Consider the following 100543-nt stretch of genomic DNA (forward strand, 5'->3'; position numbering starts at 1 on the left):
GCCGGGAATGGACGGATGGGAGGTGCTTCGCGAGGTGCGAAGCCGTAACGCTTGTCCTGTCATTATGTTAACGGCCAGAGGTGACATAGGTGATCGCCTTGCCGGGTTGAACAGCGGAGCCGACGATTATATGACGAAGCCGTTTGAGCCGGAAGAAGTCGTAGCCAGAATCCACGCTGTGCTGCGCAGACCTTCACATGCCTTGATTGCAGAGGATCAGAAGCATTACGGCAGTCTGAGAATCCATTTCAAGTCGCGAACTGTCTATTTGAACGGAGTAAGCTTGTCACTGACGCCCAAGGACTTGGCGGTGCTGCTTTTTCTAGCGGAGCATCCGAACCAAATCTTTAGTCGTGAGCAGCTCATCGAACGAGTATGGGGGATGGACTACGAGGGGAGCGACCGCGCGGTGGATCACGCCATCAAACGTCTGCGACAGGCGCTGCTTCATATGTCTCCGGAAGAAGGTGAAATTCGGACACTGCGGGGAACGGGGTACCAGTTCTATGCCAACCAGACAACCTAAACGAAGCACGCTGCTCCGATACTGGACGCTGCGTTATGTTCTGACTTTATTTATCGGTTTGCTCATCATTGGAGTCGCATCGGTTTTGTGGCTTCAGCATGAAGCTCTGACCAGTCGATTGGACAATATCCAGAGCTTTTCACAACAGGCAGCGGATTATGTTACAAGCGATAACGGGCAAATTGTCATACCCGAGCAGTTCTATAAGTGGATTGATCTGAACCAAAGAAAATACAAGCTTCCCGGACAATTCGGTTTAACGGTATTCAACCAATCGGGCAGTGCATTGTTCTATAAATCTGCACCTCTCGATGCGGGACCACCCGCTCAAGAAGGCGGGAATCCGCCGCCCCCACCCCCCATGCCTAATACGGGGCAACCGGCTGCACCCTCAAACACCCCGAACAATATGCCAGGAGCTTCTGGAGCTGATCCGGCTTTTCCATCTCCACCGCCACTTGTAGACCGGGTCATTGTGAGCAATATCGGCAACCAATATACGATTGTTACCCCTATCTACAGATCGAATTCGGTTATTGGATCGATCGCCGTTTCTTATGCCAAGATAGAGCTAACCGATATTAGCCAGCAGTATGGATTGATCACCTCTCTGCTCCTCATATCAGGACTGCTCGGCTGGCTCATCCTTTATTTGCTGCTGCGTAAATTATCACAACCCATATATGCGGTTGTGAATGCATTTAAACAAATCCAATCGGGAAATTACACGTTGATGCTGCAGGACAACGTTAAGGAGCAGGAGATTCACGAGCTCCTGGTCTACTTTAATGCTATGGCTGCAAGGCTGGAGCAATTGGAGCATTTGCGCACAGAGCTGCTGGCCGGGGTAACTCATGAGCTGAGAACACCGGTTACCTCGATACGAGGTTTATTGCGTGCGATTCAAGATCAAGTCGTAACCGCAGACGAGGCGGATGAATTTCTCGATATTTCGCTAAAAGAAACGCAGCGCTTGGAACGGATGGTATCGGACTTGCTGGATTTCAATGCTTTTGCATCCGGTCATGTACGTAATCAATCGGAAGCCATCGATCTGGGCAAGCTGTTGGGAGAAATCGTATATCAATGGAGCCTGATCCACCAAGAAGACGATCTGGAAATACGGTTCGATATACCCAATCGTGAGCTGATTTCCCGTGGTGATGCCGGACGTATTCAACAAATTATTGTTAATCTGCTAAATAACAGCTGGCAAGCAGCCAAAGGGCATTGTATCATTTCGGTCTCCTTACAGGAATATTCGAGCGCGATGTATGAGGTTCAGGTAGCGGATAACGGTTCTGGCATACCGGCCGACGAGCAAGTCAACATTTATGAACGATACTACCGAGGATCTAACAAAAAGCTTGCAGTGCGCGGTTTGGGCCTAGGGCTTACGATAAGTCAGATGCTGGCGACTGCGATGGACGGTAAGCTGATCCTCAAGGACAGCTCATCGCAGGGAACGACGTTTCAGCTCTTGCTTCCTCGGGCTTCGGAATAAATAAGGGGCCGTCTCCAGATTGTTCTGAAGACGGCCCCTGCAATATAAGTAAGAGTTCAAAATGTCGCCTTTCAGCACCGAGAATGTTGCAAGAAGGTGAAGAAGGAGGAGCAGAGTTTAGGCAAACCTAAATGAGCACCGCACTTCGATCCTGAATGCAAGATTCGATGCCGAGTAGGCTTCCAGTGAGACCTCGTGATCAAAGGGGACTTTTTGAACTACCTCTATAAGTGTTATTTGAGATGATTCAGGATTCTAAATATGATGGCAGCCACCTCTGCCCTTGTTGCTTTGCCGTTAGGATTAATCATATTGTCGCTGCCTTCGATAATCCCTGCTTTTACAAGCGAAGCGATACTCTCGACCGCGTAATCGGCAATACTTGAAGCATCTGTAAAAGCTTGCAAATCGTTGATCGTTCCTTTTGCAATTACATGTTGAGTCGTGTTTAAAGCTCTTGCAATAAGTACCATCAAATCTTGTCTGCTAATAGCCTCACTCGGAAGATATTTATTGTCGCCAACCCCGTTTGTAATCCCGAGAGCTTTCGATATCCCCAGTGCTTCATAGAAATAATCGTCTTTTTTGACATCATCAAAGTTGGAGGTAAACGCTGCTTTTAAACCCAATGCTCTTACCAGCATCGTCAAGATATCGGCCCTCGAAATGTTTTTGCCTGGATCGAAGGTTTGATCCGAGGTTCCATTCACAATACCTTTGCTCGCTAGAGCTTGGATAGCTTCTTGCGCCCATGAATAGCCGGTCAAATCTTTGAAAATAGGCTGTTGGTTTGCTGTTGGATCAGGCTGCTTGGTTTCATCTGCTGGGGTATCCGTTGGCGTTGTTACAACAGTGGTTCCGCTCGGACTGCTGCTACTGCCACTACTGCCACTGCTGCTGTTGCTGCGATACCGCACGGTTACAACAGCTGTGCCCGCTGCCAGACTACCATCCTGTGCCGCGGCTGTAATAATGGCATTTCCTCTGTTAACGGCTGTCACAGTTCCGTCGTCGCTAACCGTAGCGACAGTGGCATCGCTGGTGCTCCAGATTAAGGCTTTAGAGCTTGTATCGTCAGGAGATACGGTAGCCTTCAAGACAGCTGTTTGGCCTGCAAGTAGGTTAAGCTCACTTGGGTCCAAGGAGACTTTTGCTGCCGCGATTTTAACTTCTACGGCAGTTGTTGCCTTGATGCTGCCATCCAGTGTCTGTACCGTAATAACGGCGGATCCTTTGCCTACAGCCGTTACGATTCCATCGCTAACCGTTGCGACATTGGCATCGCTTGTATTCCAGATCAAAGATGTAGAGCTTGAATCGCCAGGAGATACGGTAGCCTTCAATACAGCTGACTGTCCAGCAAATAAGCTGATTTCACTTGGGTCTAAGGAAATTTGTACTGCCGCGATTTTAACTTCTACGATAGCGGTTGCCTTTATAGCGCCATCAACTGTTTGTACCGTAATAATGGCATTTCCTTTGTTCACGGCTGTCACAGTTCCGTCGTTAACCGTAGCGACATTGGGATCACTGGTACTCCATACCAAGGTTTTGGAGCTTGTGTCGTCAGGAGATACGGTAGCCTTCAAGACAGCTGTCTGTCCAGCAAATAAGCTGAGTTCGCTCGGGTCCAAGTTGATGGTTGCTGCGGCAATCTTAACTTCTACGGTAGCTGTTGCCTTCAAGCCGCCATCCAGTGTTTGCGCTGTAATAACAGCCGTCCCTTTGCCTGAAGCCGTTACGATTCCATTACTGACTGTAGCGACATTAGCATCGCTGGTACTCCACAGTACGGTTTTGTTACTTGCGTTGTTTGGAGATACGGTAGCCTTAACTATGGCAGATTGGCCTTTCACCAAGCTAATCGTATTGTTATCCAATGACACGCCAGTTGCTGCGACGGCTGAGCTATCATTGTAGAAATACGCTTTTAGTGAAGGTTTAAAGACGGGCAGCATCTCACTTGTAATTCCTGCAGGTAAGCGGGTTTCATCTACCGTGCCATTTAAATTATTACTAATATACGTGTTTAACTTATAATTCGTTTTTACTGCATTCAGGTCCCAATTAACAGGCAGGTCTACATAAGGCAATGTGGCATTCGCTGCACCTTTCTCGTAAGTCAGGTAAGCTTTAATAGTGGAAGGCAGAATAGCCTTGATCGCACTATCCGAAGCGGTATTGATGTTGAATGAGGCAGGGACGGCAATGTCACGGTCGATGCTCTCATACTCGCGAACAAGCTTGTTAGCCGGATTTGTCCAATCGCCTTGCTTAATCCAGTCCTCGGTCAATCTGGAGAACACAATATTTTTGTAAGAAGCTAAGGATTCTCCTGAAGCGTTACGATCATCTCCCGTAAAAAAACGGCTAAACGTAACGAGGATATCTCCATTCTTACCTTGTGTCACCGCAGGATAATGATAGCTTCCTAAATTCGCTCTCGTATCGATAACCAGATGTCTTCTGTATTTCCAGGTTTTACCTTCATCATCGGATAGCGCTACAGCCAATGTGTTTCTGGTTGATTCCGTATCCACATGGACAAACACCCAATTGCCGTTTTTCAGCTGAAGCAAATCGTGGCCAACGCCTGGGTCCTGCAGCTCGGCGACATCTTTGGCAATGGTCCAAGTAAACCCGCCATCCTTGGATTCCGCATACAATACTCGATAAGGTCGCGGACCATTATCTCTCATATAGGCTACCAAGGTTCCGTCCTTTCTTTGGGCCATCGTAGCCTGAATGTTGGCGACGCCTACAATGGGCTCGCTAAATTCCCAGTGAATAGAATTGTCCTCCAGCGGTTGAGCGGGATTATATTCCGTGATCGCCATGATGCTGGTCTCCATGGTATCGGAGTATAACGGCAAGATCATACGCACCTTGCCTCCATCAAGTGGAATCACATAAGGCTTATCCTTGGTTTGCCAGCCAATACGGCGAGCGAGAGGATATCCTGAGCGGCCTTTCCAGATCGAATCGGCCACGGTCGGAGCATATAAATATTTGTTCGGGTCCCCACCAGACAATTGCATCACTTCTGTTACAAGCGCATCGAACTCGGCACCCTTCACCCTTTGACTTACACCAGCTCCGCCTTGTTCAATGGGCTTAAAAATGTATGCTTTTTGCTCTTCAAATTTTGCCTTTAGCGTGTTGACGAACCCTTTTTGCAATCGGGGACTGATATAATCGTCGGGGCTATTCGGATTAACCACATCCCCAATATTCATCCCTATTTTTACATTAATCACTTCGGAAAAAGTCCATACCGGCTTCTTGTTACCGATTTGATCATACTCATAACTTCCTTTTTCGGCATACGCATATCGGGTTTGTGAGGTCGACCATTTGCCTGCGAGCACAGGGTACCAAAAGAACCACAGTCGTTCTCCGGAATCCATATAAACAACAGGATTAATATCAGCTATCCCTTGTGCATCTTCCACGACAAACGGAGTTTTCCACGTTTTCCCACCATCTAATGATCGGGCTCCCATAATTCTTGTCGTTGTCGCATCCCGCTCACCGTTGCCTTGAAACCATACCGAAAGCAGCTCTCCATTGGGCAGTTCCACAATACTGGAGCCATGAACATGATCGCCGGTATCGCCACTATCTTTCACGGGATCGAAAATGTTGGTAACCACATCTTCAACCTTCAGAACGCCGGCATTAGCCGCATATACGGGAATACTTGTTACAGCTAGCATGAAACATACAACAAGTAGTGAAAGCAGCGTAATTCTTCTATTCATTATCATTACCCCTTTGAAATTAACTTCACAGAAATGGGTCATAAGGTCCCAACGGATACGAGACATTTATAGATAGTTCCATATTTTCTGCTTACAACGGTAATCAGTGCCGTGCCTGTTTTCTTGGCGATTACGTTACCTGCGCTGTCTATTGTTGCAACAGAGGTATCATCTGAGCTCCATGTCACTCCACCATCTGTTTTAACATCGCCATCCACAGTTAAAGTAAAGGTCAACTGCTTGGAATTACCGACTACGGGAAGGTTCAGCTTATTATTGATGACAGGCTGTTGCGCCCCATAGGTAGCATTGATGACGGAACCAAACAATTTCTCGATCTCAGGGGCTTCTGTTCTTGCGAAACCCATAACCTCAAACTTCGGAGAAGACGAGCTCAGTGAGTAGGTCATTAATGCATTGCCCAATTTATCGACTAATACTCCCGGATATTGGTAGGTTTCATTAGTCGTAGGGTCAGATTCCATCAGGATGGACTTCCAGCTCTGTCCTTCATCCTTGGACAGCAGCAAGCTGTAGGTGCTTCTATGACCGCTTTGCTGAGCATCCCGCTTCGTTTCTTGATTGGTAGCTGCCAGCCAGTCACCATTCGGAAGCTTGGCCACTTCGAAGCCTCCATCGTTTTTCAGATATGGATCTACAACAGGCACTCCCCAGGTAGCTCCACCGTCTTTAGATTCTGAATAAGTAGTATGCCAGGCAAGCCGCCCGTTTTTGCCATCCAGCTTACCGCTTCTAAAATAGGCGCGAATATGATCATTTTTTAACTGAATCAACGATCCTTGAATGGTACCTGACCCCACGATAGCATCGCTTATTTGCCAGGTTTCTCCGCGATTATCCGTGTACACAACAACGGAATTGGACAAAGAATCGGAATATAACGGGAGTATCAATCGGGTTTTATTATTGTATTGAATTTCAATAGGCTTGTTTTTGGTTTCCCAGCCAAGTCTGCTGTAGGTCGGATTCCAGGGGCTAATATCATTATCTGCACCGGAAGCGCGCTCAATCGATTTTTGGATAATAGGGGGCTCGTATTTGGAATAGGTTGCACCCGATACTGTATAAATCCCATTTTGCAGCGAGTTAATAATTTCTTGGGTTCTTCCTGTGTACACATCATCATAAGGCTTATTCGTCTGCAAATATTGAATATATTGCTCATATTTCCGTTTCATGGAGACGACAAAGCTGTCGGTCACATACCGTTTATCACTTGAGTTAAACCACGAGGTAACCTCGACATATTTGGATGGATCCAGGTATGTAGCTGCTGTAACTTGGCTCGGACTTAATGATTTGATTTCTGAGCCTTTGACCCTGTAAGTCCACTGCCCGTTTGAATAGGAGCCTTTTCCTGACATGGCATCCCCAACATTCATATAAATCGTCTGTGGATAATGCCACTTGGGATTTCCTCCCGAGCGGTTCGTATACTCATAGCTGCCAATATCGGCATACATATATTTAGGCTGTGCAGATACCCATTGACCATTGAGCACGACGTTATAAAATAGCCATAGTCTTGACTGCTGGTCCACATAGACGACAGGATTAATATCAGGAAAATCGTGAGTATCATACACATCAAAAGGAGGCGTCCAGGTCTTCCCACCATCTTTGGACCTCGCTCCCATGATCTTGGTGGTATCACCGTCTCTTTCACCGTCGCCACTAAAAAAAACCATAAACAAGGTACCATCATGCAGCTCTACAATGGAGGAACCATGGTTATGTTCGGTTGCAATGGGGCTGGAAGCTGGGAAAATTTGCGTTCTGGTGATCCCTTGCAGGGGATCGGTTGGAGCAGCAGATGCAATAGCGGACATCATCAGGCTGAAAGTCATCATAAAACATAGCATGAGAACAAAACGCTGTTTACATTTCATTGTGCTGAACTTCCTTTCATTCAAAGGTTTACTTAATTCAATATGAACTGGACCATGCCGTGGACAAGCTGTTCCCAACCCCCTTCAATTCCCATTTTAATTCCGAGAGGCTATTGCGACGGCGTATTCTTAATAAGCCCTGAAATCAACGGGATTCCGTTCCATTCAAAGCTTCTATTAAGTAAAAATCAGGTTCAGCAGATGTTGCTAATACGATTAGCTAATACGTTTTTTCAATAGATTTATTCTATTTTAAAAGCGCTTTCATGTCAATTCATTTTGCTCGATTTGATTCGACAAACTCTAACAATATAACTGATTTTTACTTGTTTATACACGTATTATGTTGAAGTTACTTACGACCTATATAGGGTTGTATCGTTGGTCCTGGATGGAACTTCCAGATATGACTATTTGAACTCGCAGGTCCTATATTCAGCTCGATTTGGATCAAGTAAATTAGAGGAGGAGATGTAAACTCGATAAAAATAAAATTGTGCGAAAACGTTTGAAGGTTAATCTCATTTTTTGTCGAAGATTATAACAAGGGTTAAAATTATGCAGGATATGAATTTGTGATCATTATAGGAGTGGAGCCCCATGCAAATAGCTGTTGTGACTGGAGGAGGACGCGGAATTGGTGCGGCCATTACCGAGAAGCTGGCGTCAGAAAACTTTTTTGTCATTTTAATTGTCAACAAAAGTTTGGACCCGGCCAGAACCATCGTGGACAACATCCGCTCTAATGGGGGACAGGCTGAGATTATACAATGTGATGTTTCTAACGGCCATGATATTAAACAGACTATGGCTGCGATTCAGGATCAATGGGGGACCCCCTCCATCCTTGTTAATAATGCGGGAGTAGGCGGACCCTACCATGCAATTGATCAAGTCAGTGAAGAAGAATGGGATTGGATTATGAACACCAATGTCAAAAGCATGTTTTTATTTTCCAAATATGTGCTGCCCCAGATGAAGGAGCAAGGATACGGAAGGATCATTAACTTATCATCGATCTTCGGTGTATGGGGTGGTGCCAATTCAGCCGTCTATTCTACCAGCAAACACGCCATTCTGGGCCTGACTAAATCGATAGCGGCTGAGTGGGGACCTTATGGAATTACTTGCAATGCCATTAGCCCGGGATATGTAAAAACGGAAATGGGCATTCAGGAGGAACAGGTGACAGATCATCTGGCTCGTGTACTGGAAAGGTCACCCGTGAAAGCAATAGTCGGTACGAAGGATATCGCCGATATGGTTAATTACTTAGCCGGACCGTCCGGATCGATGATCAATGGTGCATCCTTTGTTATTGATGGGGGACTATCAGCTCATGCAGGCATTTAATACTAAAGGAGATTTTCATGAAAACAAAAATTGCATTGGTAACGGGTGGATTACGAGGTATTGGCGAAGCCATTAGTACAGACTTAGCCCAAAATGGATTTATTACATATACAGCAAGCCGCGGAGGCGGTGTACCAACCAGTGACAATCGGTTTCATCTGGAGATGGATTTGCAAGAAGAGGAATCGATTAGCGAAGCCTTTAAGTTCATCGAAGAAAAACACGGCTCACTCGATGTGCTTGTCAACAATGCTGGAGTCATGATCAATAAACCTTTTACTGAATTTGAGAAAAATGATTGGGAGCAAGTTTATCAAACGAACGTCTTTGGACCGATTTCTTGCTTACAGAAATCATTTCCATTAATGAAGGAAGGCGGAGGGAGAATTATCAATATCTCGTCCATTATGACAAAAAGCCCTCTCCCGAATACGTCCCTCTATACCTCGTCTAAACATGCTCTTAATGGATTAGGGGAATCACTTGGAGAAGAATGGTTCAAGGATCGGGTGATGACGACAAATTTGATTTTGGGAGCTACCTATACCGATTTATGGAAAAACGTTGAAGGTTTTTCACAAGCAGATATGCTGAGTACCGAGGATGTCGCGCGTATGGTTGCTTTTATTGCGAATACACCTTTACATATCCGAATCGACAGAATAGAAATGACCCCGCCTAAAGGCGTACTATAATACCCCGAGTTTAAACGATTCTTTGATGAGGTGGGACACATACATGATTTATTTAAGTAGAAAGTTGCATTTCTCCGCTGCTCACTTCTATCGCGTCTCGACTTGGAGTGAAGAGGAAAATCAAAGAGTTTTTGGATTATGCAGCCATCAAAATGGTCATGGTCATAATTATGTTTTGGAAGTCATGATTAGAGGCAGCCTTGATACCAAGTCTGGTATAGTTGTCAATATAACCGATATTGATACCGTTACTAAAAAACTTATAGAAGAAGAGTTTGATGGTAAATTTCTAAATCATGAGCATCCCTATTTCCAAAAGCATGTGCCGACAACGGAAAAAATCGTTGAATATTTATGGTATGCACTCGTAGATAAATTTCCGGATTGTGAATTATATAAATTGGTTTTACATGAAAATCATTATTTATCAGCTGAGAAGGGGTTGGACTCCATGGTGTCTATGACTAGAAAATATCATTTTTGTGCTGCACATCGCCTTCATAGTGATTTGTTAAGTGATGAAGAAAATAAACGCATCTTTGGCAAATGCAATAATTTATATGGTCATGGTCACAATTATTATCTTGACGTAACCGTTAAGGGTGAACCTGATGCACATACAGGGATGGTTATGAACCTTTCAGATTTGGATAACGTTGTAAACGATGTCATTATTCAAAAGTTTGACCATAAGCATCTTAATTTGGATGTAGAAGAGCTTAAAGATATGAATCCAACTTCCGATGTATTAGTTATGGTGATTAATGAATTATTATCCGGGCAGCTTCCTAACTTGTACAAGGTAGGATTATGGGAGACAGAGAAAAATTACTTTGAATGCTTCACGCATGAGATTTAATTGTTAAATCGGATGATTTGGGGAGATGGATTTGACACTAAAAAAGAAGCTGGCAGGTATATTTATCATTGTCGTGAGCGTCATAATGATTTTGAACAATTTATTTCACTTCATCTCTACAAGAGAAAATTTGCAAAAGGACCAAGAGATGCAGATGGATCAGCTGGCCAAACAAATCGGCATATCCATCGAGCAAGCTCAATTTGGATCTCAGTATGTTGAAGATCTGATCGGTGATCAATTGCGTGTAGCTTCTTTAGCCGCGCAGAATGCGCTTAATCCGGACATTGATCAGGTAACGAATGAGGATCTAAAGGTACTTTCCGAAAAAATAGGTGTTTCTTACATTACCCTACTAAAGCAGGAAGGGGATGATATTAAGGGCGTACGCTCCTCTGATCCTAAAGAACGTAATTTAAGCACCAAGGAATGGGGGTATTGGTTTGATGCCTTCAAGGAACTGTTTGCTACCAAGAATGTAACGGTTTCCCAAGGACAGAAGCTTCCCAATTATTGGTCAGGTCCTGTTAATATATCTGCCTCCAATCCGGATCATGTAGATAAATGGGGGTATTATTACGATGGAACCACCAATTATATCATCAGTCCCTATATGAGGGTTACGGAGATATTAAATGTCTCACAAATTCTTGGGCCGGAATCGACCTTGGAAAAAATCATGAGCAACAATAAGGCCATTTTGGAAATTACGGGTTTTAATCCTAAAGCCTTTGGCCAACCTCCCGTATATACAGAAGTAAACGGGCAAAAGTATATTGATTTGGTCAATAGAGATATACAATTTGGCAAATATACGTTTAAGAATCAGACGGATGTCCAAACGGTCAAGACGGCTTTTGAAACAGGCAAAATGCAAAATGTCATCTCGGTCATTAACGGGAAAAAAGTGTTCAAGACCTTTGTACCGATCGCCACACCACTTGCAAGTCCTTACATCGTTGGGATTGTAACCGACTATCGGGTCATCGAGGACATTCTCGATAAAGAAATAATAGACAATATTATCATTTCTCTATTCGTGCTGTTTTCCGTATCCATTATCGGTTATCTTTTGGCGAGTTACATTGTCAAACCGATCAATCGCATTCTTCACAAGGTGAATGAAGTTGCGGAAGGGAATTTTGATGCAAGAATTGCCATAGATCGACATGATGAATTGGGTTTATTATCAGAGCGTGTTAATACGATGTCGATGAATCTTCAGACCAATACTCAAGAACTGGTTAATAAAAATAAAGAAATTGAATTCCATGCGAACTACGATTTCTTGACGGGTTTACCGAACCTTCGTTTATTTAGTGAGACGTTCCAGAAAAGGATTGAATCTGCTGCCAAACACGATTCATCGATCGCCGTATTATTTATCGATCTGGATCGATTTAAATGGATTAATGATACGTACGGCCATTCTGTAGGGGATTACTTTCTGAAGGAAACTTCCAAGCGAATTACCCATACGCTAAAGGCTAATGAACTGGGCTCCCGCATAGGGGGAGATGAATTTATTTTGCTTTTACTGGGCTACAGTCAGGAGACGATTGCAGAGAAGGCTGAACAGATTTCAACTTTGCTTTCCCAACCGCTGCTTTACGAAGGCCAGGAAATATCGGTTACGCCTAGTATTGGAATTAGCTTATTCCCTGAGAATGGGGATAGTGTGGAAACCTTAGTTAAGCATGCTGATATCGCTATGTACCGAGCCAAGGAACAAGGACGCAATAATTATCAGTTTTATGCATGTGAAATGGAAGACGCCATAGTCAGAAGAGCCGTGTTGGAGAACGGTATTAGAAAGGCTCTGGAACGTAATGAGTTTATACTGTATTATCAGCCGCAAATTGATTTGGAAACCAAGAAAATCGTTGGGCTAGAGGCGCTGGTCAGATGGATTCATCCCGAGCACGGTCTTATTTCTCCTGTCGAATTTATTCCTATTGCTGAAGAAACAGGATTAATTGTGCCCATTGGAGAATGGATTCTACAGACTGCCTGCGAACAAGCCAAACTTTGGCAAGTTCAGGGTTTTCCTAAATTAAGGATATCCGTTAATTTGTCAGCTCGACAAGTCCAGCAAAAAAATCTGGTGGAAAAGATCAGCAGCATCCTTCAAACGTCAGAACTGGAGCCCGAGCTGCTTGAACTGGAAATTACAGAAAGCATAGCCATGTACAACGAGGAGTATGTGATTAATAAGCTGCTTTCCTTGAAAAAGATAGGAATAAAAATAGCCATAGATGATTTTGGAACCGGCTATTCGTCCCTGAACTATTTAAATAAATTTCCGATTGATACCTTGAAGATAGACAGGTCGTTTGTCAATCAAATAAAAAACACAACGGATAATCAGGAGATTATTACAACCATCATTGTCATGGCGAGGAACCTGAAGTTGAAGGTAATTGCAGAGGGTGTAGAAACCGTCGAGCAATTACGTTTCCTCGAAGAGCAGCAGTGCAATGAGGTCCAAGGTTTCTACTTTAGCAAGCCACTAACCGTTGAAGGCATACAAGCTTTACTTAAACAACCTACATGGGAGGAAAATAATTAAACGATGTCTGGCATTTATCTGCCATGCGAAGCCTTCTTTCTGCGTATTTCTGTTGAAATGCGCAATAGAAGGTTCTTTATTTATCAAGCAAGCTTATGCTTACGAAGTCAATATGGCTTCGCAAACCGTATAGGAGGAAGGTTATTATGCATGTCGTCCCAAAAGAGCTATCTCCTGAGCGGGTCTTATTCCGGGGAGATAATCTGTACATCATGGAACAATTAGTAAAGGATGGCTACAAAGGCAAGTTTGATTTAATTTATTTCGATGGACCCTTTAACTCTGGAATGATCTTCTCCATGCCGAATGATAAGCTTGGGGTCAACTTAATTAATCCATGGGACGAATTAGCAGGTGTGCGTCATTATTTGGATTCACAATTATTTATGAAGGATTATTTAAAACGAATCCAATTAGCGAGGGAATTGCTCAGCGAAACCGGTTTGTTTGTACTGCAAATTTACCAAAAAGAAGGTCATTACGTAAAAGTGATGCTGGATCAAGAGTTTGGCCGGCACAATTTCCTTGCTGAGATTATCTGGAAAATGGAGAATAACCCAAGACCTTTCCATTCACAGTTTGGCTTGTCCCATGAATGCCTGTTTGTTTATAGTCAAACGAATAACTATTTGAAAAAAGATGGACTTCTTGTGCCATCGGTGTGGGACGATATCGGCATTTACGAAACATTGGGTGATGAAAATACGTTCTACCCTTCGCAAAAGCCGGAAAAGCTCATGGAAAGAATTATTGAGATGTCGACGGAAGAACGGGCATTAATTGGTGATTTTTATTGTGGGAGTGGATCTTTTTTAATTGCCGCTGAGAAGCTGAACCGAAGATGGATAGCCAGCGATAACAGTCAGCTCGCCATCAAGGTAACGAAGGAAAGATTAGCTGGAATCGGAATTGCTGTTGAGGAGCATCTTGTGGTGGATCATTTTGATAATAGCTTAGTCCATAGCGATACCTACAATAAACAGTCCAATATCCCATTTTCCTTATTTGAACTCAAGGAATTACATACGGCTATAGGCGATAAGGTTAAGAACATCAATGCCATCAAATTTTCCAGCGATATCGATTTGTTCACGGACGCATCAATAACTTTCAATTATACGATGCCGCTTATTGATGATAAAGGTATCAGTGAACAAGAGGTTGTACTTGTGCCGCGGCCAAAGCCAAGACTAGGAAATGACGGTATTTACCTTGACGTACAAGATCCGTATAGGTGGATTCTGTACCAAATTCAACATGTTGAATTCGATAAAAATACAAATCAATATTTGTTTGATTGGGACGCCTTGCAATTGAGAATTCAACAATTGATTGATTCCATCGGTAACCAATGGATTGATGAAATTCAGCACGGTGCTGAGTATACGATTATCAAGGATGTTTTTGGAAATTACTACAGCATATAAGCAGTATGAATGCGTGCATTAGCAACGATCCCCTTGACCATGATACGATTAGCTTAGTGTGATTTGTAGAATCAAAAGGAGGTCAAGCATGGTGTCAAATCCGGACGAAAAGAAATTACATACGTTTCAAGATTGGCTGACATGGGACGGAACGTGGGAGTTAATTAATGGCAAAGCCTATAATATGTCTCCGACCCCGACTCCGCTGCATCAATTTATTGTTGGAGAGCTTCATTTTGCTCTACGGACGTTCTTTCAGAATCGGAGTTGCTATGTGTTTGTAGCTCCATTTGATGTTTTTTTCAGTGAACACGAAGATTACCAATTACCCGATCAAGTGACTCAACCCGATCTTTCGGTTGTTTGCTCCAAGGAGCAAATATCCAAGAAAGGTTGTCAGGGTGCGCCGACCTTGATCATCGAAGTGCTATCACCATCCACCGCATTGAAGGACTTTAATGAGAAGTTTAACCTATATCAGAAATATGGTGTACAAGAATATTGGATTATCGATCCTGGAAATCAAACGGTTCATGTGTACACGTTGCAGGATGGAAGTTACGCGATACGTAATTTGTATGCAGAGCAGGATACCATCCATTCTTTAGTTTTTAAAGATTTGCAAGTACCCATGAACAGGCTATTCAGTTTGGAATAATTTGCTTATTAGGAGGGCTCACAGCTGTGGCTGAGCAATCTCATTATCTAAAGGATCTGAAGGATTAAATCCTCAGATCCTTTTTGTACAGGTCAGGTATTCCTTATACTTTTTCATTGGAAAGGTTAAGAGTTTCCAGCAGCTTGAAGAATAAGCTGAGTAAAATCGTTACTATGGTAGCCAGAGCCATACCTTTGAGCTCGAATTGTCCCCATTTCAGAGTCGCACCGCTAAGTCCGATAACGAGCACTACTGTTGTTAGTATGAGGTTAATCGGCTTGGAATAGTCGACCTTTGTTTCTACCAGCATCCGGATCCCCGAAGCAGCGATAACTCCAAATAGCAGCAGTGAAACGCCACCCATTACGGGTGTAGGAATGGTCTGGATTAATGCCGAGATTTTACCGACGAAGGACAGGACTATGGCCAGTACCGCAGCCCCTCCGATAACCCAAACAGAATATACACGACTGATCGCCATAACGCCGATATTTTCGCCATAAGTTGTATTAGGCGTAGAGCCTACCAGGGAGGATAACATCGTAGAAACACCGTTTCCAAGTAATGATTTACTGAGGCCGGGGTCCTTGGATAAATCTTTGCCAACCATGTTTCCGGTTACGATCAAGTGCCCAATATGCTCCGCGATAACGACCAGAGCTGCAGGAGCGATAATCAGGATGCTGGCTAAGTCGAACGTTGGGCTGTAGAAGGTAGGGAGCTTGAACCAATCAGCAGCCGCTACTATTTCCCTGATATGTACCAATCCAAGCACCGCAGCAAGCGCATATCCGGCGATAATGGCAATCAATATCGGAATGACCCTAAAGATGCCGCGGAATAAGACTGAACCCACAGTTCCTACTGCAAAAGTGAAAATCGATACCGTCACGGTGGTCCCGTCCGGTGTCCAGGCAGCAGGGGCATCGCTTGGCGCGATAAAACCAGCCATTCCGGCAGCTGTTGGAACCAGCTCCAGTCCGATAACGGCTACAATGGCACCCATGGCTGCAGGCGGAAACATTACGTCAATCCATCGAGTCCCGACAGCACGGATGAGTAAAGCAACGATAGTAAAAATTAAACCGACAACCAGAAACCCGCCTAATGCCGAGCTATAGCCTTTAGAGCCCAATACAACAAAGACTGGGGACAGGAAGGCGAAGCTTGAGCCCAGGAAGGCAGGAATTTTTCCTTTGGTCATATAAATGTAAAGCAAAGTCCCTATCCCGTTCATCAACAGGATGGTGGCTGGGTCGACCTTAAACAGAATAGGTACGAGCACAGTGGAGCCAAACATAGCAAATAAATGCTGCAAACTTAGCGGAATGCTTTCGCCGAGCGGCGGGCGTTCATCAACTTGAATGATGCGTGACACAGTTTGACCTCCTTTTATTTAACTTCCCGAACGATATTTTAACATATTTCGATTTGCAGGATACTCTTTTTTTCTACTATTTTCCCTATATATTCGGCAATAAAGCAATGGGAAATATTTCTTTGCGGATTGGAAAAGCCAAAAAACATTAGCTAAAATACGCTAATGTTTTTTGCTCTACGTAAGTTTCGTCAATTTAGACATACTTATTTGGCTGCAATATTTGATTTATCTTACAAAAATTTTCTGTTGTGCTTCTTCCCGTCATAGCTGAACAGTACAGGCTTTGCCTCGACAATCGACTCCAGATGTACGGTTTTCCCCCATAGCTGTTGAATGTAAGGCATCGTTCTTTCCACATACTTCAGATCCAGCTCCATGCCCTCGTAAGCATGCTTTAAGTATAGCTCCCCGTTGCGGTCATAATTTCCATCCTCGACTACGATGTAGGGGAAGCCGCCGTTAACACGGGAATAAATCAACTGATCGCGGATGCTTTCCCACGATTTATCGGTTATTTTCCACTCCGGCCCCTTTTTCTCGAAGACGTACAGATCGAGCTCATCGACCAGCTTCTTGGTCATGTAGTTGCGGACGAACGAAATATCCGAGTCATATTCGCGGACATCGAACATTTTTTGCCGACCTTCGCCACCCTTGCGGCCCAGACGATCACGTTCCTCCTGTGTGGGCTGATCCCATCGTTTCTCGATATCCTCGAACATTTTCAAGCCTAAATAATATGGATTCAAGCTGTGCTGTGAAGGAACCACGACGGATGAATTCAGCTTCGCGTATTCAATGGTTTCTTCTACGCCAAGATCCAGCTCCCGCAAAATCCGCTGATGCCAATACGAAGCCCAGCCTTCGTTCATGATCTTCGTTTCCAGCTGCGGCCAGAAGTACAACATTTCATCTCGAAGCATGGTCATGATGTCGCGCTGCCATGGAGCCATGTACGGGGCATGCTCTTCGATAAACAACACAAGGTCCTTTTCAGGAGCGAGTGGGAACTTGGGCAGCTCTGTGTTCCGCGCTTCTTTCTCCTTGAGAGGCTGATCCAAATTCCACAAATCCTCATAGCCCAGCTTGCGATCGCGATTGTCCGGATCGGAGGATTGCTCCATGTTCTTGCCGCCGCCGTATCGCCCTGCCTCATAGGGCTTGGAAATAATCGGGTCGACATGCTCCTGAATAGCGAGCACGGCATCGATAAAACGCTCAACCTCATCAGTTCCGTATTCGACCTCATACTGGCGGATACGCTCAGCGGTTGCAGACATGCTTTCGACCATGTTGCGGTTGGTTTTGGAGAAGCGCATATTGTTTTTGAAAAAATCGCAGTGGGCCAGTACGTGCGCCACAATCAGCTTGTTCTGAATTAAAGAATTGCCATCCAGCAGGAAGGCATAACAAGGATCGGAATTAATGACCAGCTCATAGATTTTACTGAGTCCAAAATCGTACTGCATCTTCATCTTGTTAAAGGTTTTTCCAAAGCTCCAATGGCTAAAGCGGGTCGGCATACCATAAGCGCCAAAGGTGTAGATGATGTCCGCGGGACAAATTTCATAGCGCATCGGGTAGAAATCCAATCCGAATCCAGTGGCAATCTCCGTAATTTCAGCAATAGCCGTCCGAAGATCCTGCATATCGGTACCATTCATTGCACAGCCCTCCCGGCGGAGGCATTAGGGAAAAAGGTGCGCAGCGCTTTATATACCTCATTTTTCTCTTTGATTACATAATGGACAAACTTCGGATTATGAATATTGCGATAGGCAGACATCAGCGTACTGCTGCGATTATATTGATTGACCTCCCCATAGCCGAACAGATTGCATCGTGCTACCAGCTCGCCGATCAATCTTACGCAGCGGTCGTTGTCCGAGGTCAGATTGTCGCCATCCGAGAAGTGGAACGGATATATATTGTAACGGGAAGGTGGGTATCTACGATCGATCATATCCATCGCCAGCTGATAAGCAGATGAGCAAATGGTTCCGCCGCTCTCACCTTTGGTGAAAAATTCCTCTTCAGTTACCTCCTTGGCTTCGGTATGATGAGCAATAAATACAATCTCTACATGCTCATATTTAGTGCGCAAAAAGCGCGTCATCCAAAAAAAGAAGCTGCGCGCCATATATTTTTCAAAGGAGCCCATAGAACCGGACGTATCCATCATCGCGATAATCAGCGCGTTCGATTGCGGTGTCACCTTTTCGTCCCACGTTTTAAAGCGAAGATCGTCGGGATTGATATGGTGAATGCCAGGGTCGCCCGCTGTCGCATTACGCCGCAAATTTTCCAGGATGGTCCGCTTCTTGTCGATATTGGACATGATCCCTTTTTTGCGGATATCGTTAAAAATCACTTCCTTGGAGGTGAGCACATCCTTTTCCTTCTGTTGTAGATTGGGAAGCTCCAGTTCATCAAAGAGCATTGATTGTAATTCTTCCATCTCAACTTCCGCATCATAATAGTCATCCCCAGGCTGATCGCCAGCACCTTCACCCTTGCCGGGTCCTTTCGCAGGAGTCGGGTCCACACCTAAGACGTCTCCGACCTGACTATCTCCATCTCCCTGACCGACATGCTTGCTCTTGTTGTAGTTATAACGAAGGCGATACTCGTCGAGACTGCGAATGGGTACTTTGATGATTTGCTTGCCATCGGACATAATGATGCTCTCATCGCTAACCAGGTCAGGCAGGTTCTGCTTGATGGCTTCACGTACTTTTTGTTGATGGCGGGTTTGATCCTGATAGCCTTTGCGATGCAGGGACCAATCCTCGCGGGATACAGTAAACAAGGGCTCTGTCATGACGGACACCTCCTTAGAGTATTGCGAAGCGCAATTTACTTCGTAAGTCTGACCAGTATGCGCAGAAAACTTTACTGCGTCAGACAAGCATCGGTTGAGTTTAAAAGGTAAGAGAAAACAGTGCCTGTTACTAAATATATTCAAGCAGGTGGGGGATATGTGATAGGGCAGAAGGATCATTTTAAGTTGTTGGAGATCCTACCTTTGTAATTTCATTGTCAAATCAAATGGCATCCCGGTATAATAGGGGGTAGCAGGACATATAGGTGGTGCTGATGCGATTGCGAAAATTTATTGGTGTAGAAATGCCGCAATTCAAGAAAACGCTTTCTTTGAAAATTATATTGACCTTTCTTATTGTCATTATTTTTTCGACTTCAATCACAAGCGTGATGTTCTACCTGCAGGCAACCAAGTATATCAATACGCAAAACGAAATGCATGACCGCAACGTGACCAAAAATATTAGCAACAGTATGGACCGCTATCTGGAGGACATGGATCGGGTGTCGAAGATTGTGATCGGCAATCCCGAGGTGCAGAGAATTTTGCTGGAGGGGCAGTCAGATAGCTACCCTTGGGAGCAAAAGCAGAGGGACATGGAATATATCACGAATCTGGTACTCAGTTTTGTCTCGATAAGAGATAGCCTGAGTATTAATTTGTATGGTAAAGATGTGGAAAAAATTTATACCGGACTTTATTATAATTATGATTTTGGGATCAATCTCAAATATACGGACTGGATGAAAAGTAACCAGCAAGCCATCAATACCGAGGGCAGCTACATCATCCCACCCAATGCTGTAGATCATAACCAACCTTCCCGATTATTCGGGGTTATTCGCAGCTTGAGAAAAATGGAAAGCAATGAAGTGATCGGCTATATAACGGTGACTTCGGATGTAAGAGTATTGAATAATATCATTTATACGACCAATTCTTTTTCCGGAAATGAACAAATCGAAATCGTCGATAAAGAGGCCTCCCTCCTGCATGCTGTAAGTATAGGCAAAGAAAATATCGATAAAGCAAAGATGAGACGGATTGCAGAAACCTCAGAGCTGTCGGGCTGGACAATCGTCATGTACTTGCCATCCTCCTACTCATCGAGTGATTTAATGAACGTTCAAACGGTCAGAAATTATTTGTTGTCGATCTCAAGTCTGGTCATCGTCGGTTCCTTTATTTTGGCGATTATTCTTTCCAGATATTTGTTAAAGCCAATCCGCCACTTCGTTAAATCGATGAGGCTTGTTCGCAGAAGCAATTTTGATATTGTACTGGATGAAAAAGGACTCGATTTTGAGCTAAAGCAGCTGTACAGCGGCTTCAATACGATGATCGCGGAAATTAAGAAGCTGATTAACAACATATCGGACGAAAAGCTGCTGGCCAGATCAGCCAAAATGGAGGCACTGCAATTTCAAATTACGCCGCATTTTCTGTATAACACCTTACAGACGATGGAAGCTATTGGCGAGGTCAAAGAAGTCCCGGAAATCCAGACGATTGCACAATCATTGGGCAAGCTGTTCCGGTATAACATTCATGGAGGCAACACCGTTCATTTATATGAAGAGCTGGAACAAATAGTTACCTACTTTACGATAGAACGAATTCGCTTTCGCGACAAGATCATCTGTGAAATACAGGTGAGCGAGCAGCTCAGGCATTACAAGGTACTCAAATTCATTCTGCAGCCGATCGTTGAAAACTGTGTCTTGCATGGTTTTAAAAACATTAATTACAAGGGAGTGATCTCGGTTGGCGGCTATGTTCAGGATCATCGTCTGATTTTATATGTGAAGGACAACGGTCGTGGAATCAGTCAGCAGAGACTGTCGTACATCGATTCCAAGCTGCATGAAATCAGCACTTCACAGCAGGATGTAAAATCTAATGAGTTTGTCGGCATACTGAATGTGCATAAACGGCTGGTCAATTATTATGGATCTGGTTATGGATTGCATTACAGCAGTACGATCAATGCGGGAACTACAGTAGAACTGATCTTACCTATCATCATGGACGAATAGGAATGGAGCGGATGGCTGTGTATACCATAGTGATTATCGATGACGAGGAATGGATAAGAGAAGGCATACTTAGCAAGGTCAAGAAAAGTGGATTTCCTTTTACGAAAATCGGTGAAGCGGCCAATGCGGAGCAGGGTCTAAAAATCATTACCGAGATGGTTCCTGATATTGTCGTATGTGATATTCGGATGGAGGACATGGATGGTCTGGAACTCATACGTATTGTGCACCAACGATTTCCTCATATCAAAACAATTGTGATTAGCGGCTATACCGAATTCCAATATGCAACCAAGGCGCTCAAGCTGAAAGTTACCGATTATCTGCTGAAGCCTATCGACAAATATGCCCTGTACCAAGCCTTTACCAAATGTATGGAGGCAATTGAGCAGGAAAAGCAGGTACGCGACAAAATTGAACAATTAGAGCTTGTCGGAAGCTCGACAGAGGTTAAAAACAAAATTGAGAAAATATTGCAAAATGAAGGCTCCAATCCGCAGGCGATTTTCAGTAATTATAATGAAAGGGCCTCTTTCCAGTCGATAGCGCTTTATATGGATCCACAAATCCATTTGGAAGAAAAATATATAGTTGACCATCTCCTGAACCAATCGTTGTTTCTGCAGCTTAATCACAATCTGGTTTGCTACAGCCGCAAGCCCAACGAATTTATGATCCTGATCTGTATGCCGACGCCGCAGCAAGTAAATGAGTACGAGCAGTATATTACCAATTTCATCGAGAGAATTCAGGAGGACCTGCTCCATAAAGGAATTTATCAATACACGTTTGGCATAAGCGGCTTTCATCAAAGCATTCACACCTGCATTTTTGCAGCCATTTTTTGTATGAAGCACAGAGTATTGCTGGATGACAATCAGGTTATTCGCTACGCCGACACGCTGGAATTCAGAAATGTTTTCAAGCTGCCGACCCAGATCAAAAGCTTTCTGAAGCATCACATTGAAACTCAGAACATGAAAAGCATTACCAGCATCTTAAACGATATCCATACGGAGATTGGGGCCTTGAAAATTTCCTTGCGTTGTATACAGAACCTGTATAATCATTTGCTGATGATCGCAACGGAGGATTTTGACCTTGAGCTGGAGGATGACATTAACCATTATGCCAGGGATGTATACGGCTTTTCTTCGTCACGGGAAATGCTGGATGTGATTATGGAGCTGTACATGAAAATTATTAATATTACTCGCGGGCGCAGCGGCTATTCGATGAATCAATCCATTTTAAAAGTAAAAGAGTATATAGATGATCATTATGCTGAGGATATCAAGCTTGAGGATTTGGCAGTCCTGCAGCATTACAATCCAAGTTATTTGAGTTTAATGTTTAAAGAGGTTTTGAATATTAATTTTCAGGACTATTTACTCCAGGTCAGAATGAACCATGCCAAGAAGCTGCTGTTGTCGCATCAATATAAAGTAAAGGACATCGCGCCGATGATCGGCTTTAAGAACCCGCATTACTTTAGCGCCGTATTTAAAAAGACGGAGGGCTTCACACCAAAGGATTTTGTGAGAGACAATGAGCATGACTAACCAAAGAAAATCCCGTCGGCAATCGCATGAAGCAGAGCGATCATTGACGGGATTTTTTGCGGGATCGTTGTCTAGCTCAGCTTGATAATAGTGGAATCACGACCACCAACGGTCGCAGTAATGACTTGTTCAACGCCACTATCTACGGAATTGCCATAAAAGGCTGTGGCTTGTTCATAATGGACACGATCGTTGTCAAAGGTTACCGTTACACTGCGCTGCTGCTCCTGCAGGTTGATCACCCATAGGTAATAGCCATCCTCGCCTTGGCAAAGTCTGGCAACCATATCAGGCTGATCTACACGAACAAGTGGCTTTTTATCGGCAAATGGAAGCAAGGAGGCAAACCATTGTCTGCTTTCTTCTGTAGGTCTTTGCTTGTATGCATAGCCCGGTACCGAGCCAACAAGCCTTGTGCGGCCTTGACCATAGCGGTGATCGATGACGGCAGCATCGCCATTATCGAACCAGGCTGTGGCTGTTCCGGCCTGTGCTGTATAAGATTGGCGATAAATTGCGCCACCTAAGGTACCTTCCTCAACTTTTAAGCTCAAATCGTTCCAGCGGTCAGGACCGAGCGATATGGATTGCTGCTCGCAGCCAAATACTTCGCTAAAGCCGCGATTAGGCTGACTCTCCTTGGCATGACCAAGGTTGGTGAAATAACCGAAGCAGGCTTCGCTAACGAGGCAGCCTCCTTGTTCGACCCATGTCTGCAGCTTGGCCATGACCGCATCGCTTATCGCAATCGGATAGGGCACATACAGCATGGAATAATCGTCGATCTGATCGATCTTGATAACATCGCATTGAATATTCGATTGCAGGAAAGCTTCATAGGCGCCCTGCAAGCTAAGCGCATACTGGTCGGTACTGCCATAAGTGGCATAGCAGAATGCCTGCGAATCCTCGATCAGCAGGATGGCGAGCTCGCCCTTCAACGGCTTGGCTTTCCAGAGCGGTGCAGTGTTCGGATCGAGCGCCCACTTGGCTAACGATGACGCCATCTCTGAACGAGCCGTGCGGCTGCCGTCCATACCATACCAGCCATACGCGCCGACAAGCGGCCCATCCAGCAGCGGTCGAAAGCGCGGATTGAGATAAGCACGGGCACCCGTTGCAAACGAAATCAGGCAATCGAGCCTAATATTTTCCGGTTCTGACATCTCATCCTTCTTATACTGCGGAGCGTCGTTGGCGGTACGACCTTTCCAGTCCGAGTCACCAACAGCCTCCGCCCGCCAAAACTGCTTGCCCTTCGATGCTGAACGAATGATGTCGCCGGCCAGAAACAGGTTGCAGTCATTGGCGTACCAATACGTGTAGCCGAACGTATCGACGACATCAGCAGCGCGCCAATCATCACCGCAGCAGGTAACAATGTCGGAGAAGCTTTTTCCATTGCCGTGGGCTACGATCAGGTGATTCGGATCTTCTTCCCTAAGAATTCTTGCTCTCCATTTCATCCAGTAGTTGGCGTTATCCCCCATAAAGTCTATCGCGTCATATACATCGGGATACGATTCGATTTTTCGCGGCAGCTCCACGTCCTCCCAGCTTGTTAGGCTGTAACGGAACCAGGACTTGGCCAGCGTCTCGATATTGCCGTACTTGTGCTGCAGCCATTCCCTGAAGCGCTGCTGAGTGCCAGGGTCATAGCTGAGATTATCAGCGTGGTGAAAGCTGCTTTCATTCCAAATGTTATAGCCGTACAAGCCCGGATGATTACGGTAGCGCCGAGCCAGCGTACGCAGAAATTTTTCCGCTTCTGCTTCAATTTCGGGGTGATTGAGAGACACGCCGTATTGACCGCCGACTGCGCAGCTGACGCTCATCATGCTCTGCCTCGGGAAGCCCTGACGTGTTTCCGAGAGGGTATGTGGATACTTGGTACGCAGCCATTCGGGAAATATTAACAAGTGCTCGGCAATAATGGTATCGATATTATATTTGGCGGCCAAATCCAGATGGGTATCGAATTCCTCCCAGTCGTACACACCAGGTGCAATCTCGATGGCAGCCCAAGGGAACCAATGGCGGAACATTGTATGTCCGTCTTCTGCGGCAACTGCATAATCGCGTTCCCAGTCTTTACGCGGGGGATTGGTCTTGCGAAAATAAACAGAGCCAAAATGAATTTCATGGCTGCGTTCGGTGCTCTTCTGCTGTTGATGCGGATTCGAAAGCGGTTGCAATGTCATGTACGTACCTCCCAGATTTTTTCTTATATTGGTATTTCCGCACTCATTATATAATGATTTTGGACGGACACACAGATAAGCGCTTTTAGGAAAAAAAGTACCGATTCTTTAGGTCATCCACGACTATGAGATCGTATTCAATGAAAAGGAGACTATTTTTGGTCGATTCGATACGTGGCTTCAGTCATTTAGAAAGCGCTTTATCCAATTCACCTAAATATTTTATATTTTTACTCCACGATGGGCAGCCTTCGTTGATAATCCAACAATTGAATAGCAATCATATAAAAGCGCTTACCTGTTTATCTTTTCTTAAACGTTATAAGCTAAAGGTGGAGTTACAAATACAAGGGAGGCTTAGGATATGAAAAAACTTATTTGTATGATCGTCGTCATCATTCTCGCCATCATGACAGGCTGCTCAGGAGGTGCTGGAACAGCGGGTCCCGGTGAGAGTAAGCCACAGGCGGCAGTACCGATCAAAACATTAAAGCTGGCTACGCTGCAGGCAGAAAATGTGGATACGATGAATGTGTATGTTAAAAATTTTGAGAAAAACAATCCTGGCTACACGGTAGAGATAACAGCGATCCCCGGTGTTGCCGCATTTAATGCCGCAATGGCTTCCAAATTGGCTGCGGGCGACCCGCCGGATATTATGACTTATCAATGGGGCACACAAATCCAGCTGTATGCCAAGGGCGGGCATTTGATGGATTTATCGAATAAAGGCTTTGAGGATAAGATTAAGCCGATCAAAAAGAAGCTCAATGTGTATGAAGGCAAGACATACGCGTTCCCTTCGCAGCAGGATTTCTTTGGTATTTTCATGAGTATGGATGTAGCCAAAAAATATGGTGTCACCGAGATTCCCAAAACGTTAAGCGAGTTCCTGGCAGCTTGTGAGACGATGCAGAAAAATGGACTGGCTGCGCCGATCGTCATTCCGGCGAAGGATGGCAGCGGGGCGACACAATTCAACTTCGGCTACCTGCATCAAGTTATCAGCGGCAAAAACCCGGATTTCTATAAAGAAACGCTGGATGGTACCAAAAAGTGGAATGGTCAGGAATTTCAGGATTTGTTCCGCGATTACGGCAAGCTTCTCAAGTATGCGAATAAGGATTTATTAGGTTTGGACCCGGATGGAGCGTTTAAGAGATTTGCTAAAGAGGAAGCGGCCTTCTATTTTGGCGGGTCCTATAATATTATTTCCATTCGCACGTTGAATCCTAATCAGAATTTCGTAATGGCACCAACGCCATGGGTAGAGGATGCGAAGGATAACGTTGCGATCTCCGATTATAACAATGCGATCTCCATTTCAAGCAAAACCAAGTACCCGGAGGCTGCACTGGCGTTTCTTAATGAAATGTTCACAGTTGAATCAGGCAATTTGTTGGCCAAAAATGTCAGCACGATCTCGTCTGTAAAAGGTACGATGACGAGTTTTGACAAGAGCCTGGATAATGTGATTCCCATTCTGGATAAAGGAAATTATGTTGGATTTTCCGAACGTGAGTGGATTCCAGGCATTAAAGAAATTATGAAGAAGGCAACACAGGATTGGATGTCTGGTGTAGATTTGAAGATGGTGCTGGATCGGATGGAAATGGAGCACCAAAGACTGCTGAATGCAACTCCGGAGTTTAAAAAGGAATTTATGGAGATGCGAGAAAAGTCAAAATAATGAGGTGAAATATGGATTCAGCAAACCGCAAATGGCTTCCTTCCAAGGAAGCCTTCCAATATTTTTATATGATCATACCTGCGCTCGTTCTATTTTCGATCTTTTTGTTTTATCCGGTATTGGGCGGTATTTATTACAGCCTCACAGATTGGAATGGCGTGGATCCGGGATATCATTTTATCGGATTCCAAAACTATGTGACTTTTTTTACTGATTTTTATGTGCTGACACCGCTTAAAAACTCGTTTATTTTTGCATTTGTGCTGACGATTGTACAAAATGTGGTTTCACTCGTGCTGGCGCTGGCGCTGAATAAAAAGCTGAAAACAAAAAACATGCTGCGCACGGTCATTTTTATTCCTGTGCTATTAAGCTCTCTGATGGTAGGTTATTTATGGAATTACTTGTTTACAGAGCCTATCGCCCTGTTAGGCCAGCTGCTCCATATCGAAGTGATGGGCAATAACTTATTGGGAAGCGCTAATACGGCCTTGTATGCAGCTGTGTTCGTCAGTGTCTGGAAAATGGCGGGCTGGAATATGGTTATTTATATTGCGGCTTTGCAAGGCATTCCCACGGAAATCTACGAAGCCTCCGAGCTGGATGGGGCAACGGGCTGGAAGAAGTTCCGCTACATCACCTTTCCTTTAATTGCACCGGCATTTACAGTCAATATGGTCTTAACACTGGAGAGAGGGTTCAAGGAATTTGACTTATTGTTCTCGCTCACGCAGGGTGGACCGGGTAATTCCAGTGAGATCATCTCATTAACGATTTATCGTGAGTCGTTCGAATATTTCCGTGCGGGTTATGGAACGACGATGGGAGTCATACTTTTTTTGATCATTATCATCATCACGTTGATTCAGCTCAAATTTCTGAGAAAGAGGGAAGAAGATGTCATTTATTAAACGGAATGAAATAAAGAAGACCATTTATGAAGCCGTACTGATCATTGCAGCCGCTATTTATTTGATTCCGTTTTATATCATGTTCACGCAATCTTTGAAATCACCTCAGGAAACGATGATGAATCCACTTGGTTTGCCTCATGTGTTTCAATTCGATAATTTCAAAAAAGTTTGGGAATTAATGCATTTTGAAGTAGCCTTTATGAATACATTTGTGCTTACCCTGGTCAGTGTGGTTGGTATAGCTTTAATATCCGGTATGTGTTCATTTACGATCGCCAAGCGCAAAGCCAAAGGCTATCAATATTTGTACTATGTGTTTGTGTGCGGATTATTAATTCCTTTTTATATGACGTTAAGCCCATTAATCAAACTGATGAAGGACTTGAACCTGGTTGACTCTTTGATGGGATTATCCCTCGCCTATATTGGTCGTGGTGTTCCCTTTGCCGTATTTTTGTATGTGGGCTTTATTAGAGCCATGCCTCACGAAATTATGGAATCAGCGGTGATCGATGGCTGCTCGCCCAGCACGCTTTATTGGCGGATTGTTTTTCCGATGGTGAAGAATGTAACCTCCACTCTTATTATTCTTAATACGCTGTGGGTATGGAATGACTTCCTTTTTCCGCTGCTTACTCTGCAAAGCGCCAGTACCAAAACGATTCCGCTCGCGCAATATATGTTTTATGGCATGTATAGCTCACAATGGAACTTGGCATTCGCTTCTTATTTGTTATCTATTGTACCGCTCGTGATCGTTTATTTTTTCATGCAAAGGAGCATTATCCAGGGAATTTCAACGGGTGGTGTCAAAAGCTGATTCGATGAATGATGGACCAGAGACAGGATTATCTCGGGAATATCGGGGATGAATCCTGTTTTTTTGTGATGGATGGACTGAAAATGAATGGAATATGATGATTATTGAAGTGCTTGCTAATGATTATCGCTAGCTCTAGTCCTTATGGAGCAAGGTTTTACAAGATGTAAGCCAAAGATTATATCATGTAATCGCTTCCTGTATTACAATAAAATGAGCAGAGAACCGCACTCAGCAGGAGGGCTGCGAGGAAGCCAAGCAGTGAAAATTGTCATGAGGAGTTGTGAAGAGGATGAAAAAATTCGAGCTTGCGGTAATTCCAGGTGATGGTATAGGTAAGGAGGTTGTGCCGGCTGCGCTGGAGGTGCTTCACACTTTGGCTGAAGCACATGGAGGCATTTCTTTTACTTATACAAGCTTCCCTTGGAGCTGCGATTATTATATGGAGCATGGAAAGATGATGCCGGATGATGGTTTGCAAACGTTACAGGGCTTCGAGGCGATCTTCCTTGGAGCGGTGGGTGATCCGACACGTGTGCCTGACCATATATCACTGTGGGGACTCTTGATCAAAATTCGCCGTGAATTTGAGCAGGTCATTAATATACGACCGGCCAAATACTTCCGCGGATTGGAGTCTCCGCTGCTTAAACCTAATGAGTTTGACCTTCTGGTTGTGAGAGAAAACAGTGAGGGTGAATATAGTGAAATCGGCGGGCGCATTCATAAAGGAGAAGATGAGCTGGCCATCCAAAGCGCTGTTTTCTCCAGAAAAGGAACCGAAAGAGCGATGCGCTATGCGTTTGAGCTGGCACAAAAGCGCAGAGGGCATGTAACCAGTGCCACGAAATCGAACGGTATTGTACATACGATGCCTTTTTGGGACGGTGTTTTTAAAGAGGTAAGTCGTGATTATCCGGATGTGCAAACAACATCGACTCACATTGATGCGCTTGCGGCATTTTTTGTAACCAAGCCTCATGTATTTGATGTCGTTGTAGCCAGCAATTTGTTCGGGGATATCCTGACCGACATTGGCGCCGCGATTATGGGAAGCATCGGGATTGCCCCTGCCGCGAATATTAACCTCAACGGCAAGTATCCGTCGATGTTCGAGCCTGTCCATGGTTCAGCACCGGATATTCAGGGTCAAAATTTGGCGAATCCGATTGGGCAGATTTGGACAGCGAAGCTGATGCTGGAGCACTTTGGGGAGCACGAGATGGCGGATAAGCTGTTGAAAGTGGTAGAGGATGTAACCGACTCCGGTATCAAAACCCGTGATATCGGCGGGACTTCAACAACGACAGAGGTCACATCCGAAATATGTAAACGGCTCAAGCAATAAGTGGCTATGTAGAACTGTCAATAGGGGAGGCTGCAGAAATGAGGAGCATTTTCGTTATTGGGGACAGCATTTCGATTCAATACGGTCCTTATTTAAAAGAGCAATTGGAGGGCGATTTGGGTTATGACCGCAAGCGAGGCGACGCTCAAGCGATGATCGATCTGGATCAGCCGCTTGGCGCTAACGGCGGAGATAGCAGTATGGTATTGGCGTATTTGGAATCGTTAGAAGCCTTGGGTACGAAGTATGACATTCTGCTCTTGAACTGCGGACTTCACGACATCAAAACTGATCTTGTAACCGGTAGCAAGCAGATTTCACTCGAGCAATATCGCCACAATATATCCGAAATTGTGGATAAGGCATGCAAGATGTCGAATTCCTTCGTCTGGATTCGGACAACCGATGTCATTGATCCTATCCACAATGCGAGATCCCGAAATTTCCATCGTTTTCATTCGGATGTTCTGGACTATAATGCTGCTGCGGATGCGATTATGCGGGAGCGCGGGCTCTCCATCCTTGATTTGTACGGTTTCAGCCGCAAGTTTGGCGAAACAGCATTCTGTGATCACGTGCATTATACAGATGAGGTTCGGAAGCTGCAGGCAGCTTTTATTACCGGTTATTTACATGCCAAATTTGCAGAACAAAAATTTTAGGAGGAACAGACATGGTAAACACTTATCACGATTTATCTTATTTGCATTTGGACAGCTCCCTTACCCAGGCACAAAGTAATGTCAGCACTGCGGAATTGGAGGAAGCGGCGAATTCTACCGTACTGAATGTGGAAGGTATCACCTCTCCATTAATCATAGAGTCCATGGAACTGTTGTTTAATAACGGCTTATACTTCCTGCGCACAAGGTCGAAGGATGGCTCAGAAGGCGTAGCTGTGGCAAGTGAACGTGCAGCTTACCTGTACCCTTTGCTCAAGCAGCTGATCATCCCTTACTTTATAGGCAAGGATGCCAGAGATTTGGAAAAGCTCCTGGACGGCGTATATGTTTATCAAAGCAACTATAAGCTGTCCGGACTTGCTTTGTGGTGCTGCATTTCATGGGTGGAAGCGAGTCTGCTGGATATGATGGGCCGAATAATCGGCAAGCCCATCGGGGATTTACTTGGAGGCGTTATTCGCAATGAGATACCTATTTATGTAGCAAGCGGTAACAGGGGCACTACGCCTGAAGAGGAAATTGAAGTGCTGCAGCAGAAGGTCGCGGAAACTGGAGCAAGAGCAGTTAAATTCAAGGTAGGCGGCCGGATGAGCAAGAATGCCGATTCCATTCAGGGACGCTCCGAATCGCTGATTTATTTAACGCGTAAAACGTTCGGAGACGATTTTACCATACATGCCGATGGTAATGGTTCCTATGATCCTCAAGTCGCAATCGAATACGGGAAAATACTGGAAGAAATTGGTGCTTTCTTTTATGAAGAGCCTTGCCCTTTCGAGCATCTTGAAGATACCAAGGAGGTCGCAGACGCGCTGCATATTCCTCTTGCTTTCGGTGAACAGGAAACAAGTATAAGACGGTTCCGCTGGATTATCGATAATGATGCCGCACAGGTGGTACAGCCGGATTTACAGTATAACGGGGGATTTATCAGAAATACACGTGTTGCCAGAATGGCAGCTTTAAAGGGCATACCGGTTACGCCTCACATTAGCGGTGGGTATGGGTACATCTATATGCTGCATTTTGCTTCGTACATTCCGAACATAGGGAAGTTTCAGGAAGATAAAGCGGGAGTCAAAGTGACTGATTATTTATTCACGCCGCACATGGAAGTGAAAGATGGTGTTTTTCGAGCACCTACAGCTCCTGGTCTTGGTATGGATGTTAAAGTCGTTGATAAAGTGCTTCGTAAAGCGCTTGTCGTTTAAAGGAAACCTTCAAGAGGCTCGTGCTTGACACGAACTTCGCTTGCACCTCTTATGATAGGCATTGGCCAACACCCGAGTGGGTAACCAATACTAGCATAGGAGGTTTTTTTATCTAATCCTTGCTGCACATCGTGATTTCTTATGATTATCGAGAGAATTGCTGATGATTGTTTCGGTATGCAAAAGCTTGCTGCAGTGCTGTTTGCAGGTATTAGAGCAAATGGCTTTGTATTGATTGTATCCAGTTATGGAGTTCCGATGCTATGCTCAGACCAACAAAGAAAAGGATGTGTATACTGGTCTGATTCGCAAGGAGGACATATGGACAATGATCGGTTTATGGAACCGTTCACCACCTGCCAAGAGTGAAATAAGCCTGTACCCACATACGAATATAATGGAGGATGAGACATGTCAGAGAACGTAACCCATACAGCGGTTGTAGAAGATTGCTTTAATATGATGTTTGCAGCGGAACACATTTGTAAAGCCTTCAAAGAAGCAGGTCGCGACCATATCCAGTTTTCACAATTCGGCAGTGTAACCCGTTCTGGAGATAAATTTACAGTCGCGCTGTTGGATAAATATCGGACGAATTGGGATGCAAGGAAGGAGGAGGACAATTTAGGCTATAAGCTGGCTTTTGTGCTGGGCTGGTTGTGCCATCGTGCAGCCGATCGTCAGATGAAGGTGGTATTTCGTGAAGCCGAGCCGGAATCCAGACAGTTCCCTACGGACTGCAGCATCTATCATGATGCATTTATTTTCCACAGATTATATGAAAACAATAACAATACGCCATTCCCTTATCAAAAGGCACATTTTGAGATCAACATGGAGAGTCTGAAGGGTTCGGGCGCCATTAATGTCCATGCAGCAGCAGATACGTTCCGCTTTATTTGGCAGCGCCAGCTTCTTGAACTGCAGACGTTTGTCCCGGATACTGAACATATCGATAATTGGTTCGATAAGCTGCATGCCAAGCACCAGGAGCAAACGATTCATCTGGATCGTTATGCAGAAGCCGTATTGACCCCGGACCCGGATAAAGTCAAACGATTTATCGAGGATACGAACTTTTATAATGAAGAGGACGCTATTATTCAACTATCTCAAGCGCTTCGTCAAGGCGCAAAGCCTTCTCAGGAAGAGCTGACAGCGGCTTTTGCGGCAGAGCCTACCAGCCAGTATGCTCATGCTGTGAAAATGGGGTATGGTTATTTACAAAGCGCAAGCGCTTACTTCACAGGAGAAATCGATCAGGACACCTTGAAGGATCAATTGGATGTAGGCAAGAAAGGGAGAGACGGTCAATCGGTTTAACCATATTAAGAGGGGGTTATCATATGTCTATTCAATGGAAATCGAAGTCTATGCTCGTACTTGCCGGAAGCCTGCTTGTTACAACCGCATTAGCCGGCTGCAGCAGTCCAAGTCCCGCAGCAACAGACAGCAAGAAAGGAACTACACCTGCAGGAGATGAAAAGCCGTTCACTATCTCGATGATGAATTTATCTGTTCTATCGGAGCCTCCCAAGGATAACGATCCAATCATTTCCGCTGTCAAAAAACTGACCAATACCGATTTGCAAATTCAATGGGTCCCTAACGGTACTTACGACGAGAAGGTCAATGCCACAATAGCTTCCGGTCAGCTGCCAATGGTTTTGCTTGTCAGTACACCGATGCCGTCAAATATAAAAAATGCGATGAGAACCGGACAATTTTGGGAAATTGGACCATTGCTTAAGGATTTTCCGAATTTGGAAAAAGCATTGAATCCGCAGGTTCTGAAAAGCTCGGCTGTCGGTGGGAAATACTATGGGATCAATCGCGCCCGTTCGCTCGTTGGTGATGGGATGATTTATCGTACGGATTGGCTCAATAAGCTCGGTATGAAGCCTCCGACTACATTGAATGAAATGTATGAAGTTATCAAGGCCTTCGCAACTAAGGACCCGGATGGCAATGGCAAAAATGATACAATCGGTCTCGCCGAAGAGAAAAGTATTCGTGGCTTCAAATTCATTCTCGCAGCAACTGGCGGCGGCAACGTATGGGAAATCAAGGACAACAAAGTCGTACCGGCCCATGAAAGCAAAGCTTTTGTAGATGCGATGAACTGGTACAAACGATTGTATCAGGAAAAACTGATCAATCAGGACTTTGCGATCACCGAACGGGTACAAAATATTGATAACGGCAATAAAGGTCTCTTCGGCTTCCGTATGGGAGACAATGATTTCATTTCCCGCCATTCGGAGCTGTTCAAGATCAATCCGGCAGCCGAAATGGATACCTCAAGCCTTCTAAAAGGTGTAAATGGCACCAAGCTGCTGATGGACACCGGGATGTCGGGCAGTTTCGTCATTCCGAAGCAATCCGTCAAAACCGAAGCCGAGGTAAGGAAAATCCTTCAATACTTTGACAAGCTATCTACCAAAGAAGGACAAAATATCTTCGAGTGGGGAATTGAAGGCGTTCATTACTCTGTAAAGGATGGCAAAGCGGATCGCACGCCTGAGCAAGCTGCCAAATATGCAGCGGAAGTGATCCAGATGCAGCAGGCCATGCAGATTTCCGATGGCTCCCTGGCTATGGAGGGTACACTGGATAAATATACGGCCAAATTTAAAGCAGCGAAAAAAGAGGCTGCAGCCGTTTCAAATATTTTTGTAGTGAACCCTGCTGCTGCCTATAGCTCTGCTACGTACGATCAGAAGCGTACCCAACTGGATAAAATTATAAATGATGCCCGTGTTAAATATATAATGGGTGAGCTTGATGAGAAGGGATGGCAGGCAGCGCTTGAAAGCTGGCAGAAGGCAGGCGGCGACAAGGTACTTGAAGAGCTGAATAAAGAATACCAGGCTGATCCTGACAAAGGTAAATAAGTCTGTTCAGATGTCGTTTCCTCTTAGAAAGGCGGTAGATGCATTGAAAGCACAAGCGGCAAACCTTCATAAATCAACGGCTGCTTCAATGGGAGCTGTACTGAAAAAACGATTGTTGAGAAATCGGTGGATGTATTACATGCTGGCACCGGGCATTCTGTATTTTCTCGTTTTTAAATATGCACCGATGTGGGGCGTACTGATTGCCTTTCAGGATTACTCGCCCTTTACCGGATTTTGGGATAGCCCATGGATAGGCTTTCAGCATTTCCAAACCTTCTTTAGTGAGCCTGAGTTTGGGCTGCTGTTCAGGAATACATTAATCCTTGCTATCTATAATATGGTGTTTTTCTTTCCACTACCCATTATTATTGCGTTATTGCTCAACGAGGTGCGTAAGGAAGTGTACAAACGTACAATCCAAAGCTTGATTTATATTCCGCATTTTATCTCATGGGTCGTCGTCGTAGGTCTTGCTTATATTTTGTTTACGACCGAAGGCGGTATTGTCAATGAGCTGGTTGCCCAATACGGCGGTGAAAAAATTAATTTCCTGCTCAATAAAGATTGGTTTCGGATCATGATCGTTGGTGAAATGATTTGGAAAGAAACGGGATGGGGCACGATCCTATTCCTGGCCGCCCTGGCAGGCGTAGACCCTCAGCTGTATGAAGCGGCCCGGATGGATGGAGCTGGGCGCTGGAAGCAAATGATTCATGTGACGTTGCCCGCCATCAAAAGTACTATTGTGGTACTGCTGATATTGCGGCTCGGCCATTTTATGGATCTCGGCTTTGAGCAGATTTTTCTGATGCTGAATCCGATGAACCGGGAGATCGGGGAAGTCTTCGATACGTATGTGTACGAACGAGGCATCCAGCAGGGTGACTTCAGCTACTCCACAGCCGTCAACTTGTTTAAATCGACGATTGGTATCGTTCTGGTCGTATTGGCGAATACATTTGCCAAAAAAATAGGGGAGGAAGGCATCTACTAATTAAAACCCTCAACCTGCAGACAAGGAGCAATCATATGATCAAGGAATCGCTGGGCAGCAGACTGTTCGACCTTTTTAACTACAGCTTTTTGGGGTTATTCGGTTTAGCGACGGTACTCCCGTTTATTTATGTGGTGGCGGGCTCCTTCACATCTCCCCAGGAGTTTATTACCCGGAAGCTGGTGCTGTTTCCCCATGAGTTTTCACTGGAAGGGTACAAATATATTTTCTCTACAGACGTGCTGCTAACAAGCCTTGGGGTCACGATTTTTATAACGGTCGCTGGAACGGCCATCAACCTGCTGTTTACATGTCTGATGGCTTATCCGTTAGCACGCAAGGATCTGGATGGACGCAAAATCATTATGCTGGGCGTGGTCTTCTCGATGCTGTTCAGCGGGGGGATGATCCCGACCTTTCTGGTCGTCAAATCGGTAGGCATGCTCAACACGTATTGGTCCCTGCTGCTGCCTGGAGCAATCAGTGCTTTTAATCTGATCGTCCTGAAAAATTTCTTCCAGCAGCTACCAGAGGGGCTTGAGGAATCAGCGAAAATTGATGGCTGCAACGACCTGCGGATATTATGGCAAATCGTGCTTCCACTGTCACTCCCGGCGATTGCCACCTTTTCACTCTTTTATGCGGTCAATCATTGGAATGCCTTTTTCCATGCGGTGTTGTACATCAATGACAGCTATAAGTGGCCGATTCAGGTGTGGCTGCGTCAAATCGTCATTCTTTCATCAGGTGGCTTGGGGGATTCTGCGACCTTCGATTCCAACTATGTGGTGCCGCCTGGACAAATCATTAAAATGTCTGTCATCGTCATCTCCACCTTGCCGATCTTGTGCGTATATCCCTTCCTGCAAAAGCATTTCGCCAAAGGAGCATTAATCGGCTCGGTAAAGGGATGACAGCCGGTTAATCGGTAAACCAATAAAACCCAATCATGGAGGCTGGAATATGTCAGAGAACGTAATGAACACTGCGTTGGTAGAGGATTGCTTTCATATTATGTTTGCTTCAGACAAGATTTGCGAGGTTTTTAAGGAAGTGGGCCGTGACCATCTCAATTTTGCGCAATTTGGCAGCATAACGAGCTCTGGAGATCAGTTTGCCGTTTCCTTGTTGAACAAGTACCGCGACAACTGGGAGTCTCATAAGAAGGTTCCGGTTGAAATCGGCTTCAGGTCTGCGCCAGCAGTGCCCAAGTCGCAAGCTGAATCCATCCTTGCCTTCGTTCTCGGCTGGCTGTGTCACCGGGCTGCTGAGCTTCAGCTGAAGACAGGCTCGGCTGAAGCAAGTCTTTATCAGGATGCCTTTATTTTTCACAGATTGTACGTAAACAATAACAATACCCCGGTTCCTTACAGAACCGCGTTATATGAGAAAAATATGGAAACCCTGCCAGCCTCAACTTCCATCAGCAGTAAAGATCTGGCAGAATGGTTTCACGCACTGCAGCAACGTTTTTTCATCGAAATGCATACCTTTGTTCCGGACGTTGATGATATTGAGGGCTGGTTCGACAAACTGGATGCCAAGCTTAGGGAACGAGCCGTTCATATGGATCTGTTTGCAGAGATCGTGCTGAATCCTGATCCGGCCAAAGTTAAGCAGTATGTGTCCGACACCGATTTCTATGAGGATGAAGATGCGATTATTCAATTAGCCCAATCGCTGCGCAAGGGGGCACAGCCTTCCCAGGCAGAGATTGAAGCAGCTTACGAAGCTGTACCTACAAGTGATTATGGCAGAGCTTTGAAGCAAGGCTTTGGCAATCTGTTATACGCCAGCGATTTTTTCACCGGGAGTATGGATCAGAACAGACTGAATACCCTTTTGGCTGTATAAAAACGGAAACACCTAACTTGCAGACCGGGACGGCGCTATTGCCGGTCCGGTCTTATTGCCTATCGATCCGGGTATACGGAATAACCATTGAGCCATCTCAAATGTTATCTAATGATAATCAACTGTCTCTCTAATGATTATTTCGGTAAGAATAAGCTCAAAATCAGACTTTTTGTAAGCGCATCCAAATTAGCTTTCTGCTGATTGTTTCTGGTTACTGTCCGTGATGATATGCTTGCATTAAAAGTTAGCTTTGTATTTCAATATCTTCTTTGCTGCAATCATCTGAACACGCTCTTATAGTATAATGAGGAAGCACACAGCCTGATATTGTGCTGGTTGGGTCTGATGGCAGATTTGAAGCTGTATAAATAGGTGGTGGTAGCTCATGTTCAGATTCAACACATACTTGACCAAAATGATTGTTTTTACAATTGGCGTCAGTACGCTTCCCATCATTATGCTCGGCTTGTTTTTTTACATGAAAACATCCGAGACGATTCAGGATAAGGTGAATGCAGGTAACGTGCTGATTTTGGAGCAAACGCGTCTGCGTGTAGAACAAATACTCACTGTACTCGATTTACAAATTGAACGGCTTTCTGACAGCAGCTACGTCACGGAAGCATTGGATACCGGCATTGTTCCGTCACAGTTTATATTGGTTCAAAATCTGCTTAGCTCCATGTCTCGTGTTCAAACCTTCGACGTGGGTGTGCAGGACATTCACCTGATTAATTTAAAGCAGGGGTGGATATTAAATAGCGGGGGACTGAACCCGGTGGCTGCTCTAGAATCCACATTATCACGTTATCTTCATATCAATAGGGACAAATTCTGGATTGCTGAGAACGGGAGCTTGCTCAGACCAGGCAATACTGAGAACAACACAACGATTAAACTGATCAAAAAGATTCCCGCATTTTCAGAAGACCCTGATGGATTGTTTATTGCTGAAATCCCCGGCAAGCAGCTTCGCAGCTACTTGTCTGCTCATAATACGCTGGGAGAGGTTATGATATTGGATGAATCCTATCGTATTCTGGCCTCCCAGAATGACAACAAGCTGCTGGACCCGCAAATGCTGGATACGTTGATAGCCAAGCTGCACCAATCTAATGAAGCTTCGGGGTTATACGAAACCAATTATGGCAAGAAGCAGGTTGGAGTCGCTTTTCAACGGTCCTCCTTCAATGGATGGATATATATTTCAGTCATCCCCATTGAATTGATCCGCCTTGAATCCAGGAAAACGGGTTGGATCATACTTGCCACCTGTGTCATCATGCTGCTGTTGGCGGTTGTTATTTCTCTTGCTGGTTCACAGCGTATGTATGCCCCCGTGCAGCGCCTATACCAATCCCTGTTTACTAACCAGGACAAGGAACGCAAACGGATTGACGAATTTCATATGATCAATGAAGGCTTCATAAGGATGCGCAACGTTCAGGTGCAGATGGCCGATCAAATCAAGAACCATATGAGGCAGCTCGAAGAATATTATGTGCTGAAGCTCGTAAGAGGGGACATCAAGCCTTCGGAAATGAACGAAAAGCTGGGGCAGCTGGATGCCAACTCCAAAAAATGGAAGCGTATGGGTGTCCTGACCATCAAAATTGATACGCTGAAGGGCACTCGGTACAGTGAAAGTGACAGCGAACTGCTGCTTTTTGCGATAAGTAATATGGTGGGCGAATTGATACCGGCCCATAATCGTCTGATGCCTATAGTTGTCCAGTCCTCTCAGGTTACGCTTATTTTTGACGATCCCAAATCTACAGAGGAATTCAGAACCTATATGTATGCCATGGCCAAAAAGGTTCAGGACGAGGTTGGAAATTATTTGTCACTGCGGATTAGTATTGGAATCAGCCGATCGTATGCTGGACTTCATGACGCTAATCGGGCTTATAAGGAAGCCATGGATGCATTGAAATACCGGGTTTTGTTTGGACAGCAGACGATTCTTCATATTGATGACGTCCAACCCGCCCAGAATGTAACTACCGAATATCCTAAAGAACTGGAAAGACAAATTTTTGATGCGATCAAGATGGCAGAGAGGGAAAAAATCCAATGTCTGCTGGATTCCTTTTTTGAGGAAATATCCGGGCAGTATCATAACTATAATGATTATCAAATTGCCGTCACGCGTTTTTTTGTCAATCTGATCAGGCTTTTACAGGAAAGTGGAGTATCGCATTTGGAGCTGCTTGGAGGCGACCCACCCCTCATGGAGCAGCTGCATGCGCTCTCATCGGTTGAAGATGCACGGAATTGGTTCAAATCTCAAATTATCGAGCCCGTAGTAAGTGTGTACGAGGATCAGCGCAGGACCAAATACCAAACCATCTCCCAGGAAGTGGTACACATGATTCATGACCGATATGATACCGACATCAGCCTGGAAGCCTGCTCCAATATGCTTAATTACCATCCAAGCTACATCAGCAAGGTACTCAGGCAAGAGCTTGGGATCAGCTTTAGCGACTATTTGATGCAGTATCGGTTGAATAAGGCGAAGGAAATGCTGGAAGATACAGAAATGAAAATTTCTGAAATTGCCGAAAAGCTGAGATACAACAATTCACAGAACTTTATTCGCTCGTTCCGTAAGCTTGCTGGCATGACGCCTGGCACTTATCGGGCAGAGTTTATTGAACGACAGTATCGGGCTAGAAAATTTTAAGACATTCAAATGTAAATAAACAACCCGCTTACCTGGCTTGCCTGGGGAATGCGGGTTGTTTAATGTCCGCACCTATATCTCCTTATATGCTGAATTTAACTTTATGTTTATAGCTTTGAAATACGATGAAATACAATGCCCTGATTATTGTTGTAACCGTTGGACTCCGATATGCTTGTATTTCCATATGGTATTCTTAAATATGAAGTATAAGGAGTAATGTGACTAATGAGGAAATCTAAACAGCTGTTGGCATTGATCATGGCATTCGTATTATTGGTATCCGTGGTACCCTTTACAGCTTCGGCAGCAACCGACCTCCCACCGATGATTAGCGTCAAGAGTGATTGGCAGGGAACGATTATGGGGGATGTGGGTGGACAGGACAAGATTGTTGCTAACAATTTCGGCATTACGGAAGACAATGGCATAGTGACAATGAAAAGCACAGGTGATAGAGGGAAAATTCAAGGCTCGGATAGTGGAGCAATTGAAGGGATTGCCTATTATTATAAGGGAATTCCTGCTAATACGAATTTTGAGCTAACGGCCAAGGTCAATGTAGACAAATGGACGGCTAACGGTCAGGTAGCCTTTGGTATTATGCTGCGGAGCAATATACTGACGAATACCCACCAAGCCGCCTACACCGGAGATTATATAGCACTTGGCGCCTGGGAACAGAAAATGGAGGCCTTTTATAAGCAGGGGGCCGTCAAAATTCCTACGAAAATACAGTTTGACAAATTAATCGCACCCGCTGCAGGCAATGTATATGATCTGAGCCTGAAAAGGTCTGGGAACGCTTACTTATTGAAGATTGGCAATCAGACGCAAGTTATTGATGATTTCACTGGAACTATCGCTTATGCCGGTTTATTTACAGCGAGGAATACGACAGTTACCTATAGTAACGTAAAGTTAACTACAGACACCAGAACACCAAGCTCCTTGAAGCTGAATACGACATCCTTCAAAAATGATTATTTTGTTGGCGATAACCTGGATCTAGCCGATTTACAGGTAACAGCTGTGTATGCGGACCAGCATGAAGAAACGCTGACGACCAACGACTATATGGTAACAGGCTTTAATAACAGCAAGACTGGAGCCCAAACCGTTACGATCCATTTTAATGGTAAAACAGCAACGGTCAACGTGAACGTCAAACCACTCGTTGTTACCGCTTTGGAGCTGCAATATTTGCCAGCCAAAATGGTTTATTATCTTGGAGACCTGTATGATCCTCAGGGATTATCGGTGATCGGAGAATACAATAATGGAGCAAGTAAAGAAGAGCTGTCCAGCACCCAATTCACCACCTCGATAGCTGGAGCAACCGTGAGTGGAGCTACGTATAAGCTGGATTCGGCAGGAAGCAAAACCGTTACGATCCGCTCCAGTGTGACTACAGCTACATATACGACATTTGATGTGGTCGTTAAACCTGCCTTGATTACCGGTTTGGAAATCAGACAAAATCCACAGAAAACAGTCTACTACATAGGTGAATCCTTCGTTGCTGATGGGATGACTGTATATGCAACCTATAGTGACAATTCGGTAATCAAGCTGATGCGCAATGAATATACTTTGTCTGCATTGGACAGCACAAGTGCAGGTTCCAAGCAGGTGTGGATTACCCATAAGACGGCTCAACCAGTACCCATCAACGTTACCGTCAAACAAAAGGAGCTTGTTGGCATTCAAGTCACCCAATATCCAAAAACAACGTATACGGTAGGTCAGTCTTTTGATAAAACAGGCTTGGTCGTATCCTCCGTTTTTGATAATACCTACAAAGAAACGTTAGCTGCGAGCCAATATACGGTAGATGCATCTGCTTTTAACTCTGCAGCGGCAGGAAGCTATGACATCCGAATCGTACCGGTGAATACGGGGCTAGCACCGATCATTCTTCCCACTACGGTCAGAGCGGTGACTGAATACCCATGGAAATCGACCGAATTCGGACAATCTTCATCCGCTGCAAACAACAAGGTAACGGTCAAGGAAGACGGAACCATTCAGCTCGTAGCGCTGGAAGGCGGCGGTAAAGTAACCGGAGATCATGATGGTATTACGTATTATTATACGGAGCTGGATGCCAACCAGGACAATTTCAGCTTATCTGCTGATGTGAAGGTTGTGGCGTATGCCAAAGAACCGTATGATGGTCAAGAATCGTTCGGCATTATGGCGAGAGATGTTATTGGAACGCCTGGTGATTCCAGCGTTTTTGCTTCCAATATTGCAGCCATAGGCGGTTACAGCGGAGGCACAACCAAAGCGAACGGAACCCAATTATTCGTAAGAACCGGGGTTACCTCACCGGATGGGGCTGGAAGCTTGGGCATTCAAAACACAATGCTCAAAGCAGAAAGACCATCAGTTAGCAATACGTATCCTGCGGCAGACTACAAGCTGACACTTGCCAAAACAAACAGCGGGTTTACAGGCAAATTAAACGCTGGGAATGAGGAAATATTTTTCGTACCGGACATTTTAAAAGCACAGGACCCTAATAAAATGTACGTAGGCTTTTACGCAGCTCGTCTGGCAACAATAGAAGTCAGCAATAAGCAATTAACGGTTACTGCGGCTCAAACAGATGCACCCAAGGTGGAGGCTCCCAAGGCTGCCGTAACCCCATCGTTGGATGTGGTATCGTTATCGAGAACCTCCAAGACAGCTTATGCGCTGGGGATAAAAGTGAATGTGAAGGGTACGATCACAGTTAAGCAGGGGCAATCTGTCATCGCATTGGATCAGGCCATCTCGGCTGACAAGGTTTTGACAGTCAATACGACGCTTAATGCCAACAGTTCTACCGGATTCAGTGTCGCATTTATACCTGATGATACGCAGCTGCTGACCTCTTATGATAAAATGGTTAAAAACTTCACGGTTGAGATGAAAACTTATGCCGATAACGGGGATATTTATGTATCGCCGAATGGAACGAGCAAAGGTACAGGTACCCTTAACAGCCCGCTTGATCTGGATACCGCAATTGATTTTGTTAAAGCCGGACAAAAAATCATCGTGCAAGACGGTCGATATATACGTTCCACCAAGCTCGATATCAAAAAGGGCAATGATGGAGCAGCAGACGCCAAAAAATATCTGGTTGCGGCTGCGGGTGCAAGACCGATTATTGATTTTGACAAAAAATCTGAAGGTGTTGTGCTGAGCGGCAATTACTGGCAGGTTCAAGGCATCGACTTTACCCACACAGCAGGCAATACGAAAGGCTTTACCGTAGGCGGCAATTATAACCTGGTTGACAACTGCAAATTTTATGATAACGGTGATACCGGACTGCAAATCAGCAGCACGGACGGCTCCAGTGATAAGACCACTTGGCCTTCCTACAATTTGATTCTTGGTAGTGAATCGTATGATAATATCGATCCTTCCAATAATAATGCCGATGGTTTTGCAGCCAAGCTGACAGCAGGTGTCGGGAATGTGTTTAGAGGGGATATCGCTCACAATAACATTGATGACGGTTGGGACTTGTATACGAAAGCAGGCTCGGGTGCTATCGGTGTTGTCATTATCGAAGACAGTATCGCCTACAATAATGGCACTTTAACGAATGGTACGGTAGGTGCCGGAGACAAAAATGGCTTTAAGCTCGGCGGTGAAGGGATTCACGTTCCCCATATCATTCGGAACAGTTTGGCTTTTGGCAATGGAGCATATGGCTTCGCCAGTAATAGTAATCCGGGTGTTCGGGCTGAGGGCGGCAACATCGCTTATAACAATGCCAAGGGCAACATGAATTTTACAACCTACAACGGCATAACCACGGATTTCCGAATCAATGGATTCATTTCCTATCAAAAAGGGATAACGGCCAAAGACAGCTATCCAGCCAGTCTGGCTTCGGACATCAACTATATGTTTAACGGCTCGGTATCTGCTAATAAATCGGGCACAGCTCTTTCAGATGCTAACTTTGCTAGCTTGCAACCAACCCTGCCTTACCAAAGAAATGCGGATGGCACGATCATTCGAGGCGACTTTTTGAAATTTAAGCTGCTGGCTCCAACAGGCCTTACCGCTGTATCGGGAAAAACGGAGGCAACCCTTACCTGGAATCGTGCGGCGAACGCAACATCCTATACGATTAAACGCAGTATGGATAACGTAACCTTTGTGCAGATGGGTACCACTACGGAGCTGACTTATGTGGACTCGGGCTTGCTCCCAGGGAAAAATTACTATTATACGGTGTCTGCTGTCAATGATACGGAAAGTGCAAGCTCTGCTTCAGTAGCTGTGTATACAATCCCCGGTAATTCAAGCTCCTCTTCAACGGGTGGCTCTGGGGGTGGAGTGGGATCGGACAGCAGCTCTGCTTCTGCACAAACCATTGTGAATGGTAGTGAGATTCGTGTGACTCCGCAGCAAGTAACCGTTAATGGAAAAGCGGCTGCTCAGGTCACAATCGATTCGGTTGTATGGGGCAAAGCCATAGATGCCCTAACCTCCAGTAATCCCAAAGTGACGGTTGAAGTCACAGGCTCGGAGCTTGTCAAGATCGTGCAAGTCACAGCCTCGTCAATCGCTGCCGCTGTCTCCAAGGCACCTGATGCGTTTTTGTCGATCAAGGCGAGCGGCATTACTTATGATCTTCCCTTAAAGGTGCTGGATATTAACGGATTGGCACTTTCACTGGGTGTGGATGTTAAAGATCTAAAGCTGAACATTTCCGTGGAAAAAGTGAGCGGAGCAGTGGCAGACGCTATTGCAGCTTATTCAACCAAGAATAGTATGACTTCATTGGCTGGTGCTGTGGACTTTACAATTACCGCTGAGGCTAACGGCAAGACGGCAACGGTAAGTGATTTTGGTACCATGTATGTATCAAGGTCGTTCGAGATATCAAATTCTGTGGATGCGAAAAAAGCAACAGGTGTGCTGTATAACCCGGTTACGGGCACGATGACGTTCGTACCTACGTTGTTTACAAGCAATGGAAGCGGCCTTATGGCAACGATCAAACGACCTGGCAATAGCATCTATACGGTGGTTCAGGCCAATACAACCTTTGCCGATCTAAATGGTCATTGGGCACAGGCAGATATCGAGCTGCTTGCTTCCAAGCTGTTGATTAAGGGTACAACCGATACGACCTTTGTTCCGCAAAAATCCATCACACGCGCTGAATTCGCAGCACTGCTGGTACGAGCGGCAGGTCTGAACGAAGAGCAGGCAGCGTTAGCAGAACAAGCTGCAGCCAAATTCTCCGATGTCCAAGCAACCGATTGGTATGCAGGTGCAGTAGGAGCCGCTTCGAAAGCAGGTCTTGTTGATGGATTGGAGAATGGAAGCTTTCAGCCTAATGCGACGATTACCCGCGAGCAAATGGCTGTGATGATTGCACGTGCGATCCAACTGTCAGGCAAGAAATACGATACGGATGCCAAAAAGCTTGCTGCATTCGATGATAGCCTCATCATATCTTCCTGGGCCAAGGACGCAGCTGCAGGAGCGCTGAATGCCGGTATTGTGAATGGGACAACAGTACGGACATTTGCGCCTGACAGCAAAGCTACCCGAGCTGAAGCGGCAGTTATGCTGAAGCGTTTCCTGTTATTTGCCGAATTCATGAATGAATAGCCAAGGGATGAACGATGTGCGGATTTCTTGAGCCCATCAAGTTGAATATTGAAAAGCCTGCTCGTGCCACATTTTGGTGGCTTGAGCAGGCTTTTGTTTCGTATGATCTTCACAAAGTGGATGTCCGAACCTTGACACGGTTGCGTCCTTCACGTTTGGCAGCGTATAAGGCATCATCTGCCTCGCGAATGAGCTGATTTAGCTGATTATCAGGTAGAAGCTCAGCTAAACCAAAGCTCGCTGTCAGCGGGATATGGGCTCCATTATACTGTACAGGCGATTCTTCAATGGTTGAACGCAGAGCTTCGGCAAGCTCTAGAGCCGCAGATTTTGTGGTCCGAGGCAGCCACAGGATAAATTCTTCCCCGCCGTAACGGCCAAATAAATCACTCGTCCGGAGCTGCCTCTGACTTACTTTCGCTACGTGCTGTAGGGCAATATCCCCTGCTTCATGGCCATAACTGTCGTTCACCTGTTTGAAGTGGTCAATATCGAACAAGAGGAGCACAGCTGGCTCTTGCTGCCGATTTACCTGCTGCAGCTGTTGTTCGCAAGCGTGGATGAATTGAGAACGGTTATATATTCCCGTTAAACCATCAATGGCGGCCAGCTTTTGCAATCTTTGCAGCAGTTGAATGCGTTCGGTGATATCGATCAGGGATACAATAACACCCACATGATGTTCAGCGGTATTTTCCAGAATTGGAGAAATACGAACCTGGTAGTGAACGATCAGGCCGCCAATATGGACTTCTGTGTCGTATTCGGTAATAAGCCGGGATGGTTCTGTTGTTATTTGTTTAACGGATAATCCGGGAATCAAGCCATCCGCTGAGGTGCCGATGATGGCAGGTGTCAATAAGGGAATGACCTTGAAAGCGGCCTGATTATAGCGGACAATGCGACCTTCTTCGTCCAGCACCAGAATACCGTCGCGCATGCTCTCAAACACAGCTTGAATCGCTATCGGTGTGAGTGAAAACATCCGGAATGAGAAGATAGCAATCCCTATGAGTAAACAGGTCAAGCTCATAGATGCTGGTGTTACGTCGATGCCGTAGGGAACGATATCCGTAAAATACAGCGATGCACTTAATAACGGTATCGTGAAGGTAATCGCCATAGCGGCAATCTGCTTCCTGAAAATGAGCGAAGCTCTTTTCCACTGTAGAAACAGGATTATGATACATACCACAAAACAGGTACAGGAATAGGCGGCATCAAAGAAAAACCAAGGTCCCAATTGGACGTCACTGACTGGAAAGGGGCCATGTGTATATAACTCTATCGAACTGAAATACAATCCATGCCTATCATTGCTAAGCTGAAGGATCACGGTTAAGGATGGAATGACAAATAAAGCCCACAGCCAAGATCTTTTCAACAGTCTGCCCATATGTGTGTATTCAATCGTGATGAGTAGACACAAAGGCAGTAGGAACGGAACAAACAAATATTCCAGCTTGATCCAGTTAATCATTTGGTGAAGAGAGTCACTAGCCAACTCGCCAGCATATGTAAAGGCATAGAGCGAGCAAAATCCACATAACAGCAAATAAGCTCGTGAGAGCGGAGTTTTACTAATTTTTTTGATGATATAGAGAGTGAGCAACAGATTGAGTATAGCCGAAAAAATCGTAACTGTGATATAACCTGTTGCTGCTGTTGTCATGCTTGCTGGGTTCCTCCTCACATGCATTAAACTTTCTTATAATTGTAAAGTATGGCTTACATTAACCATACTACATAATGTGACAGGTTGTCATCGACGAATATTTCCCATGTCGTCATACTTTCACCATGTTCGTTCCAGCTAAAATAAGCGATGATAGACCCACAAGATAAGCATCATGAACTTGAAGCATACGGAGGACAGAGGAGGCATTAGCAATGGATCATAAAATCATCGCACACGGTAATAATCACTACGAGGTCGAGCTGGGACATGGGAATTTGCATGTTTATGCGAATCCGGAAATCTTCCAATCATTCGAGTCGAGAGTCTACGAAATGGCCGATAATAATTTGAGAATTCCAAGAAACGTCTATATGGGCTATACGCCTGACGCTCATGTGGGTGTTGGAACCTGCATCGGAACGACGGCAGTGTGGAATATGAAGGATGGTATCGTATCTCCATCAATTGTTGGTGTCGATATCGGCTGCGGCATGCGGGTGCATACGACGTCACTGCATCGCAGCGATATTCAGGATAAAGCGGTTCGTAGAGCGTTGATCACCGCTATCGAGAAGTATGTACCAACCAATGAAAGAACCAATTCGCATTATGCCGATATCGATATCATGAATGTAGTACAGTATGGCTTGAAGGGATTGCCTGCATCCTATGTACCTAATGAGCGCTGGTTAACGCATGTGGAGGAGTCTGATTTTCAGTACGATCATGCTTTCCTCGAACATCTGCCACCCAAAATTCGTAAAAACGCCCAAGGTCAATTAGGGTCACTTGGCAGCGGGAATCATTTTATTGAAATTCAGTATCTGGAATTGAATGAAGAGCATCAGGAGCTTGCAGCGAAGTGGGGACTGTTTGATGGGCAGGTCGTGGTCATGATCCATTCCGGTTCCCGTGCATGGGGCGCTATGGTTGGGCGCGAGTATAACAAAGTGCTCAAGGAGTCCATGCGTCTATGGGGTGTGAGCAATCCTGATCCCAACCTGATCTACGCGCCTATTGTGAGCCAGGAGGGACAAACCTATCTGAACTTAATGTATTCTTCATTGAACTTTGCTGTCAGCAACAGGCATATGATTGCGTTCGGAGTACAGGAGGCTTTCAGGGAGGTATTCGGCTCTGGTATGGAGACTCCGGTGCTGTATGATCTGATGCATAACTATGCGCTTAAAGAATTTCATCGCGGTCAGCCTATGCTCGTTCACCGGAAAGGGGCAACACGGGCGCTGCCACCCAAGCACTTTCTGAACACGCCAGCCTACAAAGAAACAGGTCATCCGGCCTTGATTCCAGGCTCAATGGGAACCTCGTCTTATATTATGGTTGGCAGAGAGGAAGGTTTGAAAAATTTTTATTCGATCTGCCACGGCGCGGGGAGAACCCGATCACGGAGAGCTACCAAGGAAATGGTCACCGTGGATCAATTTGAGCAATCCTTAAAGGTCGGTTCTGAGGATGAGGTTATGGTGAACCATCGTTCCTTGGAGACGATTCTGGACGAATGTCCGCAAGCCTATAAGGATGTGGATCAAATCATTGATAGTGTCGTGGGTGCGTCATTGGCAGATGTGGTGGCCAAATGCAAGCCTATGGCTGTGATTAAAGGAATTTGAGAATGCTTCAGAAGTCATGTACCAGTCAACAAAAGTGGGTTACCCCCTAAAGTCTGCTTAGTCTCCAACTGGGAGCTTAAGCAGGCTTTTTCTGTCGAGATGAGACGCTAACGAGGTGGACACACTCAGAGCTCTAAACCGGTTCCCTGCTTGAATCGCTTGATTACAACCTGTGTAGTCACGCTGACCACACCCTCAAGTGTATAAATATGCTGGAACAAAAACTGCTCAAGAGCTGCATCGTCCTTCAATAAGGCATGCATATGCAGGGTGCTGGGACCGGTCATTTGATAAATGCTGATCACATTGGGATCGGCGCTGAGGGAATCACCGACCTGCTGGACGAAGCGCGGCTCCACCTCGACTTCAAAGAAGGCGCTGACGACTTTACCGAGCTTGGTGGCGTTCAGCCGAATTGTAAAATTTTCAATAATTTCGTTCTCGATCAACGATTCTACACGTTTTTGAATGGCTACCCGAGACAGATTCAGCAGCTCGCCGATTTTGGCATAGGACATGCGTCCATTTTCATGCAGCAGCTTGATAATATCCTGATCGGTTTGATCCAGATGCGGTAATTCCAATTCGAAACCCTCCTTCAAGACCATTAAAATTTACATAATTTTATTTTAGCATAGAAAAATCGATAAGTTAACTTGATTTTCGTTATAAATTGATAAAATGTTAATCAATTTAAGGTTTTATTATCATAATAGTAACTAAATTATGAATATTGATTTACAAGTGGTATTGACGAAATATAGATGCCTGCATATAATCATGTTAATAAACATAACATGTTTTCAAATATTATTATTTACGTAAAGTATTATTACATGGAGGTGAGATTGGTTATGGCTGGCAAACTTATTTATAACGGAACGGTAATTACGATGAACAAGGATAATGAGGTGTTTAAACCGGGCTACGTGTATATGGAGCATGATGTAATTAAAGCGGTTGGGGAGTGGAAGCTGGATGGGAGTCTGGATCATTTGGTAGTTCAATCGACTTATGCTTACAACGCACAAGGGAAGGCGGTTATTCCGGGTATTGTAAATGCACATACGCATTTGTTTCAAACCTTTATGCGAGGGGTTTCCGATCATTTGCCGCTTTCGAGATGGCTTCGTGAAATTATTTGGCCTTTGAGTCTGGCGATGGAACCTGAGGACTTTTATTTGGCGGCATTAATTGGCTGCATGGAAAATTTGAAATCAGGTGCCACTTATATCATGGATCATCATTATATTCATACCTCTCCAGATAATGAGGCAGGTGTATTGCGGGCGATGGTGGATTCGGGGATTCGCGGGCATTTGGCGCGCGGTGGTTCGGATATGACGCATGAGCAGCGCTTGCGCGAGACGGAGGAGCAAATCTTCACACGAACGGATCAATTGCTGGATCGTTGGGATGGCGCTGCCTCTGGGCGTATAAGGATTGCGTTGGGGCCGCTTAATTTATACGGCTGCTCGCGTGGTTATCTGGAGCAGGCGGCCAAATTCAGTCGGGATCGCAAGCTGATCTCGCACGTGCATGTGGCAGAAACGAGTGAGCAGATTGACAATACGGTAGCCCGTTATGGTTTGCGGAATCTGGAGCTGCTGAACGAGGTTGGCTTGCTTGGCGAGCAGACGCAGGTTGTGCATGGGGTATGGCTCGATGATGGCGAGCTGGAGATGATTCGCACCGAAAAAGCTACGGTTGTGCATTGTCCGGTATCCAACATGTATCTGGCTTCGGGTGTAGCTAGGGTGCCGGAGATGCAGAGACTTGGAATTAATGTCGCCTTGGGTACGGATGGACCAGGGAGTAACAATTGCCAGGATAATCTGGAGGTGCTGAAGTTCACGGCATGTCTTCACAAAGTGAATCAGTTGGATGCGACACTGCTTCCCCCTATGGATGTACTTCGGATGGCAACGGTAAATGGGGCTAAAGCGATGGGCCGCAGTGATGATCTGGGGAGTCTGGAGCCAGGTAAAAAGGCGGATGTGGTCACGATTGATTTAATGAAGGCACATATCAGTCCGGTTCATCGCGCAACTTCGGCCATTGTGTACAATGCGAATGGTAACGATGTTGATCTCGTGATGGTAGGGGGTCAGGTTGTTGTTGAAGGTGGATTGTGTGTGGGGATTGATGAGCAGGAGGTGCTGCTGCGAGCCCAGGTTAGAGTGGATGCGCTTCGCAGCAAACTGGCAGCGAGTTATCCGATTTTTTCGACGGTTGAATAAAAAGTTCATTACCATGAATTGACTACAAGGAGAAGGGATGATTTCAATGTATCAAAAACGTCTGCAAGATCCGGTGTTGGAAAATGATTGGCATGCAGTTTATCTGGCTTCCGAGCTTAAGGAGCAACCGGTTGGTGTTATGGTGTTGGGTGAGCGAGTAGCTATTTATCGGACGAAGAAGGGGGTACATGCCTTTCAGGATCTATGCATCCACCGTGGAGCTATGCTGTCCAAAGGCTGGGTTCAGGATGATATTCTCGTCTGTCCCTATCATGGGTGGCAGTATGATTCCTCCGGTCAATGCGTCTGCATTCCGGCGCAGCCGAGGGGTGAGAAGATTCCGCCAAGAGCCAAGGCTCAGGCTTATTCCTGTATGGAAAAGTACGGTTTTATCTGGGTTTGTATTGGTGAACCGTCAGCGGAGCTCCCGCATTTTGAAGAATTTGCTGATCCTCAGTTTCGTCCGCTTGCTTGTGGGCCCTATACGGTGCATGCGGCAGGAACGAGGGTCATTGAGAATTTTACGGATTTTGCCCATTTGATGTTTGTGCACCAGGGTCTACTGGGGCATCCCGATTATGCCGAGCTTCCTGATTTTAAGGTGATTAAAGAGAAGGAACGCATTTATATTGAAGACGTGCCGATTTTTCAGCCTGTAGCTCATTCGGGCTCGGATAAAAGTGAAGGGACGACCTACGTGTATAGAAAGGAAGTGTATCGCCCTTTATCGGCACGGCTGACCAAGGCTGACCCCAGCAACGGTCAAGCCTTGTGGATCATGCTGACGGTTTTGCCTGTCACAGCAGAGGAATGTCTCGTATTCATGGTCGTTTCGCGCAATTATGCGTTTGATGTGGATGATGCGAATTTTATTCAATTTCAGGATATGGTGTTCGATCAGGATGCCCGTATTATTGAGACGCAGAAGCCTGAGCTGCTGCCGCTTGATTTGCAGGTGGAGCTTAACCATAAGGTGGACCTGTTTTCCATTGCTTACCGTCGGTGGTTGAAGGAGCTGGGTGTCGTTGTCGGAACGATATAGCAGACAAAGAGTGGAGATTGATATGTCATTTTTATATGGAATACAAAATTTAACATAGGTATTTTGTTAATTTTAACGAAATTATGTCATGTTTGTTGACGTTACTGTAACACGAGAGCTATAGTGGAGCTGCTTCTATTCAATGGTGAGAACGCAGTCTCTTAATGAATCATTAGTGGGCTGGGGGGCGATGTAGGCTGTTGGTGAAAGATTGCGGAAAACATTCGGTTCCTTGTATCTATCGCTATTCAGTCAAAAATATGTTGAAGGTAGAGGTGGGTAGGTGATGAAGGTAGCTGCTGCAAGCGGGGGGCGCTGGTTGGATCGTCTGTTTAAGCCTTCGATGTGGTTGATGAACAGGCTGCGTTACGCTCAAAAATTTGTGCTGATCGGACTCGTGTTTGTGATTCCGATTATGGTACTCACATTTCAGATGTTTTACAACATGAATAAGGATGTTCGTAATACAGAGCTGGAGGCTCGGGGGTTGGTTTATCAGCGTAGCCTTGGGGAAATGATTGTGGCATTGGAACAATATGGGTGGGGTTTGGATAGGGGGTCTGAGGGGGTTGTTGTCAGAGGTGATGTCAAGGAGATTGGTGGCAGGATCGATCGGATTATAAATGATCTTATCCAAGAAATGTCCGCACCTCAAAGTGGGTTGATGGATCCTGATTCATGGTCCAATTTGGTGAAGCAGTGGGAGATAATCAAGGCTGAGGGTGGTTCCACGAGTAGAGCTTTTTATGAGGTTCGGCATGTTGAGCTTGAGCAAATGATTTTGAAGCAAATGGATGAAGTGAAAAACAATTCGGGTCTCATTCTCGATTCGGAAATGGATACGTATTATTTGATGAACGCTGTCGTCAATGTGTTTCCGGGCTATTGGACCCATCTTGAAAAGATAGAGCTGTTGGGTACCGAGATTGCCATGCGAGGATCGATTAAAAATGTGAAAGAGCGAGAGGATCTTATTCGTCTGACGGTTGAGTTGGATGCAGTATTATCTGAGATGAATCAATCAGCCGAGCTGGTTATTAAACAAAATCCGCGGTTCGAAATGGCTTTGCGGGATTTGCAAGCAAGAAACGCAGCTTCCACCAAGGTAGTTACGGAATTGCTGGACGATAAACTCGTAAATGCGGGTGTTATTGTAACCTCGGCTGATGAGGTAGCGTCTACCAGTCAAATTGCCAAAAAAGCGCTTCTTGATCTGCACGACAGCCAGCTAAATCTGATGGCGGAGCGCTTTGGCGAGCGAATCCGCGATTACCAAGTTGACGGTTTGCTTGTCGCTCTGCTGCTGCTGTTCATTTTGGTACTGGTCATTTATTTGTTCGCAGGCTTTTATTTCTCGGTCAAAAATGCGATCGTTCAGCTGGATCGGGCTACACAGCAGCTTGTCCAGGGGGATTTGACGGTGAGAGTAAGCTCGGGGACGAGAGATGAATTTAATAATGTCATTTCTGCCTATAATCTGATGGCGGATTCCTTTCAAGAAGTGGTGGGACGCAGCAGGCAGGTGGCGGAAAAGGCTTATGAATCTGCAGGTCATTTGCGGATCAGTGTTCAGGAAACAGCGGGCAGCTCCAGAGTTATTACGGATATTATGCAGGAGGTGGCTGTTGGATCGGAGCTGCAGATGCGGAGCTCCCAGGATACTGCGTCGGCCATGAATGAAGTATCTCTCGGTGTTCAGAGAATTGCCGAAACCTCTTCGGTTGTGGCGAATGCAGCTGGTGATGCGGCTCAGGATGCACGTAGAGGGGCTGTTGATCTGGAACAAGCCGTTGTTCAAATGGCCTCAATCAAAACCAAGGTTGGTGAAACGGCGGTTACGATCTCGCAGCTGCATGAATTGTCGATTCGAATTGACCGGATTCTTATTGTTATTAAGGAGATATCGAATCAGACCAAGCTGCTGGCGTTGAATGCTTCAATTGAAGCGGCGCGCGCCGGTGAGCATGGGCGTGGATTTCATGTTGTGGCTGAGGAGGTTAGGAAGCTGGCTGAGCAATCGGACGAATCCGTCAAGCAAATAGCTTCGTTGATTTCCCGGGTTCAGCATAGTGCCAAGGAGACTGTGGATAAGATTGGTGTTGAAATTAAAGAGGTGGATAAAGGCAGTATGCTGCTGGATCAGGTTAGTGTTGTGTTTGATCGAATAATGAAGTCCGTGGAGCAGGTAGCCAGTCAGATTCAGGAGGTGTCTGCAGCTTCCGAGCAAATATCTGCCAGTACGGAAGAGGTGTCGGCTTCTATGGAGGATAGTGTCGGTGTTTCCCGCAAGGCGGTCTCCCATGCTCATCATGTAAAAGTGTCTATGGAAAAACAGGTAGGTACGACCAAGGAAGTGGCGATGTCGTCTGAAGCTTTGAATGTGCTGTCTGAAGAGTTGTTTCAATCATTGGTGCAATTCAGAATAGAATAATAAAGTTTATAATGTTAGTTTATATAACACATAAATAGGCTAACTAACGAAAAACACTCGATATTTTGTTAAATTACACAATTAAATGTTATATATATTGACTTATACATTACGCCGGATTATATTTTGTTCATGCAATCAGCAGATTTGCAGTGGGTTCATCCAAAATAGGGGGGAAGTTAAGAATGAAATTATTCAATCGTACTGCCATGTTTTTGGGGAAACGCAATGTGGTTACGTCGCTCTGTCTGGTCCTGCTGGCCGGTGCTTTATCAGCCTGCGGAAGCGCGAAGCCGCCCGAGACAGCTGCAACACCCAAGCCTGCTGACACTATGGCTGCCAAGCCTGCGGAGCCAGCAGCAGCCAAACCGGCTGAAGCGACAGCGCCTAAGGCACTTGTACCGGCAAGTCTCATTCTTAACTGGTTTGCAGAGCCTGAGCACGGTGGCAATTTTGCGGCATTGGCCAAAGGCTATTACAAGGATGCAGGCTTTGATATGACGCTAACTCCTGGAGGGCCTTCGGTATCTGCCACACAGATCGTGGCATCCGGTAAGGCACAGTTCGGGATGGCGAACGGTGATGATATTTTGGTAGCGAGACAGGAAGGCATTCCGATCATCGCGATAGCGACATCCATGCAGAAGAGTCCACAGGCTTTGATTTTTCACAAGGACTCGGGAATTAAGGACTTTAGCGATCTGAATGGACATAAGGTTTATGTAGCTGCTACTGCTAACTTCTGGCAGTACATGAAGAAAAAATATAAGCTGGATACGGCGCAGGAAATGAAGTATACCGGACAATTAGTCAACTTTGTCAATGATAAAAACTCGGTTACTCAAGGCTATCTAACCTCCGAGCCATTCACGCTCCAACAGCAAAATATTGAGTTCGGTACGCTGTTAAATGCGGATTCAGGCTATAACATTTATGCAGGTGTGTACTTTACGACGGAGAAAATGGTTGCAGAGCATCCGGACCAGGTTAAAGCTTTTGTCGAAGCGACAGTTAAAGGCTGGGATTATTACAAGGATCACTCCGATGAAATTCATCCTATGATTAAAGAAAAGAATCCGGATATGGGTCTGGACATGATGAAATACAGCGCACAAAAAGAAATGGATTTTGTTTATGGCGGCGATGCCGTAACCAAAGGCACCGGGATTATGACTCAGGAGCGTTGGGCTGAAGTGCAAAAGCAACTGGTGGATGTAGGCGTCCTGAAGAAAGCAGAAGATTTAAGCAAAGTGTTTACAACACAATTTTTGCCCAAGAAATAAGCTTAAGATCATACAGTTCAAACAAATGATGATAGGGATGGTGGCGGCATTGGCTTCATTGGAAAATTTGGAATTATTGAATGTGAGATTGCCTATGGAAGACGAAGCCTGCCTGTTTCAGGTGTCGGTTCGTAATGGCAAATGGACTCGCATCCAGATACAGGAAGCCAATGCCGTTCAACCGGATTTCACTTCGTTGGAGCATTGGAGCCCTGGCGCCACTACGGATCCATCGGCTATTTGTCAGATTGACCTGGAGGGTAAGCTGCTGCTTCCGGGCTTCGTGGATTCCCATATGCACTTGGATAAATCATTTTCCTTAACTACAGTCGGCAATGTTACCGGTACGCTTGAGGAGGCTGTCCGCAATTATTCCGCGGCATCTCCGGGTTTTAGTAAATTCGAAATTCAGTCGAGAATGATGCGATCTTCTTTGCAGGCCTTGTCGTTTGGCACTACTCACATACGCACACATCTTGATTTTAATATGAGGGCTTCCCGAGAGGTGGCACTCCGTACGATTGAAGCGGCGCTGGAAGCCAGACAATTATTGGCACCCTACGTGAAGCTGCAGCTGTTTCCGATGCTGCCTTACAATATGAATTCAGCAGACGTCGAGGTTGTGGAAGAAGCGCTTCGCATGGGTGTAGATGGGATCGGCGGGGCGCCGCATCTATCCCAAACGCCGAAGGAGGATATCGACCGGATTTTTGGTCTTGCAGAGAAATACAACCTGCCGATCGATCTTCATTCGGATGAAACTGACAATCCTTTGATGCGAACGGTAGAGCACATCGCGCTTCGGACGCGGGAATACGGTTATGCCGGACGTGTTACGGTGGATCATCTGTGTGCACTGGCTTCGATGACTGACGAGGATGCTTTGCCGCTCATTGAACGGATGGCAGAGTCGGGATTAAAAGCTGTTTCTTTACCAGCTGTGAATTTATATCTGCAGGGAAGGCATGACAGCTTTCCGGTCCGACGTGGTGTTACACGTTTGAAGCAAATCTGGGATGCCGGTATGAAGATAGCGGTGGCTTCGGACAATATCCATGATCCCTTCCATCCGTTTGGACGCGGGGATTTGGTGCAGATTGCTCTGATCGGGTCCTATGCAGCCCATATGGGAAGCTCTGCTGATCTTCGTACATTACTGCGAATGATAACGGATGTTCCGGCAGCTGTGCTTGATCTTGAGGATTATGGGGTTCGGCCTGGGGTTAGTGCCAGCTTCGTTATTCTGGACTGTGAATCGCCGGAAGAGCTATTCACCCTGCTTCCCGACCGACGCTGGGTTTATAACCAAGGGAAGTGGCTGCGAATGGCGGCAAGTAAAGCGAGCTGGCAGGATACGGCTTTATCTAAATACTGGGAGCAGGCGAGCGAAATGGTTTCATTCCTTAAGCCGCTTGAAGGGGGTTAATCCTGCTATGGCTAACGTGCTCGTCGTCTATTACAGCGCTTTTGGCCACGTTTTTCAAATGGCGCAGGCGGTCGCAGAGGGAGCGGGCAGAGAGTCAGGAAATGACGTTCGTATTGTCCGCATCCCAGAAATGGCTTCACCCCGTAACCGTACGATCACTCTCGACAAGGAACTGCCTGAGTCAGATGAGACGGTGAAGGAATTATCCGGACGCTTCCGCCTGACAGACCGTTATGCCAAATACGAAGCTTCGCTTGAGCTGCAAAAGGAAATACCAATCGCGACGAACGACGATCTGCGCTGGGCAGACGGGATATTGTGGGGATTTCCAACCTATTATGGATCGATGCCGGCACAGGTCAAGCTGTTCCTTGAATTTGCCGGAGAGCTCTGTATCGATGGTTCGCTGGAAGGCAAACCGACAGGAATATTCAACAGCACCGCTTCGATTCATACGGGTCATGAGGCGACCATTCTGACTTCCATGGTTCCACTGTTCCATTTTGGTATGATATTTGTCGGCCTGCCGTATACGGAGAATCCTGAGTACCTCACGGCTGATCCGATTGGCTGTTCACCTTATGGGGCATCGACCTTGGCAGGTCCTGACAGCTCGTTGTCGCCTGATCAGCGTGAATTGGTTATGGCAGCGAGGCTTGGTGAGCGTGTTGCCCGAGTGGCTGCTGCCCTTCAGCTCTATAGGAAGCAGAAGCTGTTATAAATCATACAAATTTAGCGGAGGTGCTTAAGCTTGACAGCAGGACGTTATGTAGGTAAAGCGTGGGATCAATGCTTTTTCCCGCGTTTAAGTAAGCTTGAGGTTGCTGAACTTGCCAAGCACGATGCATTAATTGTACTGCCCATTGCAGCGATTGAGCAGCATGGACCACATATGCCCATATATACAGACACGCTGATTTCCGAAACCTTGCTGACCGAGGCTTTCGAGCAGCTGCCCGATGATGCCAATATATGGCTGCTTCCAGTGATGCCTTACGGTAAAAGTACTGAGCATCTGGGCCATCCCGGAACGATCTCATTATCGGCGACTACGCTGATGGCGGTTGTGATGGATATCGCAAAAAGCTTGCATCGCAGTGCATTTACGAAGCTGGTGCTTGTGAATACACATGGTGGCAATACGGATTTGTTGAATATGATGGCGCGAGACATCCGGATCGAAACCGGCATGGCGGTCTTTCGTTTGGACCCAGGCGGTCTGAGCTCTGCGGATGCATGGATTACAGCGAAGGAAAAGCAGGTTGGCATTCATGCGGGAGATGTAGAAACGTCCGTTGTCATTGCGGCCAAATCGAACTGGGTGCATATGGAGCTCGCGCCTACTGAAATCCCCCATTTTCCGGAGTCGCGGTTTTTACAATTTCGCAATCGGGCCTTTGCCTGGGTTATGGACGATTTATCCGGTACCGGCATTTCCGGTGATGCTTCGGCAGCTACGGTGGAAAAGGGTCAAGCGATGATTGGTCAGTATGGGCTCGATATCGCAGCAGGTTTAATGGACATTTATCATTTCGATATGCAATCAATCCAAGATCGGGGATGAAGCGAATGGCAATAGAGCCTACCCTGCTGGGAACAGCAGCTATGAATGGAGCGTTCGCAGCCAATCAACCTACAGATAGTTTTGTTAATATGGAAAATTTATCCAAAATATATCCGAACGGAACTGTTGCTTTACAGGATGTCAACCTGTCCATACGTGAAGGTGAATTCCTGTGCTTTGTAGGGCCCTCAGGCTGCGGCAAATCAACCATATTCAAAATCATAACAGGTCTTAGCGGACCAAGTGGGGGAAAGCTGGATATTTTCGGTACCACTCCGAAGGAAGCGCGCAAGCAGAGCCATACCTCATTTGTGTTTCAGGATCATACCCTGCTGCCGTGGTCGACGGTGGAGGCGAATGTGAAACTTCCTCTGGAGCTGCGCGGCGGGATCAGCAGAAAGGTGCAGCAGGAGGAAGCGGAACGGGTTCTGGAGCTCGTTGGACTGAAGGACTATATGAAGGTGCTGCCGAGGCAACTGTCCGGCGGGATGAAAATGCGGGTTTCGATTGCACGGGCGTTAATCTCCAGGCCGAAGCTGCTGCTGATGGATGAGCCTTTTGGCGCTCTGGATGAAATCACCAGACAAACGCTTCAAACCGAGCTGCTTAATATATGGCAGCAGGACAAGAAAATGACCGTACTGTTCGTTACGCATAATGTGTTCGAATCCGTGTTTCTATCCACCAGTGTGGTTGTGATGACAGCACGCCCCGGTAAAATATCGGCAAAGATCGAAATTCCGGTCCCTTTTCCAAGGGATGAGGCATACCGGACCTCTGCACAATTCGGACAGCTTGTTCGTGACGTATCTGCTGCTTTACATCATTAATCGAAGGAGTGAGCATAAACTTATGGCTGCTGATTTAAGCTGGGAGCATGACATTCTTGAGCTGCTTGGCAAGGACGTAATGGTATTTGATCCGGAGATCCGGGCCAAGCTGTCCAAGGATTATTACTGGTATTCGCCTGTGCTTGATCGTCAGCTCAAAGACATCAAGGCAGCCGATGGTGTGGCGCTTGTACGCAATGAAACCGAAGTTGCCGCTGTGCTCGCTTTTGCCTATTCATTTACAATTCCTGTAACAGTTCGTGGAGCAGGAACGGGGAATTACGGTCAGGCGGTTCCGCTGCAGGGCGGTATTGTGCTTGACCTGAGCCGGATGGATCAAATTATCGAAATCGGTGAAGGTTATGCCCGCTTGCAGTGCGGGGTTAAGCTGGGCACGATTGAGAAAACAGCGCGGGAAGCGGGTCAGGAAATTCGTATTTACCCAAGCACTTACGTAAAAGCAACAGTAGGCGGCTTTGTGAGCGGTGGCTCGGGCGGTATCGGCTCAATAACCTATGGAAATCTATGGGATGGCAATGTGCTGGAGGCTGTCATCTATACAATGGAAGAAGTGCCGCAGCGATTAGTGGTGAAGGGTCGCGACCTATTCGATTACATTCACAATTATGGAACGACAGGCATCATGACGGAGGTTACAATTCCGCTGGCACCGCGTACCGAATGGGCACAGCTCATTGTCCAGTTTCCTTCCTTTGAGCAATCGATGCTTTTTGGAGAGGCGCTGGCAGCGGATGAAACGATCCAGAAACGATTGATCAGTCCGATGGAATGGCCGATTCCTTCGTATTTTACTCCGTTTGCCAAAGTGATCAAGCCAGATATGGCGGCTGTTATGGTTGAAATCGCCGAAGCGATGCTGCCAATGGTAGACGTGCTTGCGCAAAGCTTTGACGGGCATATCGGACATGTCATTGAAGCGGACAAATACCGTCGAACGATTGGGGTCTCTGATTTTACATGGAACCATACGACCTTGTGGGGAATGAAATCCGATTCAACCTTAACCTATTTGCAAGCGGGCTTTCAATTGTCATCTTATTTGGAACAAATGCGAATGATCAAGCAGCAGTTCGGTGATGAGGTTCTGTTTCATTTTGAATGGATGCGCAATTCGGGGGCGATCACGCCTACCTGCCTTCCGCTCGTTTTTTACAAAAGCGAAGAGCGGCTGTACGAGATTATTCATTATTGTGAGTCGATTGGTGTGAAAATTTTCGATCCCCATACCTGGGTATTGGAAAATGGCGGACGCGGGGAAGTTGGCAGTATGCAGCGCAGAAAACGTCTGAATGATCCGCAAGGACTGCTTAATCCCGGAAAAATTATCTGCGAGATGTAGATATAATCCAATGCGGTCGTCGGGAATACAAGTCCAATCGAAAGGAGACTGGCTGCTATGGCAATGGATAAGGTGTATTCAATGATGTTTGAGGATGAGATATTTCCGGAGCGTGAACGTGCGGCCTGGACGTACAGAATGGAAGATCGATTCATGCGCCTCGGTTTTGTCAAGCGTATACTGCCTCCACTCATCGCATTTATGGTGTTTATCGGAGGCTGGCAGCTGATTGTGGGCCTGCTCAATCTGCCCGTCTATCTGGTGCCCAAACCATCGGATATCGTAAGTGCCGCCTGGTTGAACAAGGGAGATTTGTGGGTGTCCGTTTCTACTACGGCAATCGAAGCGATCGTGGGCTTTGTGCTGAGTGTGGTGCTTGGTGTCCTTGGAGCGATTCTGCTGGCCAGCTCGAAGCTGATAGAGAAAAGCGTCTATCCCTACGCAATTATATTGCAGACGATTCCGATTGTTGCCGTCGCTCCACTGATCGTTATTTGGTTCGACGCGGGGATGAATGCAATCGTCATTATCGCTTTTTTGATCGGATTTTTCCCGATGCTATCCAACACATTAATCGGATTGAATGCTACGGATCACAATATGAGCAATCTGTTTTATTTATACAATGCCAACCCGTTCCAGACGATGTGGAAGCTGCGTATTCCGGCTGCTCTGCCTTACATCATAGCCGGTCTCAAGATTTCCTGTACGCTTTGTGTCATCGGTGCAATCGTCGGTGAGTACATTGCCGGAATCGGCGGGGATAAGGGTGGTCTTGGCTACGCGATTACGAACGCTGCTGCCCGTCTCAAAACAGCTTATTTATTCGCCTGCGGCTTATCTGCATCGGTGCTGGGTATCGGATTTTTCCTCTTGGTCAACGCTTTCTCCAAATGGGTATTAAGCTCATGGCATGAATCGGAAATGAGCCGTGAAAGCTGATAGGAATAGTTTGTTAACATTTAAAGAAGGTGATTCCGATGTTCGATCTCGTATTTCGAAATGTGCGTTTGCAAGGAAAACAAGACTCGCCGCTGGTCGATATCGGCCTGCGGGATGGAACCATAACGCTGATCGGTGCGATACCTGCTCATAGCGGGACGCGCGAAGTGGAGGGCAGCGGCTATCTGGCGCTGCCTCCTTTTGTTGAATCGCATATTCATCTGGATACGGTGCTCACAGCTGGTGAGCCTTCCTGGAATGAGAGCGGCACTTTGTTTGAAGGCATCAGGCTGTGGCAGCAGCGGAAGCAGAGCCTTTCCATTGAGGATGTGCTGCGGCGAGCTGAGAAGGTGCTGCGGATGTATATCGTCGGCGGTATTCTGCATATACGCACACAGGCGGATATTTCCGATCCGCAGCTGGTCGCTCTCCGAGCGCTCCTGGAGCTTCGTGAGCGGGTGAAGCCTTATGTTAACCTTCAGGTTATGGCTTTTCCGCAGGATGGCATTCGCGCCTGCCCGGATAATGAGCAGCGGCTTGAAGAAGCGCTTCAGCTGGGCGCGGATGGAGTTGGTGCGATACCGCATTTTGAGCATACGCGGGAGGAAGGGATTGCTTCGCTGGAGGTTTGTTTCCGGCTTGCCGAGAAATACGGGCGTTTTGTCCACATCTTTTGCGATGAAATTGATGACGGACATTCAACGTTTATTGAAACCGCTGCCCATTTGGCCATTCAAACGGGACTGCGCGAACGGGTAACCGTAAGTCATTGCAACGCAACGGCTTATTATGGAGAGGCCTATTTTCAAAAGCTGCTCGGCCTACTGTCCCTCTCTGGTATCAATGTGGTATGCTGTCCGCTTATTAACAGTGCGATGCAGGGCAGGTTCGACAGCTTCCCCAAGGGACGCGGCATCGCCCGGATCAAGGAAATGTGGCAGGCGGGAGTGAATGTGAGTGTGGCGCATGATGATATTCAAACTCCCTTTTATCCGTTTGGTACCGGCAATATGCTGCAGGCTGCCCATATGGCTGCCCATCTTGCACACATGACGGGTCGGGAAGAAGTGGCCGAGCTTGTACGGATGGTAACGGTTCGTGCGGCGAAGACTTTGCAGATAGAGGATCAATACGGGATAGAAGTTGGCAAACCGGCAAATTTTGTTGTATTAGAGGCTCGTGATGCGATGGAGCTTGTGAACAAGCAGCCGGCTTGTCGTTATGTTATCAGTCAGGGCCGTATCGTTGCCGAGACGGTTCCTGCTGTGAGCAGCTTGTTCGATTGTCTGGATGAATGAGCTTCGCCTACAGACGATAGGAATCTAAGAAACTCATCTCGGCATTCGTTATCATCCATTGTCAGCATAACGATCCAAAGCCTTCACAGTGGTTTCGTGCATTCGCTGCTGGAGGGCCGGATCCCCGACGATGCGGACACGTTTACCAAGAAAGCGAAGCTTGGACAGCATATAATCGGTCTCATTCTTCGCAAAGGTCACCTGAATCGTATACAGGTGCTGTTCGGCGTCATAATCGACCTCCTTTTCAAAGCAGGAAAAGGCATACAGGATGCGTGACAGCTCGCGGTTATATTCCCGCAGCACTTGAATGTATGTGCTTGCTTTATGCTGCTCAAGAGCGGCGTGAATGGCTGCGCCATACTGCGCGACCTCAAGATCAGACAGAGCTTCTTCAGCTACAGCCAAGATTTTGTGCAGCCGTGTGCTCATCAGGGTTTTTCGCCTCTGATGGTACCAGAGCAGATACCATTCCTTTTTGACCATAGAATATTCCAGCTTATAAGGAAACCCGAGTTCATCGAGTTTGGTCCGCCCGCCTTTCACTTGATAGCTGATGCAAATTCCTTGTTGATTCATAATGGCCCGACGCAAGGGGCGCAGGTAAGCGTGGTAAACCTGCCGCTCTGTGCTGCGGGCTTTTTCCACGAAAGCCTCTGTTATGTCCATCATGTTCTCTGGTTCGAGGAGCTGCTGCAGCTTTCCAAGTGTTGCTGTCGTGAACGCTTCCTCCGCTGCGGGATGCTGGAGCATGGTTTTCAGCCAGCTGCGCTCATGGGAGGTGATCATGAAGGTGCCTGAATCCTCCAGGCGGGAAATAATCTGATAGTTAAATATTTTTTCAAACAGATTCATAGTAAGACTGTATCTCCTTCCATTCCGCTATCAGCTCTTGTCGGAACCGCACCGGCTCCAGAACCTCGCAGCTGGAACCGAAGCTCCGCAGCCACGGCTTGATCTCCTGCGTACCGTTGACGGTTATTTCATATATAAATGATTCCTTGTCCTCTTCGGTAATGAGTCCCCACTGTCCTTGCAGCAGCACACGTTCCTTGACGAAATTCGTCCGCAAATGAACCGGATTGAAAAATCGCACACGAACTGTAACCGGATGACCGGTATCGATTAACCAGCTGTGTTGAATTTTATGCTCCAGCTCCAGCTTTTTACTTTCAAAAAATGCCTCGTTAACAGACTCGCCCTCGACAATCTGCGTCATTCCCTCGATTCGATATTTTCTGATACCATGCCGTGCATGATGAGACAGCAGGTACCAGCGCCCATATTGATGATCGTACACCACTTTTAAGGGAAGCGTCAGCTCCTGATGGCCTTCCGCTTCGCGTTCGAACAATGGGTTCGTATTTTGCGAAGCATAGCTTTGCGGGTTTTTCGGCGAAAAATATAAAAATTGCACTTTACGGCGGCTGCGGATAGCATCGAGCAGCACAAACAAATGTGCCTCATCCAAAATACGGGAGTAATAATGATATTTATACAGAAAAGGCTCCAATGGCAGTTTCTCCAACTGGCTGTACTGGAGACTCTTCTTCAGACTGTCCCGCAGTAGGTAGCCTTGTACCGAAGGAAGCTGAGTATTGGCCATAACATCTACAAAATCATACAGATCCAGCAGCTCATCCTGCGATAAATCCCGGACCAGATCATGGTTAATGCGGTAACGATACGGGCGTGGTCCTGGTTCTTTGGCGATTACGCCAACCTCTTCGAGATATTTGAGATCGGAGCGGACTGTTTTTTCATCGGGCAAAGCAAGCTCGGATGGCATTGCGCTGCAGCAGGCATCCAGCAGCTCCATGGCGGTCAGCGACTTCTTATGAAGAGTGGCCAATAGCAGAGAGATCCGCTTGGATTCGGTTTCTTTAAGCGATTTGGCGCGAAATAGAAACAGCAGCATAGGGTCTGTGGAATCCAAATAGCTGTAGCGGATCATATCGGCGAGTTCTTTTCCCTGATCCTCAGGCAGCTGACGATAGATTGAGCCGACAATTTCCTTTAATCGTTTGATCGTTTTGTCAAAGGTATGAATAGAGATGCCCAGTCGATCGGCAAATTGCTGTCGACTGTATGCGCCGCCAGTCAGGACAAGCATACGTAAAAACTGGATTTCTTTATCAAAGCTTTCCTTGGCCATGTCAATCCCTCAATTCTGGTGGTTCTCTCTTTCGTGCAGAAATACCGTTATGGAACCGCACTGCTATTGTAACAGCAGAAGGAAATGAAGAAAATGGAAAGTTTGTAGCGAGTCGTAATACTTTCACCATGTTCCTGCATCTCAAAATGAGCGATGATAAGACAGGTTGATGCACGGGTGACTTACCCAGGCAGGGATGTCGATCATCCCGCAGTGCCCGCACACTTTGGGTGCAGGTATGCTGTAACGTTTATACCGGTGTCAATCTCCGATGTGTCAAGGGTTCGAATCCCTTATTGCCTGCACGGTAATTAGCTCAGTGGTAGAGCACTCGACTTTTAATCGAGCGATATTGAAAATGCTGAACAAGGCCTTAAACAGGAAGTCTCAGTGGGCACTTGTGCTCACACTGCAGGCAGGCTCTGTAGTCGGTGGATACCGAAGCGGGCGGATCGCGGATCGGACTGTGGACAAAATTAAATGGCTTACGGGTTGAAGTTAAACCGGTGGCGTTTCATTAAGGCTGTAATCTGAAAGCTGATGTACCCGATTCTTAAGCCAGACTCCGCTCTCGCTTCAGGAGGCTTCCCTATTAAAAGGTCAAACCCAAAGAAAGTTAAGGAGGATGTCCTATGTTTAAAAAAGTTATCATTCAAACCGGTGAACGGGGCTTGCTGTTTCGACAGGGAAATTACGTCAAGCACTTGCAGCCGGGAACGTACCGATTTGGTCCATTTTCCGAGGATACCATTACCATCATGAATGTGGCAAAGCCTTTTTATGTGCCCAACAAGGATGTTCAACTGTTCATTCAGGATGAACAGCTGCTTAAGGAGCTGACCATCGTAGACGTTCAGGACTATGAATATGTGCTGCATTATGAGGATGGGAAGTTTGTCTCGCTGTTGACGGCAGGCTTGTATGTGTTCTGGAATGTGCTGAAGCGTCATACATGTGTACGTATCGATACCCGGGAGCCAGAGATGAGTGCTGCGGTGGAGCGTTCCATTTTGCCGAAGCTGACCGGATACTACCAGACGATTGAAGTTGCAGGTCATGAGGCAGGCGTGTTGTATTACAATCATGTGATGCAAAGGGAGCTGCGTCCCGGCAAGTATTACTTTTGGAAGGGACCTGTTCACGTTGCAGGTAAAACATTGGACTTGCGGCAGCAGCAGTTGGATATGACGGGTCAGGAAATTATGACAGAAGACAAGGTCACACTTCGCCTGAACTTTGTTTGCCAGTATAAAATTGTAAACCCGCTGAAGTCGCTTGAGATCAAATCGTTCGAGGACCAGATTTATATATTGCTGCAGCTGATCTTGCGCGAATATGTAGGTACGCTGAAGCTGGATGATTTGTTGAAAATGAAGCAGGAAATCGCCATCTTCGTACTCTCTGCTCTGAACCGGAGAAGTGAAGATTACGGGGTGCAGTTTCTGTCAGCAGGCCTGAAGGATATTATTTTGCCTGGCGATATCAAGGATATTCTCAATACGGTCCTGTTGGCTGAGAAGAAGGCGCAAGCTAATATTATTACCCGTCGTGAAGAAACGGCCTCAACGCGCAGCCTGCTCAATACAGCCAAGCTGATGGATGAGAACCAGACGCTGTATCGTCTGAAGGAGCTGGAGTTTCTGGAAAAAATCTGTGAGAAAATCGGGACGATTTCACTCACGGGCGGCGGTAATTTACTGGAGCAGTTGAACTCCTTGCTCAGCATAAAGGAATCCAAGCAATAAACCACAAGACGAGAGATGGTCGTTTTGTGTTTTTTTATTGTCCAGCGAAATGAGTCATGCAGCCACTTATTCATCTAATTGTTTCTGACTATTCAATGTCAGGTTTTATTTGCTATAATAGAGCAATTCCGTTTGGCAGGCGATAATATTCACCAGAACGGTGATCGTGATTAGAGGGTGGATGTATGATGGAAATTGGTTGGTTTGAGCTTGAAATTTTAATGAAGCTGGGCATATCGGCTATTTTGGGTATGGTTATTGGCGTAGAACGGGAGATTCGCAACAAGCCATTGGGCTTGAAGACCTCGTTGGTTATTTGTCTAAGCAGCTGCTTGTTAACGATTGTTTCTATTGAATCAGCGAACAAATATGCGATAGCCGGGCTTCACGTTATGGACCCGATGCGTTTGGCTGCTCAGGTCGTGAGCGGGATCGGTTTCCTGGGAGCGGGTGTTATTCTTCGAAAATCAAACGATGTCATCGTAGGTTTGACGACTGCAGCCATGATTTGGGGAGCCAGCGGCTTGGGGATAGCTGTAGGGGCCGGTTTTTATGTAGAGGCCATATTTGGCATGCTGCTCATCCTGGCGAGCGTTGTGGCCGTTCCGTTTTTTATCAAAAAGATAGGGCCCAAAAATTTGACCTTAAAAGAGCTTCGTATCAAGCTTGTTGTACAGCACGAAGGTGATTTGACCAGTATTATCAAGCTGATTATCGCGAAGCACTATAAGATGAACAATATTCATATCAAAGAATTGAGCGCCGAGCAGCAGGAATTGAATTTTATTCTTCTTGTTGAAAAGAAATTTGCCTCGGAGGTCTATTATGAAATGAAAAGCTTGCCTTATATAGAAACGGTAGAGGTTGAAACGTTATAAGCGTCTGCCCCTTTTTTTGAAAGGTAAACATTTCCGTTTCTATCGCCCAGCAACACAATTGATCCTCTTGCCGAACGGAAGAGGGTCGTTTATAATTTATTTATAGTAAACTGTTAACAGTTGCCAAACGATGATATTTGCAAAAAGACTGCTTTTGTCGGTTGCTACTTTGCTGCTATCTTAACCTCAAGCTATGCTGACCGCCTGCGTGGTCAATACCTCAAGAGAAGCTTTAATGATTCCATTCGTTGTCTTGAAACCTTATTTGTAAGCGCATACTTTAGACTTTTGCCGTATTGGATGTAAGTCCTTGCTGGTGAGCTACTCGTTAAGAGACTGACTGCGATAATCCAAAGGAGGGCAGTGCCGATGATCACATGGAATTTTGAAAAGCAGGTTGTTGTCATTACGGGGGGGACAAGTGGATTAGGATACGCTTTAACTGAAAGTTTCATTCAAAGCGGTGCCAAGGTGTACAGCTGTGGAATGAATGATGCCAATTTGATACAAGCCAGGGAAACGCTGTCGCAGACCTACAAACACGACAGCTTCGATGTTTCCTCTGTTGATGTCAGAGACACGGCCCGACTGAAGGAATGGCTGCAGATGATTGAACGTGAGGCGCAGAGAATCGATGTACTGATCAATGCCGCCGGAGTATGCTCTACGGTAGCGGCAGCCGATGTAGACAATGAGCTATGGGATTTAATGATGGACGTAAATGTAAAAGGAACCTTTTTCGCCTGCCAGGCTGCCGCGGAGTATATGAAAAAGCGGGGTTATGGACGTATTGTTAATGTCAGCTCGATCAGTGCGTATAACGGTGGAACGCTGGTCAGCCCGCCGTATGGAGCCTCCAAGGCCGGAGTAGTGGCTTTGACCAAGTCATTTGCTGCACTATATTCCCGCTATGGAATTAGTGTGAATGCCGTTTCTCCAGGGCCGTTCAAGACGGATATGATTGCTGATTTTACACCGCAGGGTGTTGCAGGCATGATTTCCAAAACACCGGATGGCCGACTCGGTGAAATAGCGGATGTGGTGCAAAGCATATTATTTTTAAGTGATGCATCAGCCAGTCACATTACAGGAGCTACCTTGGATATCAATGGTGGCTTATACATGAGGTGATGCTATGAAAATCATGAAGGTTGAGCCGATGGGCATGCGTTATATCGAGCCGAATGATGATAACAGCACGCGTTATACGATGCTCGTCCGAATTGAAACGGACAGCGGGCTTGTGGGCTGGGGGGAAGGGATAGCGATGTGGCCGGAAGCCGTTAAGGCGGCGGCAGCTTTAATTGATGGTGGTTTGACGGCGCTTGTGATCGGCAAGGACCCACTGGATACCGAACTGCACTGGCAGGTGATGAAGGAGCATGTATGGTGGTATGGGGGAGATGGCGGAATTGCATCCTTTGCTATCAGCGCTATTGACATGGCCTTGTGGGATATTAAAGGCAAGGCTTTACAGCAGCCGCTTTACAAGCTATTTGGCGGCAAAATGCTGAATAAGCTTCATGCGAATGCCAGCATTCATGTCAAATATTTCGAGCATCAAAAAAATGCCGATGAGATCAAGGGTTACATCGATGAAGGCTATCAATCGGTCAAGGTAGGCTTTGGGAAAAAAGGAACCGCCAAGCTGGGTTTAACCGAAGAATACGATATGGCATTCGTAAAGGCAGTTCGCCGCGCAATCGGTCCCAAGGTTGGATTTATGGTCGATATCGGGCATAAGGTCAAATGGGATGTTGCACACGCGATCCGAATGACGAAGCATTTTGCCGAATATGGAATCGATTGGATCGAGGAGCCCTTTGAGCCGAATCAGCTTGCTGATTTTGCCCGGCTCAAGCAGGCAACGGGCTGTCTGCTGGCTTCGGGAGAGCGTGAATCGACGGTGGAAGCCTATTCCCGCCTGATCCGGACGGGCTTGATCGATATTGTCGGTATTGATCCTGCGCGGTCCGATGGTATAACCGGATTTCTCAAGGTGCTTACCCTTGTAGCCGATGCCAAGATCAAATTCAATACCCATGCCTGGAGCACGGCCTTAACAACTGCCGCCAGTGTTCATCTCTCGATTTCTTCGCCCCATTGCATAATCATGGAGCTTAAGCCGCTTCCAAGCTCAATGCAGCACGAGCTCGTTTATAATCCGATTGTTCAACAAGACGGCTGGGTGCTGCCTATCGAGGAGCCGGGTCTGGGTGTGGAGGTAGATGAAGAAGCAGTCCGCAAATATCGGTTCTGTTAAGCGATTGACGGCAGCTCTCCATAGGAGTGAGTGACATGATTCAAAAGGAAGTTTTATCAGAGAAGGTTGCCAGCTATTTGCGCACCCGAATACTGCTGGGTGAATATCCAAAAGGATTTCATCTGAGTGAAGCACAGTTATCGAAGGAGCTTACCGTAAGCAGGGGGCCCATTCGAGAGGCGATCCACCTGCTTGAGAACGAAGGGTTGACTGAAACTCCGGGAAACGGCCGAACGTTGGTGAAGGGATATGGCAAGCAGGATGTAAAGGATTTATTTCAACTTCGATGTATGCTGGAAGCTTTGGCGATTCGCAGCTTGATTGAACAGGGAAGCCATCATGATTTATCTGGTGTACAGGGAGTCCAGCAAGCTATGGAAGCCAGCACTTCCAAATCAGATACGATTCGACTGGATATCGAGTATCATTATCAAATCGTGAAAGCCGCAAGCAACCGTACGCTGCTCAATATGTGGCTGATGATCAAAGGCTTGACGAGTGCTTTGATAGAAATGACGACGGGAACCTATGGAGATATCGGTTTTGTTATGCATAGTCATGCGGAAATAACGAAATCGCTATTAGCGGGTGAGGCTGATGAAGCGATTCACCTACTGAAGGGGCACTTGGAAATAGGTCAGCAGATGATTATTACTTATTTGGAGGGTCAGTACCCTCAGACTGGAGGATCTACAATTGGAACAGACTCAAATTCCTGAGAAAATGAAAGCCCTGGTCGTCTATGGAATAGGTGACTACAGGCTTGAAACGGTTGATGTGCCCACAGCGGGCGAAGGGGAGATTTTAATTAAGGTAGAGGCCTGTGGCATTTGTGCCAGCGATGTCAAAACCTTTTTGGGTGCGCCCAAAATTTGGGGTGGTGACGGCAATCCGCCTTATATTCAAACTCCAGCGATACCGGGCCATGAATTTGTCGGCCATATCGTAAGTATGGGACCGGGTGTGAAGGGTGATTTTAAAGTAGGTGATCGGGTCATTTCCGAGCAGATCGTGCCCTGCTGGGACTGCCGATATTGTAATACGGGCAAATACTGGATGTGCCAAAGGCACGATATTTATGGCTTTCAAACCCATGTCAATGGTGCCATGGCTGAATATATGAAATTTCCGAAGGAAGCGATCAATTATACGATTCCGAAGGAAATCCCGATTGAAAAGGCAGTCCTTATAGAGCCGTATGCCTGCTCCAAGCATTGCGTCGATCGGGCGAATATCGGCAATGAAGATATTGTGGTGCTGGCAGGAACAGGAACCTTGGGCCTTGGCATGATAGGGGCAATTAAGCTGAGAAACCCCAAAAAGCTCGTTGTACTCGATATGAAGGATGATAGATTGGAGCTCGCGAAAGCTTTTGGCGCTGATATCACGATCAATCCATCCAAAGAAAATGTAAAAGAAATGATCATGAATATGACGGACGGCTATGGCTGTGATATTTATATTGAGGCTACAGGGCATCCGGCCAGCGTCAAGCAGGGACTGGAAATCGTGCGAAAGCTGGGAACCTTCGTAGAGTTTAGCGTGTTCAAGGATCTCGTAACAGTCGATTGGAGCATTATAGGGGATTCCAAGGAATTGAATATTTACGGCGCCCACTTAAGCCCATATTGCTATGAGTCGGTTATTGAATGGATTGGCAACGGAAAGCTGCCTACGGACGGGGTGGTCACGCACCAGCTCAGTCTTGAGCAATGGCGGGAAGGTTTTGAGATGATGGAGAAGGGTGATCCGTGTATAAAAGCGATCTTGATCCCTTAGAAGCAAAGGCAGTTTGAAAAAAAATTTTGATTGTGGATATACCAAAAGCAGTCCCAGACCAATTGCGGTAGAGGGACTGCTTTTGTCTGTTATTTGCTCTCCAATTTGACCTTTTCACCAAGCGCATGAGCGGCTTGAATCGCAGCATACACATTATCATGGTGGACCGGGAAGGGGAGATAATGAATAATTTCGTTCAGATCACAGGCTCTTTGGGCACTCAACCGTATTTCGTGATCCCGCACTTCGGTACAGCCCATGTCAAACAGACTGACAGGCAGACCGATCACCTGATAGAAACGCATCAGCTCAACAATTTGCTCCTCGGACTTGTTCTCCAGCATGAGCTGACACAAAATTCCAAAGGCAACCAGCTCGCCATGATAGGTGCCGTGAATTTCATCGATACAGGTCATTCCGTTATGAAAAGCATGGGCTCCAGAGCCTCTGCATGTATGATGGCCAATACCTCCGACAAGTCCGGCCAGTAAAATATTTGTATCGATAATTTGCCGAATGGCGTCACCGGCGAGACCTTGTTTACTTTCACTAATCGCCTGTTCGCTGAATTCCATCAGAAGATCCCGTGCAAGCTCAGCCGTTTTTAGACCGAGACGGGTTTTGGCGTTTTGAAATTTACCTTCATTGATGGGGTATGCCTCGTACCACTTCGCCAGTGTATCACCGATTCCAGCAATCAAATACCGATAAGGAGCCTCTGCGATAATTTGTGGATCTACAAGCGTCAGCACTGGGCACCAATCATAATACTCCATCCCCAAATACTCATGACCGGGCTTGTACATAATGGACAGTGGAGTCGTAGCTGCGCAGGTGGAAGCCAGTGTAGCTATGGTTGCCATTTTAATGCCAGTACGGTGAGCGACAACCTTGGCTGTGTCCATGCACTGCCCGCCACCAACGGCAACGATCAAATCCATATGCTCAGGTATGAGCGCCATAATGCGCTCGGTTTCCTCATAGGTACATTCACCATTAAAGGTGCACAAGTGAAATTGAAGCGCATTCATTTCCAGGCTTGCTTTAATCTGCGGTCCCGCTTTCTGCCAAGCAGTTTTACCCGCGATGATCAGAATTCGCTTTCCGAATTTCCCCAACCATTCCCCGGACAATTGTAAAATGTTCGGTTCCTGAATATAAACCGTTGGATACGCCATTGACACCAGCATAATGTTAGATTCCTCCTTAGCGTTTGAGTGGAGCACACCATTCATAAACATTTACCGACTTAGGGCAGAAAACCTACTTCGTAACATCTGCGGGATTTGCTTCCGCAAAACTGACATCATAAGCACCCACTGTTTTTTCAATAATTTGACATCGCAATCCATTATAATAAAATGGGTTTAGTACTATTTTACTTCAAGTGGGCTTGCATATGTTATTATTATTTTGAAAGTCATACACGTCAAAGCTTCCTAACGGAAGCTCAGTAAACGCTTACGATGCAAGCTTCGTGATGGAAGCTCAAGCAAATGCTTACGATGCAAGCTTCCTAAAGGAAGCTTTGAGGAGGGAAAACGAACATGAAGGTTTTGTTTATTGGAGGCACGGGGTTAATCAGCCAGGCAGTTTCCAAGCTGACCGTGGAAAAAGGTTTCGATTTATACCTGTTAAACCGGGGGCAGCGGAATGATTTTGTCCCGGATGGTGCTCATGTGATCAAGGCAGATATTCGGGATGCAGCAGCTACAGCGGAGGCGTTAAAGCCATTTGAGTTTGATGTCGTTGTAGACTGGATTGCGTTTACTGCGGATCATGTTCGGGTAGATGTAGAGCTGTTCAAAGGAAAAACATCCCAGTACATATTTATCAGCTCGGCCTCGGCCTATCAGAAGCCTGCCACCCAGTACCTGGTGACGGAATCGACACCGCTTGCCAATCCATTCTGGCAGTATTCTCGGGATAAAATTGCCTGTGAGGAATTGCTGATGAATGCATATCGCAATGAGAGCTTCCCGATCACAATTGTACGTCCGTCCTATACATATGGAGATACGATGATTCCATCCGCACTGAACAGCTGGAGCCACCCGTGGTCTCTGGTGGACCGGATGCGCAAAGGCAAAAAAATCGTCGTACACGGAGATGGAACATCTCTGTGGACGATGACTCATAACACCGATTTTGCCAAAGGCTTTGTTGGATTATTAGGCAATCCTAAAGCAATCGGACATGCCTTCCATATTACCTCCGACGAGGTACTGGATTGGAATCAAATCACTCGATCCATCGGGGCAGCAGCAGGAGTTAAGCCTGATATTGCTAATATTTCCTCTGATTTTATAACGGCGTTCTCGCCTGATAGTGTCGGTGGTCTGCTGGGTGATAAGGCAGTGAGCAGTGTATTTGATAACAGTAAAATCAAACGGTTCGTTCCCGGCTTTGTGGCAACCGTTCCTTTTCATGAGGGGATCAAACGGACTGTAGAATGGTTCGAAGGACACCCGGAGAAATGCACCGTGGACACAGCCTGGAATGAACTGATGGATCGGATTGTCGAGGCCCACGAGGCAGGACGGCAGCGAGCCAACAGCTGATCTTTTGCTTAAAATTTTGCGAACGATTTGAACATAAGCTGGTAAATAATAAGCTGACAATGCAGTCGGTCTCCCAGAGAGACAGGCTGCATTTTTGGTTTATTGCCTAAACCGCCAACAGCCCCACCTTCAGCGCATCGAGCAGCTTCTCAACCGCAGAGCTGAATAACGAGCCCTCCTGCTTTCTCAAAATACCCGTTACCAGTCCTGAGTCCAGATCCTGAATGTTCTTGAGCACGGTTCCAGCAGGCGGGGGAAGAACGGTAATCAGTGGTACGACGGCAACCCCGAAATTAGCCTGCACATAATACTTGAGCGCGGCCATATTCCCTATCTCCATCCCATTGTAAGGACTGCCGCCCTTTTCCAACAGGCAGCTTTCCAGCTTTTTGCGATAGGGGCAGACGGAGGTCGTGATTAACAAGGTTTCATTCTGAAGATCGTGAAGATAGATGTGTTCCTTACCGACGAGGCTGTGGTTTTCGGGTATGAGCAGTCCAAGCTTCTCTATAAACAAAGGCTCGAAGGTGCTGCTAAGACCGCTTTCGGGAGTCGTGCAAATAGCCAAATCGATTTCATCATCAGCGAGCATCTGGCTCAGAACCGTAGTGTTCCCGATCTGGATGCTGATCTGTACCTTGGGATACTGCTGCAGGAACGGGCCCAATATCTGCGGCAGCCGATAGCTGGCTGTTGGTTCCATGGCGCCGAAACGGATCACGCCGGTCTCACCCTTAATAAACTCGTTCATCGTATTGCTCAGAAAAGCGTAGTCCTTGAGCAGCAAATCCGATTTTTCATGAAACAACCGCCCGGCTTCCGTCAATCGAAGCTTTTTACCGCGTTCCAGCAGCTTGACGCCAAGATCCATCTCCAGCTTTTGAATATGCATTGTGATCGTGGATTGGCCATACTGCAGTTCATCCGCTGCCCGTTGAAAGCTGCCCAGCTTGACGATGGTTTGAAATGTTTTAATGGTACGCAAGTCCATGTCGGTTTTCTCCTTTACCGATACTTCAAAATAAGTGAAGGAACAGTTCTTTTTTTTCAATTGTACAAAATCATAATAGTTCTGTATATATATCTAAAGAATATATTTAATTAAACCAAGGGGAATACTCAACTATTGGGTTGGGCTTTATCATAGTTCATAAAAAGTGAATAAAAGCATCAGGTATTTCGATTTTACAATAAAAAGCGGATGAGGTATGATTTGTATTAATTAATAGTAATTCAATCGGAATAGTTATTATTTAAATACAAAACAAAATTGGGAGGTATTCAAATGACAAAACACAAGAAATTAAAGCTGGGTGCAATGATTCATGGAGTTGGAGGTGGATGGGCGGATTGGCGGCATCCCGATGCGCTTCCGGACGCCAGTGTAAATTTCGGTTTTTATAAGGAGCAGGCACAGATTGCTGAGGCAGGCAAATTCGATTTTGCCTTTATTGCGGATAGTGTATCGATTAATGAAAAATCGAGTCCGCATTATATTAACCGTTTTGAACCGTTGACGATTTTGTCCGCTTTGGCGGCAGTTACAGACCACATCGGGCTGGTCGCCACATTAACCGCTAGCTACAGCGAGCCGTTCACGGTAGCCAGGCAGTTCGCTTCTCTGGATCATATTAGCCATGGAAGGGCAGGTTGGAATGTCGTCACCTCCTGGCTGTCGGGAAGTGCGGATAATTACAGTAAAACCGAGCATCCTTCTCACGAAACACGGTATCGGCTGGCCAAAGAGCATTTGGAGGTTGTACAGGGCTTGTGGGATTCTTGGGAGGATGACGCGTTCGTTCGCAACAAAGAAACCGGCGAGTTTTTTGATAAAAGCAAGCTGCACACGCTGAATCACAAGGGAGAGTTTTTCTCTGTAAAGGGTCCGCTCAACATTGCCCGCTCGAAGCAAGGACAACCGGTTATTTTCCAGGCGGGAACGTCTGATGACGGAAGAAATTTTGCTGCTCAAAAGGCAGATGCCATTTTTGCAGGACACGAAAATATTGAAGAAGCCAAGGCATACTACAAGGATCTGAAACGTAGAGTCGTTGCTTTTGGACGGTCTGCGGATGATGTTTCGATTTTACCGGGTATCGGTCCTATTGTCGGTCGCACGGAGGAAGAGGCGGAACGCAAATTCCAGCAGAAGCTGAATCTTGTTAACATCGAAGATGCGATTATTTCACTGGGACGCCCCTTTAACGATCACGATTTCTCGGTATATCCACTGGATGAGCCATTTCCGGATTTAGGGGACCTGGGGAACAACAGCCAGCAGGGCGGCTCGCAAAAAATTAAACGAATTGCCAAAGAAGGAAATTTGACGCTGCGTCAGGTTGCGCTAAGGTTGGCAACGCCAAGATCGACCTTTGTCGGGACGCCTGAAAAAGTAGCGGATACGATCCAGCAGTGGATTGAGGAGGAAGCATCTGACGGTTTCATTGTCAGTTCGGCTATTCCCGGCGGCTTGAAGGATTTTGTTGAGTTGGTCGTGCCGATTTTACAGGAACGTGGATTGTACCGCTCCGAATATGATCAGGACACGCTGCGCGGGAATCTGGGACTTGAGGTTCCGGTTAACCGCAATACAAAGGCTAAAGCTGGCATAACGGTTTAACATAGTCGATGTTCATAAAGTCTATCCAACCTGGAGGTTATCTATATGGCGAATCAGAGAAAGTTGAAATTGGGTGCTCAGCTGCATGGAGCAGGCGCCAGCTGGTGGGATTGGAGACATCCCGAAGCGTTCAGCGACGGCAGTATTAATTTTGAATTTTACAAGCAGCAGGCCAAACAGGCGGAAGCGGGCAAATTCGATTTTCTGTTTGTTGCCGATAGTGTCTACATTACGGAAAATTCCAGTCCGCATTACCTGAATCGCTTCGAGCCCTTGACGATCTTATCTGCACTCGCTGCGGTTACGGACAAAATCGGAGTTGTAGGTACCTTAACGGTCAGCTACAGTGAGCCGTTTACGGTAGCTAGGCAGTTTGCTTCGTTGGATCATATCAGCCACGGCCGGGCCGGCTGGAATATTGTAACCTCCTGGCTGGAGGGAAGCGCCAGCAACTACAGTAAAGAGAAGCATCTGGATCATGATGTCCGCTACAGGCTTGCTGAGGAATATTTGGAGGTAGTCAAAGGCTTGTGGGATTCGTGGGAGGATGATGCATTTGTGCGGAATAAGGAAACCGGCGAATTCTTTGATAAAAGCAAGCTGCATACCTTGAATCATAAAGGTGAGTTCTTCTCGGTGAAGGGTCCGCTTAACATATCCAGATCGAAACAGGGCCAACCGCCGATTCTGCAGGCCGGAACCTCGGAGGACGGAAGAAATTTTGCAGCGAAACATGCAGATATCGTATACGCGGGTCATCAATCCTTCGAAGAAACCCAGCAGTATTATAAGGATCTGAAAAAACGTGCGATTGCCTTTGGGAGATTGGCTGATGATATTTCGATTATTCCGAACATACGACCGATTATCGGACGTACCCGGGAGGAAGCAGAGCACAAGTACCAGACCTATGCGAATCTGGTGACGATAGAGAATGCATTAATAGCGCTGGGACGACCGTTTAACGATCATGATTTTTCGGTTTATCCACTCGACGAGCCATTCCCTGATCTGGGAGAACACGGTGCCAACAGCCAGCAGGGCAGCTCTGAACGGATCAAACGAACAGCCAAGGAGCAGAATCTGACGCTGCGCCAGGCCGCGCTGCTGTTCTCGACTCCGAGAGGCGAATTTATCGGAACACCGGAGCAGGTGGCAGATTCGATCCAGAAATGGTTCGAGGAAGGGGCAGCGGATGGTTTTATAGTAGGAACAGGGACAACAGGTGCCTTGAAGGACTTTGTTGAGCTGGTAATACCCATTTTGCAGGAGCGTGGGCTGTTCCGCACGGAATATGAGCATGATACCCTGCGCGGTCATCTGGGCCTGCAGGTTCCTGTGAATCGTTACAGTAAAGTGAGTGTGACCCCATAATCATGATTGCAAGTTTTCTATAAAAACTTTTAGGAGGTACACATATGGCTCATTCAAGAAAAATAAGACTTGGCGCAACGATAACTGGTGTAGGCACTTCCAAGCATGGCTGGAAGCATCCTGATCTGAACGGAGATGAAAGTGTCAGCTTTGCGCATTTCAAGAAAATCGCGCAAAAGGCTGAAGCCGGCAAATTCGATTTCGTGTTTATTGTCGATAGTCCCTATATTACCGAAGGCTCGGCACCGCACTACCTGAATCGGCTTGAACCGCTGACGGTGTTATCGGCGCTTGGCGCGGTGACTTCACAAATCGGGTTGGTGGGTACGCTGACTGCCTCCTTTACAGAGCCATTTACGGTAGCCCGGCAGTTCGCTTCACTGGACCATATCAGTCATGGACGTGCTGGTTGGAACGTGGTTACGACCGGACTGGAGGGCGCAGCCCAAAATTACAGCAAAACCGAGCACTTCGATCATGAGGTTCGCTATAAAAGGGCAGAGGAGCATCTTGAGGTCGTCAGAGGTTTGTGGGATTCATGGGAAGATGACGCTTTTGTGCGCAACAAGGAAACGGGCGAATTTTTTGATAAAAGCAAGCTGCACACCTTGAACCATAACGGCGAGTTCTTCTCAGTCAAGGGCCCGCTTAACATTGCTCGCTCTAAGCAGGGGCAACCGGTTATTTTTCAGGCTGGAGGTTCAAGCACAGGACGGGATTTAGCCGCCAAAAGCGCGGATGCGATTTTTACAAGCCATGAGAATATCGAAGAAGCGAAGGCCTTTTATGCGGATATCAAGCAAAGGGCGGCGGCATTCGGGCGAGCCTCCGAGGAAATTCTTGTATTTCCTGGCATAGGACCGGTTATTGGACGGACGCAGGAGGAAGCAGAAAGCAAGTTTCAGGAAATTGTCGGCCGTGTCAATCTGGAGGATGCGTTGATACAGCTTGGGCGTCCATTTACTTACCACGATTTCACACAGTATCCGCTGGATGAACCCTTCCCGGAGCTTGGCGATCTCGGCAGCAACAGCTACCGCAGCGCAACGGACCGGATTAAACGAATCGCAAAGGAAGAGAAGCTGACACTTCGCCAGACGGCACTGCGGTTCGCAACGCCAAGAAGCAGCTTTGTTGGCACACCGGAGAAGGTAGCTGATACGGTGCAGCGCTGGTTCGAGGAGGGCGCTGCAGACGGCTTTATTATTGGTTCTGCGCTTCCGAGCAGCCTACAGGATTTTGTAGAGCTGGTCGTGCCGATCCTGCAGGAACGGGGACTGTTCCGCGATGACTACGATGGAGACACGCTGCGCAACCATCTCGGTTTGTCATTTCCGGTTAACCGCAACAGTATACAGAAAGTCACTGTTTAGACGATAGTCCATAGGCTAATGCATTTATACCGGAGGGAATTTATGAACAAACAGAAAAAATCGGTACTTCAGCTCACCGCATTTATACTCAGCATGTCTATTCTGATATCGGCCTGCAGCAATTCGGATGCCGGCAAAGGCAGCCAGGCGGCGGCAGAGCCCGGGAAGGTTACACCTGGTGGCGAGCTCGTATGGGCATTGGCAGGAACGGTATCCAATGACAGCCTGGATGCACATAAAGCTGGCTTCGCCCCGACTACACGCGTCATGAGATCTTTGTATGACAGTCTGGTTGTGGAACTGCCCGATCACTCGATCCAACCATGGCTGGCTGAATCGTGGCAAATCTCGGAGGATAAGAAAAGCTATACCTTCAAGCTTCGCAAGGATGTGAAGTTTCACGATGGTACACCGTTTAATGCGGAGGCCGTCAAGTTTAATTTTGATCGCATCAAGGATCCAGCTACAAAAGCGTCGATATCCATTAATGAAATCGGACCTTATGTATCAACCGATGTGATCGATGAGTTTACAGCCAAAATTAATTTCGCTACGCCGTATGCGCCGTTTCTGGTCAATGCCGCCAAAGTCGACCTGGGATTCGTATCCCCTGCAGCCGTTAAAAAAATTGGAGACAAATATCCGCAAAATCCGGTTGGCACCGGACCGTTCAAGCTATCAGTACTTACCCCAAGCTCGCAGGTCGAGCTGGTCAAAAACCCGGATTATAACTGGGGTCCAGCGAACGCCAAACATCAAGGTCCGGCTTATTTGGACAAAATCACCATCAAATATGTGGAAGAAGAGTCGACGCGGGTTAGCGTTCTGCAAAGCAAGCAAGCACAAGCGGCTGACATCATTCCTCCGCAAAATCTGGTTGCCTTGAAAGCTGACAAAAATTTTAACGTCCTGGAAACGGAATTGATTCAAGCGAATCACCAGTTATATTTTAACCAGACGAGGGAGCCGTGGAACAATCTGAAGGTGAGAGAGGCCGTACGCTCGGCACTTGATCTGGATTCTGCCATCAAGACGATTTACCTGGGAACCTCCAAGCAGGCATGGTCTCCTCTGTCGCCCCAAACCTTCGGTTATGATGCGTCGTTGGAGAAATCATGGAAGTATGACCTCAAAAGCGCCAACGAAACGTTGGAATCCTTAGGCTGGATTAAAGGTGCTGATGGCTATCGCGTCAAAGACGGTAAGAAGCTGATCATTGAATTCCTTGATACGCAGGGCAATCGCGAGAAGCGATTGGATTTGCTATCCATCCTGACCCAACAGCTGAAGCTTGCAGGAATCGAGCTCAAGCTGATCTCGCTTCCGTCAGGAACGTATTCGGAGCGCAGTCTGAAGAACGATTATGATTTGCTGGCCGGAAGTCAGTTTTCAGGAGATCCGAATGTGCTGCGGCAGCTGTATTCGACCAAAGGGCCGTCCGGTAAAAATAATTCAACAAGAACGAATGACCCTCAGCTGGAGCAGCTGCTGGAGGATGGTTTGCTGGAAAATGATACGTCCAAACGGATAGACATTTACAAAAAAGTACAGCAGCACATCATTAAAAATGTCTACTCGATCCCAACCTATGTGTTCCAGTATTCTTTTGCAACTGTAAAGGAAGTCCAAGGGATTACCTTTGATTCCCCGGCATGGCCTGTGTTCTATGATGCATGGATTCAAAAATAAATAAGTGAAGGTGAAGCGGATATGGCAGGTTATATTGTAAGAAGGTTACTCGTGTCGATTCCCGTTATTCTGGGAACGTTGACACTGGTTTTCCTGATCATCCACTGGCTTCCGGGAGACCCGGCGGTGATGCTTGCCGGAGACGATGCCGCACCTGACCGTATCGAATTTTTGAGACAGCAGCTGGGACTGGACCGTCCGCTATGGCAGCAGTATTTATCCTATATATGGAGCAGTGTCCAGGGAGATTTCGGAACCTCGTTTGCCAACAGCCAGCCGGTGCTGAACCGGTTGATTGCGCAGATGCCGGCAACGCTGTCGCTGGCTGTGCTGAGCACGCTGTTCGCTGCCGTAATAGGAGTCGTGCTGGGCATCCTGTCTGCTGTATATAAGAATCGTTTCATGGATTATGTGATTCGATTGGTGAGCCTGCTTGGCGTGTCCATGCCCTCATTCTGGGTAGCGATTTTGCTGATATTGATATTTTCGGTGCATTTTCAATTATTGCCTGCTATTGGGAACGGTAGCTTTAAGCAGTTGATTCTTCCGGCGATAGCATTAGGCATTTCAGGTGCAGGGACACTGATTCGTATGGTTCGCAACAGCGTGCTGGAGGTTATCGGCGAACAGTTTGTGCTCACTCTCAGAGCCAAAGGGCTTTCCGAAAGGGTTGTTCTTTACCAGCATGTGCTGCGAAATGCGCTGCTGCCTGCACTGACGATACTCGGTATTATCGTCGGTAATATGCTTTCTGGAGCTGTAGTAACAGAAACCGTCTTTTCCAGGCAAGGCTTAGGTAAAATGGTCGTTGATGCCATCAACCAGAAGGACATACCGGTCATTCAGGCAGCTGTATTGATTACGGCAGTCATTACGATTCTCGTTAATTTGCTGGTTGATATTTCGTATTCCTATGTGGATCCTCGGGTGCGCAAATCGCGCAGTTAACCGGGGGAGTCGGCACAGGAACGGGATACTCTTGGAATCAGAAAATAAGGGAGGAGTTATCACATGCTTATGAACTCGGTTACGACTGAAGCTCTGGCTCCGAATAGAATCAAGCAACAGCCACCGATTTCTTTATACAGGAAGGTTTCGTTCAGCAATCTGCTTCTTGGTTTCTCCATATTCATTCTAGCTGTGCTGGTCATATTCGCGATTGTCCCGCAGTGGGTTGCACCTTATTCGCCTACGGACATGCTAACGGACGAATTATTGAAGGCGCCCAGCCTTTCGCACATACTGGGCACCGATCAATTCGGCAGGGATGTGTGGTCACTGATCGTTTATGGGAGTCGGCAGTCGCTGATGATCGGGGTCATTTCCGTTTTGATCGGCGGTTTGATCGGCACCGCCATAGGACTGGTTGCGGGTTATTTCGGCGGTGTTGTTGATTCGGTATTCATGCGTATCAATGATGTGATGATGACCATTCCGGGTATTTTGTTTGCTATCGTGATTGCGGTCGTGTTGGGTCCGAGTTTTTTTAATGTGATTCTGGCCATCAGTATCGCTTCCATTCCGAATAAAGCCAGAGTCGTGCGAAGCCAGGTGATTACGATTCGTAATAGGCCCTTCATTGATGCTGCACGGTCGATTGGAACGTCTCATATGGAGATCATGTTCCGGCACATCTTACCGAACTGCTTTTCACCTCTGCTCGTTATGATGACGATTGGCGTAGGCAGCTCCATTCTGGTAGGAACGGGCTTAAGCTTTCTGGGGCTGGGCGTCATCAAGGAAATTCCCGATTGGGGCTATATGCTTTCACAAGGAAGAAGCTATATGACAGTAGCCTGGTGGATCGCTACCTTTCCGGGCTTGGCCATTACCATATTAGTCGTTGTCGTCAACATGATCGGAGATGATCTTCGTGACCGGATGGATCCGAAGAAAGGCAGGGCATAACACATGAAACAGCTTCTTGAACTTCATCAGCTCTCGGTCGATTTTCAGACATCCAAAGGGTCGCTGAATGCTATTAACAAGGTGGATCTGCAGATCGGCAGCGGAGAAATTGTTTGCCTTGTCGGAGAATCAGGAAGCGGTAAAACGATTACCTCTTTATCGATTATGCGGCTGATTGATTATGATAACGGGCGAATTTCCGGCGGTAATATTGAGTTTAACGGTCGCAGCCTGGTCGGTCTGTCACAGAAAGAAATCAGTGAGCTTCGTGGCAAAAAAATCGCAATGATTTTTCAGGAGCCAATGACTGCGCTTGACCCTGTATTCAGTATCGGCTTTCAGATTATCGAGGTGATCCTGCGTCATGAGACGATCAGTAAGACTGCGGCTGAGGAGAAAGCGACTCAATTGCTGCGCAGGGTAGGAATTCCGGAGCCGGAAATCCGCATGAAGCAGTATCCCTACGAGCTGTCAGGCGGGATGCGCCAACGCGCTATGATTGCCATGGCTTTAGCCTGCGGACCCGAGCTGTTAATTGCCGATGAACCGACAACCGCTCTGGATGTAACCATTCAGGCGCAAATTCTGAATTTGCTGCGCGAGCTGAAGGACGAATTCAATATGTCCATCCTGCTGATCACCCATGACCTTGGTATTGCCGCCGAAATGGCGGACCGGATTGTGGTCATGTATGCCGGGAAGGTAGTGGAGCAGGCTGCCGTTCACCAGTTGTTCGAAAGTCCGTCCCATCCGTATACGCAGGGACTGCTGCAGTCGATTGTCGCTATGGATAACGACCGGAATACACGACTGTATACGATTCGCGGATCGATTCCGAGCTTGTCCGATCTGCCAGCAGGCTGCCGCTTTCACCCCCGCTGCCCCTACGCAACGGATCGCTGCCTCGCGGAGGAGCCGCCGCTTTTGAAGGTTAACGGTCGTGAGGTTGCCTGCTGGCATGCCGAAAGATTGGATAACATGGCGGCTGAGGTTTTTTGGGGATCAACCGTTAAGGGTGAGCTTGCCATAGGCAGAGATCGGAATGCCGCTGCGCTTGCAGCTTCCGGAGAGCATACCCCAGCACTGCTGGAGGTCAAACAGATCAAGAAATATTTTCCTATTAACGGGGGAATGTTTCAGCGGGACCGTGGAGCGATCCGTGCTGTGGATGACGTTTCCTTTCAAATTAATAAAGGAGAGACATTTGGACTTGTCGGTGAGTCCGGCTGCGGCAAAACGACGCTGGGCCGGGTTTTGATTCAGCTGGAAAAGGCGACTGGCGGCAGCGTGCTGTTTCAGGGCAAGGATCTGGTTGGCCTGAGAGGCAAGGAGTTAAAGCAAACACGGCGTGATATGCAGGTGGTGTTCCAGGACCCTTTCGGATCAATCAATCCACGCTGGAAGGTCGGTGATATTATCGGCGAACCCCTGTGGGTGCACGATTCGTTAAAGGGCGCAGCCAAGAGGGAGAAGGTTGAGGAAGTGATGCAGCTCGTGGGCCTAAGCCCAAGCTGGTATGACCGGCATCCGCATGAATTTTCCGGCGGGCAGCGTCAGCGAATCGGCATAGCCAGAGCCATTGCGCTCAACCCGAAATTTATTTTGGCGGACGAAGCGGTTTCTGCGCTCGATGTTTCGGTTCAATCCCAGGTGATCAATCTGATGCAGGAGCTGCAGGGGCGACTGAATCTGACCTACTTGTTCATTGCACACGGACTTAATATCGTTCGTCATATTTCCGATCGTATCGGGGTGATGTATCTTGGCAAGCTTGTCGAGATTGCGCCTACGGACGAGTTATTCAAGCAGCCCGCCCATCATTACACGAAAGCACTGCTGTCTGCTATACCGATCGCAGACCCCAACCGCACAAGAGTATTTGTGCCGCTTGAGGGTGAGATGCCTTCTCCAGCGAACCCGCCTTCCGGCTGCCGGTTTCATACCCGCTGCCCGGCTGCTACAGCGCGCTGCAAAGAGTTGGTGCCCGAGCTGAGGACGGTCGGACAGGGGCATTGGGCAGCCTGCCATTATCCGGTGTAGACCCTTCAGTACGGTACGTAAGCTATTCAACAGATCGCAGCAAGGAAGGGGTAGAGGATGACCTCCCGATTATTATCTATACAAGCTGCCATTAATTTGGTAAAAAATGGTAGTTTACTGGCTATAAGCGGCAATATGGAAATGTCTCCAATGGCGCTGATCCGCGAGCTCATTCGTGTTGGCAGGCACGACCTGTCCGTGATCTGCGTTGGTGCGGCAGCAATTAATGCCGATTTGCTGATCGGAGCGGGTGTCGCACGAAGCCTCGAATTTTCACAGGTTTCGCTGGGGGAATTCGGCTTCGCACCGCATTTTCGCCGCCGATTCGAGGACGGCTCCCTGTCAGGCTTCGAGCACGCCTGCCCCTCGCTCGCTTCGGCTGTACAGGCGGGGGCGATGGGCATTCCTTTTATCCCTGTAAGGGGATTGATCGGAACGGATTATATGCGTATTCGACCTGATTTCCATATCATAAGCAATCCTTATGACGAGCAGGAGCAGATCGCTATTGTTCCTGCGATCCGTCCGGATACGGCAATGTTTCACGCCTATCTAGCGGATACGGAAGGGAATGTTATCGCCCATCCTTCGCAAAATAGCCGAATATTATCCCAGGCGTCTGGGCAGACGATTGTTTCCGTTGAAGAGATCGTATCGCCAGAGGAGCTGCGCCGTGCCGAAGGTTCGATAATTCCATCGGCATTTATAACGGCGATTGTGCATGCCCCATATGGGGCATACCCCACCAGCTGCCCTGGCAGGTATGAGATTGATAATGAGCATGTACGAACATATGTGGAAGCGTCTCGTTCGGAAGCTGGCTTTGCCGAATATGTGAAGCGTTACATATTCTATCCACACCATCATGACGATGATCGTAATGCCGTATCCCTTCGGGAGGTAAGCCGATGAATGCACGCTGCTACACGCAGGATGAACTATTGATTTGTACACTGGCCCGTGAATTAAAGGATCACGAGACGGTCGGTGTCGGGAATAACTCGCCTGTACCAGCCGCTGCTGCTTTACTGGCCCAAGCGCTCCATGCCCCCAATGCGACAGTTTACATTCTCGGCCAGCCGGATTGGCCCTTCGAGGGCACACACGAATTTTTCAATTTGATGCAGCGCGGTGGGATCGATGTATTTTTTTTGAGCGGCGCACAAATTGATTCCTATGGCAATATCAATCTCCATGTCATTGGGAATTACAGCGCTCCGAAGGTTCGACTGCCTGGAGGTGCCGGATCAGCGGTTGTTTATTTTATGTGCAAGCGCATATTCCTGTTCAAAACCGATCATAACGTCAAGGGATTTCCTGAAAAGCTGGATTTTGTCACTTCGTCTGCAAGCTCGGAGCCTTATGTCAATCGGAACAGTCAATTGGAGGGTGTGTTCACTCCACTTGGTATTATGAGGCCATCAACCCAAGAGGGCGGGAGATTGAAGCTTTCCCATACGGCACCGGGTATCGAGCCCCTTCATGTTCAGACGCAAACCGGATTTGAGCTTGGAATCACTAGCGTGCCGATACCGCAAACAGTTGAGCCATCTGCAAAAGAGCTTCAACTGCTGCGAGGGGCCGTAAATTTGCAGCTGAAGCGGATTTACCCTGAATTTGCGCGAAATACGTTGGGCACCGTTGAAGCTTAACCAACGATAACAGCAAACAAAATGATTATTATGGAGGATGGATCATGAGCAGCGTCTATGATTGGAAGCAGTTAGAGCAGGAGATCGGCAGTGTGCTGGAGTCCAACAAGGATTATCGCGGTATTATCGAGGGGGTCCGTCCTTTACTGCAAAAGCTGTTGACCCATGAAGAACTGATTCCGGCAGCTTACCAAGAGCCTTTGCTGAATAAGTATGCCCAGTATTTACTGTACAAGCCGGACAACGAAGCGTTCTCCGTGATTGCCTTCATCTGGGGGGCGGGTCAGACGGCTCCGGTTCATGACCATCTGGTCTGGGGTCTGGTAGGCTTGTACCGCGGATCGGTAATCGAAAAAAGATTTAAGCGTGAGGATCATGGTGTCTCAGCTGAGCCCCGTTATTCGATTCGCGAGGTTTCCGAGGTGAAAGCGGACAAAGGGGATATCACATTCGTGTATCCGCCGGATTATGATATACATGGTGTTTCCAACCCTTTTGATGATATTGCGATTACGGTTCACATTTATGGAACAGATATAGGAAAGCAGGAGCGCCATATTCATGATGTGCAAACCGGTACTTACCGGGATGTCGTCACCAAACATGACAATCCGGTTCCGATCTACAGCTGAATCTAAATACGACAAAGGGGTGACTTACATGCCGCAGCTAACGAAAGGACCTCTTTCGGGCATTAAAGTATTGGAATTTGGGCAGATTGCGGCAGGGCCTTTTGCCGGTATGTTATTTGCCGATTTGGGCGCGGATGTTGTTAAAGTGGAACGACCAGATATCGGAGACAGTATGAGGGAATGGCCGCCTTTTTTTGAAAATGACGATGGCGAAGCATACAGCTCTAATTTTAGCTCTCTGAATCGCAATAAACGTAGTATCGTGATCGATTTTAAATCGCCGGAGCAGCTGTCAAATCTTCGGAAGCTGTGTGCCAAAGCGGACGTGATCGTTGAAAATTTCCGTCCTGGTGTATTGGGCAAATTCGGTCTGGATTATAAATCTTTGTCACAGTCCAATCCCAGGCTGGTGTACTGTTCCATCTCCGGCTACGGACAGGAGGGGGCTTACTCACAAAAGGGGGCTTTCGACGTGACGATCCAGGCGATCAGCGGCCTGATGAGTGTGACAGGCGAGGAACATGGGGAACCAGTGAAATGCGGCGTACCCGTGGCTGACTTTGCCGCAGGTTTGTACAGCGCCTACTCGGTTGTTGCTGCGATACTGCAGGCGGAGCGCAGCGGGCAGGGCGCCTACATCGATTGCTCGATGCTGGCAAGCGTCCTCGGTATATCCGCTCTGCAGACGAGCGAATATTATGGAAACCAGGTGGCGCCTGCACGTCTGGGCAGCGCACATCCCCGCAACGCACCTTATCAGGGCTATCAAGGCAGCGACAAGCCTTTTGTCATTGCTGCCGGTAACGATAAGCTGTGGCGGGAGGTATGCGAGGCGACAGCTTTGTCGGCGCTCGCCGATGACCCGAGGTTCATCACTCAAGCCATGCGAGCCCGTAACCAAAAAGAGCTTGCAGCGATCCTGCAGCCGGTTTTCAGTACCCAAACGGCGGAAGCGTGGCTGCAGGAGTTTGACCGCAGAGGCGTACCCTGCGCTCCAATCAATAATTTTGCCGATATCTTGAACGACAAGGCTGTTGCCGATTCAGGTCTGCTGCATGAGCTTCAGCTGCCCAATAACACGACGACCATGACGGTTGGTTATCCGATCAAGCTGTCGGGCTATCAATTTCAGATTTACCACAAACCTCCTCTTAAGGGAGAGCATAATCACCAATTATTCGAAGAGTGGGGAGTATAACGATGAGCGAGATTACTTTACGTTCTATTCATGATTTCCGGGCAACCTATGCCTTGATTCAACAAGCGATTGAAGGCTTGTCTGAAGGTCAGCTGGTGTGGAAGCCGGCAGTGGACAAGTGGAGCATCAAGGAAGTAGCAGCTCATCTCGTGGACGCGAGTCTGGTGCATTCCATACGCATACGCAAGATCGTGGCCGAAGGCTCCGCACAGCTGCCACCGTTTCTGCTCTATGATCAGGATGCGTGGGTGGCCGATTCCAGAGCCAATGAAACCTCCATTGCAGAAATATTAAGCGCTTTTCAAGCGATTTTACATTATAATGCGTTGTTTTATGAGCGATTGACGGAGGCAGACTGGAGTAAAAAAGGATTGAACGGTGAAAAGGAAGTTACAATCTCGGATTTGTTTCAAGGCTTCATTAACCATGTGAATATACATGTAAGACAAATCGACAGGAACAAAGCGGCGTGGTCCGCGAAATAATTCATACCCCGGATTTCAGCAGTCATAGCGAATAACCCTTCAACGTCACGATTAGAGTAGGAGGGTTATTTGTTTATTTGCATCTGGCTTATATTTGGTTGTAATGATTCATGATCGAGTTGATTTTGCCTAACTCCCGTTCCATATTTGCGAGCTGTTCCTGAGGAATGGCAGTGAAAATATGCTCCCCCCGCGCCGTGAACTGCTCTCTGATTTCTGTCAGCTGACGGATACCTTGTTCGGTCAGGCGCACATTAATAATACGCCGATCCTCCAAGGAACGAATACGCTCAATCCATCCTTGTGATTCCAGCTTGTCAACTAAACTGGTAGCTGCACCAACGGTAATGGACAAAAAACCGGCAATATCGTTCATTTTTAATGATGGTACATGCTCCAGTTTGAAAATAAGGCAAACGGAGGAATAAGAAATACCGCTCTCAATACTCATAAGCTGAATCATTTGCTTAACTTGACGATTTAATTCCATTAAAGACTTCCATAGAGACGATACAGTCGTTGCCTCGATGACTGTTTCCTTGCTGTTGTCGGAAATTGTGCTCATCAGACTCCCCCTTACTTCCAGTTTAGTAACTGTTATATTTACTATAATAGCACAAACCTGAGCTAAATATATCATTTGGCCCTGTGAGATGGGTGTTTGTTGAGCTGTGCAAGGTTAAGTAAACGACAGCCAAGGGCGATCCTGATGCCAGCGAACATCAACAGACGTTTCAAAAAATGTGGATAGATTTGCTCCTGTTACTACATCACGTGTTTTGCCCTGCATAAAAGCTTCTCCGCGGCGAATCAATAAGCTATGACTGAAAAGAGGCAATATTTCTTCCGTATGATGTGTGACATAGAGGAGATGAGGGGCATTAGGCTGCGCAGCCAGCTCTGTGATACTCGTAAGCAGCATCTCTCTTGATATGAAGTCCAGTCCGTTGCAAGCCTCGTCCAAAATCAATAAAGCAGGCGTGGCCATTAACGCTCTGGCTATGAGCAGCTTTTGCTTTTCACCTTGCGAGCAGGTTTGATAAGTCCGGTCTACCAGATGGCTACAACCCAACCGTTTCATCAAGCTTAAAGCCTGCTCGTAATCCTCCTCTGTCGGCTTTTCATATAAACCGATGGAGGCGTACTTACCGCTGATTACGACATATTGTGTACGATCCGAACCATACAGCTTCTCTTGCAAGGAAGAGCTAACCCAGCCGATCGTTTTGCGAAGCTCGCGGACATCCACTTCACCAAATTGATGCCCCAATACTTGAATACTTCCTGAGGTTGGCCACATATAACCATTTAAGAGATTAAGCAGCGTAGTTTTACCGGAGCCGTTCAAACCAAGTATAGCCCAATTCTCGCCTTGATTGACCTGCCAGTTGATACAATTAAGCACAGTCTTCTGATCTCTTCGATAGCTAACCTCGTTCATATCAATGATGGTATTCATAAGCTGATAGTCCCTCCCGCATAACCGTTATTCGAAAAATTATATCTCAGGTTTTATCTCTATTACAAGTAATATTACTAGGTATAGGACTTGGTCCTACAATTTTTTGGTATAAGCAGGAATTAAGGAGGATTATGTCGAATTCAAATTTTTGAAGCATCAGCAGAGCTAAGGGGGAGTTTGAGTGAAGTATTCAATTAGTCAGTCTGTGAAAATTGTTGATATGAACGATGAAATTATGGCAGAGGTACTGTTTGACCATGGTGATTTTGAGCTGTCCGCGCTCGCTGTAGGCTCTTCCGTTATAACGAATGAATTGGGATTAAGACAGTTTGATGTTGTCTATGATAGAAGAGAGGGCAAGAAACAGCGCATTCGCATTGTTGATATTGAAATTGATTTGATCACTCAACCTGCCACGACACGCGTGTATCTCGAACCCAGAACATTAATTATTGGCCAGCATGATGTTGGCGAGGTGTAAATCTATTACTACGTGGAGGCTCATGGAATGAATGCTCGTTTTGTGATCATTGGCTGTATTTGCGCCTTTTTGTCTGTTTTATTTGGTGCTTTTGGTGCACATTCACTGAAGGATGCATTACCTCCAAACATGCTTGCTAATTTTCAGACGGGTGTCCAATACCAGATGTACCATGGGCTTGGACTAATCCTTATTGGCTTCGCATCCGCCTACCTACCGAATAGCAGCAGTCTGAATAAAGCAGGCTGGTCGATGTTGATCGGCATAGTCTTATTTTCGGGAAGCCTGTACGTGCTCAGCATGACAGGAGTCACGATGCTTGGCGCGATTACGCCGTTCGGTGGGGTAGCCTTTTTATTGGGATGGTTATTATTTATTAACGCAGCAAGAAAAAACATCAAGAAATAGGTTGAGCTTGGGGTACTATCGGTAATATTCTGCAGAAGGGGGGTCTATGATGATTAAGGCTGCCGGCTCCAGTACGGTTCCCGCAAAGCTTTACGTAATATTCGCTTCCAATTTTCTGTTTGCCTTGGCAGTGGCTTTGCGGTTCCCCTACCCTCTTGTTGTGGGATTCAGTGCAATTACATTCGTTTATCTTGGTCTTTTGATATATCGCCCCGGATGGTTTGTCAGCAGCAAGCAGGTCAAAAATTGTGCTGTGCATGATTCGATGGAAAGCTGGCTAAAGGAAAATCAACCTGTATTTGAATCTTTGTTCGAGCACAATCCTAACATTGTATTTTTGATGGATCGCGATGGTGTGATCATCAAAGCAAACGGGAATACGGAACAAATTTTGGGTTATTTGAAAGAAGATATGAACAATCGTTCCTTTCACTCGTTGCTCTCCGAGGAAACCGTCCAACACTCCTTGCAGGCTGTTCAAGACGCTTGCGAGGGCACTCCGCAAACTTTTAAAACGGCCGTACAGCATAAGGATGGCTATCGGGTTGATCTGGATGCTACGGCTGCCCCCATTAAGCAAGGTCTGGATGTTACTGGCATCATCGTCATTGGTCAGGATATTACCGCTAACAAGCGGACAGAAGAACGAATTCGCCATATGGCTTATTATGACGATATGACGGGACTTCCCAACCGCAGCCTGTTTGTCAACCAATTGAATGATGTGATTTCCAGTGCGTATCCGCATCATGGATTTCTGGCTGTATTCTTAATAGACATCGACCGCTTTAAGGTGGTTAACGATTGCTTTGGCCATGATTATGGGGATATGCTGCTGCTGCAGCTTGCGGAGAGGTTCAGTCGCTGTATTACACCAGATGACTTTTTGGCACGTACCCAGGGTGATGAGTTTGCATTATTTTTCACAGGGCGCTCTGATACGGTTTCAGTGACGGAGCTTGCTGAGCAGGTGATGGCGGTTCTGGAGGAGCCCTTTACATTAGATGCGTTCCAATTACATATTACGGCAAGTATCGGTATTGCTCTGTTATCGGATGAAGAGCTGGATGCAGAGACTTTGATCAAATACGCAGACATTGCTTTAACTCATGCCAAGAATAAGGGCAAGCAGACCTATCAAGTCTTTAATACAGAAATGAAATCCGATTCCTTACAGCGGCTAACCCTTGAAAATGACCTGCGGCGGGCATTAAGTCATAACGAGCTGATGCTGTATTACCAACCGCAAATGGATATTGAAACGGGTGACATTGTCGGATTTGAAGCCCTAATTCGGTGGCTTCATCCCGTCAGAGGGCTCGTACCCCCTAATGAGTTTATACCTTATGCCGAAGAGAGCGGTTTAATCGTACCGATTGGTGAATGGGTGATGCAGGAGGCATGCCGCCAAAATAAGCAGTGGCAGGACGAAGGATTTCTGTTTGTACCTGTGTCTGTGAATCTATCAACCCGGCAGTTTCTCCAGCATAACCTGCGTGATCAAGTATCGGAGGTTTTACAACGGACCGGATTGGCTGCTTCTTACCTGGAGCTGGAAATTACCGAAAGCAGTACGATGGATGTTGACTTTGCGATTGGTGTATTGCTGGAGCTGAAGGCTTTGGGTGTGAAAATCAGTATCGATGATTTTGGTACCGGCTATAGCTCATTATCCTATTTGAAAAGATTCCCGATCGATAAGCTGAAGATCGACCAATCATTTGTACGTGACATCATGACCGATCCCAATGATGCAGCTATTGTTGCTTCCATTATTTCAATGACGCGGCATATGAACCTGAGGGTGATCGCCGAAGGGGTTGAAACGGAGGATCAGTTGGTTTTTCTGCGCAACAACCATTGTAATGAAATACAGGGCTATTGGTTCAGTCCTCCCGTCAGCACGTTTAAGGTGGAGGAGCTGATGCTGCGTATTAAACAAGTAGCCGCCCATCAGGATGAGGAATCAGGGGAATAAAAAAAGCCTTTAACGTTGGAGTTTCGTATCCCCGTTAAAGGCTTTTCTTATGAGCTTACTGCGAAATCATCAATTTCATTGATTTTGAACAGATAGACTTGCTTCTCGTCAACATGATACACGGAGACCATGCCACCGGGCGCATCCACATTTAGAATACGACAGGGCAGGCTCAGCTTGATGCCTTTGGCTTTGACAATGGTGAGACGAACCAGAGAATTGCGTTCCTTAAAGCCCTGAAATTGATCCCAGATGGCTTGATGCGGATCTTCCAGCTTGATGGGGCTGGCGGCGCTATCCTTCTTCATGGTGGGGGCGGCTGCAGCTTTATCCAAAGGCTTGGTTGTTTTAGCTTTATCTGGTTTTTCCTCGGAATTGGTGTCTGCTTGTTGCTTGCTAATCGTTTCCCGCATGATGACCTCAATGGTTTTACCTAAATGAATGCCCTCTTTGACCAAATAATCTTGAACTTCGGATGTATTTAACAAGTGGAGTAGCTTTTCCAGAGCATGGCCATTGGATTCGCTTTCAATCAGGATATCTACATTGAATAGAAATCTGCGTTTGTCTATATGATTCTGCTTAATATCCATGCGGACTCCTCCATTTGAACGATGCCTAACCTAACTATATCACTTTTTCTAGTACAAAAGTAGCCCATACTTTTACGAGTTCATGACCAAACCACTATGTATTTTTCCGAATAGCCCATAACTTTCATTAGCCCTGTACATATACTGGAGTGTAAGTTTGATAAAGGAGGTGCGTATATGATCCAGATGCATCCTGTTGAAATAGACGGTTTCACGGCCTTGGCGATTGAGGTTAAGCTGCCCAAAACGACGCTGATTGTAGTGACAACTGACCGTGGATATATTATGTGTGGAGCCCTGGATGTCGGACTGCTGAACGAAAGATTGAAGGATCGCCACATTCTTGCAGCGAGAGCAACGGGAGTCAAGACGATCGAGGAATTGCTGGAGGCTCCACTGGAATCCGTCACCTATGAGGCAGAACGCTTGGGTATTGTACCGGGAATGAAGGGTAAGGATGCGATTGGATTAATGCGTTAAATGAATCGGAAGCAGAGTAGGTACAAACGAAAAAAGCCTGATTTCTCAAGCTTTCTTCATAATAATGTGTGTGAAATCTCACGGAATCCGGCAGCTGCAATTTCAATTCAATTCTGATGCGATATCGTTCCCGTATTCCTCAAACCTCGATGACAACCATCTGATGACATTCCAGCTTCGGCACAGTATAGGATACATCAGTCCCCGCTTCACTCACCGCAAATGGCAGTGGCTCCATTTGCGGTGCCAGGTAAACCTGCTTAGCTCTCTTTCCAAGCTTCACCGTCACCTTGGTATCGTATATAGGCACAATGTCCTCAATAACCTCTACACCATTGCCGCGCTTGACGGGAGAGGCATACAGGATATGATTAATGTAGCGATGCTGGGCCGGCTGCTCCATCAAGGTTACGATACCCTGCGCAGGAAGATTGGTACTTAAGGTTTTATCCGGGAGCAGACGGTTCAGCGCAAATAGTACGCATTCCTTCAAAGCGAGACTGCCTTTAGTCGCATAATCGCTGAATACGTTCCAGGCCAAATAAATCCCGTTCGTGCTCTCGACCATACCAGGGCCGTCGTGCTGCTGGGCGCTTGGTGTATGCTGATGGGAGCAGAAGGTAAACACTTCCCGGTTAAAATAAGGATTTTCCCGTCTGCCGAGCTCTTGTCCGTCGGTTAAACTTACGCGTTGTCCATCTGCGTAGAAGACAAAAGCGGCATTCGAGAGGTTAGTCAGTTCAAAGCTCGGGCGGAAATAATCGGGTTTATACGAATTGAGTCCTTCCCAGGCGACACCCAGATCTATGGCAAATGCATCTCCCGCTTCGTTCAGTCCAGAACGTCCGGTAGCCAGAATTTTGCCGCCTTGCGCCAAGTAAGCATTCAGCTTAGCCTGCAGCTCGGGACTGACCAAGATGTCGTCAGGAAGAATCAGTACTTTATAACGTGTATAATCACTGTCCAAATCGACAACATCGAACAAAATCTTTCCTTCGAGCAGCATACGTATGGCTCCGGCATCTGCTGATCCAGAACGATCCTCACGTTTTTCTTCCTTGAACGCACCGATAGCTTCAACAGACAGCAGAGCAGCGTCGGCAATCGCCTGGACATCGCTGCACCAGGCTTCTTTATGCTCAACTTCACGATAGGCCGCACCAATTAAGGCATAGGTAGCCGGATCCATCAGCCCTTCCGGATGAAGCTGATCGCCGATTGAGCAGCGTGCGCCGTTAGCAATACTGAGGGCGGTTTCATAACGAAGTGCGTTGGGATGTTTATACCCGCCGAACTCACCCCAGGTTGTGTGGAATTTTCCGGTCATACCGAGATAATCCATGCCAAGACCCTGAGCGTAACGCGCGGAAAGCGGGAAATGATCGTAGCCCCAGCCCCCGGTCGGCAGCGATTCCAGCTCCAAATGTGTGTTCATGGCGGACAAGTCTCTGCGTCCACGACGAATGTGGCCTCCATTGTGGAAAACAGGCAAACCAGGCTTGATGGCGTCAATCGCTTCACGAATACGTTGGGTATAATTGGCATAGACGCGCTCCCCTAAGGCAACAACCGCCGCGGTGTCTCGCGGATCCTGACCCTCGCTGCGCAGTGTACTGACACAATTGTGGCAGTAGCATTTACGAACGCCAACAATATCGAGGAAGATACCGTCCCCCTCATACTTGCGGACAACCTCCTCTACTTGGCGTACGAGTATGTCCAGATAAGGAGAATTCAGACAAAATTGGTGATAACCCGGCTTCATGAAGCCATCCAGCCAATTGGTGTTGTCGTTAATATCCCGGATCAACCATTCCGGATGGCGGCGTGCCAGCTTCTCATCCAGTCCTGCCGATACATAAATAGGGGTTTTGACATCAATCTCATGGGCTGCTTCAATCATGGCACCTAACAGATCAAAGTCCAGATGGGGGTGCCTTTCATTATCCTCGGTAGGATGATAGGCCCAGCCATGATGACATTTGGAAAAAATCGTTATGGAATCCACATGTCCTTGGATCAGCATGTCCTGAAATTGCTGCTTGGAAAATTGCTTGCCGATATTGGGAATCGCCTCTGAGGTGTGAAAATCCAAATGTACCTGACGAAAACGCATAAATGACACTCTCCTTCAAGGGTAAATGATGGTGATACGGATACAATGAAGACTACCTTACCACTATAAAGCCGGCCGGGAGAAGGGAATAGGCGAGCTAGCGACTTTTTATAGCACATTTTCGACTGGAATCGTTTGTGAATGAGTTTTTTTTGCGTTACACTGAATGTACAAAGACCTGACAGGTTGGAACATTAGGTTACGCTTACGATCCAAGCTTTGCTACGCAAAAGTCTAAGGAGTGTCGAGATGGATATCCTCCAGTTACCTATTCCGCCGCTTCCGCAGTTTCTAACCATTGGCCACTCGGTTTGGAAGCCGGGTATGCAGCATTTTGAGCGATGCTTTGAGGTTTACGACATGTTGATTGTATGCTCTGGGACCTTATACATGATGGAGGATAGCATACCGTATGAGATTCAGAGCGGGGAAATGCTGCTGATGGAGCCGGGCCGGACACATTGCGGGTATATGCCATGCACGGAGGATACCTCAATTTACTGGGTTCATTTCAAGCACGAGCGTCCAGTGGCAAGAATGGCCGAGAAACAAATACCTTGGTCAACCCTGGTAAGCAGGGGAACCGATAGTGACCTGATACCCTCAGAGCAATCATTGTTTCTACCCAAATATGGAAAGATCGATATCCGGCCGCTCCTGCCAACGCTCGAAGATATGCTGCGTTTGCGCAGCAGTCTCACCTTAGAGCATGCCGTTGATGTGCAGGTAGCCTTGGGCAGGCTGCTGTCCCTGGTACAGGCAGGCTTGAGAGCGAACCGCCGCTCGACAAGATCTCATGTCATTGCCGAGCAGTTTAAGCTGTATATACGGGAGCATAGCAACGAGCCGTTCGAGGCACAGCGGGTTGCGGATCAGCTTCATTTTGACTTTGATTATGCTGCCCGCTGTCTGAAGCAGCATACCGGCATGAGTCCGCTTCAATATCATCATTTGATGAGGATGGAAGAGGCCAAGCGGCTGCTTGTTCACAGTAGCTTGCCAGTTCAGGAAATAGCAGCACAGGTAGGTATTCATGATTACAACTACTTCATCCGTTTGTTCCGTAAGACAGTCGGGATAACCCCTGGATTATTTCGTAAATCCTCGCAAAGCTACATATAGTCCATGAATCATATGTTCGAATATCGTTTTATATAGCACATTACCGTTGATCATGATGATATGTGGAATCGTTAAGGCTACAGGATATACTTTTAGCAGGAAGTTTGTTACTTTTAATAATGATTTCAACGACTACAGACATTTTGTATAAAGAAAAGAGGCGTCGGGGTTGGACATTCAAAAAATATCTTCACGTAAAATATATGAAGTCATAGCGGACCAGATCAAGGAGCAAATTATTAGCGGTCAGTTGAAGCCGGGAGAGAAGCTCCCTTCTGCCAAGGAGCTGTCGGAAAGATTTCAGGTAGGCAGATCTACACTCCGTGAAGCGTTAAGCGCATTAAAGGCTATGGGACTTGTTGAAATTCACCAAGGTGAAGGCAGCTACGTGCGAAGCATCGAATCGCAGGATGTAGATTTGCCTGTATTTGATGCGCTGCTGATGAATCGGGAGACGGTTATTGAGCTGATTGAAGCGCGCAAGGCGCTGGAAATTTCCAATGCCGCATTGGCCGCGGAGAAACGGAATGCAGAGGATATCGCCAAATTGGAAGAAATCATCCGCAATATGGAGAATTTCCTTGGTAATGAGCAGGAGGGAGAGCGTTCTGACCTGTTGTTTCATTTGACATTGGCGCAAGCGGCGCACAATTCCATCATGGCACGGATGATCGATTCGATATCTACACAAATGCAGACGGCCATCAGAGAAACGAGACGTCTGCAGATGTATGCCAACAAAACCGTATCGAAGCAGCTATGGGAGGAGCATAAAGCGATATTTGAAGCGATTCGTGATCAGGAGCCTGCTGCTGCCCAAGAAGCGATGCGCAAGCATCTGTTCCATGTCGAACAGGTTTTACTAAAATTTTTAAAAAAATAAGGGCTTGTTTTGCCATATATTGAAGGCAATATTCATATACATAGGATCATAGAGCAATTAAATGAAATTGGCAGGTAATGGGGAGCTGAGTTAAAAATTCAGGCTTTTAGCCCACAAAACAGAATTATCTGAATATTTACAATAATCTAATAATATATTAATATGAACTTAACAAAAGAACAGCAACACTACATGAAGCACCGAAAAGCACTATATCAAACCACTAAATTTCCATCCTTACATTCGTTTACAAGTTTCGGTACGGAGGTTAAAACCTCTTGTTACTGAAAGTAAATCATAGAAGATGATATTGTAAAGAAACTGCATGGAGAGGGGATAGTCCAATGACGTAGGTAAGCGAAGCATGCTTAATCTGAAACCATCCGAGCATGCGGGGACCCAGTGACATAACGAATTACTATCCAATGGCCAATCGAATGGTTACGAGCTTAATCAAAGTCATTAACAAGTTTCAGTTCAGGGTGAAGGAAGTTAACCTTGATGCTGAAAGTAAAATAAAAGCAAAGGATCTGAAGGGAAAGGGGATAGTCCAATGACGTAGGTAAGCGAAGCATGCTCATTTCCGAAGCATTCAGAGCATGTGGGGACCTCAACCTGAAACCGAGTGACCGATTACGAGCAACATCGTAACAAAAATTTAAAACCTTAATAAATTTGATCTGATGATGTTCATTCTGAAGATGTTCTGATGATGTAAGGTAAATGAATGGAGCTTAAGAAAAAAGTGAATAGAAATACCTCATAAAGGTCCCTGTTTATTGGAAAATAGACAGGGGCGTTTATTATTTATGCATGGATAATCGATTACATAGAGCACTCTTACACGGGCGCCGCTGCTCGGCAGTGGTTTTTTGTTTGCTGTTTTTTTATAACATAAGCGTACTATGTCAAATTAATTTTTCAGACATTTGGGTAACTCAAACAC

Annotated in this window: 77 protein-coding genes (1 of these 77 cut by a window edge); 61 read left to right on the forward strand and 16 right to left on the reverse strand. The window is 46.6% G+C overall.

The window, feature by feature from the left end; all coding sequences use genetic code 11:
• Together OB236_RS30140 and OB236_RS30145 are read left to right on the forward strand one after the other, a co-directional pair.
• A protein-coding gene (locus OB236_RS30140) for a response regulator transcription factor (protein WP_262687255.1) crosses the window boundary here: on the forward strand, window positions 1-526 show its 3' portion. Its footprint begins 164 nt before the window's first position; the window shows 526 of its 690 coding nt (coding positions 165-690); the start codon falls outside the window, past its left edge; it ends in the stop codon at window positions 524-526.
• A complete protein-coding gene (locus OB236_RS30145) occupies window positions 507-2030 on the forward strand; it encodes a sensor histidine kinase (RefSeq protein ID WP_262687256.1) in 1524 nt (507 codons plus the stop codon). The genes OB236_RS30140 and OB236_RS30145 overlap by 20 nt, the downstream gene beginning before the upstream one ends.
• Before the next feature lie 233 nt (window positions 2031-2263).
• On the opposite strand, the gene OB236_RS30150 is transcribed toward OB236_RS30145, so the two are convergent.
• On the reverse strand, window positions 2264-5791 hold the full coding sequence (locus tag OB236_RS30150) for an Ig-like domain-containing protein (protein WP_262687257.1): 3528 nt from the start codon (window positions 5789-5791) through the stop codon (window positions 2264-2266).
• A 38-nt stretch (window positions 5792-5829) separates the two neighbouring features.
• Window positions 5830-7701, reverse strand: a complete 1872-nt coding sequence (locus tag OB236_RS30155; protein WP_262687258.1) for an exo-alpha-sialidase — start codon at window positions 7699-7701, stop codon at window positions 5830-5832.
• Between the two features lie 600 nt (window positions 7702-8301).
• Between OB236_RS30155 and OB236_RS30160 the strand changes: the two genes are divergently transcribed.
• The 6 genes from OB236_RS30160 (at window position 8302) to OB236_RS30185 (ending at window position 15262) form a co-directional block, all read left to right on the forward strand.
• Window positions 8302-9054, forward strand: a complete 753-nt coding sequence (locus OB236_RS30160) for an SDR family NAD(P)-dependent oxidoreductase (RefSeq protein WP_262687259.1) — start codon at window positions 8302-8304, stop codon at window positions 9052-9054.
• A gap of 17 nt (window positions 9055-9071) precedes the next feature.
• Complete coding sequence (locus OB236_RS30165; RefSeq protein ID WP_262687260.1) at window positions 9072-9749, forward strand: SDR family oxidoreductase; 678 nt, start codon at window positions 9072-9074, stop codon at window positions 9747-9749.
• A 43-nt stretch (window positions 9750-9792) separates the two neighbouring features.
• Complete coding sequence (locus tag OB236_RS30170; protein ID WP_262687261.1) at window positions 9793-10608, forward strand: 6-carboxytetrahydropterin synthase; 816 nt, start codon at window positions 9793-9795, stop codon at window positions 10606-10608.
• Between the two features lie 31 nt (window positions 10609-10639).
• Window positions 10640-13177, forward strand: coding sequence for a putative bifunctional diguanylate cyclase/phosphodiesterase (locus tag OB236_RS30175; RefSeq protein ID WP_262687262.1), 2538 nt, complete (start codon window positions 10640-10642; stop codon window positions 13175-13177).
• Window positions 13178-13323: 146 nt separating this feature from the next.
• Window positions 13324-14604: a DNA methyltransferase gene (locus OB236_RS30180; protein ID WP_262687264.1), complete on the forward strand. Its 1281-nt coding sequence runs from the start codon at window positions 13324-13326 to the stop codon at window positions 14602-14604.
• An 88-nt stretch (window positions 14605-14692) separates the two neighbouring features.
• Entirely contained in the window at window positions 14693-15262 is a 570-nt protein-coding gene (locus tag OB236_RS30185) for a Uma2 family endonuclease (protein WP_262687265.1), read from the forward strand.
• A gap of 103 nt (window positions 15263-15365) precedes the next feature.
• Here OB236_RS30185 and uraA read toward each other — a convergent pair whose 3' ends face one another.
• The 3 genes from uraA to yhbH all read right to left on the reverse strand — a co-directional run bounded on the left by uraA (window position 15366) and on the right by yhbH (window position 19464).
• Window positions 15366-16640 (reverse strand): uracil permease, encoded by a 1275-nt coding sequence (gene uraA, locus OB236_RS30190; protein ID WP_262687266.1) that lies wholly within the window; start codon window positions 16638-16640, stop codon window positions 15366-15368.
• 233 nt (window positions 16641-16873) lie between these two features.
• Window positions 16874-18307: a SpoVR family protein gene (locus tag OB236_RS30195; RefSeq protein WP_262687267.1), complete on the reverse strand. Its 1434-nt coding sequence runs from the start codon at window positions 18305-18307 to the stop codon at window positions 16874-16876.
• Window positions 18304-19464 (reverse strand): sporulation protein YhbH, encoded by a 1161-nt coding sequence (yhbH, locus tag OB236_RS30200; RefSeq protein WP_076234467.1) that lies wholly within the window; start codon window positions 19462-19464, stop codon window positions 18304-18306. The genes OB236_RS30195 and yhbH overlap by 4 nt, the downstream gene beginning before the upstream one ends.
• Window positions 19465-19739: 275 nt before the next feature.
• On the opposite strand from yhbH, the gene OB236_RS30205 reads away from it, so the two are divergent.
• Complete coding sequence (locus tag OB236_RS30205; RefSeq protein WP_262687268.1) at window positions 19740-21503, forward strand: sensor histidine kinase; 1764 nt, start codon at window positions 19740-19742, stop codon at window positions 21501-21503.
• Window positions 21504-21520: 17 nt separating this feature from the next.
• A complete protein-coding gene (locus OB236_RS30210) occupies window positions 21521-23065 on the forward strand; it encodes a response regulator transcription factor (protein ID WP_262687269.1) in 1545 nt (514 codons plus the stop codon).
• 71 nt (window positions 23066-23136) lie between these two features.
• Here the strand turns inward: OB236_RS30210 and OB236_RS30215 are convergent, their stop codons facing one another.
• Window positions 23137-25266, reverse strand: a complete 2130-nt coding sequence (locus OB236_RS30215; RefSeq protein ID WP_262687270.1) for a beta-galactosidase — start codon at window positions 25264-25266, stop codon at window positions 23137-23139.
• Between the two features lie 364 nt (window positions 25267-25630).
• Here OB236_RS30215 and OB236_RS30220 point away from each other — a divergent pair, with 364 nt between their 5' ends.
• The 13 genes from OB236_RS30220 (at window position 25631) to OB236_RS30280 (ending at window position 45997) form a co-directional block, all read left to right on the forward strand.
• On the forward strand, window positions 25631-26956 hold the full coding sequence (locus OB236_RS30220; RefSeq protein ID WP_262687272.1) for an ABC transporter substrate-binding protein: 1326 nt from the start codon (window positions 25631-25633) through the stop codon (window positions 26954-26956).
• A gap of 11 nt (window positions 26957-26967) precedes the next feature.
• Complete coding sequence (locus OB236_RS30225; protein ID WP_262687273.1) at window positions 26968-27867, forward strand: carbohydrate ABC transporter permease; 900 nt, start codon at window positions 26968-26970, stop codon at window positions 27865-27867.
• On the forward strand, window positions 27854-28690 hold the full coding sequence (locus OB236_RS30230) for a carbohydrate ABC transporter permease (protein ID WP_262687274.1): 837 nt from the start codon (window positions 27854-27856) through the stop codon (window positions 28688-28690). The genes OB236_RS30225 and OB236_RS30230 overlap by 14 nt, the downstream gene beginning before the upstream one ends.
• A 292-nt stretch (window positions 28691-28982) precedes the next feature.
• Window positions 28983-30038 (forward strand): tartrate dehydrogenase, encoded by a 1056-nt coding sequence (locus OB236_RS30235; RefSeq protein ID WP_262687275.1) that lies wholly within the window; start codon window positions 28983-28985, stop codon window positions 30036-30038.
• 38 nt (window positions 30039-30076) lie between these two features.
• Window positions 30077-30700: an SGNH/GDSL hydrolase family protein gene (locus OB236_RS30240; protein ID WP_262687276.1), complete on the forward strand. Its 624-nt coding sequence runs from the start codon at window positions 30077-30079 to the stop codon at window positions 30698-30700.
• 11 nt (window positions 30701-30711) lie between these two features.
• The gene (locus tag OB236_RS30245; protein WP_262687277.1) at window positions 30712-31932 is read left to right on the forward strand and encodes a mandelate racemase/muconate lactonizing enzyme family protein; all 1221 of its coding nucleotides are present in this window, start codon (window positions 30712-30714) and stop codon (window positions 31930-31932) included.
• Window positions 31933-32343: 411 nt separating this feature from the next.
• Window positions 32344-33255 (forward strand): hypothetical protein, encoded by a 912-nt coding sequence (locus OB236_RS30250; RefSeq protein ID WP_262687278.1) that lies wholly within the window; start codon window positions 32344-32346, stop codon window positions 33253-33255.
• Between the two features lie 23 nt (window positions 33256-33278).
• Window positions 33279-34826, forward strand: coding sequence for an extracellular solute-binding protein (locus tag OB236_RS30255; RefSeq protein WP_262687279.1), 1548 nt, complete (start codon window positions 33279-33281; stop codon window positions 34824-34826).
• Between the two features lie 88 nt (window positions 34827-34914).
• Complete coding sequence (locus OB236_RS30260; RefSeq protein WP_262687338.1) at window positions 34915-35823, forward strand: ABC transporter permease; 909 nt, start codon at window positions 34915-34917, stop codon at window positions 35821-35823.
• Window positions 35824-35858: 35 nt separating this feature from the next.
• The gene (locus OB236_RS30265; protein ID WP_262687280.1) at window positions 35859-36737 is read left to right on the forward strand and encodes a carbohydrate ABC transporter permease; all 879 of its coding nucleotides are present in this window, start codon (window positions 35859-35861) and stop codon (window positions 36735-36737) included.
• 49 nt (window positions 36738-36786) lie between these two features.
• Entirely contained in the window at window positions 36787-37677 is an 891-nt protein-coding gene (locus OB236_RS30270) for a hypothetical protein (RefSeq protein ID WP_262687281.1), read from the forward strand.
• Between the two features lie 388 nt (window positions 37678-38065).
• Entirely contained in the window at window positions 38066-40366 is a 2301-nt protein-coding gene (locus OB236_RS30275) for a helix-turn-helix domain-containing protein (RefSeq protein ID WP_262687282.1), read from the forward strand.
• A gap of 228 nt (window positions 40367-40594) precedes the next feature.
• Window positions 40595-45997, forward strand: coding sequence for a bacterial Ig-like domain-containing protein (locus OB236_RS30280; protein ID WP_262687283.1), 5403 nt, complete (start codon window positions 40595-40597; stop codon window positions 45995-45997).
• Window positions 45998-46106: 109 nt separating this feature from the next.
• Here the strand turns inward: OB236_RS30280 and OB236_RS30285 are convergent, their stop codons facing one another.
• Window positions 46107-47669: a histidine kinase N-terminal 7TM domain-containing diguanylate cyclase gene (locus OB236_RS30285; RefSeq protein ID WP_262687284.1), complete on the reverse strand. Its 1563-nt coding sequence runs from the start codon at window positions 47667-47669 to the stop codon at window positions 46107-46109.
• Window positions 47670-47887: 218 nt separating this feature from the next.
• On the opposite strand from OB236_RS30285, the gene OB236_RS30290 reads away from it, so the two are divergent.
• Window positions 47888-49306 (forward strand): RtcB family protein, encoded by a 1419-nt coding sequence (locus OB236_RS30290; protein ID WP_262687285.1) that lies wholly within the window; start codon window positions 47888-47890, stop codon window positions 49304-49306.
• A 125-nt stretch (window positions 49307-49431) separates the two neighbouring features.
• On the opposite strand, the gene OB236_RS30295 is transcribed toward OB236_RS30290, so the two are convergent.
• On the reverse strand, window positions 49432-49890 hold the full coding sequence (locus tag OB236_RS30295) for an Lrp/AsnC family transcriptional regulator (RefSeq protein WP_262687286.1): 459 nt from the start codon (window positions 49888-49890) through the stop codon (window positions 49432-49434).
• A gap of 270 nt (window positions 49891-50160) precedes the next feature.
• Here OB236_RS30295 and OB236_RS30300 point away from each other — a divergent pair, with 270 nt between their 5' ends.
• The 11 genes from OB236_RS30300 (at window position 50161) to codA (ending at window position 63722) form a co-directional block, all read left to right on the forward strand.
• The gene (locus OB236_RS30300; protein WP_262687287.1) at window positions 50161-51546 is read left to right on the forward strand and encodes an amidohydrolase family protein; all 1386 of its coding nucleotides are present in this window, start codon (window positions 50161-50163) and stop codon (window positions 51544-51546) included.
• A 46-nt stretch (window positions 51547-51592) separates the two neighbouring features.
• Window positions 51593-52588, forward strand: a complete 996-nt coding sequence (locus tag OB236_RS30305) for an aromatic ring-hydroxylating dioxygenase subunit alpha (protein WP_262687288.1) — start codon at window positions 51593-51595, stop codon at window positions 52586-52588.
• A gap of 286 nt (window positions 52589-52874) precedes the next feature.
• On the forward strand, window positions 52875-55019 hold the full coding sequence (locus tag OB236_RS30310) for a methyl-accepting chemotaxis protein (RefSeq protein WP_262687291.1): 2145 nt from the start codon (window positions 52875-52877) through the stop codon (window positions 55017-55019).
• Window positions 55020-55204: 185 nt separating this feature from the next.
• The gene (locus OB236_RS30315; protein ID WP_262687292.1) at window positions 55205-56302 is read left to right on the forward strand and encodes an ABC transporter substrate-binding protein; all 1098 of its coding nucleotides are present in this window, start codon (window positions 55205-55207) and stop codon (window positions 56300-56302) included.
• Between the two features lie 25 nt (window positions 56303-56327).
• Window positions 56328-57728, forward strand: a complete 1401-nt coding sequence (locus OB236_RS30320) for an amidohydrolase family protein (RefSeq protein ID WP_262687294.1) — start codon at window positions 56328-56330, stop codon at window positions 57726-57728.
• 7 nt (window positions 57729-57735) lie between these two features.
• Entirely contained in the window at window positions 57736-58449 is a 714-nt protein-coding gene (locus OB236_RS30325; RefSeq protein WP_262687295.1) for an NAD(P)H-dependent oxidoreductase, read from the forward strand.
• Between the two features lie 30 nt (window positions 58450-58479).
• Entirely contained in the window at window positions 58480-59292 is an 813-nt protein-coding gene (locus OB236_RS30330; RefSeq protein ID WP_262687296.1) for a creatininase family protein, read from the forward strand.
• A gap of 41 nt (window positions 59293-59333) precedes the next feature.
• Window positions 59334-60122 carry an ABC transporter ATP-binding protein gene (locus OB236_RS30335; protein ID WP_262687339.1) on the forward strand — a complete coding sequence of 263 codons (789 nt, stop codon included), beginning with the start codon at window positions 59334-59336 and terminating at the stop codon, window positions 60120-60122.
• A 22-nt stretch (window positions 60123-60144) separates the two neighbouring features.
• On the forward strand, window positions 60145-61482 hold the full coding sequence (locus OB236_RS30340; protein WP_262687297.1) for an FAD-binding oxidoreductase: 1338 nt from the start codon (window positions 60145-60147) through the stop codon (window positions 61480-61482).
• Between the two features lie 138 nt (window positions 61483-61620).
• The gene (locus tag OB236_RS30345) at window positions 61621-62424 is read left to right on the forward strand and encodes an ABC transporter permease (RefSeq protein ID WP_262687340.1); all 804 of its coding nucleotides are present in this window, start codon (window positions 61621-61623) and stop codon (window positions 62422-62424) included.
• Between the two features lie 32 nt (window positions 62425-62456).
• Complete coding sequence (gene codA / locus OB236_RS30350; protein ID WP_262687341.1) at window positions 62457-63722, forward strand: cytosine deaminase; 1266 nt, start codon at window positions 62457-62459, stop codon at window positions 63720-63722.
• 51 nt (window positions 63723-63773) lie between these two features.
• Here the strand turns inward: codA and OB236_RS30355 are convergent, their stop codons facing one another.
• Both OB236_RS30355 and OB236_RS30360 read right to left on the reverse strand, forming a co-directional pair.
• Window positions 63774-64577 carry a WYL domain-containing protein gene (locus OB236_RS30355; protein WP_262687298.1) on the reverse strand — a complete coding sequence of 268 codons (804 nt, stop codon included), beginning with the start codon at window positions 64575-64577 and terminating at the stop codon, window positions 63774-63776.
• Entirely contained in the window at window positions 64564-65877 is a 1314-nt protein-coding gene (locus OB236_RS30360) for a helix-turn-helix transcriptional regulator (RefSeq protein WP_262687299.1), read from the reverse strand. The genes OB236_RS30355 and OB236_RS30360 overlap by 14 nt, the downstream gene beginning before the upstream one ends.
• A 271-nt stretch (window positions 65878-66148) precedes the next feature.
• Between OB236_RS30360 and OB236_RS30365 the strand changes: the two genes are divergently transcribed.
• From OB236_RS30365 to OB236_RS30395, 7 genes are all read left to right on the forward strand, one after another.
• Window positions 66149-66373 carry a hypothetical protein gene (locus tag OB236_RS30365; RefSeq protein ID WP_262687300.1) on the forward strand — a complete coding sequence of 75 codons (225 nt, stop codon included), beginning with the start codon at window positions 66149-66151 and terminating at the stop codon, window positions 66371-66373.
• A gap of 136 nt (window positions 66374-66509) precedes the next feature.
• Window positions 66510-67622, forward strand: coding sequence for a slipin family protein (locus OB236_RS30370; RefSeq protein ID WP_262687301.1), 1113 nt, complete (start codon window positions 66510-66512; stop codon window positions 67620-67622).
• 188 nt (window positions 67623-67810) lie between these two features.
• Window positions 67811-68500, forward strand: coding sequence for an MgtC/SapB family protein (locus tag OB236_RS30375; RefSeq protein ID WP_262687303.1), 690 nt, complete (start codon window positions 67811-67813; stop codon window positions 68498-68500).
• Window positions 68501-68869: 369 nt separating this feature from the next.
• Window positions 68870-69631 (forward strand): SDR family NAD(P)-dependent oxidoreductase, encoded by a 762-nt coding sequence (locus OB236_RS30380; protein ID WP_076233048.1) that lies wholly within the window; start codon window positions 68870-68872, stop codon window positions 69629-69631.
• A 4-nt stretch (window positions 69632-69635) separates the two neighbouring features.
• The gene (locus OB236_RS30385) at window positions 69636-70763 is read left to right on the forward strand and encodes a mandelate racemase/muconate lactonizing enzyme family protein (RefSeq protein WP_262687304.1); all 1128 of its coding nucleotides are present in this window, start codon (window positions 69636-69638) and stop codon (window positions 70761-70763) included.
• A 35-nt stretch (window positions 70764-70798) separates the two neighbouring features.
• On the forward strand, window positions 70799-71482 hold the full coding sequence (locus tag OB236_RS30390; protein ID WP_262687305.1) for a GntR family transcriptional regulator: 684 nt from the start codon (window positions 70799-70801) through the stop codon (window positions 71480-71482).
• 4 nt (window positions 71483-71486) lie between these two features.
• Window positions 71487-72542 carry an alcohol dehydrogenase catalytic domain-containing protein gene (locus OB236_RS30395; RefSeq protein ID WP_262687342.1) on the forward strand — a complete coding sequence of 352 codons (1056 nt, stop codon included), beginning with the start codon at window positions 71487-71489 and terminating at the stop codon, window positions 72540-72542.
• A gap of 89 nt (window positions 72543-72631) precedes the next feature.
• Here OB236_RS30395 and OB236_RS30400 read toward each other — a convergent pair whose 3' ends face one another.
• Complete coding sequence (locus tag OB236_RS30400; protein WP_076233050.1) at window positions 72632-73732, reverse strand: iron-containing alcohol dehydrogenase family protein; 1101 nt, start codon at window positions 73730-73732, stop codon at window positions 72632-72634.
• Between the two features lie 357 nt (window positions 73733-74089).
• On the opposite strand from OB236_RS30400, the gene OB236_RS30405 reads away from it, so the two are divergent.
• Complete coding sequence (locus tag OB236_RS30405) at window positions 74090-75103, forward strand: SDR family oxidoreductase (RefSeq protein WP_262687306.1); 1014 nt, start codon at window positions 74090-74092, stop codon at window positions 75101-75103.
• 106 nt (window positions 75104-75209) lie between these two features.
• On the opposite strand, the gene OB236_RS30410 is transcribed toward OB236_RS30405, so the two are convergent.
• Entirely contained in the window at window positions 75210-76094 is an 885-nt protein-coding gene (locus tag OB236_RS30410) for a LysR family transcriptional regulator (RefSeq protein WP_262687307.1), read from the reverse strand.
• A 294-nt stretch (window positions 76095-76388) separates the two neighbouring features.
• Here OB236_RS30410 and OB236_RS30415 point away from each other — a divergent pair, with 294 nt between their 5' ends.
• From OB236_RS30415 to OB236_RS30475, 12 genes are all read left to right on the forward strand, one after another.
• Entirely contained in the window at window positions 76389-77723 is a 1335-nt protein-coding gene (locus OB236_RS30415) for an LLM class flavin-dependent oxidoreductase (RefSeq protein WP_076233053.1), read from the forward strand.
• Between the two features lie 45 nt (window positions 77724-77768).
• The gene (locus tag OB236_RS30420; RefSeq protein WP_262687308.1) at window positions 77769-79097 is read left to right on the forward strand and encodes an LLM class flavin-dependent oxidoreductase; all 1329 of its coding nucleotides are present in this window, start codon (window positions 77769-77771) and stop codon (window positions 79095-79097) included.
• A 44-nt stretch (window positions 79098-79141) separates the two neighbouring features.
• Window positions 79142-80470: an LLM class flavin-dependent oxidoreductase gene (locus tag OB236_RS30425; protein WP_262687310.1), complete on the forward strand. Its 1329-nt coding sequence runs from the start codon at window positions 79142-79144 to the stop codon at window positions 80468-80470.
• A gap of 42 nt (window positions 80471-80512) precedes the next feature.
• Window positions 80513-82159: an ABC transporter substrate-binding protein gene (locus OB236_RS30430; RefSeq protein WP_262687311.1), complete on the forward strand. Its 1647-nt coding sequence runs from the start codon at window positions 80513-80515 to the stop codon at window positions 82157-82159.
• Window positions 82160-82180: 21 nt separating this feature from the next.
• Window positions 82181-83107: an ABC transporter permease gene (locus tag OB236_RS30435; RefSeq protein ID WP_076233057.1), complete on the forward strand. Its 927-nt coding sequence runs from the start codon at window positions 82181-82183 to the stop codon at window positions 83105-83107.
• A 63-nt stretch (window positions 83108-83170) separates the two neighbouring features.
• On the forward strand, window positions 83171-84067 hold the full coding sequence (locus tag OB236_RS30440) for an ABC transporter permease (RefSeq protein WP_262687312.1): 897 nt from the start codon (window positions 83171-83173) through the stop codon (window positions 84065-84067).
• A gap of 3 nt (window positions 84068-84070) precedes the next feature.
• The gene (locus OB236_RS39855; RefSeq protein WP_317259395.1) at window positions 84071-86107 is read left to right on the forward strand and encodes an ABC transporter ATP-binding protein; all 2037 of its coding nucleotides are present in this window, start codon (window positions 84071-84073) and stop codon (window positions 86105-86107) included.
• A gap of 57 nt (window positions 86108-86164) precedes the next feature.
• The gene (locus tag OB236_RS30455) at window positions 86165-87019 is read left to right on the forward strand and encodes a CoA transferase subunit A (protein ID WP_262687313.1); all 855 of its coding nucleotides are present in this window, start codon (window positions 86165-86167) and stop codon (window positions 87017-87019) included.
• Complete coding sequence (locus OB236_RS30460; RefSeq protein ID WP_262687314.1) at window positions 87016-87759, forward strand: CoA-transferase; 744 nt, start codon at window positions 87016-87018, stop codon at window positions 87757-87759. The genes OB236_RS30455 and OB236_RS30460 overlap by 4 nt, the downstream gene beginning before the upstream one ends.
• Window positions 87760-87803: 44 nt before the next feature.
• Window positions 87804-88391, forward strand: coding sequence for a cysteine dioxygenase family protein (locus tag OB236_RS30465; RefSeq protein ID WP_262687315.1), 588 nt, complete (start codon window positions 87804-87806; stop codon window positions 88389-88391).
• A 28-nt stretch (window positions 88392-88419) separates the two neighbouring features.
• The gene (locus OB236_RS30470; protein ID WP_262687316.1) at window positions 88420-89589 is read left to right on the forward strand and encodes a CaiB/BaiF CoA transferase family protein; all 1170 of its coding nucleotides are present in this window, start codon (window positions 88420-88422) and stop codon (window positions 89587-89589) included.
• 2 nt (window positions 89590-89591) lie between these two features.
• Window positions 89592-90074 (forward strand): DinB family protein, encoded by a 483-nt coding sequence (locus tag OB236_RS30475; RefSeq protein ID WP_262687317.1) that lies wholly within the window; start codon window positions 89592-89594, stop codon window positions 90072-90074.
• A gap of 88 nt (window positions 90075-90162) precedes the next feature.
• Here the strand turns inward: OB236_RS30475 and OB236_RS30480 are convergent, their stop codons facing one another.
• Window positions 90163-90639 (reverse strand): MarR family winged helix-turn-helix transcriptional regulator, encoded by a 477-nt coding sequence (locus tag OB236_RS30480; RefSeq protein ID WP_076233064.1) that lies wholly within the window; start codon window positions 90637-90639, stop codon window positions 90163-90165.
• A gap of 114 nt (window positions 90640-90753) precedes the next feature.
• The gene (locus tag OB236_RS30485; protein WP_262687319.1) at window positions 90754-91533 is read right to left on the reverse strand and encodes an ABC transporter ATP-binding protein; all 780 of its coding nucleotides are present in this window, start codon (window positions 91531-91533) and stop codon (window positions 90754-90756) included.
• Window positions 91534-91717: 184 nt separating this feature from the next.
• On the opposite strand from OB236_RS30485, the gene OB236_RS30490 reads away from it, so the two are divergent.
• The 3 genes from OB236_RS30490 to OB236_RS30500 are packed head-to-tail and all read left to right on the forward strand — an operon-like array spanning window position 91718 to window position 94403.
• The gene (locus tag OB236_RS30490) at window positions 91718-92017 is read left to right on the forward strand and encodes a hypothetical protein (protein ID WP_076233066.1); all 300 of its coding nucleotides are present in this window, start codon (window positions 91718-91720) and stop codon (window positions 92015-92017) included.
• 27 nt (window positions 92018-92044) lie between these two features.
• On the forward strand, window positions 92045-92425 hold the full coding sequence (locus OB236_RS30495) for a DUF423 domain-containing protein (protein ID WP_262687320.1): 381 nt from the start codon (window positions 92045-92047) through the stop codon (window positions 92423-92425).
• Between the two features lie 49 nt (window positions 92426-92474).
• On the forward strand, window positions 92475-94403 hold the full coding sequence (locus OB236_RS30500; RefSeq protein ID WP_262687321.1) for an EAL domain-containing protein: 1929 nt from the start codon (window positions 92475-92477) through the stop codon (window positions 94401-94403).
• A 47-nt stretch (window positions 94404-94450) separates the two neighbouring features.
• On the opposite strand, the gene OB236_RS30505 is transcribed toward OB236_RS30500, so the two are convergent.
• Window positions 94451-94996: a hypothetical protein gene (locus OB236_RS30505; RefSeq protein ID WP_262687322.1), complete on the reverse strand. Its 546-nt coding sequence runs from the start codon at window positions 94994-94996 to the stop codon at window positions 94451-94453.
• Between the two features lie 177 nt (window positions 94997-95173).
• Here OB236_RS30505 and OB236_RS30510 point away from each other — a divergent pair, with 177 nt between their 5' ends.
• On the forward strand, window positions 95174-95476 hold the full coding sequence (locus tag OB236_RS30510) for a YunC family protein (RefSeq protein ID WP_076233069.1): 303 nt from the start codon (window positions 95174-95176) through the stop codon (window positions 95474-95476).
• 139 nt (window positions 95477-95615) lie between these two features.
• Here OB236_RS30510 and OB236_RS30515 read toward each other — a convergent pair whose 3' ends face one another.
• Window positions 95616-97592: a beta-galactosidase trimerization domain-containing protein gene (locus OB236_RS30515; protein ID WP_262687324.1), complete on the reverse strand. Its 1977-nt coding sequence runs from the start codon at window positions 97590-97592 to the stop codon at window positions 95616-95618.
• A 249-nt stretch (window positions 97593-97841) separates the two neighbouring features.
• On the opposite strand from OB236_RS30515, the gene OB236_RS30520 reads away from it, so the two are divergent.
• Both OB236_RS30520 and OB236_RS30525 read left to right on the forward strand, forming a co-directional pair.
• On the forward strand, window positions 97842-98714 hold the full coding sequence (locus tag OB236_RS30520; protein ID WP_076233071.1) for a helix-turn-helix transcriptional regulator: 873 nt from the start codon (window positions 97842-97844) through the stop codon (window positions 98712-98714).
• Window positions 98715-98883: 169 nt separating this feature from the next.
• Entirely contained in the window at window positions 98884-99597 is a 714-nt protein-coding gene (locus tag OB236_RS30525) for a FadR/GntR family transcriptional regulator (protein ID WP_262687326.1), read from the forward strand.
• Window positions 99598-100543 lie beyond the last annotated feature (946 nt).

Source organism: Paenibacillus baimaensis, from assembly GCF_025567575.1.

Excerpts from the sequence above, each read along its gene's own strand:
- OB236_RS30165 (WP_262687260.1), top strand. The coding sequence starts at position 9,072 with ATGAAAACAAAAATTGCATTGGTAACGGGTGGATTACGAGGTATTGGC.
- OB236_RS30170 (WP_262687261.1), top strand. The coding sequence starts at position 9,793 with ATGATTTATTTAAGTAGAAAGTTGCATTTCTCCGCTGCTCACTTCTAT.
- OB236_RS30470 (WP_262687316.1), top strand. The coding sequence starts at position 88,420 with ATGCCGCAGCTAACGAAAGGACCTCTTTCGGGCATTAAAGTATTGGAA.
- OB236_RS30310 (WP_262687291.1), top strand. The coding sequence starts at position 52,875 with ATGAAGGTAGCTGCTGCAAGCGGGGGGCGCTGGTTGGATCGTCTGTTT.
- yhbH (WP_076234467.1), bottom strand. The coding sequence starts at position 19,464 with ATGACAGAGCCCTTGTTTACTGTATCCCGCGAGGATTGGTCCCTGCAT.
- OB236_RS30375 (WP_262687303.1), top strand. The coding sequence starts at position 67,811 with ATGGAAATTGGTTGGTTTGAGCTTGAAATTTTAATGAAGCTGGGCATA.
- OB236_RS30145 (WP_262687256.1), top strand. The coding sequence starts at position 507 with ATGCCAACCAGACAACCTAAACGAAGCACGCTGCTCCGATACTGGACG.
- OB236_RS30235 (WP_262687275.1), top strand. The coding sequence starts at position 28,983 with ATGAAAAAATTCGAGCTTGCGGTAATTCCAGGTGATGGTATAGGTAAG.
- OB236_RS30365 (WP_262687300.1), top strand. The coding sequence starts at position 66,149 with ATGTGTCAAGGGTTCGAATCCCTTATTGCCTGCACGGTAATTAGCTCA.
- OB236_RS30400 (WP_076233050.1), bottom strand. The coding sequence starts at position 73,732 with ATGCTGGTGTCAATGGCGTATCCAACGGTTTATATTCAGGAACCGAAC.
- OB236_RS30180 (WP_262687264.1), top strand. The coding sequence starts at position 13,324 with ATGCATGTCGTCCCAAAAGAGCTATCTCCTGAGCGGGTCTTATTCCGG.
- OB236_RS30335 (WP_262687339.1), top strand. The coding sequence starts at position 59,334 with ATGAATGGAGCGTTCGCAGCCAATCAACCTACAGATAGTTTTGTTAAT.
- OB236_RS30270 (WP_262687281.1), top strand. The coding sequence starts at position 36,787 with ATGTCAGAGAACGTAATGAACACTGCGTTGGTAGAGGATTGCTTTCAT.
- OB236_RS30300 (WP_262687287.1), top strand. The coding sequence starts at position 50,161 with ATGGCTGGCAAACTTATTTATAACGGAACGGTAATTACGATGAACAAG.
- OB236_RS30290 (WP_262687285.1), top strand. The coding sequence starts at position 47,888 with ATGGATCATAAAATCATCGCACACGGTAATAATCACTACGAGGTCGAG.
- OB236_RS30410 (WP_262687307.1), bottom strand. The coding sequence starts at position 76,094 with ATGGACTTGCGTACCATTAAAACATTTCAAACCATCGTCAAGCTGGGC.
- OB236_RS30390 (WP_262687305.1), top strand. The coding sequence starts at position 70,799 with ATGATTCAAAAGGAAGTTTTATCAGAGAAGGTTGCCAGCTATTTGCGC.
- OB236_RS30315 (WP_262687292.1), top strand. The coding sequence starts at position 55,205 with ATGAAATTATTCAATCGTACTGCCATGTTTTTGGGGAAACGCAATGTG.
- OB236_RS30265 (WP_262687280.1), top strand. The coding sequence starts at position 35,859 with ATGATCAAGGAATCGCTGGGCAGCAGACTGTTCGACCTTTTTAACTAC.
- OB236_RS30245 (WP_262687277.1), top strand. The coding sequence starts at position 30,712 with ATGGTAAACACTTATCACGATTTATCTTATTTGCATTTGGACAGCTCC.
- OB236_RS30325 (WP_262687295.1), top strand. The coding sequence starts at position 57,736 with ATGGCTAACGTGCTCGTCGTCTATTACAGCGCTTTTGGCCACGTTTTT.
- OB236_RS30435 (WP_076233057.1), top strand. The coding sequence starts at position 82,181 with ATGGCAGGTTATATTGTAAGAAGGTTACTCGTGTCGATTCCCGTTATT.
- OB236_RS30280 (WP_262687283.1), top strand. The coding sequence starts at position 40,595 with ATGAGGAAATCTAAACAGCTGTTGGCATTGATCATGGCATTCGTATTA.
- OB236_RS30360 (WP_262687299.1), bottom strand. The coding sequence starts at position 65,877 with ATGGCCAAGGAAAGCTTTGATAAAGAAATCCAGTTTTTACGTATGCTT.
- OB236_RS30385 (WP_262687304.1), top strand. The coding sequence starts at position 69,636 with ATGAAAATCATGAAGGTTGAGCCGATGGGCATGCGTTATATCGAGCCG.
- OB236_RS30520 (WP_076233071.1), top strand. The coding sequence starts at position 97,842 with ATGGATATCCTCCAGTTACCTATTCCGCCGCTTCCGCAGTTTCTAACC.
- OB236_RS30150 (WP_262687257.1), bottom strand. The coding sequence starts at position 5,791 with ATGAATAGAAGAATTACGCTGCTTTCACTACTTGTTGTATGTTTCATG.
- OB236_RS30305 (WP_262687288.1), top strand. The coding sequence starts at position 51,593 with ATGTATCAAAAACGTCTGCAAGATCCGGTGTTGGAAAATGATTGGCAT.
- OB236_RS30340 (WP_262687297.1), top strand. The coding sequence starts at position 60,145 with ATGGCTGCTGATTTAAGCTGGGAGCATGACATTCTTGAGCTGCTTGGC.
- OB236_RS30185 (WP_262687265.1), top strand. The coding sequence starts at position 14,693 with ATGGTGTCAAATCCGGACGAAAAGAAATTACATACGTTTCAAGATTGG.
- OB236_RS30215 (WP_262687270.1), bottom strand. The coding sequence starts at position 25,266 with ATGACATTGCAACCGCTTTCGAATCCGCATCAACAGCAGAAGAGCACC.
- OB236_RS30395 (WP_262687342.1), top strand. The coding sequence starts at position 71,487 with ATGAAAGCCCTGGTCGTCTATGGAATAGGTGACTACAGGCTTGAAACG.
- OB236_RS39855 (WP_317259395.1), top strand. The coding sequence starts at position 84,071 with ATGAAACAGCTTCTTGAACTTCATCAGCTCTCGGTCGATTTTCAGACA.
- OB236_RS30205 (WP_262687268.1), top strand. The coding sequence starts at position 19,740 with ATGCGATTGCGAAAATTTATTGGTGTAGAAATGCCGCAATTCAAGAAA.
- OB236_RS30160 (WP_262687259.1), top strand. The coding sequence starts at position 8,302 with ATGCAAATAGCTGTTGTGACTGGAGGAGGACGCGGAATTGGTGCGGCC.
- OB236_RS30220 (WP_262687272.1), top strand. The coding sequence starts at position 25,631 with ATGAAAAAACTTATTTGTATGATCGTCGTCATCATTCTCGCCATCATG.
- OB236_RS30345 (WP_262687340.1), top strand. The coding sequence starts at position 61,621 with ATGGAAGATCGATTCATGCGCCTCGGTTTTGTCAAGCGTATACTGCCT.
- OB236_RS30285 (WP_262687284.1), bottom strand. The coding sequence starts at position 47,669 with ATGACAACAGCAGCAACAGGTTATATCACAGTTACGATTTTTTCGGCT.
- OB236_RS30510 (WP_076233069.1), top strand. The coding sequence starts at position 95,174 with ATGATCCAGATGCATCCTGTTGAAATAGACGGTTTCACGGCCTTGGCG.
- OB236_RS30440 (WP_262687312.1), top strand. The coding sequence starts at position 83,171 with ATGCTTATGAACTCGGTTACGACTGAAGCTCTGGCTCCGAATAGAATC.
- OB236_RS30495 (WP_262687320.1), top strand. The coding sequence starts at position 92,045 with ATGAATGCTCGTTTTGTGATCATTGGCTGTATTTGCGCCTTTTTGTCT.
- OB236_RS30225 (WP_262687273.1), top strand. The coding sequence starts at position 26,968 with ATGGATTCAGCAAACCGCAAATGGCTTCCTTCCAAGGAAGCCTTCCAA.
- OB236_RS30405 (WP_262687306.1), top strand. The coding sequence starts at position 74,090 with ATGAAGGTTTTGTTTATTGGAGGCACGGGGTTAATCAGCCAGGCAGTT.
- OB236_RS30370 (WP_262687301.1), top strand. The coding sequence starts at position 66,510 with ATGTTTAAAAAAGTTATCATTCAAACCGGTGAACGGGGCTTGCTGTTT.
- OB236_RS30155 (WP_262687258.1), bottom strand. The coding sequence starts at position 7,701 with ATGAAATGTAAACAGCGTTTTGTTCTCATGCTATGTTTTATGATGACT.
- OB236_RS30475 (WP_262687317.1), top strand. The coding sequence starts at position 89,592 with ATGAGCGAGATTACTTTACGTTCTATTCATGATTTCCGGGCAACCTAT.
- OB236_RS30480 (WP_076233064.1), bottom strand. The coding sequence starts at position 90,639 with ATGAGCACAATTTCCGACAACAGCAAGGAAACAGTCATCGAGGCAACG.
- OB236_RS30380 (WP_076233048.1), top strand. The coding sequence starts at position 68,870 with ATGATCACATGGAATTTTGAAAAGCAGGTTGTTGTCATTACGGGGGGG.
- OB236_RS30455 (WP_262687313.1), top strand. The coding sequence starts at position 86,165 with ATGACCTCCCGATTATTATCTATACAAGCTGCCATTAATTTGGTAAAA.
- OB236_RS30320 (WP_262687294.1), top strand. The coding sequence starts at position 56,328 with ATGATGATAGGGATGGTGGCGGCATTGGCTTCATTGGAAAATTTGGAA.
- OB236_RS30430 (WP_262687311.1), top strand. The coding sequence starts at position 80,513 with ATGAACAAACAGAAAAAATCGGTACTTCAGCTCACCGCATTTATACTC.
- OB236_RS30275 (WP_262687282.1), top strand. The coding sequence starts at position 38,066 with ATGTTCAGATTCAACACATACTTGACCAAAATGATTGTTTTTACAATT.
- OB236_RS30250 (WP_262687278.1), top strand. The coding sequence starts at position 32,344 with ATGTCAGAGAACGTAACCCATACAGCGGTTGTAGAAGATTGCTTTAAT.
- OB236_RS30485 (WP_262687319.1), bottom strand. The coding sequence starts at position 91,533 with ATGAATACCATCATTGATATGAACGAGGTTAGCTATCGAAGAGATCAG.
- OB236_RS30355 (WP_262687298.1), bottom strand. The coding sequence starts at position 64,577 with ATGAATCTGTTTGAAAAAATATTTAACTATCAGATTATTTCCCGCCTG.
- OB236_RS30260 (WP_262687338.1), top strand. The coding sequence starts at position 34,915 with ATGGGAGCTGTACTGAAAAAACGATTGTTGAGAAATCGGTGGATGTAT.
- OB236_RS30500 (WP_262687321.1), top strand. The coding sequence starts at position 92,475 with ATGATTAAGGCTGCCGGCTCCAGTACGGTTCCCGCAAAGCTTTACGTA.
- OB236_RS30425 (WP_262687310.1), top strand. The coding sequence starts at position 79,142 with ATGGCTCATTCAAGAAAAATAAGACTTGGCGCAACGATAACTGGTGTA.
- OB236_RS30460 (WP_262687314.1), top strand. The coding sequence starts at position 87,016 with ATGAATGCACGCTGCTACACGCAGGATGAACTATTGATTTGTACACTG.
- OB236_RS30195 (WP_262687267.1), bottom strand. The coding sequence starts at position 18,307 with ATGAATGGTACCGATATGCAGGATCTTCGGACGGCTATTGCTGAAATT.
- OB236_RS30415 (WP_076233053.1), top strand. The coding sequence starts at position 76,389 with ATGACAAAACACAAGAAATTAAAGCTGGGTGCAATGATTCATGGAGTT.
- OB236_RS30465 (WP_262687315.1), top strand. The coding sequence starts at position 87,804 with ATGAGCAGCGTCTATGATTGGAAGCAGTTAGAGCAGGAGATCGGCAGT.
- OB236_RS30255 (WP_262687279.1), top strand. The coding sequence starts at position 33,279 with ATGTCTATTCAATGGAAATCGAAGTCTATGCTCGTACTTGCCGGAAGC.
- OB236_RS30230 (WP_262687274.1), top strand. The coding sequence starts at position 27,854 with ATGTCATTTATTAAACGGAATGAAATAAAGAAGACCATTTATGAAGCC.
- OB236_RS30505 (WP_262687322.1), bottom strand. The coding sequence starts at position 94,996 with ATGGATATTAAGCAGAATCATATAGACAAACGCAGATTTCTATTCAAT.
- OB236_RS30240 (WP_262687276.1), top strand. The coding sequence starts at position 30,077 with ATGAGGAGCATTTTCGTTATTGGGGACAGCATTTCGATTCAATACGGT.
- OB236_RS30515 (WP_262687324.1), bottom strand. The coding sequence starts at position 97,592 with ATGCGTTTTCGTCAGGTACATTTGGATTTTCACACCTCAGAGGCGATT.
- OB236_RS30420 (WP_262687308.1), top strand. The coding sequence starts at position 77,769 with ATGGCGAATCAGAGAAAGTTGAAATTGGGTGCTCAGCTGCATGGAGCA.